Annotated in this window: 106 protein-coding genes and 2 tRNA genes (2 of these 108 only partly in view); 44 read left to right on the plus strand and 64 right to left on the minus strand. The window is 62.4% G+C overall.

Translation table 11 applies throughout. The features are described from left to right. Positions 1–192: the 3' end of a hypothetical protein gene (locus H7C86_RS00555; protein WP_029255863.1), read on the plus strand. It extends 495 nt beyond the left edge of the window; 192 of the gene's 687 nt are visible here — the last part of the coding sequence; the start codon falls outside the window, past its left edge; it ends in the stop codon at positions 190–192. A 93-nt stretch (positions 193–285) separates the two neighbouring features. Here H7C86_RS00555 and H7C86_RS00560 read toward each other — a convergent pair. The 6 genes from H7C86_RS00560 to H7C86_RS00585 all read right to left on the minus strand — a co-directional run bounded on the left by H7C86_RS00560 (position 286) and on the right by H7C86_RS00585 (position 4966). Next, a tRNA-Leu gene (locus tag H7C86_RS00560) sits at positions 286–362 on the minus strand. 34 nt (positions 363–396) lie between these two features. Continuing rightward, entirely contained in the window at positions 397–1362 is a 966-nt protein-coding gene (locus H7C86_RS00565) for a Ppx/GppA phosphatase family protein (protein ID WP_182260921.1), read from the minus strand. After that, a complete protein-coding gene (locus H7C86_RS00570; RefSeq protein WP_020908542.1) occupies positions 1359–1904 on the minus strand; it encodes a DUF501 domain-containing protein in 546 nt (181 codons plus the stop codon). The genes H7C86_RS00565 and H7C86_RS00570 overlap by 4 nt, the downstream gene beginning before the upstream one ends. After that, positions 1901–2632, minus strand: a complete 732-nt coding sequence (locus H7C86_RS00575) for a septum formation initiator family protein (RefSeq protein ID WP_042952506.1) — start codon at positions 2630–2632, stop codon at positions 1901–1903. Before H7C86_RS00575 ends, H7C86_RS00570 begins: the two co-directional genes overlap by 4 nt. A 20-nt stretch (positions 2633–2652) precedes the next feature. Further along, a complete protein-coding gene (gene eno / locus H7C86_RS00580) occupies positions 2653–3939 on the minus strand; it encodes a phosphopyruvate hydratase (RefSeq protein WP_019744628.1) in 1287 nt (428 codons plus the stop codon). A 214-nt stretch (positions 3940–4153) separates the two neighbouring features. After that, entirely contained in the window at positions 4154–4966 is an 813-nt protein-coding gene (locus H7C86_RS00585; protein ID WP_182260922.1) for a lytic transglycosylase domain-containing protein, read from the minus strand. 140 nt (positions 4967–5106) lie between these two features. Here H7C86_RS00585 and efeU point away from each other — a divergent pair, with 140 nt between their 5' ends. Genes efeU through efeB form a run of 3 tightly spaced genes read left to right on the plus strand, consistent with a single transcriptional unit; the run spans position 5107 to position 8435 of the window. Continuing rightward, a complete protein-coding gene (efeU, locus tag H7C86_RS00590) occupies positions 5107–6009 on the plus strand; it encodes an iron uptake transporter permease EfeU (protein WP_021345071.1) in 903 nt (300 codons plus the stop codon). Between the two features lie 14 nt (positions 6010–6023). Then, a complete protein-coding gene (efeO, locus tag H7C86_RS00595) occupies positions 6024–7154 on the plus strand; it encodes an iron uptake system protein EfeO (RefSeq protein ID WP_084325325.1) in 1131 nt (376 codons plus the stop codon). Continuing rightward, on the plus strand, positions 7155–8435 hold the full coding sequence (gene efeB, locus H7C86_RS00600) for an iron uptake transporter deferrochelatase/peroxidase subunit (protein WP_019744632.1): 1281 nt from the start codon (positions 7155–7157) through the stop codon (positions 8433–8435). On the opposite strand, the gene H7C86_RS00605 is transcribed toward efeB, so the two are convergent. After that, positions 8408–9544 (minus strand): glycosyltransferase, encoded by a 1137-nt coding sequence (locus tag H7C86_RS00605; RefSeq protein ID WP_020970279.1) that lies wholly within the window; start codon positions 9542–9544, stop codon positions 8408–8410. The genes efeB and H7C86_RS00605 overlap by 28 nt on opposite strands. A 116-nt stretch (positions 9545–9660) precedes the next feature. Here H7C86_RS00605 and H7C86_RS00610 point away from each other — a divergent pair, with 116 nt between their 5' ends. The 7 genes from H7C86_RS00610 to H7C86_RS00640 all read left to right on the plus strand — a co-directional run bounded on the left by H7C86_RS00610 (position 9661) and on the right by H7C86_RS00640 (position 18873). Beyond that, the gene (locus tag H7C86_RS00610; RefSeq protein ID WP_020970280.1) at positions 9661–11427 is read left to right on the plus strand and encodes an alpha/beta fold hydrolase; all 1767 of its coding nucleotides are present in this window, start codon (positions 9661–9663) and stop codon (positions 11425–11427) included. An 11-nt stretch (positions 11428–11438) separates the two neighbouring features. Further along, positions 11439–12845, plus strand: coding sequence for an O-antigen ligase (locus tag H7C86_RS00615; RefSeq protein WP_020970281.1), 1407 nt, complete (start codon positions 11439–11441; stop codon positions 12843–12845). Further along, positions 12773–13795 (plus strand): glycosyltransferase family 1 protein, encoded by a 1023-nt coding sequence (locus tag H7C86_RS00620; protein ID WP_259349002.1) that lies wholly within the window; start codon positions 12773–12775, stop codon positions 13793–13795. The genes H7C86_RS00615 and H7C86_RS00620 overlap by 73 nt, the downstream gene beginning before the upstream one ends. A gap of 7 nt (positions 13796–13802) precedes the next feature. Continuing rightward, positions 13803–15392 carry a flippase gene (locus tag H7C86_RS00625; RefSeq protein WP_019744637.1) on the plus strand — a complete coding sequence of 530 codons (1590 nt, stop codon included), beginning with the start codon at positions 13803–13805 and terminating at the stop codon, positions 15390–15392. Further along, the gene (locus tag H7C86_RS00630; protein ID WP_259349003.1) at positions 15389–16477 is read left to right on the plus strand and encodes a glycosyltransferase family 4 protein; all 1089 of its coding nucleotides are present in this window, start codon (positions 15389–15391) and stop codon (positions 16475–16477) included. The genes H7C86_RS00625 and H7C86_RS00630 overlap by 4 nt, the downstream gene beginning before the upstream one ends. Then, positions 16470–17555, plus strand: coding sequence for a beta-xylosidase (locus H7C86_RS00635; RefSeq protein WP_182260923.1), 1086 nt, complete (start codon positions 16470–16472; stop codon positions 17553–17555). Before H7C86_RS00630 ends, H7C86_RS00635 begins: the two co-directional genes overlap by 8 nt. A gap of 229 nt (positions 17556–17784) precedes the next feature. Next, positions 17785–18873, plus strand: coding sequence for a cellulase family glycosylhydrolase (locus tag H7C86_RS00640; RefSeq protein WP_134999506.1), 1089 nt, complete (start codon positions 17785–17787; stop codon positions 18871–18873). Here H7C86_RS00640 and H7C86_RS00645 read toward each other — a convergent pair. Together H7C86_RS00645 and H7C86_RS00650 are read right to left on the minus strand one after the other, a co-directional pair. Then, complete coding sequence (locus H7C86_RS00645) at positions 18870–20657, minus strand: hypothetical protein (RefSeq protein ID WP_182260924.1); 1788 nt, start codon at positions 20655–20657, stop codon at positions 18870–18872. The genes H7C86_RS00640 and H7C86_RS00645 overlap by 4 nt on opposite strands. Before the next feature lie 92 nt (positions 20658–20749). Beyond that, entirely contained in the window at positions 20750–21529 is a 780-nt protein-coding gene (locus H7C86_RS00650; RefSeq protein ID WP_141488620.1) for an N-acetyltransferase, read from the minus strand. Positions 21530–21582: 53 nt separating this feature from the next. On the opposite strand from H7C86_RS00650, the gene H7C86_RS00655 reads away from it, so the two are divergent. Then, the gene (locus tag H7C86_RS00655; protein ID WP_020970286.1) at positions 21583–22104 is read left to right on the plus strand and encodes a YdcF family protein; all 522 of its coding nucleotides are present in this window, start codon (positions 21583–21585) and stop codon (positions 22102–22104) included. 60 nt (positions 22105–22164) lie between these two features. On the opposite strand, the gene H7C86_RS00660 is transcribed toward H7C86_RS00655, so the two are convergent. From H7C86_RS00660 to H7C86_RS00710, 11 genes are all read right to left on the minus strand, one after another. Next, complete coding sequence (locus H7C86_RS00660) at positions 22165–23646, minus strand: sugar transferase (protein WP_141488619.1); 1482 nt, start codon at positions 23644–23646, stop codon at positions 22165–22167. Between the two features lie 319 nt (positions 23647–23965). Continuing rightward, on the minus strand, positions 23966–24802 hold the full coding sequence (locus tag H7C86_RS00665) for a MazG family protein (RefSeq protein WP_046378951.1): 837 nt from the start codon (positions 24800–24802) through the stop codon (positions 23966–23968). A 7-nt stretch (positions 24803–24809) separates the two neighbouring features. Further along, positions 24810–28436 (minus strand): transcription-repair coupling factor, encoded by a 3627-nt coding sequence (mfd, locus tag H7C86_RS00670; RefSeq protein ID WP_182260925.1) that lies wholly within the window; start codon positions 28434–28436, stop codon positions 24810–24812. A gap of 128 nt (positions 28437–28564) precedes the next feature. Further along, positions 28565–31150 (minus strand): glycosyl hydrolase 2 galactose-binding domain-containing protein, encoded by a 2586-nt coding sequence (locus H7C86_RS00675; RefSeq protein WP_182260926.1) that lies wholly within the window; start codon positions 31148–31150, stop codon positions 28565–28567. Between the two features lie 2 nt (positions 31151–31152). Next, positions 31153–32139, minus strand: a complete 987-nt coding sequence (locus H7C86_RS00680; protein ID WP_019744648.1) for a DUF1839 family protein — start codon at positions 32137–32139, stop codon at positions 31153–31155. Beyond that, positions 32139–33095, minus strand: a complete 957-nt coding sequence (locus tag H7C86_RS00685) for an amino acid--[acyl-carrier-protein] ligase (protein ID WP_031333718.1) — start codon at positions 33093–33095, stop codon at positions 32139–32141. The genes H7C86_RS00680 and H7C86_RS00685 overlap by 1 nt, the downstream gene beginning before the upstream one ends. Then, a complete protein-coding gene (locus H7C86_RS00690) occupies positions 33092–34282 on the minus strand; it encodes an acyl-CoA dehydrogenase family protein (protein WP_042952515.1) in 1191 nt (396 codons plus the stop codon). The genes H7C86_RS00685 and H7C86_RS00690 overlap by 4 nt, the downstream gene beginning before the upstream one ends. Then, positions 34279–34521, minus strand: coding sequence for an acyl carrier protein (locus tag H7C86_RS00695; RefSeq protein WP_003946296.1), 243 nt, complete (start codon positions 34519–34521; stop codon positions 34279–34281). The genes H7C86_RS00690 and H7C86_RS00695 overlap by 4 nt, the downstream gene beginning before the upstream one ends. Beyond that, positions 34514–34972: a holo-ACP synthase gene (locus H7C86_RS00700; RefSeq protein ID WP_182260927.1), complete on the minus strand. Its 459-nt coding sequence runs from the start codon at positions 34970–34972 to the stop codon at positions 34514–34516. The genes H7C86_RS00695 and H7C86_RS00700 overlap by 8 nt, the downstream gene beginning before the upstream one ends. Before the next feature lie 286 nt (positions 34973–35258). Next, the gene (locus H7C86_RS00705) at positions 35259–35900 is read right to left on the minus strand and encodes a ScbR family autoregulator-binding transcription factor (protein WP_003946317.1); all 642 of its coding nucleotides are present in this window, start codon (positions 35898–35900) and stop codon (positions 35259–35261) included. 189 nt (positions 35901–36089) lie between these two features. Then, the gene (locus H7C86_RS00710; protein ID WP_019744652.1) at positions 36090–36743 is read right to left on the minus strand and encodes a TetR/AcrR family transcriptional regulator; all 654 of its coding nucleotides are present in this window, start codon (positions 36741–36743) and stop codon (positions 36090–36092) included. Positions 36744–36897: 154 nt separating this feature from the next. Here H7C86_RS00710 and H7C86_RS00715 point away from each other — a divergent pair. The 6 genes from H7C86_RS00715 to H7C86_RS00740 all read left to right on the plus strand — a co-directional run bounded on the left by H7C86_RS00715 (position 36898) and on the right by H7C86_RS00740 (position 43024). After that, a tRNA-Gln gene (locus tag H7C86_RS00715) sits at positions 36898–36968 on the plus strand. A gap of 90 nt (positions 36969–37058) precedes the next feature. Next, entirely contained in the window at positions 37059–38510 is a 1452-nt protein-coding gene (glmU, locus tag H7C86_RS00720; RefSeq protein ID WP_019744653.1) for a bifunctional UDP-N-acetylglucosamine diphosphorylase/glucosamine-1-phosphate N-acetyltransferase GlmU, read from the plus strand. A gap of 91 nt (positions 38511–38601) precedes the next feature. Next, a complete protein-coding gene (locus H7C86_RS00725; RefSeq protein WP_019744654.1) occupies positions 38602–39582 on the plus strand; it encodes a ribose-phosphate diphosphokinase in 981 nt (326 codons plus the stop codon). Positions 39583–39821: 239 nt separating this feature from the next. Then, positions 39822–40478 carry a hypothetical protein gene (locus H7C86_RS00730; RefSeq protein ID WP_182260928.1) on the plus strand — a complete coding sequence of 219 codons (657 nt, stop codon included), beginning with the start codon at positions 39822–39824 and terminating at the stop codon, positions 40476–40478. Between the two features lie 78 nt (positions 40479–40556). Next, complete coding sequence (locus H7C86_RS00735; RefSeq protein ID WP_042952518.1) at positions 40557–42137, plus strand: SLC13 family permease; 1581 nt, start codon at positions 40557–40559, stop codon at positions 42135–42137. Continuing rightward, complete coding sequence (locus H7C86_RS00740) at positions 42137–43024, plus strand: cyclase family protein (RefSeq protein ID WP_092763176.1); 888 nt, start codon at positions 42137–42139, stop codon at positions 43022–43024. The genes H7C86_RS00735 and H7C86_RS00740 overlap by 1 nt, the downstream gene beginning before the upstream one ends. A gap of 3 nt (positions 43025–43027) precedes the next feature. On the opposite strand, the gene H7C86_RS00745 is transcribed toward H7C86_RS00740, so the two are convergent. From H7C86_RS00745 to H7C86_RS00770, 6 genes are all read right to left on the minus strand, one after another. Then, positions 43028–44233 carry a sorbosone dehydrogenase family protein gene (locus H7C86_RS00745; protein ID WP_092763174.1) on the minus strand — a complete coding sequence of 402 codons (1206 nt, stop codon included), beginning with the start codon at positions 44231–44233 and terminating at the stop codon, positions 43028–43030. A 132-nt stretch (positions 44234–44365) separates the two neighbouring features. After that, a complete protein-coding gene (gene egtD, locus H7C86_RS00750) occupies positions 44366–45337 on the minus strand; it encodes an L-histidine N(alpha)-methyltransferase (protein WP_029255892.1) in 972 nt (323 codons plus the stop codon). Continuing rightward, entirely contained in the window at positions 45334–46080 is a 747-nt protein-coding gene (egtC, locus tag H7C86_RS00755) for an ergothioneine biosynthesis protein EgtC (RefSeq protein ID WP_020908572.1), read from the minus strand. Before egtC ends, egtD begins: the two co-directional genes overlap by 4 nt. A 1-nt stretch (position 46081) precedes the next feature. Further along, positions 46082–47389 carry an ergothioneine biosynthesis protein EgtB gene (gene egtB, locus H7C86_RS00760; protein ID WP_182260929.1) on the minus strand — a complete coding sequence of 436 codons (1308 nt, stop codon included), beginning with the start codon at positions 47387–47389 and terminating at the stop codon, positions 46082–46084. Next, complete coding sequence (gene egtA, locus H7C86_RS00765; protein WP_182260930.1) at positions 47386–48609, minus strand: ergothioneine biosynthesis glutamate--cysteine ligase EgtA; 1224 nt, start codon at positions 48607–48609, stop codon at positions 47386–47388. The genes egtB and egtA overlap by 4 nt, the downstream gene beginning before the upstream one ends. 78 nt (positions 48610–48687) lie before the next feature. After that, on the minus strand, positions 48688–49962 hold the full coding sequence (locus H7C86_RS00770) for an APC family permease (RefSeq protein ID WP_182260931.1): 1275 nt from the start codon (positions 49960–49962) through the stop codon (positions 48688–48690). Positions 49963–49976: 14 nt separating this feature from the next. Between H7C86_RS00770 and H7C86_RS00775 the strand changes: the two genes are divergently transcribed. Further along, positions 49977–51158: an aminotransferase class V-fold PLP-dependent enzyme gene (locus tag H7C86_RS00775; RefSeq protein WP_182260932.1), complete on the plus strand. Its 1182-nt coding sequence runs from the start codon at positions 49977–49979 to the stop codon at positions 51156–51158. 82 nt (positions 51159–51240) lie between these two features. Next, positions 51241–52701 (plus strand): FAD-dependent oxidoreductase, encoded by a 1461-nt coding sequence (locus tag H7C86_RS00780; RefSeq protein WP_182260933.1) that lies wholly within the window; start codon positions 51241–51243, stop codon positions 52699–52701. Here the strand turns inward: H7C86_RS00780 and H7C86_RS00785 are convergent. Beyond that, positions 52698–53903, minus strand: coding sequence for a GAF domain-containing protein (locus H7C86_RS00785; RefSeq protein ID WP_259349007.1), 1206 nt, complete (start codon positions 53901–53903; stop codon positions 52698–52700). The two genes, H7C86_RS00780 and H7C86_RS00785, sit on opposite strands and share 4 nt — an antisense overlap. A gap of 290 nt (positions 53904–54193) precedes the next feature. Between H7C86_RS00785 and H7C86_RS00790 the strand changes: the two genes are divergently transcribed. Both H7C86_RS00790 and pth read left to right on the plus strand, forming a co-directional pair. Further along, positions 54194–54802 carry a 50S ribosomal protein L25/general stress protein Ctc gene (locus H7C86_RS00790; RefSeq protein ID WP_020908579.1) on the plus strand — a complete coding sequence of 203 codons (609 nt, stop codon included), beginning with the start codon at positions 54194–54196 and terminating at the stop codon, positions 54800–54802. A 105-nt stretch (positions 54803–54907) separates the two neighbouring features. Beyond that, positions 54908–55480, plus strand: coding sequence for an aminoacyl-tRNA hydrolase (gene pth, locus H7C86_RS00795; protein ID WP_003946229.1), 573 nt, complete (start codon positions 54908–54910; stop codon positions 55478–55480). Between the two features lie 3 nt (positions 55481–55483). On the opposite strand, the gene H7C86_RS00800 is transcribed toward pth, so the two are convergent. Next, the gene (locus H7C86_RS00800) at positions 55484–57118 is read right to left on the minus strand and encodes a fatty acyl-AMP ligase (RefSeq protein ID WP_097387086.1); all 1635 of its coding nucleotides are present in this window, start codon (positions 57116–57118) and stop codon (positions 55484–55486) included. Positions 57119–57471: 353 nt separating this feature from the next. Here H7C86_RS00800 and H7C86_RS00805 point away from each other — a divergent pair, with 353 nt between their 5' ends. Together H7C86_RS00805 and pnuC are read left to right on the plus strand one after the other, a co-directional pair. Further along, complete coding sequence (locus tag H7C86_RS00805) at positions 57472–59076, plus strand: peptide chain release factor 3 (RefSeq protein WP_135000451.1); 1605 nt, start codon at positions 57472–57474, stop codon at positions 59074–59076. Further along, on the plus strand, positions 59076–59726 hold the full coding sequence (gene pnuC, locus H7C86_RS00810) for a nicotinamide riboside transporter PnuC (RefSeq protein ID WP_019744670.1): 651 nt from the start codon (positions 59076–59078) through the stop codon (positions 59724–59726). Before H7C86_RS00805 ends, pnuC begins: the two co-directional genes overlap by 1 nt. Positions 59727–59818: 92 nt before the next feature. Here pnuC and H7C86_RS37840 read toward each other — a convergent pair whose 3' ends face one another. Further along, a complete protein-coding gene (locus tag H7C86_RS37840; protein ID WP_306294056.1) occupies positions 59819–60010 on the minus strand; it encodes a hypothetical protein in 192 nt (63 codons plus the stop codon). 55 nt (positions 60011–60065) lie between these two features. Between H7C86_RS37840 and H7C86_RS37845 the strand changes: the two genes are divergently transcribed. Beyond that, positions 60066–60374, plus strand: coding sequence for a hypothetical protein (locus H7C86_RS37845; RefSeq protein WP_306490525.1), 309 nt, complete (start codon positions 60066–60068; stop codon positions 60372–60374). A 15-nt stretch (positions 60375–60389) separates the two neighbouring features. Here the strand turns inward: H7C86_RS37845 and H7C86_RS00820 are convergent, their stop codons facing one another. The 7 genes from H7C86_RS00820 to H7C86_RS00850 all read right to left on the minus strand — a co-directional run bounded on the left by H7C86_RS00820 (position 60390) and on the right by H7C86_RS00850 (position 68301). Then, the gene (locus H7C86_RS00820) at positions 60390–61064 is read right to left on the minus strand and encodes a pyridoxal 5'-phosphate synthase (protein WP_182260934.1); all 675 of its coding nucleotides are present in this window, start codon (positions 61062–61064) and stop codon (positions 60390–60392) included. Between the two features lie 25 nt (positions 61065–61089). Then, positions 61090–61590, minus strand: coding sequence for a nuclear transport factor 2 family protein (locus H7C86_RS00825; RefSeq protein ID WP_020970307.1), 501 nt, complete (start codon positions 61588–61590; stop codon positions 61090–61092). A 97-nt stretch (positions 61591–61687) separates the two neighbouring features. After that, a complete protein-coding gene (locus tag H7C86_RS00830) occupies positions 61688–62329 on the minus strand; it encodes a TetR/AcrR family transcriptional regulator (RefSeq protein WP_019744674.1) in 642 nt (213 codons plus the stop codon). Between the two features lie 21 nt (positions 62330–62350). After that, positions 62351–64087, minus strand: coding sequence for an ABC transporter ATP-binding protein (locus H7C86_RS00835; protein ID WP_172933054.1), 1737 nt, complete (start codon positions 64085–64087; stop codon positions 62351–62353). Next, positions 64084–65997: an ABC transporter ATP-binding protein gene (locus H7C86_RS00840; protein WP_259349008.1), complete on the minus strand. Its 1914-nt coding sequence runs from the start codon at positions 65995–65997 to the stop codon at positions 64084–64086. The genes H7C86_RS00835 and H7C86_RS00840 overlap by 4 nt, the downstream gene beginning before the upstream one ends. Beyond that, on the minus strand, positions 65994–66863 hold the full coding sequence (locus tag H7C86_RS00845) for an ABC transporter substrate-binding protein (RefSeq protein ID WP_019744677.1): 870 nt from the start codon (positions 66861–66863) through the stop codon (positions 65994–65996). Before H7C86_RS00845 ends, H7C86_RS00840 begins: the two co-directional genes overlap by 4 nt. 55 nt (positions 66864–66918) lie before the next feature. Next, entirely contained in the window at positions 66919–68301 is a 1383-nt protein-coding gene (locus H7C86_RS00850) for an MFS transporter (RefSeq protein ID WP_182260936.1), read from the minus strand. 84 nt (positions 68302–68385) lie between these two features. Between H7C86_RS00850 and H7C86_RS00855 the strand changes: the two genes are divergently transcribed. Together H7C86_RS00855 and H7C86_RS00860 are read left to right on the plus strand one after the other, a co-directional pair. After that, positions 68386–69024, plus strand: a complete 639-nt coding sequence (locus tag H7C86_RS00855) for a TetR/AcrR family transcriptional regulator (protein ID WP_047890214.1) — start codon at positions 68386–68388, stop codon at positions 69022–69024. 71 nt (positions 69025–69095) lie between these two features. Further along, complete coding sequence (locus H7C86_RS00860; RefSeq protein WP_182260937.1) at positions 69096–70070, plus strand: ABC transporter substrate-binding protein; 975 nt, start codon at positions 69096–69098, stop codon at positions 70068–70070. Position 70071: 1 nt separating this feature from the next. Here H7C86_RS00860 and H7C86_RS00865 read toward each other — a convergent pair whose 3' ends face one another. From H7C86_RS00865 to H7C86_RS00885, 5 genes are read right to left on the minus strand one after another with little or no spacing between them, the layout of a single operon-like run. Further along, complete coding sequence (locus tag H7C86_RS00865) at positions 70072–71112, minus strand: ABC transporter substrate-binding protein (protein WP_182260938.1); 1041 nt, start codon at positions 71110–71112, stop codon at positions 70072–70074. After that, on the minus strand, positions 71109–71960 hold the full coding sequence (locus H7C86_RS00870; RefSeq protein ID WP_259349009.1) for an ABC transporter ATP-binding protein: 852 nt from the start codon (positions 71958–71960) through the stop codon (positions 71109–71111). Before H7C86_RS00870 ends, H7C86_RS00865 begins: the two co-directional genes overlap by 4 nt. A gap of 23 nt (positions 71961–71983) precedes the next feature. Beyond that, complete coding sequence (gene fepG / locus H7C86_RS00875; RefSeq protein WP_019744683.1) at positions 71984–73033, minus strand: iron-enterobactin ABC transporter permease; 1050 nt, start codon at positions 73031–73033, stop codon at positions 71984–71986. Continuing rightward, positions 73030–74157, minus strand: coding sequence for a Fe(3+)-siderophore ABC transporter permease (locus tag H7C86_RS00880; protein ID WP_020970315.1), 1128 nt, complete (start codon positions 74155–74157; stop codon positions 73030–73032). The genes fepG and H7C86_RS00880 overlap by 4 nt, the downstream gene beginning before the upstream one ends. Continuing rightward, a complete protein-coding gene (locus tag H7C86_RS00885) occupies positions 74154–75041 on the minus strand; it encodes a siderophore-interacting protein (RefSeq protein WP_259349010.1) in 888 nt (295 codons plus the stop codon). The genes H7C86_RS00880 and H7C86_RS00885 overlap by 4 nt, the downstream gene beginning before the upstream one ends. A gap of 258 nt (positions 75042–75299) precedes the next feature. Here H7C86_RS00885 and H7C86_RS00890 point away from each other — a divergent pair, with 258 nt between their 5' ends. Beyond that, positions 75300–76958, plus strand: coding sequence for an ABC transporter ATP-binding protein (locus H7C86_RS00890; protein ID WP_259349011.1), 1659 nt, complete (start codon positions 75300–75302; stop codon positions 76956–76958). Then, complete coding sequence (locus tag H7C86_RS00895) at positions 76955–78712, plus strand: ABC transporter ATP-binding protein (RefSeq protein ID WP_182260941.1); 1758 nt, start codon at positions 76955–76957, stop codon at positions 78710–78712. The genes H7C86_RS00890 and H7C86_RS00895 overlap by 4 nt, the downstream gene beginning before the upstream one ends. A gap of 43 nt (positions 78713–78755) precedes the next feature. On the opposite strand, the gene H7C86_RS00900 is transcribed toward H7C86_RS00895, so the two are convergent. After that, positions 78756–79580, minus strand: coding sequence for an AraC family transcriptional regulator (locus H7C86_RS00900; RefSeq protein WP_182260942.1), 825 nt, complete (start codon positions 79578–79580; stop codon positions 78756–78758). Positions 79581–79719: 139 nt separating this feature from the next. Here H7C86_RS00900 and H7C86_RS00905 point away from each other — a divergent pair, with 139 nt between their 5' ends. Continuing rightward, positions 79720–81210: an acetyl-CoA acetyltransferase gene (locus H7C86_RS00905; RefSeq protein WP_182260943.1), complete on the plus strand. Its 1491-nt coding sequence runs from the start codon at positions 79720–79722 to the stop codon at positions 81208–81210. Between the two features lie 66 nt (positions 81211–81276). Here the strand turns inward: H7C86_RS00905 and H7C86_RS00910 are convergent, their stop codons facing one another. Then, a complete protein-coding gene (locus H7C86_RS00910) occupies positions 81277–82515 on the minus strand; it encodes an HNH endonuclease signature motif containing protein (protein WP_182260944.1) in 1239 nt (412 codons plus the stop codon). Positions 82516–82733: 218 nt separating this feature from the next. Between H7C86_RS00910 and H7C86_RS00915 the strand changes: the two genes are divergently transcribed. Further along, positions 82734–83153 carry a TetR/AcrR family transcriptional regulator gene (locus tag H7C86_RS00915; RefSeq protein ID WP_020970320.1) on the plus strand — a complete coding sequence of 140 codons (420 nt, stop codon included), beginning with the start codon at positions 82734–82736 and terminating at the stop codon, positions 83151–83153. On the opposite strand, the gene H7C86_RS00920 is transcribed toward H7C86_RS00915, so the two are convergent. The 4 genes from H7C86_RS00920 to H7C86_RS00935 all read right to left on the minus strand — a co-directional run bounded on the left by H7C86_RS00920 (position 83150) and on the right by H7C86_RS00935 (position 87784). Then, positions 83150–84958: an ABC-F family ATP-binding cassette domain-containing protein gene (locus H7C86_RS00920; protein ID WP_003946255.1), complete on the minus strand. Its 1809-nt coding sequence runs from the start codon at positions 84956–84958 to the stop codon at positions 83150–83152. The genes H7C86_RS00915 and H7C86_RS00920 overlap by 4 nt on opposite strands. Continuing rightward, positions 84958–85893: a 4-(cytidine 5'-diphospho)-2-C-methyl-D-erythritol kinase gene (locus H7C86_RS00925; RefSeq protein ID WP_060939748.1), complete on the minus strand. Its 936-nt coding sequence runs from the start codon at positions 85891–85893 to the stop codon at positions 84958–84960. The genes H7C86_RS00920 and H7C86_RS00925 overlap by 1 nt, the downstream gene beginning before the upstream one ends. 81 nt (positions 85894–85974) lie before the next feature. Continuing rightward, a complete protein-coding gene (locus H7C86_RS00930; protein ID WP_019744694.1) occupies positions 85975–86751 on the minus strand; it encodes an ABC transporter permease in 777 nt (258 codons plus the stop codon). A 37-nt stretch (positions 86752–86788) separates the two neighbouring features. Beyond that, positions 86789–87784 (minus strand): ABC transporter ATP-binding protein, encoded by a 996-nt coding sequence (locus H7C86_RS00935; RefSeq protein WP_092763140.1) that lies wholly within the window; start codon positions 87782–87784, stop codon positions 86789–86791. Between the two features lie 96 nt (positions 87785–87880). On the opposite strand from H7C86_RS00935, the gene H7C86_RS00940 reads away from it, so the two are divergent. Then, positions 87881–88849 (plus strand): YafY family protein, encoded by a 969-nt coding sequence (locus H7C86_RS00940; protein ID WP_019744696.1) that lies wholly within the window; start codon positions 87881–87883, stop codon positions 88847–88849. Between the two features lie 97 nt (positions 88850–88946). Here the strand turns inward: H7C86_RS00940 and H7C86_RS00945 are convergent, their stop codons facing one another. After that, a complete protein-coding gene (locus H7C86_RS00945) occupies positions 88947–89150 on the minus strand; it encodes a cold-shock protein (protein WP_003946232.1) in 204 nt (67 codons plus the stop codon). Between the two features lie 314 nt (positions 89151–89464). Here H7C86_RS00945 and H7C86_RS00950 point away from each other — a divergent pair, with 314 nt between their 5' ends. From H7C86_RS00950 to H7C86_RS00960, 3 genes are read left to right on the plus strand one after another with little or no spacing between them, the layout of a single operon-like run. Beyond that, complete coding sequence (locus tag H7C86_RS00950; protein WP_003946267.1) at positions 89465–89674, plus strand: heavy-metal-associated domain-containing protein; 210 nt, start codon at positions 89465–89467, stop codon at positions 89672–89674. A 7-nt stretch (positions 89675–89681) separates the two neighbouring features. Further along, complete coding sequence (locus H7C86_RS00955; RefSeq protein WP_046378969.1) at positions 89682–90596, plus strand: hypothetical protein; 915 nt, start codon at positions 89682–89684, stop codon at positions 90594–90596. Next, positions 90596–92857 (plus strand): cation-translocating P-type ATPase, encoded by a 2262-nt coding sequence (locus tag H7C86_RS00960; RefSeq protein WP_060939745.1) that lies wholly within the window; start codon positions 90596–90598, stop codon positions 92855–92857. The genes H7C86_RS00955 and H7C86_RS00960 overlap by 1 nt, the downstream gene beginning before the upstream one ends. Before the next feature lie 59 nt (positions 92858–92916). On the opposite strand, the gene rsmA is transcribed toward H7C86_RS00960, so the two are convergent. Genes rsmA through H7C86_RS00975 form a run of 3 tightly spaced genes read right to left on the minus strand, consistent with a single transcriptional unit; the run spans position 92917 to position 96111 of the window. Further along, positions 92917–93816, minus strand: a complete 900-nt coding sequence (rsmA, locus tag H7C86_RS00965) for a 16S rRNA (adenine(1518)-N(6)/adenine(1519)-N(6))-dimethyltransferase RsmA (RefSeq protein ID WP_003946263.1) — start codon at positions 93814–93816, stop codon at positions 92917–92919. A gap of 9 nt (positions 93817–93825) precedes the next feature. Further along, positions 93826–94953 (minus strand): resuscitation-promoting factor, encoded by a 1128-nt coding sequence (locus H7C86_RS00970; protein WP_021332325.1) that lies wholly within the window; start codon positions 94951–94953, stop codon positions 93826–93828. A 33-nt stretch (positions 94954–94986) separates the two neighbouring features. Next, a complete protein-coding gene (locus H7C86_RS00975) occupies positions 94987–96111 on the minus strand; it encodes a resuscitation-promoting factor (protein WP_182260945.1) in 1125 nt (374 codons plus the stop codon). 236 nt (positions 96112–96347) lie between these two features. Here H7C86_RS00975 and H7C86_RS00980 point away from each other — a divergent pair, with 236 nt between their 5' ends. Both H7C86_RS00980 and H7C86_RS00985 read left to right on the plus strand, forming a co-directional pair. Further along, complete coding sequence (locus tag H7C86_RS00980) at positions 96348–97796, plus strand: amino acid ABC transporter substrate-binding protein/permease (RefSeq protein ID WP_020908609.1); 1449 nt, start codon at positions 96348–96350, stop codon at positions 97794–97796. Continuing rightward, the gene (locus H7C86_RS00985; RefSeq protein WP_019744702.1) at positions 97793–98560 is read left to right on the plus strand and encodes an amino acid ABC transporter ATP-binding protein; all 768 of its coding nucleotides are present in this window, start codon (positions 97793–97795) and stop codon (positions 98558–98560) included. The genes H7C86_RS00980 and H7C86_RS00985 overlap by 4 nt, the downstream gene beginning before the upstream one ends. Before the next feature lie 37 nt (positions 98561–98597). On the opposite strand, the gene H7C86_RS00990 is transcribed toward H7C86_RS00985, so the two are convergent. Then, complete coding sequence (locus H7C86_RS00990; RefSeq protein ID WP_021345137.1) at positions 98598–99023, minus strand: DUF6578 domain-containing protein; 426 nt, start codon at positions 99021–99023, stop codon at positions 98598–98600. 190 nt (positions 99024–99213) lie between these two features. Beyond that, on the minus strand, positions 99214–100041 hold the full coding sequence (locus H7C86_RS00995; RefSeq protein WP_182260946.1) for a TatD family hydrolase: 828 nt from the start codon (positions 100039–100041) through the stop codon (positions 99214–99216). A gap of 21 nt (positions 100042–100062) precedes the next feature. On the opposite strand from H7C86_RS00995, the gene metG reads away from it, so the two are divergent. Then, positions 100063–101661: a methionine--tRNA ligase gene (metG, locus tag H7C86_RS01000; RefSeq protein ID WP_182260947.1), complete on the plus strand. Its 1599-nt coding sequence runs from the start codon at positions 100063–100065 to the stop codon at positions 101659–101661. An 81-nt stretch (positions 101662–101742) separates the two neighbouring features. Then, positions 101743–102990 carry a DUF2786 domain-containing protein gene (locus H7C86_RS01005; protein ID WP_257237269.1) on the plus strand — a complete coding sequence of 416 codons (1248 nt, stop codon included), beginning with the start codon at positions 101743–101745 and terminating at the stop codon, positions 102988–102990. On the opposite strand, the gene rsmI is transcribed toward H7C86_RS01005, so the two are convergent. Beyond that, positions 102987–103817, minus strand: coding sequence for a 16S rRNA (cytidine(1402)-2'-O)-methyltransferase (gene rsmI, locus H7C86_RS01010; protein WP_019744707.1), 831 nt, complete (start codon positions 103815–103817; stop codon positions 102987–102989). The two genes, H7C86_RS01005 and rsmI, sit on opposite strands and share 4 nt — an antisense overlap. 23 nt (positions 103818–103840) lie before the next feature. Between rsmI and H7C86_RS01015 the strand changes: the two genes are divergently transcribed. Further along, the gene (locus H7C86_RS01015; RefSeq protein ID WP_024487795.1) at positions 103841–105400 is read left to right on the plus strand and encodes a dolichyl-phosphate-mannose--protein mannosyltransferase; all 1560 of its coding nucleotides are present in this window, start codon (positions 103841–103843) and stop codon (positions 105398–105400) included. Positions 105401–105454: 54 nt separating this feature from the next. On the opposite strand, the gene H7C86_RS01020 is transcribed toward H7C86_RS01015, so the two are convergent. From H7C86_RS01020 to H7C86_RS01035, 4 genes are all read right to left on the minus strand, one after another. Then, positions 105455–107089, minus strand: coding sequence for a BCCT family transporter (locus H7C86_RS01020; RefSeq protein ID WP_182260948.1), 1635 nt, complete (start codon positions 107087–107089; stop codon positions 105455–105457). A gap of 84 nt (positions 107090–107173) precedes the next feature. Next, positions 107174–107605 carry a DoxX family protein gene (locus tag H7C86_RS01025; RefSeq protein WP_020908616.1) on the minus strand — a complete coding sequence of 144 codons (432 nt, stop codon included), beginning with the start codon at positions 107603–107605 and terminating at the stop codon, positions 107174–107176. Between the two features lie 48 nt (positions 107606–107653). After that, the gene (locus tag H7C86_RS01030) at positions 107654–108013 is read right to left on the minus strand and encodes a GntR family transcriptional regulator (RefSeq protein WP_020908617.1); all 360 of its coding nucleotides are present in this window, start codon (positions 108011–108013) and stop codon (positions 107654–107656) included. Between the two features lie 25 nt (positions 108014–108038). After that, a complete protein-coding gene (locus H7C86_RS01035; RefSeq protein ID WP_031330896.1) occupies positions 108039–108722 on the minus strand; it encodes an SDR family oxidoreductase in 684 nt (227 codons plus the stop codon). Between the two features lie 94 nt (positions 108723–108816). On the opposite strand from H7C86_RS01035, the gene arsC reads away from it, so the two are divergent. Further along, a complete protein-coding gene (arsC, locus tag H7C86_RS01040; protein ID WP_020970331.1) occupies positions 108817–109170 on the plus strand; it encodes an arsenate reductase (glutaredoxin) in 354 nt (117 codons plus the stop codon). Between the two features lie 10 nt (positions 109171–109180). Here arsC and arcA read toward each other — a convergent pair whose 3' ends face one another. After that, positions 109181–110398, minus strand: a complete 1218-nt coding sequence (gene arcA, locus H7C86_RS01045; RefSeq protein ID WP_019744713.1) for an arginine deiminase — start codon at positions 110396–110398, stop codon at positions 109181–109183. Positions 110399–110497: 99 nt separating this feature from the next. On the opposite strand from arcA, the gene H7C86_RS01050 reads away from it, so the two are divergent. Both H7C86_RS01050 and soxR read left to right on the plus strand, forming a co-directional pair. After that, entirely contained in the window at positions 110498–110986 is a 489-nt protein-coding gene (locus tag H7C86_RS01050) for an FABP family protein (protein ID WP_182260949.1), read from the plus strand. Between the two features lie 5 nt (positions 110987–110991). After that, positions 110992–111471: a redox-sensitive transcriptional activator SoxR gene (gene soxR / locus H7C86_RS01055; RefSeq protein ID WP_182260950.1), complete on the plus strand. Its 480-nt coding sequence runs from the start codon at positions 110992–110994 to the stop codon at positions 111469–111471. Here soxR and H7C86_RS01060 read toward each other — a convergent pair. From H7C86_RS01060 to H7C86_RS01070, 3 genes are all read right to left on the minus strand, one after another. After that, the gene (locus tag H7C86_RS01060) at positions 111457–111939 is read right to left on the minus strand and encodes a DUF2505 domain-containing protein (protein WP_182260951.1); all 483 of its coding nucleotides are present in this window, start codon (positions 111937–111939) and stop codon (positions 111457–111459) included. The genes soxR and H7C86_RS01060 overlap by 15 nt on opposite strands. Before the next feature lie 48 nt (positions 111940–111987). After that, positions 111988–112833, minus strand: coding sequence for an SDR family oxidoreductase (locus tag H7C86_RS01065; protein ID WP_182260952.1), 846 nt, complete (start codon positions 112831–112833; stop codon positions 111988–111990). A gap of 142 nt (positions 112834–112975) precedes the next feature. Next, complete coding sequence (locus H7C86_RS01070; RefSeq protein ID WP_162267916.1) at positions 112976–113119, minus strand: hypothetical protein; 144 nt, start codon at positions 113117–113119, stop codon at positions 112976–112978. Positions 113120–113611: 492 nt separating this feature from the next. On the opposite strand from H7C86_RS01070, the gene H7C86_RS01075 reads away from it, so the two are divergent. Further along, positions 113612–114028, plus strand: coding sequence for a helix-turn-helix domain-containing protein (locus H7C86_RS01075; RefSeq protein WP_003946231.1), 417 nt, complete (start codon positions 113612–113614; stop codon positions 114026–114028). 42 nt (positions 114029–114070) lie between these two features. Here H7C86_RS01075 and H7C86_RS01080 read toward each other — a convergent pair whose 3' ends face one another. Both H7C86_RS01080 and H7C86_RS01085 read right to left on the minus strand, forming a co-directional pair. After that, the gene (locus tag H7C86_RS01080; RefSeq protein WP_182260953.1) at positions 114071–115072 is read right to left on the minus strand and encodes a hypothetical protein; all 1002 of its coding nucleotides are present in this window, start codon (positions 115070–115072) and stop codon (positions 114071–114073) included. Then, positions 115069–115343, minus strand: partial view of an ImmA/IrrE family metallo-endopeptidase gene (locus H7C86_RS01085; RefSeq protein ID WP_003946241.1) — the 3' portion only. The gene runs 226 nt beyond the window's last position; the window shows 275 of its 501 coding nt (coding positions 227–501); its start codon lies beyond the right edge, outside the window; it ends in the stop codon at positions 115069–115071. The genes H7C86_RS01080 and H7C86_RS01085 overlap by 4 nt, the downstream gene beginning before the upstream one ends.

The following is a 115343-nucleotide window of genomic DNA, read 5'->3' on the forward strand; positions in this document are numbered from 1 at the left end:
GCTCCGCTGGGCTTGACCATCGTCGGACTCCCTGTCGCTGCGGCACTGTGCCTGGGTGGTCTCGCAACAGGAGCAGGAATCGGCGGTGTCGCCGGAACGATCCTCGGTGGCGGCGGCGCGGCTGTCGTAGCCGGCATCGATCTCGTCAACACACTGAATGCGCCTGCCGGAACGACCGTCTGGGCCCAGTAGCCACTTGGTGGTCAGTCGTTGCTCCACGAAAAACCCCGCCCGTCCGAAGAGGACGAGCGGGGTTTTCCGATTCAATGTGCAGGCGGATCTACTTGGTGCCCCCAGTCGGACTCGAACCGACACTTGACGGATTTTAAGTCCGTTGCCTCTGCCAATTGGGCTATGGGGGCCTTGACGCACCCGACTGGTCGGGTGCGTCGGGAATCAGACTATCGGGTGGGTCTGAGCTATCGACATCGCGATGCCGTCGAGGATGTCGTGTTCGCTGACAACCAGTTCGGTGATCCCGGCTTTGGCTTCGAATGTCTGAGCCAGCACCGTGGTGATGATCGCTCCGCCGCCGATGACGTCCACCCGCCCCGGATGCATCGGGCCGAAGGCAGCGCGATCAACCCGAGGCATGGCGGTAAGTCGCTCGCACACCTCGAAAAGTTGCTTGAACGGAATCCTCGACAGGTGCACCTTCTCGGCGTCGTACTCCGGAAGTTCCTGAGCAATCGCGGCCAGCGTCGTCATGGTTCCAGCGACACCCACCCAGGTGTGCGCCTTCTCGACGGGCACGGCCTCGAATGCCTCGGCCAATTTCGCGGTCGCAAAAGCCGTCGCCTCGGAAACCTGCTCTGCCGTAGGCGGATCCGACGGTAGGCACCGCTCAGTGACGCGCACACAGCCGATGTCGCTGGAGTACGCAGCCTGGACGCCCGACGCGACGCCGAGGACAACTTCGGTGGACCCGCCGCCGAGATCGACTACCACAAAGGGGCCCTCGGACGGATCAAGTTCTCCCACAGCACCACCGAACGAGAGTCGCGCCTCTTCGTCGCCGGTGATCACCTCCGCTCCGGATCCGGGAATCACCGCACCGAGCACGTCCCGCGTCATCATGAAGAAGTCTTCCCGATTCGCAGCGTCGCGAGTAGCCGACGTCGCGACCATTCGAACGGCGGTTGCTCCGGCATCGGCGATCATCGACGCGTACTCGACCAGCGCGACCCGGGTGCGTTCGATGGCCTCGGGCGCGAATGTCCCTGTCGCATCAACACCTTGACCCAGTCGCACGACGCGCATCTCGCGCCGGACATCCACCAGACGGCCGTCGGCGCCGACGTCGGCGATCAGCAGTCGAATGGAGTTGGTACCGCAATCGACTGCGGCAACACGGCGAGTCACCGGTCGGCGGTGTCGGCGTCGTCGATGCCAGGCCAGTCCGCGGGAATTGCAGTTCCGCGGAGCTTTCCGTGGCCGGCCAAGGCAACGGACTCGTCACCGAGCGGATTGACGCCGGGACCCTTGGCAAGCGAATGCGCCATCAGCACGTGCAAGCACTTGACGCGATCCGGCATCCCGCCACCGGCAAAGTCGGTTCCGAGAGATTCGATCGCGTCCCGTTCGGCAAGGTACGACTCGTATGCCCGTCGGTAGGCCGCGGCAAGTTCCGGATCCTGGGTCAGGCGTTCGGTCATTTCACGCATGACGCCGGCGGATTCCTGACGGCTCGCTTCGGCAGTCAGTCGCGGGTCTGTTAGGTAGTACAGCGTCGGGAACGGTGTTCCGTCCGGAAGTTTGGGGGCAGTCTTGACGACGCCGGGCTGACCGTCCGGGCTGCGGTACGCGATCTCGATCACTCCGCGTGGCTCACGGCCCAATTGAGCGGCAACGGCGTCGAGATCCGCTTGTGAAACCTGTGGGGAATTTTCGGACGTGTTGCTCACCCGGTGGGTACTCCTTGTTCTTCTGGCTCTATCGGCGCCAACGGCATCGGGGCCGGTGTCGTCGTCTCGGGAACCACTGGCGGTTCCGAAATCGTTTGCCACAGATCGCGATACCACGGACCTGTCAGCGGTGTTTCCTTTTCCTGCTTCTTCTCGGGTTCCTTGTAGTCGCCGGGAAGCTGAACCTGAAACGGGGTCTCGCCCGGTTTGACATACCGAAGGCGTTCTCGTGCAAGAGCTTCGATGTACGCAGGGTCGTCGAAGCGCGCGTTCTGGCCCTGCAGCTTTCGCAGTTCTTCCTCGAGCACCTGACGTTCGGCCGCCACCTGCGCGGCATCCGAACGCTGGCTGATGTACGTACGCAGCGGCACTGCCAGTGTCAGCGCCAGCATGAGCACAACCATCGCGAGCACAACGGCCCGACTGGTGGACAAGCCGAAAATGGTGTTGTCCGACTTCGGAAGCCGAGACCAGAACTTGTTGGTTCCGCTCTTCCCCCGGGCCGACTTCGACCCACGCGCCGACGCTTTCTCGGCGGAGACCCCCGGTTGCGCGGGGTCTGTCACAGCGGAATCAACTGCTGCCGGATCTACCGAAGATGCCGGTTCCGACGCGCGTGGGCGTCGAGCACTGTCACGACGCGCACGCGACGGTGTGTCCCCACGACGGGAACCACGACCCCCCGGACTTCCGCCGGGGGATCGTGGCTTACCGCGCTGTGCAGACACTACTGAATCTTAGATTTCCGTCAGGCCTCGAAAGCGAAGCGCGGGAACGCAACCTCGCCGGCGTAACGTGCTGCGTCGCCGAGGTTCTCCTCGATACGCAGCAGCTGGTTGTACTTGGCAACGCGCTCGCTGCGGGCCGGAGCACCGGTCTTGATCTGACCGCTGCCGACGGCAACCGCGAGGTCGGCGATGGTGGTGTCCTCGGTCTCGCCGGAACGGTGGCTCATCATCGTCTTGTAGCCGTTGCGGTGAGCGAGATCGACGGCGTCGAGGGTCTCGGTCAGAGTGCCGATCTGGTTGACCTTCACCAGGAGTGCGTTTGCCGCACCCTTGACGATGCCTTCTTCGAGGCGCTCGGGGTTGGTGACGAAGAGGTCGTCGCCGACGAGCTGGACCTTGTTGCCGATCTGATCGGTGAGTGCGACCCAGCCGTCCCAGTCGTCTTCGTCGAGCGGATCCTCGATGGAAACGAGCGGGTAGGCGTCGATGAGCTCGGCGTAGAACGCCGCCATCTCGGCCGCGGTGCGGTTCTTGCCCTCGAACTTGTAGCCGGTGCCATCGGTGTAGAACTCGGTGGCGGCGACGTCGAGAGCGAGCGCGACGTCGGTGCCCAGCTTGAGGCCGGTCTTGTTCACGGCGATCGTGATGAGGTCGAGTGCTTCCTTGGTGCCCGCGACGTCGGGAGCGAATCCGCCTTCGTCACCAAGACCGGTGGAGAGGCCCTTCTCCTTGAGGACCGACTTCAGGGAGTGGTAGACCTCGGCACCCCAGCGCAGCGATTCCTTGAAGCTCGGTGCGCCGATGGGAGCAACCATGAACTCCTGGACGTCGACACCGGTGTCGGCGTGCGCGCCACCGTTGAGGATGTTCATCATCGGGACAGGGAGAACGTGAGCGTTGGGGCCACCGACGTAGCGGAACAGCTCGAGGCCCGAGGACTCGGCAGCGGCGCGAGCCACGGCAAGCGAGGCACCGAGCAGAGCGTTTGCGCCCAGACGCGACTTGTCCGGGGTGCCGTCTGCGTCGAGCAGCGCCTGGTCGACCGTGCGCTGCTCGGTTGCGTCGATGCCGATGATGGCCGGAGCGATCTCGCCGAGCACAGCCTCCACGGCCTTCTCGACGCCCTTTCCACCGTAGCGTGCGCCACCGTCGCGCAGTTCGACGGCTTCGTGCTCACCGGTGGAAGCACCGGACGGCACCGCAGCCCTGGCGAAACTTCCGTCTTCGAGCAGAACCTCGACCTCAACCGTGGGGTTGCCACGTGAATCAAGGATCTCGCGAGCTCCGACCTGCTCAATACTGGCCACTGTGTGGTTCTCCTTCGAATGGGCTTCGCATTGGGGCACGCTCTGCGTGCTTGACACTTGGGCTCCGACCCCTCCGGTCGAAAGAGGACCACGATCGCGGCTGGGCCTCTGCAGTGCCAGCACCTCTGTAGTGCCAGCACACAGCCTAACCGCACGGGCCGAAGGCTTCTTTATCGACGCGCGGTCACGGGCCCGACCTGCGGATCGATCACCGTCAGTCCGGCCGTACCCCGACTGAATACGCCGACGCGCGATCACGAACCAGCGCGAGATAGTCGCCCGAGAGGTTGTACGCCATGAGCGCCTGCTGCCACCCGGCAGCGGCAGTGAGGTCTCCCCCGCGTGCACACAGGTAACGAGCGGCGGTGAGGGCAGCGTCGTCGATGTTGTCCGGGTCCACCCGGCCGTCGCCGTTGGCGTCGACTCCCCATTTGAGCCACGTCTCAGGGATGAACTGCATGGGCCCCATCGCACGGTCGTGCACTGGATCGCCGTCCATCGCCCCGCCGTCGGTGTCGGGGATCTCGGCAACTCCCGGGCCACCGTCCAGAGGGATTCCCCGAATAGTCGGGGCGACCTGGCCGAACGCATCGACCGACGAACCGTCGTAGGTCCCGTGTCGGCTCTCGACGCTGCCGATACCGGCCAATGTCGTCCACCCGATTCCGCAGCTGGGAAGCGTCTCGGCCATGACCGCAGCGGCGTACCCGTACGCCTCGAGTGCCGTGGTCCCGATCCCGATGTCGTCCGACAATCCCGCGGCCCAGTCGGCGAGTTGATCAGCACTGCGGCCGGGGGCATTGATGTCGATCGGTGGCGTCGGAGAGCCGTTACCTGGGGGTATGCCCTCCGGAATGGCTACTTTCGGTTCGTTCGATCCACACGCCACGATGCCTGCGCCCAGCAAGGCTGTTCCGGCAGCTACTGCGGCTACGACTCTCGAGAGACGCCGGGGACTTCTGCGGGCTGCGGGAGTTCGGTACACCCTTCCATCATCCACATGCGAGCGAAGTACTCCCGAATCCATTGGTAAAGAACAGCAAAAGTACAGGTCAGGGCGTGGTTCACCACCGATTGTGGAGTATCTTCTTCTGAGTTAAGGCTGGCCTAGCCTCATACGTTCGGCAGAAGCTGTCGCACTCACTCAGTCAGGAGTCGCCCGTGCCCGTGTCGGTACTCGCTGCCGCGAGCACACCATCAGTTGCCACCCAGTTATTCGGTAGTGGCCTGATCGGTCTGCGCGAAGGCCTCGAAGCGGGCATCGTGGTGATGATTCTCGCTGCCTACCTCGTGAAAGCTCAGCGCAGGGATGCACTCAAATGGGTGTGGCTCGGCGTCGCGATCGCCGTCGCAATGGTGGCGATCATCTTTTTCGCGATCCACTACGGAACGTCGACGGTCGACGGCCTGACCGCAGAGATCATCGCGGGCGTTGCCTCCCTGGTCGCCGTCGTCATCGTCACGATCATGGTCCTGTGGATGCGCACGGCTGCGAAGAACATTTCCGGCGATCTGAAAGCGGGGATGGAGAAGGCGTTGATCGCCGGCCCCGTCGCCATCTTGTCGCTGTCGTTCTTCGCGGTCGGTCGTGAAGGCGTCGAGACAGCGTTGCTCATGGTCGGATACGCCGAGAACACCGCAGGCAGCTCCTGGCCGTTGGTCGGACTGCTCCTCGGAATTCTCCTGGCCGCCGTCTTGACCGTCGCCATGTACTTCGGCGCCCTCCGTCTCAACCTGACGACCTTCTTCCGGTACACGGCGATCTTCCTCATCGTCGTAGCCGCCGGAATCCTCTCGTACGGTGTTCGCGCTCTACAGACCGGAAATGTGCTTCCGGGCGGTTCGAATCTCGCGTTCAACCTGACACCCGGCTACGACCCGTCGACCTGGTACGGCACCGTCCTCGCCGGAATCTTCAACTTCCGCCCGGATCCGACGGTCCTCCAAGCCGTCGCGTGGGTCGTCTACCTCGTAGTCGTCCTAGCACTCTTCCTGCGTCCCCTTCCGTCGAAGCCAACCGAGCCGACGGCCCCGCCTGCGCACGACACACACGTTCCCGAAAAATCCTGAGAGGCATTGCCGACATGCGTAAATCCACCCTCGTACTGGCCACGGCTGCGGTACTTCCCTTCTCCCTCGCCGCGTGCACCGAGAAGACGACGGCGAGCGACGGCGACATCGTCGTCACGGCCACCGACGATTCGTGTGACGTCAGTGCCACCACCGGGACCACTGGCAGTTCGACGTTCCAGGTGACGAACAACGGCTCGAAGGTCACCGAGTTCTACGTCTTCGCCGAGGGTGATCGAGCGATGGGCGAAGTCGAGAACATCGGCCCCGGCCTTACCCGGCAGCTGATCGTCTCCCTCCCCGAGGCTGCGACCTATCAACTCGCGTGCAAGCCGGGCATGGTCGGAACCGGCATCCGCCAGGACTTCGTCGTCACGGGCGATTCGCAGGCGGCCACCGACGAGAGCGGACAACTCGCCGAAGCTGCCGACGGCTACCGGCGGTACATCCGCAGCCAGATCGTCGCGCTGCAGGACACCGCAGCTCAGTTCGTCGCCGCCGTCCAGTCCGGCAACGTCGACCAGGCGAAGGCACTGTTCCCGATCGCACGTACCTACTACGAGCGCATCGAGCCCGAAGCCGAGAGCTTCGGCGAACTCGATCCCAAGCTTGACCTGCGCGAAGCGGACCTGGAGCCCGGTCAGGTCTGGACGGGATTCCACCGCCTCGAGAAGGATTTGTGGGTCACCGGACTTCAGCCGGATACCAACGCAGTCGCCGATCAACTGCTCGAAGACATTCAGTATCTTGCCGATCAGGTGAACGCCGAGGACTACACGATCGATCCAACCAAGATCGCCGGCGACGCCCAAGGACTGCTCGACGAGATCTCGACTTCCAAGATCACCGGAGAGGAAGACATCTTCTCGCACACCGACCTGTGGGACTTCCAGGCCAACGTCGACGGCTCACAAGCGGCGATCGCGGCACTGAACCCGATTCTGCAGGAACGTAATCCCGAGCTCGCCCAGCGCATCGCGGACCGATTCGCCGACCTCGACGCCGCTCTGGCGCAGTTCCGCGTCGGCGACGGATTCGTGTACTACGACGCCGTCACCGAGGCGCAGCGTCAGGAACTCTCGCGTAAAATCGATGCTCTGTCCGCCGAGGTCAGCCAGGTCCAGGAAGTAGTCGCGGGACAGTAGATGACTGATTCACCAGAAGGCACACCCGCTGCGGAAAACGCAGCACCGCACGCAGTCTCACGGCGCCGACTGTTCGGCGCCGTGGGGGCCGGCGCCGTCCTGGCCGGTGCCGGTGCCGTCATCGGGCGGGTGACCGCCGACGAGAATTCCGGCACCGATCACGCAGACGTGGTGGCTTTCCGCGGCGAGCATCAAGCAGGCATCACGACGCCGGCCCAGGATCGCATGCACTTCGTCGCTTTCGATGTGACGACGAAGTCGCGCGACCAACTGATCACGCTGCTGCAGACGTGGACGGCGATGGCCGAACGAATGACGGCGGGTCAGGAAGCAACCGAGGACGGAGCGACCGGCGACGGTCCGTACGCGCCACCGAGCGATACCGGTGAGGCACTCGATCTCGCGCCGTCGCAACTCACCCTGACCATCGGATTCGGACCGTCACTTTTCGACGACCGTTTCGGGCTCGCAGACAAGAAACCTGCTGCCCTGCTGGATCTCCCCCACTTCCGCGCGGACAACCTCGATCCGAATCGCAGCGGGGGCGACATCGCCATCCAAGCGTGCGCCAACGATCCCCAGGTTGCCGTCCATGCGATCCGCAACCTCGCGCGAGTCGCTTTCGGGACCGCGTCGGTCAAGTGGTCACAACTCGGGTTCGGGCGAACGTCCTCGACCTCGACGACGCAGGCGACACCACGAAATCTGTTCGGGTTCAAGGACGGAACAGCCAACATCAAGGCGGAAGATCCAAACGCACTCGCCCAGCACGTCTGGGTTGATCCCACTGACGATCAGGCCTGGATGGCAGGCGGCTCATTCCTCGTCGCCAGACGAATCCGCATGCTGATCGAGCAGTGGGATCGCGCAGTACTCAAGGAACAGGAAGCCGTCATCGGCCGCTCCAAACGCAGCGGAGCGCCACTCGGCGGCAAAGACGAGTTCGACGAACTTGATCTCGATTCCAAAATGGGCCACGACTTCGTCATCCCGGAGGATTCACACGTGCGCCTGGCCTCTGCCGAGGAACTCGGTGGGATTCAGATCTTGCGCCGCGGATACAACTTCACCGACGGCTCCGACGGCTTCGGCCACCTGGACGCGGGACTGTTCTTCGTTGCGTACTGCCGGAATCCGGTCGAGCAATTTGTTCCGATGCAGCAAAACCTTTCACGACACGATGCGCTGAACGAATACATCCAACACGTCGGTTCTGCCGTCTTCGCGTGCCCCGGCGGTCTCGCCGACGGACACTACTGGGGCGAAACACTGTTCGCGTAGCCGAACACCGGAACACCGGTCCAGGTTGCGATCTCGGAGCGAAATCTGCGCACGGAGTACTTCTCGTACGAGCGGGCACCATTCACGTCCACCGCGGCGACATCTCGGATGCACTCGGCCACCGATTCCCAACTGTCGTCGTGGAAATGGAGTCCGTCGACACCAGGTGTCACGGTTTCCGAAGCTCCACCAATGCTGTTCGTAATCACGCGCGCACCCGCAGCCATCGCCTCCACCGGCATGATTCCGAAGTCTTCGATCGCCGGAAAGACGTATGCGAGCGCCTGCTGATACAGCGCAAAAAGCAACGCATCCGAGGGGCGACGAACAATTCGAACGGGAACCGACGCAGAGTCAGCCATCGCGCGGAGCCGATCCTCTTCCGGGCCCGACCCTGCGATGACAGCAGCCGTCCCGGCCCGCTCGGCTGCCCGGATCACCCAGTCCAAACGCTTGTACGGAATGAACCTCGAGGCACCGAGAACGAATGGTGAGGGCAAACTGGATAGTAGCTGAAGTTCGTTTTCGCTCAATCGGGACCGCCAATCCTCGACGGCGGAGATCCGGTCGACGTCCACCGGGGGGTGGATGACCCGTGACTGCACGCCCCAGGCGCGCTCAACCCGTCGACTGACGAACTCACTGTTCGCTGCGAACGAGGCCCCCTCCGACGCTCTCTTGCGGTCGATTTTGCGCAGAATGGGTGATCCCAGCCTCGCGAGTGGCGAGTTTCCACGCTCGTCCAGTTCGGGGTTCCACACGTACCTGGCGGGGGTGTGCACATAGACGAATTTCCGGAATCGCGCAGACTGCTCCCTGAATGTTGCGTGATGGGCAAACACGTGGGAGCTGATCAGCGCGAAGTCATAGCCGCGGTTCTCCAACCCTCGCCAGGTGAACGGCATGACAGGCAATGAGAGCGCTTTGCTACGACGCAATGGCGTTGCAGCGAGCGCACTTTCGTTGACATCGGTTGTCGAGTAACGCCCGGGAGCATCGTTCCACAGACAATACAGGTCAGCGTCCGGATAGCAGTTGACGAACTCGTCCAGCACCTTCTCTGCGCCGCCCGAACGCTCTATCCATTCATGGACGAGTACACCTGACATTTTCGGACTCCTATGCGCTTTTTTGGCGCTCCACAAACCTAGAGATTGCCGGATCGGCACCAAACAGACTACTGGTATGTTTACTAGCAACATACAGGCAACCGATCTTGACCGGAGTGATCACCATCGAGACTCAACTGGCCACGTGGTTCGGGTCGGCAGACAGGCCGTTGCTCGGATTCGTTCACGTGCCCTCTTCAGGAACTGTCCGAGAAGCCGTGGTCATGTGTCCCCCGCTGGGCAAGGAGCACATCGACACCTATCGCGGCATGCGACTTCTCGGCGAAAAACTCGCGGCACAGGGTATGGCAGCTTTTCGTTTCGAGTACGCGGGAGTCGGCGACTCGGCCGGCGCCGAAGACGATCCTGACGCTCTCACCCTCTGGCTGAAGAGCATCGTCAGCGCTGTGGACTATGTCCGACGAGCGGGCGCGGAATCCGTCAGTATCGTCGGACTGAGAGTTGGGGCCCTCCTGGCAGCGTCGGCATTGCAGGAGTGCGGAGCCGTCAACTCGATAGTCCTGTGGGACCCAATTCTGACCGGCCGCAACTACCTCAGGGAACAACGTGCGTTCTATGCGATCAGCGTCGGAGAGGACGATCCCGCCGACTCACGTGTGTCGATCATGGGTGGCGTGCTGGCACCCGAATGCGCCGACCAACTGTCACGTCTCCGCATCACCGGACCATTTCTCGGACGTCCACGCACCCTTCTGGCCGTGAAGTCTTCGGTACTGGACAGCAGGGCTGTCGCCGGGCTCGCAGCAACTCTTGATCCCGAGATGATGATCTTGGAGAACCACGACGCGTTCACGTCGCCTCCCAGTTTCTACGTCGACATCCCCTACACACACATCAGCGAAATTGCACAGTGGTTGGATCGCCACGCGCCCACGAGTTCCTCCGCGTTCACTCCCGCGATCACCACCACAGCTCGCGTCGCGGTCACCGAAGTCGGCGAGGAGGTGTTCGAGACGTTGGAACGATTCGGTGCTCAGGAGCTCTTCGCGATCCGCACGCATCCCGCAACTTCTCCCGAATCCGAGGCAGGCAACATATCGACCACCGATGCGCCTCCCGAGCGCGGACTACTGTTCTTCACTACGGCAATCGAGCATCGAGTCGGGCCTGGCCGCTCGTGGGTGACCATCGCTCGTGAGGCCGCGGCTCTCTCGGTCACGAGTCTCCGATTCGACCGACGAGGGGTCGGCGACTCGGGTCCGATCGACGCCGACAATCCGACGTCGGTCTATTCACACGCGGCAGACGAGGACGCACGCACTGCCGTTGCCGCACTCGGCGCAGATCCGAGAAACCTCGTGATGACCGGATTGTGTTCGGGGGCATGGACCTCAGCGTCCATGGCGCTCCAGATGGGTGCGAGATCGACAATACTCGTGAACATGATCTTGTGGTCGGTGAGGCGCAAGAAGTCCCTGATGGATGCTGTCTTGCCGGAGGCTCCTCGAATCGATCCAGGTGCCGAAACCACGAAACTTCCCCTCCGCGGACGGGTGAAAGGCGTACTGCAGTCCCGTCTCCCCTATCCCGCGTGGAAGCTTCTGGGAATCAGGGGAATCACGCAGGTTCCTGAGGTAATGCTGGAGGCACTCTGCAAGCGTGGGGTGGATACCACCGTCATCCTCTCCCCCGCGGACGCCGCATGGTTCAATCAGCAACGCGGACCCGAAGGCGTTGCCCGGATGACTCACCGAGGACAAACGTTCAACGCGATCATGCCACCGGTCGGCGATCACCCGTCCTACCATCGTGACCTCCGAAATATCGTGCAAACAAAGGCGATTTCTTCGATAGCGAAAGCATTCGGAATTACGACGGTCCCTCGGGCCGACACGGCGAATGCGAACCGGTTCATCGCGTGAACACATCATTCATGATTGTTGCTGCAATCTTCGCAGTACCCATCGTCGTTGCGATCTACCAGCGACCACAACGCGGCTTGCTGCTTGTTGCACTGTTCGCTCCGCTCCACGGTCTGTTGGCGATCATTCCCGGCGGGACATCGATGGCCGGTTGGAAGGAGGGGTTGCTCCTGCTCACGTTGGGATGCACCTTCGTCAGCCCCAATCGCCTTCGGGTAGTGCGCCCCTCGATGCCTTGGTGGCCGGCTGCCGCGGCCTGGGTAGCTTTCGGTTCCGCGTCAGCACTGCTTCTGTCCGGTATCGCCGGGGTGACATCGATAAAGATCACCTACTTCTACATCTTGATACCCGTCATTCTCTGGCGCGCACCGTTCTCGCGGGACGACCGAGATCATCTCGTGTCCGTCCTGATGGGTATGGGGATACTGACAGCAGTCATCGGACTCCTTCAGCAAGCAGTAGGGCCTGCATACCTGGTGGATCTCGGCTACAGCTACACCGAGCAGATTCGAATCACCGGCTCGATCTTGCGAAGCTTCAGCACTTTCACCGGTCCGTTTGCGTTCGGTCTCTTCGTGATGCTGAGTTTGATCGTCGGCATTTCGGTCGCTCTCGCGGATCCGAAACGGCTGCGCAACATTATCTTTCTGGCCGCAACTCCGATCATGGTCGTAGGCATGGGAGTCTCGATTGTGCGGGCCAGCTACATCGGGTTGGCTGTCGGGCTTCTCTGGATTGCCGTATACAAGTATCGGTCTATCTTGATGTTGTTCGGCGCGGCTGCCGCTGCCGTTCCCTTCGTACTTCTGTTGGCACCACCATCAATCGTCAAACCACTGTTCTCGTCGTACAGTCTCGAAGAACGCGGTAGCGGATGGTCGTCGACAATCAGCTCGCTGTTCGTGCATCCACTCGGGCAAGGTTTGGGCGCAACAGGATCCGCGGCGGCAAAGGCGGCGGAAGCAGCACAACCGATGCTCAACACGATGACGATCAAGGCCGCGACAACACTTGGGCTGATCCCCTATCAGCCCGACAACTACTACATGAAAGTCGCAGTCGAGCTCGGACCGATCGGCTTGTGGATTTTTGTCCTGGTCCTCATATCTTCCGGAGCGTCCGCGCTGAGGGCATCGCGTGTGCTTCCCGGCTCGGACGGCGCTTTGGCTCTCGGTGTCAGCGCCTCGATCGTCGCGGCCGCGGTCGCTTCTGTCGTCTCGACATATTTCGAGATATTTCCCCTCGACCTCTACTTTTGGCTACTGATTGGAACCGTGGGATGCGCACTGACTCAACACCACTCGGAGAAAGAAGCGATATCCGATCACGAATCACCCTCGGAGCCATGGCACTCCGACCTGGTGGGGGCGGCGTCCAAACCTATGCACGCGAACTACTCCGAGAACTCTCCCCACTGATCAGCGAATCGACGAACCTCAGCGCAACGGTGCAAATCGACGCTGTCGATGAGATTCCAACCGGAGTGCGCGCCGTGACGCGCCCTGTTGCCTCCGGAGCACGCAGAGCCGCGTGGGCGATGGTGCCGGTCGCGGGCAGCGACTTGTTCCACAGCCTCGACGTCGACCTCCCGATCGGGCAAGGCGGCCTGAAGATCTCGACGTTTCACGACATGTCGGTATTCGACGTTCCGTGGGCCTTCAGTCGATATCGAGCAGCTGGCGAACGCCGACTCCTGTCCGCGGCGCTACGCAAGGCCGACGTCGTCATTGCAGTATCGGACTTCACCGCCGAACGAATATTCGCACTGAGCGGTCGGCATGCCGTTGTCACGCCGCTGGCACCCGCATCCTGGGCCACGATCCCCACCGAAGCTGCAGTGGCCGAAGTTCGGAGGCGATTGAAACTGCCGGAGCGATTCGTGCTGCAGGTCGGAACGATCGAACCTCGAAAAGATGTCGCTCTGGTCGCCGAAGCGTGCACGGAGCTGTCGATTCCTTTTCTGCTGGCGGGCTCCGGCTCGACGGGCCCCGACGCGCCCCGTTCCGCCCGAGGATTGGGTTACGTCGCGACAGAAGACCTTCCGGCACTCTATTCCGCCGCAACTGCTGTCGCTTACTCCTCCCACTACGAGGGGTTCGGTCTGCCGCCACTCGAAGCCATGGCGTGCGGCGCGGCAGTGGTTGCGAGTGCGGTCGGAGCACTGACCGAATTCGCCGACAACGCCGCCGTGCTTGTCCGCAAGCACGACAAGGCTCCCTGGTTGGCCGCTCTTCGCTCAGTCGTCCTGGACGACGATGTCAACACCGCACTCCGTATATCTGCGCCACGTGTCGCGGCCCGATCGACGTGGACCCGAACAGCCGAATACACGGTTGACGCGTACCGCACTGCAGGGCTGAGCGTGTGAGTTGCTCATGACGAATCGCAATTCGACGGGCACCGAGCCCGTATCGCCGCGAGAGTTCGCCGAATTGCGCCAGGCCGCTATCGACAAGTTCGAGAAGGAACGTCGCGAGCGAGAGACGAAAATCCACGGGCCGGCCGCTCCGGATTTGACTGCGAACGATGCACGCCGAAGCACTGCGATCATGCTCGGAAGCCGGATCGCAGTGGCAGCGATGGGGTGGACCGGCTCGGTTCTGATCGCGCGTTCGATCAGCCCTGACGAATTCGGTCAGTTCTCCCTCATCTTCGGATTGCTCGGATTGTTGTCCGTCGTCACCGATCTCGGCGTCGGCCGAGTGGTGCTCGCGAAGTTGGTCGAGTGCAATCCGTGGGAAGTTTCGCTGGTCACCACCGCGTTCATATCCCTACGGGTCGCCCTTGGTCTTTTCGGATACATCGTCGCGGTGGGTTATGTCTGGATTCTCCGCTACCCCGCAGAAGTGGTCGAAGCAACGGCGGTCGCTGGTTTGGTCGTTGTCGTTGCCACTCCCAGCCATGCACTTTCCGTCATGTACCAGAGCCGCCTGCGCATGACGTATGTCGCAATCGCCGAGGGCGTCGGGCAACTCGCCCAGCTTGTCGCGACCATCGTCGCGGTTTTGTGGCAGCCGATCCTCCTCGTTCTCGTCATCCCTGCGGTCATCAACGAAGTGGTCGCGGCCGTCGTGAAAGTGCGCGGTGTCCGAAAGGGCGTCGCCGGGCCAAGGCCGTCGTCACGAGCGCAGTTTCGTAGGTGGCGGGAAATGCTGATCGAAGCAATCCCTTTGAGCATCGGCTTCGCTTTGGTCACGCTTCTGTCCAAAGTGGATGTGCTGCTCTTGGGCAAGCTCGATACTTTCGATTCGGTCGGCTTGTACACCATCGGGTACAAATTCGCGGACCTTCTGCAAATCGTCGCAATCACCGTAGTCACCCCGGTAACAACACTTCTCGTGTCATATTGGCCCGACAGCGTGGGAGTGTTCCGCGAACGAAGCCGCGAAACATTCATCGTCCTGACAGTTCTCGGGAGCGCATCGATCGCCGCGTTCTGGCCTGCTGCCACCGGAGTGCTCACCTTTCTGTACGGAGAGCGGTTCGCAATTGCAGGGACCTCGACGCGACTGTTGGTGCTTGGCGCATGCTTCTCGATGCTCACCCAGTTGGGGTTGATGATCCTGGTTGCGAGCGGCCGGCATCGAATATATCCGTGGATTGCATTGGGCGGCTTACTCTTCAATATCGTGGTCAACATCGTGTTGATTCCTCGAATGTCATTCAACGGAGCGGCAGTTGCGACCGTATCGACCGAACTGCTTCTTTTCGTTGCAATTTGGATTGTAGTGCGGCAAAGTCTGCCGGTTCACAGAATGTTTCCGATGCTCCCGCTCGGAGCGGCCGTCGCCCTCTGCGCGGTGGTCACAGTGGCAGGAACGATCTGCGTCGAAAGGTTGGGCGTGCCATGGCCAGTCGTTTCGGTTCTCGCTCCACTTGGGACAGTCGGAATCTATGCACTTGTATCGCTCGCGGGCGGGAAGTCGCCACTCGCAATGGTAAAACCCGACAGGGAAGTAAAATGACACGAACGATCATTTTCGTCAGCCACACTGGAGAGATCTCCGGCGCCGAACTGGTCATGCTCCAACTGATGCGTTTGGCACACGAGCAGGGTTTCACGGTAACGTTGGCTTGTCCGGAAGGGCCGCTGAGGGATCGCGCACGCGCGTCAGTCGACTTCGAAACGGTCACGCTACCAACCCTGTCGCTCAGAGGCGAAGGGGGTCTGGCACGCGTCCTGGCGATTCTCGAAGTTGCAAAGAATTGGCGAATTGCCGGGCGCATCATTGCGTCTCGGGCTCAGTCGGCCAGCTCGACCGTGATAGTCAACTCACTGTTCGCATTGCCGGTGATCAGGCTCGGCCGCGTACCGCAACGTGCAACGTGGCTTGTCCACGACACTCTCTCGAGCACAAAACAACGAATCGTCGTACGGATTGCAAAACCCGGGATCCGACGAGCAGTCGCCGTCTCCGGACCGACCTCGCTTCCTGTTCTTTCGCTGGGAATTCCCACCTCGGTATCACGACTTGGTGTTGTAGTTCCCCCTGAGGTAACGGAAGTTCGATCACCGGCACGCCGAGTTGTCGGAATCATCGGGTCACTGACGCCGTGGAAAGGCCACTTGGTGTTGATGGATGCCATCGCCCGCACAGTAGACGTCCAACTCGAAATCGCCGGACTTCCGTTCCCTGGCGACGAAATGTACGCACAAGTACTACGTGAACGCGCACAGCAGTCGGATCTGGCGGGTCGCGTCACATTTCTCGGATATGTCGATTCACTGGCAACTATCAAAGGATGGGACATCGCGATTTCTGCGAGCACCTCTCCCGAAGCCGGCCCACTCGTGGCACTCGAAGCAATGAGCATCGGAGTGCCAGTCGTCGGAACAGATCTCGGCGGCACCAGTGAGCTACTGGGGGACGGCGCCGGATCGCTCGTTGAGCCATCTGATTCAGTAGAACTCGCAGCCGAGATAACGAGACTGTTGGAGGACGGGCGTGCACGATCCGAATTGTCACGCATCGGCCGGCGGAAGGTAGAGGACCGATATGACATCCAGAAGAATCTTCCGGCTCTGCTGAAGGAGCTCATCGATGGCTAAGGCACGTCGAGTCGCCGCAGTCGCAGTGGTCTTGTTGATTGTCGGATTGGTAGTCCATTCTTCGATTACCGCAACCGGCGAACCTTGCGCAGTTCAACCTTCGTCAGACAATACTGGCATCGCACTTGGTTCCGGCTATACCGCAATGAGTGACGCCGAAATGGATCGAACGGTGGAAGCTATTCGATCATCGGGTTCGCACTGGGTCAGATTCGACATCGACTGGTCCGCCATCGAAAGTACCGAGGGCGCCTTCGACTGGTCCGGAACCGATCGCCTCGTGGACATCGCAAAATCTTCCGGACTCGAGATTCTGGGTCTCATCACCTACACGCCTGCCTGGGCAAGAGATCCGGCAGCGACGAGTCCTGACACGCATACCCGTCCGGCCGACCCGGACGGGTTCGGTAGGTTCGCGGCGATTGCCGCTGCCCGCTACTCGAATTCCATTTCGTCATGGGAGATCTGGAACGAGCCCAATCTCCAAACATTCTTCAATCCGACGCCGGATCCTGAGTATTACTCGAAGCTGCTCGCCGCATCGAGCGTAGCAATCGAGGCAGTGCAACCGGGCGCAACAATTGTCTCCGGTGGCTTGTCCCCCGCAACTGACAACGGCGCTGACATAAGCCCCACGACGTTCCTCGCGAACATCTACGAATATGGAGCTGGACAACACTTCGACGTTGTCGGAATGCATCCGTACACCCACCCGGCACTGCCCTCGGACCCGTTGACTCGAAACTGGAACTCTTTCTATCGAATGCGGCTGATGCACGACACAATGGTTGCAAACGGCGACTCGACCAAATCTATTTGGGCGACCGAATTCGGGGCACCAACAGGAACTGGTCTCGACGCTGTGACCGAGTCGATGCAAGCCGAGATACTGCGTGACGGATTCAACGAAGCACGTAGCCTCGGGTTCGTTCAGAAGGTCTTCGTTTACAGTCTCCAGGACCGCGGCTCCGATCCCGGTGATCGCGAACAAAACTTTGGCCTTCTGAATCTCGACTTCGAACCGAAGCCCGCTATGGCCGTGTTGCAAGATGCAAACGAAACTGGAGGATGCCTCTGAACTATTGATCATTTTCGACCACAGTCACCGAGAAAATCGGACAATACCAACCGGCGCATTTCGCAGTAGCACCCAACCGGACGGAAGTACTGCAGAACCGACTTCGAGACTGGTGCCAAGTGACCCAATTCATGCAATTCTTTGATTTGTCGGATTGGTCATCTAGTTCGGCTTCCAACTTGTCTGTCCCGCACCGGTTTCGAGTCACTGTGGAAAGAAGGTGGTCGACGTGAGTCGACTTCGATTGTCCCTCGCCTGCGCCCTGTTGACTGTCGGGTCATTGAGCGCGTGTGCACCGAGTCCAGTTCCAACAACAACCCCAACCCCGAACTCGACGTGCAGTTCCGTTGGTTTAGGGATCGCCGCGGGCGCCCCACTCAACGGTCTCTCTCAGAATGATCTCGATGCAGAACTGACCGCAATGAAGAATGCCGGCGCGACCTGGCTCAGGTTCGACGTCGATTGGTCCGCCGTCGAATCAACCAAGGGCCAACAGAATTGGAGCGCAACCGACCGCGTCGTCGATCGAGCACGTCTCCAAGGATTGAGCGTCTTGGGAATCGTTACGTACACGCCGGCTTGGGCTCGCGTCGCCGGGGTCAGCGATACCCACGGGTATCCATCCGATCCGGCCGCGTTTGCCAAGTTTGCACAACAAGCAGCACAACGGTACTCGAACAGAATCAGCACTTGGGAGATTTGGAACGAACCGAACCTGACACAATTCTTCCGCCCCAAGCCGAATGTGAACACCTACACTGCACTCCTGAAAGCCGCATCTGCAAGTATCCGTGCGGTACAACCGGGTGCAAAGATTCTCAACGGCGGTTTGGCACCGGCCGTCGACAACGGATCCGACATCTCACCGGTCACATATCTCAAGGGTATGTACGCGGCAGGAGCAAAGTCTTCATTCGATGTCTTTTCGATCCATCCGTACAGTTGGCCTGCGCTACCTTCGGATTCGTCCACCCAGAATTGGAACACTTTCTACAGGATCCGACTGATGCGAGAATCGATGGTGCAGAACGGGGACAGCGGAAAGAAAGTCTGGGCAACCGAATTCGGAGCTCCGACAGGTACAGGCCCGACCGCCGTCAGCCCGCAATTACAGGCCAACATCATCTCGGATGGATTCGCGCAAGCAAAGGTGCTCGGTTACATCGAGCGCATTTTCATCTACAGCATGCGTGATCGCGGAACCAACACTTCGGATATCGAACAGAACTTCGGTCTGGTCACGATCAATTACACTCCGAAACCCGCACTCGCAGCGGTGAAACAGGCAGTTGGAGGGTGCAGCACACCCAAGATCTAGTGAAAGCCCGGTCCTTCAGGATTCCGACTGTCGTCTGCTGAATCCGAACGTATAAGGCTCACGCGAGTTCTTTGCCTCCTCTTTCGAATTTCCGCTATATCTTTGGAGGTCAACATAATTCGTTCGGTCGAGGCTTCGGAGTCGATGCTGTCGGCTTCCCCGGACGCCTTGACACCAGTTGCATCATTGCTGGTCGACTCCGCTCCGGAAATTTCCACTGCGGACGCCTCGACTCCGGCGCCCTCGACATCAACATCAACAGCCTGCACGATCTGCGGCTCTTCGAGCTCGACCCCTGCGCTCGGCTTGGGCGTAGCCTTCGGCAGGTTCTTCTTCGCAATACTGACCGTTTTCGCATCCACCAGGCTGGCGCGATCCCTCCTCGAATCCAGGGCGGAAGTATCCATTCCGTAGGGCACGGCAACGGAAGGCTCGTTCAGTCGCGGCGCACCGGACTTCACCCAGGCGCTGTCGGACGGGGTCTGTGAGTTCGTGGCCGAGTTGGTCGGCTCGGCCGCCAGTTTCACTGAACTTGCGGGCCTGCGTCTGCGACGCAGCACCGCGAGGGTAAGTACGTCGAGGAGAGGCTCGGGAGCAGACGGACCCACGAGTACCAGTGTTCGCGCAACATCGACTTCGGCCAAAGCCCTGAGGCATTCGACGATCTCCCGTTGGTTGGCGTGCTGTGCGGAGACAACAACCAGGGCAAACCCGGTTCCATTGGAGTCAAATCGGCTCCACCAGTCCGACTTCAGCGAATATCGGGAGACCCCGGATCGCACGTGCGCAGGAACATCCCATGATGTCGAGGGGACGCCGTCACCCGAAAGCACCAGGACATGATCACCGAGACTTGCACGCTGGCATATCGTCAGCGCGAGGTTCGGTGGAAACTCAGCGGCTTCGGAGTGCTGCAGGAGTAGTGAGGCTCCGTATTTCCGGGCCGTTCGACGTGCCCACGCGTCGGTCACTCGCGAACTGAATCGACCCCGGCAGGCAGAGAGGATTTCGGCAGCGAGAATGAGGACCACCAAGAACGCAACCGCCGACTCGACGAGCGGCTTCGGTGCAACCGGCAGACCCGTTCCCGCGGGGGCGGAAAGCAACTGCAGTCGGTCGGAACCGGATACGGTCGATCTCAACTGGCGCAACTGCTCCAGCCTCGCGTCGAGATCCGCCTTGATAGTCGGATCGTCGGCGGGCGTCTCGTATTCGTCCAAGCTTTCTCGCCGCGCTGCGTCCAAGTCCCCGTTCAATCGAGCGATGTCGTCGGTGAGAACTCGGGTACGACGATCCAGCGTGTCTGCATTGCGTCGCGCCTGCGCGTCGCTCAAGGTGGCGACGACTATTCGTGCCAACGCGTCCGCGTCAGCCTGACTGAAGGCAGTCGCCTTGACGAATACCAATGCCGGAGAAGTACCCGGCGTCACCGAGATGTGGCTCGAGACATCCGCTGTCGTCCACCCGTTATTCAACTGGCCGTGGATGGCGGCAACCACATCGCTATCGGTGGCCAGTGCGACATAGGGGGCAACCAACTGGCCGAGGTTCGCGTCCGTCACGACGATTTGAGAGGCAGACTGAACCTCCGCGACGATGTCGGATTGATACACCGGTGTCGCGCTTCCCCGCACAGCGTAGACAATCCCACCGACGAGCAATGCGATGACAAGAGCGGGGAAGAACACTCTTGCAAGGTTTCGTGCATGCCTCACCAGGTCGAAAGTGGGCGGAACGCCGAGTTCGCGACGTATCGCCGCATCCCTGGTACTCGAATCTGCCATCTTGAGTACCCCCGACTGGATCGCGCGTTGAAGCGTAGCTGAAAGAAACCAAAAGTTTGCCGAACGCACACAAACATACCTGACGGCTGATGTCAGCTACCAAGTAGCCATCGCGGTCGCGACCACATCTGCCAGTACTCGACGATTTCGGCTCCGCTCGCGTCGTACAGAGCATTGCCGGCAGCGCTGGCGAGACCACACACGGCGCCGTCGCCGACAGCCTCGAATGCGGCTGCCGACACTTGCCGAAGGACCCGCAACCCATGTCCGCGCCGCTGTCCTTGCGCCCTGGTTCCGGCCGCCCACACAGTGCTGATGGGCTTACCGAACGACAGCATCGCTGCGGTCTGCAGCGTGTCGAGTTCGAACAGGCCGACGACTGAACGCTCACTTGGTCGGTCGGGGGCCGCCTCCTGATACACCAGAGTCGCAGATTCGCGATCGATACCGAAAACATCCTCCGCAAGTTGCCGTGCTGAACGCAGGTCGCCACCTTCCAGGATCCGCACCGCGGCATCCGGCGCTGACGGAGAATTCGGTAGCGCGCGTAGCGAACTCGAACCTACGCACACCCACCCTGCATCCGCGAGGACGGTCGCGGCATCCAGACCCGCCCCGGCGAGCATGACAACGGTGCGCAGTCGCTCTGCGAGCACTCGTTCCACAACGGCGACCGTGTTTTTCCGCACATCACCCCCATGGACCAATGCAAGGTTGTAGCTGGGATCGGGTGCACCCGTGAGAGCGATCCACCAACCGTCGTCGGCGAGATACACACCGGTCTCAGGTACGAGTCCAGACATGTTCTGCCCATAGGCATCCCGTAAGGCGGTCAACCCCGCCACCGTCCGAAGTGGTTGCCATCCGATCATCGTCGTCTCCTGGGTCCAGGTATTGTGGGGCCATCAAACAGATCAAATCGGCCTTGAAGATTGCGGGCATACCTCTATCACTCCTCGCCCTTGGTGCGGCAGCGGGTTGGCCCGTCTTCGTCTCACCCAAGATCGATGCACCACGAAGTGCTGACGCTATCGTTGTCCTCGGCGGAGCACACGACGGACGCGAGGAGGTCGGAATCCAACTGATGAAAGACGGTTACGCACCACGCCTGATCTTCTCGAATCCTTACGGCGACAACGACAAGAAGATGCGGTCGATCTGCGAGGGTACGTTCGACTTCCCTGTCGACTGTTTCGTCCCCTCACCGTCCACCACCGAGGGCGAGGGGTTCGAAATCGAGAGAATGGCCAATGCCAACGGATGGAAGACTGTCATCGTCGTGACTTTCGTTCCTCATATCTCGCGGGCGCGGCACATCATTTCGCAGTGTTATCAAGGAGAACTGGTCATGGTCGCAAGCCGTCCGGAACTCTCGATCGGGACGTGGGCATTCAACTACGTTTACCAAACTGCCGGCTACGTCAAGAATCTGTTCTCGCATTGTTGAGCTCGACAGCTGACAGGAGGGTGCCCGGCGCGGATATCCGCGCCGGCACCAACCGCGTAGTCAGTACGCTCCGTCGCTCTTCGCGACCGCTGAGACGGTACGACTAATGATCGAAAGATTTTGCAGGATAGACCAATTCTCCACGTAGGAAGAGTCCAGTCGAACAGATTCTTCCCACGAGAGGTCACTGCGACCACTTACCTGCCAGAGACCGGTGATACCAGGCTTGACCAGCAGGCGCCGGGCAACCTCGTCGTCGTACATCTCGACCTCGCGCCGCAACGGCGGCCGCGGACCGACAACGCTCATCTCGCCGCGAATGACGTTGAAGAACTGTGGTAGCTCGTCGATGCTCAATCGACGAAGGATCTTGCCGACGGACGTGATTCGTGGATCCTCCCGCATCTTGAACAACACGCCTCCCGCGCCTTCGTTGTCCCCCATCAGATCGACAACCTGCTGATCGGCGCCTTCCACCATGGTACGAAACTTCAACATAGGGAACGGTTTCCCGTTGAGGCCGATGCGTTCTGCCTTGTAGAACACCGGACCTTTCGACGTGAACTTGACCGCAGCGGCGGCGGCGACCATGACCGGCGCCACGAGGAGGATCATCAGCATCGAGAACACCGCGTCGAAAACAGCGGGCGCAAGCCGGTTGGCGCCCTGGTAGCGCGGTCGCGCAACGTGAATCAACGGGAGTCCCGCCGCCGGGCGAAACATCAAGCGAGCCTTCGACACGTCGGCTACGACCGGTGAAACCACCATGTCGACGCCCTCGGCTTCGAGGTCCCACATCAGCTTGCGTATGCCCACCTGCCCGAGGTCTTCGGTTCCGGTGACGATGACGGTGTCTGCGCCGCTTGCGCGCATTGCCTCGACCACCTCGAACTCGTTGCCCAATACCGGGACCGCTGCGCCGTCGACGACGATGTGATCGTCCAGCGCGGTCGCCCGACGCGGAATGCACGCTCCCACAACGTCGTAGCCTGCCGAGGAGTCCCGCACGAAGGCTCGCGTGGTAGCAACGACGGACGCGTGTCCACCGACCAACAGCACCGAGTTGCGGCAATCCCCGCTCGCACGCTTCTTTCGAATGTCGCGTCGCCAGAGGTAGCGCCCGAGAAGCAGCGCAGCGAGCCCGACGGGCAGTGCGATCATGAGATAGCTACGCGCGATTCCTACGCCGAGAATGATCCCGGCCAATGCGCCCACTCCGAAGACTTGGCCGGTAGCGAGCAGCACCTTCTCGTACTCGTCGCTGCCCTCGCCCAGCATCGACTGATGACGGCTGCGTCCGCGTGCGAGCGCGATCATCCACAGCCCTCCCAGCGCTGCAGACGCAATCACCTTGAGTGGTGTCAGCCACTCGATGGGATGCGGCCACATGCTGCCGATCTGTGCGAGCGCGATCACGAACAGAACCGTGATCGAATCGCTCACGGCAATCCGCTTCCGGTATGCCCGACGCCAGTCGGTGCCGACATGAGCGGAATCCTGCAATGCTGCCGACCGGCTCTCCACCTCAGCATGAACGCTCATTTGCCATCAGTCCTTCTAGTCATTCGAATGACTTCAGCGGGTCGAACGGATTCAGCGGATCGCTGATCGGTAGCCACTGCGAGCCTCCAGGTACGGCAACACCCCGCCGGTTGCCGTACCTCGCTGCTCGCAGTGCAGAAACGAACCGTCATCGGACCCCCTACATAACTGCCGATCAAGGGCCACTTCGTGCGATAAAACGACCCAGTGTTGCTCATTTCGTACGTAAACATACCTTAGGTTTGTTTCAACTGCACTCACCGAGTCCAAGCTATTTTCCGGTTGCCAGATGATTACCGGGCAATTACGTCAAAGTGGGCTAATCCTCCACATTTTCGAGACGTCTTCCCTCACGAATCCGAATGTCGGCGATCAGCATGTCCAGGGCGCCCAGGAGTGCAGTGTCGGCGCGTCGGCACTGTTCGATCAAAGCTTCCAGATCAGCTTCGTCGGCGCTTTCGATCACACCGGCTTTGGCGGCCCTGCTCAGTACTTTTTCGGCGAGGAGCAACGGCGGCTGCGACCGAGCGATGCCGTCCATGGACGACGCGCGCGCCTTCTCGGCAGCCTTCAAAGCGTCCCACGCCCGCTCCTGCTCAGCGATGTCGACCACCCCGGAACTGACCAGGTGCGGGCTGCGATGCACGAGTTTCGCGATCAGTGCGCCGGCCACGTCGTCCAATTCGAAAACGCCGTGAGATTGAGCGATCCGCGAGTGGAACAACACCTGGAGCAACAGATCGCCGAGTTCCTCACGGAGATCGCTCTCGTCGTCGCTTCGAATCGCGTCGAGTACCTCATAGGTCTCCTCGACGAGGTAAACCGAGAGGCTCTCGTGCGTCTGGGTCGACTCCCAACCGCCGCGATTCCACAACCGGTCCATGATCGACGCCGCTTCCACCAATCGATCGCCGTGAATGGGTTCGGCGCGAATCATCTTTACCCCAGCGGCAGACAACGCCTCGATCTTCGGCTCGGCGGTGTCCATCATCACAGTCACCGCGGCGCCGGGTGTCGTGGCAGGCAATGCGCCGCGTACCGAGTCGGGAACGTCCGGGTCGATATCGATCGCGCCGGACAGGAACGGGAGCGCCTCCAGCGGAAAGACATGCGGCCGCAGAGGATCGAGCAGTACGACGACGGGCGATTCGTTCACCGAGTGCTCACGCCTCGACCAGGACGGCACCGGCGGCGCGCCCGTCTATCGCCAAGATGAAGTCCGCGATGTATTGAAGTAGTTCGACGTCCCGCAGGCGATCCGAGCCGACTCCGCCGGTGCGAGGCAGCGGGAGTTGCACGAGCCCGGTCGTTGCCCGGTACTGCGCGCTCGGATAGATCCTCTTGAGCCTGATCTGTTTGGAATCGGGCAGTGACATCGGCGAGATCTTGAGCTGAGTTCCGGTGACGGCGACTTCCTCCAGTTGGTACTCGCGGCAGAGCAGTCGAAGCTTGGCCACCGAGATCAGCCGTCGAACCTCTTCGGGCAGTGGGCCGTAGCGATCGACCAGTTCTTCGACTACGGCAGCGATGCCGTCGGAATCAGTTGCCGCAGCGAGCTTGCGGTACCCCTCCAACCTGAGCCTGTCACTGGTGACGTAGTCGGGCGGGATGTGCGCGTCCACCGGTAGGTCGATCCGGACTTCCTTCGTGCCCTCGTCCATGGTGATCGGTTTGCCGTCGGCTGCAGCCCGGAAGGCTTCGACCGCCTCACCGACCAGCCTGACATACAGATCGAACCCGACGCCCGCGACGTGGCCGGACTGCTCTGCGCCCAGAACGTTTCCGGCTCCACGGATTTCGAGGTCCTTCATCGCGACTGCCATACCGGCGCCGAGGTCCGAATTCTGCGAAATCGTTGCCAGTCGGTCGTATGCCGTTTCCGTCAACGGCTTTTCGGCCGGGTACAGGAAGTATGCGTATCCACGTTCACGACTACGCCCGACGCGTCCGCGGAGCTGATGCAACTGCGAGAGGCCAAGCGAGTCCGCACGTTCGACGATCAGTGTGTTCGCGTTCGAGATGTCCAGACCGGTTTCGATGATCGTGGTACAGACCAACACGTCGAAGTCGCGTTCCCAGAAGCCCTGCACGGTCTTTTCGAGAGTGTCCTCGTTCATCTGACCGTGCGCGACGACGACGCGAGCCTCCGGGACGAGTTCACGGATCTTCTTGGCCGCCTTGTCGATCGAGCTGACACGGTTGTGTACGTAGAAGACCTGACCGTCGCGCAGAAGTTCACGCCGGATGGCCGCGGCAACCTGCTTGTCCGCATACGCGCCGACGTAAGTGAGGATCGGATGACGTTCTTCCGGCGGTGTGAGGATCGTGGACATCTCACGGATCCCGGCCATGCTCATCTCGAGAGTACGAGGAATCGGGGTAGCCGACATCGTCAAGACGTCGACGTGGGTGCGTAGTGCCTTGATGTGTTCCTTGTGCTCGACTCCGAATCGCTGTTCCTCGTCGACGATCACAAGCCCGAGGTCCTTCCAGCGAATACCGGTCTGCAGCAACCGGTGAGTACCGACGACGATGTCGATCTCGCCTTCGGCCATGCCGGCGATGATTTCCTTCGAGTCCTTGGCGTCGGTGAAACGGGACAGCCCTCGCACCTTCACCGGGAACGACGCCATTCGTTCGGTGAACGTCTGAAGATGTTGCTGTGCAAGCAGAGTCGTCGGGACCAGTACCGCCACCTGCTTGCCGTCCTGGACTGCCTTGAACGCGGCACGAACGGCGATCTCCGTCTTGCCGTACCCGACGTCACCGATCACCACCCGGTCCATCGGAACCGGCTTCTCCATGTCGGCCTTGACCTCACTGATGACGGTCAACTGGTCGATGGTCTCGGTGAAGGCGAACGCGTCTTCGAGTTCCTTCTGCCACGGCGTGTCCGGGCCGAATGCATGCCCCGGGGCCGCCTGACGCGCAGCGTAGAGTTGAACCAACTCACCCGCGATCTCACGAACCGCCTTGCGGGCCTTACGCTTGGTGTTCGCCCAGTCGGATCCACCGAGCTTGCTCAGCGCAGGCAACTCTCCACCGACGTACCGGGAGAGTTGATCGAGCGATTCCATCGGGACGAACAGACGATCACCCGGGTGACCACGCTTGCTCGGCGCATACTCGATGACCAGGTATTCACGACGCGCCCCGCCGATGGTGCGTTCGACCATCTCGACGAACCGGCCGATACCGTGCTGATCGTGCACGACCATGTCCCCTGCAGACAGCGCGAGGGGATCGACCTGATTGCGGCGCTTGGCCGGCAAGCGCTTTCCGTCGCCGACCGCAGCAACGCGGTTGCCCGTCAGATCGGACTCGGTGACGATCACCATCCCCGGCGTCGAGTCGTCGCCGGCGAGTACCAGTCCGTCGTGCAAAGACCCGCGGAGCACCGCGACCTGTCCGCGGGCAGGGGTCGCTCCGCCATCGAGCATCTTGGCGGGCACTTCGGCTTCACCGAGTCGCTCGACGACTCGGCTTGCTGTGCCGGCGCCTGCCACCACGATCGCCGCGCGACCGCCCGTGCTCACGTGTGCCCGGAGGCTGACGAACAGCTCGGCCAACAGGTCGTCGGAACCACGTACCTGCGGTGCCGCCTGAACCGGGATTTCCAGTTCTTCACCATTTCCCGACGCCAGCGGGCTGACCGCCCACCACGGACGGCCGGCAGCTTCGGCAGATTCGCGAACATGACGAAGCGACCGGTATGCGGAGGCACCGAGATCGACTCCCCCGCCGTTGAGGATCGACGTGTCGAGCGGTGCAGCGCCGCCGATCGATGCCGCCGTCCACGATGCTTCCAAGAATTCCTGGCCGGTGCGCACCAGATCGGTGGCGCGGGTGCGCACCTTCTCCGGATCGCACAGAAGGATGTGCGCCCCTACCGGAAGGACATCGGAAAGTAGTTGCAGTTCACCGGGTTTGAGAACCGGAAGCAGAGCTTCCATCCCCTCGACGGGGATACCTGCCGAGATCTTGTCCAGCATCTCGACCAACGACGCGTCAGCCTGATTCTCAGCAGCGAGTGCCGCAGCTCGATCGCGAACATCAGCTGTCAGAATCAGCTCACGACACGGCGGCGCGATCACGGAATCGACGTCGACGTCCGGTAGTGAACGCTGATCGGCGACAGAGAAGTACCGAAGCTCCGATACCTCGTCACCCCAGAATTCGATACGTACCGGATGATCCGCCGTCGGCGAGAACAGGTCGAGAATGCCGCCGCGGACCGCGAACTCACCACGCTTTCCCACCATGTCGACACGGCTGTACGCCATCTCCACCAGACGAACCAGAACAGAATCGAAATCGATCTCGGTGCCGACGCGCAACGTGATCGGCTCGATCTCGCCAAGACCCGGCGCCATCGGCTGAACGAGAGAGCGCACCGTGGTCACGATCACCCGAAGAGGCGAGCCGTACGAGGCGTCGTCTGGTCTGGCGAGTCGGCGCAGTACCTCCACCCGTCGCCCAACGGTGTCCGCGCTCGGCGACAGTCGCTCGTGCGGCAATGTTTCCCACGACGGGAACTGCGCGACGCCTCCACCGAGCATCTCGGTGAGTTCTGACGTCAGATCGTCGGCTTCGCGACCGGTGGCCGTCACCAGCAGCACCGGAGTGCGCGCGGCAAGTGCAGCGGCGATGAATGGTCGAGCCGGCTTCGGCGCCACGATGTCCAGGGCAGGCGCACCGATCGAGTCGATCACTGGAGTGAACGCGGCGTCTGCGAGGGCGACCTCGGCGAGTCCAGCGAGCGCAGTCTGGGCAGAGGACAAGGAAGTCAACGAACGCACTCCTGAACAGTGATGACGGGTTGCGGACGCACAGCCCGAGCGCAAGATCTCCACCGAGGCAGAGTTGTGCGCCGGTTCGATTCTATCGGTGCGCGATCTCGCAGTGCAGTCCGATCCGTTCAGTTTCCCGTAACGCTCGGCTTCTTCGTCGTCCGCTTGGCCGGTGAAGATCGGGTGGCCGGGGCGCTCGGCGGTGCCACGGCCACGCTGGTGTGAGAGTTGAGCGCCCGAACCCGGCCGATTACCTTCGTCGCCTGGCTGGTTCTCCGTAGACGTACAGTCCTGCGACCGTTCGGCGCGAGGTGGAACCAGGAGTCTTCGGGCTCGAAGCCCTGCAGTTCGAGGGCAACGTATTGGGCGGAAGCATCCGTCGAGACGTCGACTACCCACTCTTCGTCGCCGACGTTGCGCGCCGTGGCGACAAGTCCGACCGACCGCTCGAGGGGCCGTGCCGGACTCCCCAGGAGGTGCACCACTTCGTCCACCATCTCTCCGTCTTCGTCTTCGAGTGTGACGGTGACGGCGTCGTATGTCCGCGCCCCGAACTGAAAGACGTGAGTGAGGTCGGTGAAACGGCCGACAAGGCTGTCCACGGACCAGGTCAGACTCGAGTGCGATTCCACCTTGACCGGTAGCGCGACGTCGACTGGGACGACACCTGACCGACTGTGCGCTCGAAACCTGATCTCGCCGACGACAGGTTCGGCAGTCTCGTTGATCGCGTCGAGCCTCAGTCCGTCCATACCGTCGTCCGTGACCAGGAGCGCGATCGGTTTGGCGCTCCTACGGAGCACGAACCACGGAGCCTTGGGGCTGCCGCTCCAATCGAGGACCCCCCATCCCGGTCCGGGCTCCAGGTCTCGCAGTGCGAGTGTCAAGGCGCCGTCGCACCGAGAATCCGGGCGACGCCAGTAGCCGAGCGTCGAGGCGAACGCCTCACATACGGCTGCTCGCCCCAGGTCGAGATAGCGTTCCGGGTCGGACCACCGGACTTCACGAGCGTCTTCGCCGAAAAGCGCGTGGACGTAGTGATCCCGAACATCCTCGAAATCCCACGACGATCCGTTGTCCCGCGGCACCGCGGCTTTCCATGCCGGGTGGTGCCCTGCGACGGCGAGCGAACCGAATTCGTTCTCGATCACGGCATTCGACGGTGGAATCGAAAATGCCAATGATTCGGTCGCAAAACGTACTCGCGCGCTGAGCACGTCGGCCAGTGGACGACGATAGGCACCCACCCCGAAGTAGTGAGCGACCCCGCTTCCGACATGCGTTGCCAATTGCTCTCCCCCGCGAGGCGCCGAGGGCGACGACGTCACGTATTCGAGTTCAGGTGCCACCGCTGAGATCAGCTCCGGCAGTCTCGAATGAATGAGCGGGATGTGTTGATCGACCAAGCCCAGCATGGTCGGTTGCTGTTCGGTCTCGCTGCCGCCGCAGAAGACTGCCAAAGCGGGATTTCCACGCACTCTGTGCAAGAACGCGGTGACCTCTGCTGCAACGAGTTCGAAGAATTCGTCGGTGTCGGGCGGATCAAGCGTCGCCAACATCATGTCCTGCCACACGAGAATGCCCAGTCGCGCGCATTCCTCCCAGAAGTGGTCGCTCTCGTAGACCATCGTCCCCGGGATTCGAATCATGTTCAGGCCCGCCTCAGCCAGGCGTTCCAAGACACGAGTGGTGCCGGCGTCGTCTTGAAGCGAGATCGGGTCGGTCGGCACCCACACCGAACCACGGCAGTACACCCGGATGCCGTTGACATTCAAACGGAATCCACCATCGGATCTGTCGGCCTCCACCGTCCGGAAGCCCACTGAACCGAGATGCTCGGAGACTCCGATCGTTTCTATCGTCACCGGATACGTGCGAGGAGCGCCATGAGTGTGCGGCCACCACAACTGCGCGTCCGGCACTTCGACGACGCCGGACACCTCGAGGAATCCGTCCGGTCCGGCAATTACAGCCAATTGTCGCGAGTGTTCGCCGACGCGCACGGTCACGTACTCCAGCGAGGCCGGCAATCCGGTGAGCCGAGCGCTGACGGCAACGTGACCGGTTGTGCCGTCAACACTCGCGTGCTTGACAGCCGAGACTACGGCGGCAACTCCCTTGTCCAACAACCGGATACCCCGCCACGGTCCCACCGGTACCGGAACGCCACTGAATACGGGAGCCATACCGAGCATCGTGGTTCGGATCCACCGAAGACCCTGTTCACGGACCATCGACGAGCGCCAACGTCCTCGAGGACGCCTCGATCTCAGAATCGCGGACAGAGAATGAAAATGAATAGCGACCTGGACGCGTTTACCAGCGCCGACTACGGCCGGAATGCTCACTTCCCCAGGCGTGAACATGGATTCAGTGGACGCGACATGGACGCCGCCGATCCAGACATCGGCAAACGCCGTCACACCGTCGAACTGGAGCAGCCACGACCCCTCACCGGTCGTGGCCACGGTAGTCACGAACCACCAGTCCGATGATGCAACAGACGATGATGAAACCGACGACGATGCAACGGACTTCGTGCGTCCGGCGTCCGTTTGCGCCGCCTGTATCGCACCAACGACTGTCCCAGGCACAGACGCTGCGACCCACTCGGTCACGGTTTCGAGGGCATCCGGATCAGATATGGATCCGGGTTCGGTTGCAGCGCATCGCCATATCACGCCGGCCAGCAGGTCTGCTGACGAACGAGGCACTGTTAGACCAACCTCAAGTGTCGATGCGAGTCGACGCCGACTGTGTCGGCAACGACTTCCATCGCTCTCTTCCACGACACGGCCATCTCGTCGAGTTGCTCACGCGGGTCCACCGCGCGGCCCCTGGAGGCACGCGCCATCTGAAACTGCACGCTCTTGGCCCCGGACGCCACTTTGCGGAAATCTGGCGCAGCTTCGCCTGTCCCGGAGAAACCTGCAGTGTCCAAAAACTCGCTGGCGTCGGCTGCCAGCTCCGCGCTGGCACCACACTGACGAAGTAGCCCGAAGGACCAGAGGTGAAAGGCATCCATACCCGCCCCCTGCACCCATTCGAGGTCGTCGATCACCCGGCGTCCCAGCTCTCGCACGGGATTACCCGCGGCTCGAACCGCTACGTTCCGCCGAGCCACTTCGGCGATGTTTCCGGCGTTGGTCGCGTGAACCGGATTCAACCTGATCTGTTCGACGTACGGCACGAACGAAGGAAGTGAGGAACGATCGAGATCGAAGACACCGGAGAAATCGTCGCCTCGCAGCAAGTAGTACCCGCTGTTGTGGAAGTATTCGAGCTCGCCGGCAACGCGATCGATCCGATTGGGCACGATCGTGGTCTTGGTGTGCCCCTCGTGATAACTCGTTCCGAGAGTGTCGGGAAGCCAGTATCCGTCGACTTCAACCGTCGACAGCATCCCGACCGCGAGGTTGTCCTCGACATGGATCAGCGGGGCCCGCCAGACGTTCATCTCGGCGACTTCGATTCCGTACAGCGCGTAGATGTCCTCGGCCTTGAGCTTGAGGAACGTCCACTGAGTCCCGTCGAACCGCGATGAGAAGGCACATGCCAGCGCCGGGACGGGGTCCAATCCCAGCGAATGCAACACTTCGATCCACAGATCCGTATAGCAGTTGGTCTGCGCCCACACCCGGTCGTCCTGGTGCAACGAATGGGGTTGGTAGCGATCAGGTGAAATGTCGATGAGCCGGGACATCAGATGCCCATTCGTTCGCGTACGGAGGTTGGCCACGCAGCCACATCAAGACCATGAGTCCGCAACAAGGACAACGCGATTCGCTCCATCCCGAAGCCGACGCACGAGCTGTGCGCCACCTCCCCCTCCGCCGTTCGGATGTCGAAGTTGACACCGAAATGGTCGAGATGGTTGTTCGAGGACACGATCGCCGTGCCCTCGTCGAGATCTCCGTAGAGCCGAACCGTCAGTTCCGTCTTGAGATTCTCTTCACGCTGGTTGGCTGCAAGCATCTTTCCGGCGCGTCCGAAGAAAGGATCATTGGCAATCACCGGGGTGGCGTCGAGTTCGAGCCGGCCGAGCACCTCGAGCCCCCGCTCGATCCAGTGCTCGCGATGCGCTCGCGCTGCCGCGGCGTCACCGATCGTCACGAACTCGTGCATCCGAAACGCTTGCATGCGAGCCGGATCGATCGCCGGTTCGTGCCGGAAGCAAAAACCGTAGATGTCCAGCAGCACCCCGCCTTCGGGGAGAACTCCGGTGTATCGCGCATAGGCAGGATGGCACGCTGCGGAGACGAGCATGGTCTCGGTCGGCTCGAGGTGGCGATCCCACGATTGTCCGTCGGCGCGATCGGCCAGCAGTCGCGCGTGATCGCGATTGGAACCAGCGAAGGTGTTGATGGCGCCGGTGAGGTTGGGAAACGAAGCGATGTAGTCGGTGCGCTCGAAACTGCTACGAGGGAACACCGGCGGGAACCGCAGCCGAGTCGCGGCGTCGCCTGGCCCCGCTGCAACCACCACTCGGTCGATACCGTCGACGATGTCCTCGAACACGCCGGAACGCCCGTAGAGTCCCGGTACCTCTGTCTCGACGAGTAGTCCTTCGACGAGCAGTTCGCGTTGAAATGCAGCCCGAGCCCGATCCAGATCGGTCTCGCCTGTCACAGTCTCGGTTGTCACATTCTCCGTCGTCATAGCGTTCCCCGGTATCCGATAGCCATGTGCGCTGAACCTGCCATGATTCGATCGTTGTTCACCATCACCGCTGCGCCGTGCGCGTCACGAAGGTGCCGACCGAGTGAAAATTCGGTGTCCTCGCGATATCCCGAGATGCCACAGATCAGCATTGTCTGCCCCACGATTTCCACCACCGCGGTGGAGGCTGTGACTTTCAGGTTGTTCATCGCGAGCGAAAAGCCCACCGCTCCCGTCGCCTCGAAATCGGCGGCGCCTTCCGCAGCGTGAACTGCGCGGTCGTACCTGCGTGCAGAGGCGTCGACAAGATCGGCGAATTGTTGTGCCGAAGCAGCAACTTCGGCGAGCCGCAGCGCTCCGGGGGAAGTGACTCCGGGCTGCTTGCGGGCGGCGGCACGCACGTACTTGCGTGCCTTCTCGACTGCAGCGTCGGCAATTCCCAACCACACCGAACTCCAGACGACGTGCGAGACCGGAAGCATCGTATGGGTGGAGATATCGGAATACGGTACGTCGGCGACCATCTCGGGCGTCGAGGTGGCCCGAAGGATGTAACCAAGACTGCAAGTTCCCCTGAGTCCCAGCGTGTTCCACTCGGTGGTGCGTTCGAGCGTCAGGTCTGGGGTACGACACACAACGAGAACCTGATCGTTCGGCTGACTCTCCGGGGTTCGCCGAGCCGTCACGACTATCGCGTCGGAGTGTTCGCCGTACGAAATGACAGGCGCGTTCTTGATCAACAGCAGATGACCGCCCAAGTCTTCGACCGCGCAGTAACTCCGGCTGACGTCGCCACCGATTCCCAGCTCAGTGGTTGCCGATGCCAACAGCAGTTGCTTGTCGACCGTTTCTTCGACAAACCCGCGTAGCGCTTCGGTGTTGCCGTGCTTGACCAACGAGTAGATCTGCGTCTGATGCATCGCGAAGATCATTCCGCTTGCTGCACAGCGTGTTCCGATCACACGGGCGATCTGCGACACTTCCTGCAGCGAGAGTCCTTCGCCGCCTAGTTCCCTCGGCACAGCTACCGACAGCAGCCGTTCGCTTCGCATGGCGTCGACAGTTTCACGCGGAAACCTTGCCTCGGCATCGACTTCGTCGGCCCACACCGCTGCAACTTCGTCGGCCAACCGTGTGGCCCGCTCGAGGGCTGTCCCGGTGGCGCACTGCGATTGCGGAGCGTTCATGCAGCACCCAACTCCGTCAACGCACCCTCGATCGCCTTGACGCTTGCGAAGGTACTCTTCCGCAACAACTCGTCAGGAAACTCGATGTCGAACGAATCCTCCAGCGCCAACATGACATTCACGCTCGCGTGCGACGTCAAACCCAACTCGTAAAGATCGGCCTCTCCATCGATCGTGCTCACGTCGACTGCCAGCCGACCGTGCTCGACGAGCACTTTCCGAATTGCCTGATCAATCATCAGCGATGTCGTCCTTCTTTTCGATGCGAGCGCCCGAGCGTGTTGCGATCACCATTGCGATGGCCACGTCCGCTTCGTGCGAGATAGATACTTGAAAATCGTGCAGATCCTGGGCCCGCGCGAGTTCCGCGGCATTACCGGACAGCGTCACCCCACAGCCACCCCACTCGGCCCGAGTGATTTCGATGGAATTCCACGGAACGGGGACGTCACCGGGCCGCAGTACCTTCACAACAGCCTCTTTAGCGGCGAAGCGTGCAGCCAATCGTTGATCCCGTGCCGGCCCGGCGCACGTCTGCAATTCGTGCGGGGTGAAGGTCCGATCGAGATACCTCCGCCCGAAGAGTTCGATACTTCGAGTGACATCCACGACGTTCACTACGTCACAGCCGATCCGCGGGCCGATATCGAGCATCGGCGTCGGCGTCGGCGTCGGCGCAGTGTCACCCATCTGTTGACTCCCCATCTGGGGTCGTACACGCCGGGCAGCCCCCTATGCTGCCCGGTGCGCCGACGCCGTCACCCTGCCCTGACAAACCTTCATTCTCAGCAATTCTTCAGCTACCGGTAGAACATACCGCAATCCGAAGATGATGGGCAAGATCAGACTTCCAGATTCCCATCAACACTATAAACATACTCTCAGTTTGTTTCGAATGCAGAACAAAGAGAACAATGTCGCTACCAGGACATTTGCAGCAAACTGACCAAAGGAGCAGTGCGGAGCGCCAGTGATTTCAGTGATCGCTGGCAAGGCGGCGGGCCGCGAATTGCCTGAAGTACTCCACTTTCGATTCCGGGACCACGATCGGGAGTATCAGGTTCCACGATGCCTTCATGGAGTCCGAAAGCTCACGAACGGTCCCGGTCGCGGCTGCCATCAGCCGAACTCCGGACGCCACTTCCAACAGGAAACGAGCGATGTCAGCAGAATCCGCGTCCGAACGCAGATCACCTTCGTCTGCCGCACGGCTGGCAAGTTCACGGTAAATATCGAGCCACACGTCCAGAGTCGCCGGCCCGGAGCCCCGATAGTCCCCGATCTCGACCAACAAGCGGAACGTCGCTCTAACCATGGCGTCATGCGCACCGATGTCGACGATGACCGACGAAATACCGATCAGCGACTCGAGTGCGGGAGTGCGACGGTCCAACCAGAGCTCACATTTTGCGTCGAAACGCGCCGAACCCTCGTCGATCACCGCCCGCGCGAGTTCTTCCTTGGACCCGAAATGGAAGTACAGCGCGCCTTTGGTCACCTGCGATTCGGCGATGATCTCGCTCAAGCTGGCATTGGCATAACCCAGGCGCAAGAACACACCGGCTGCTCCGCGCAGCACCGAATCACGGGTGGCTTCTGCCCGTTCTTGCCTCACCATCGATCCGGCCTCCAATCACCACACATCGAACGAATCCTTGGTCTTACCCGTTCACAGCGTCAAAATGGAAGGCACGGTTCGGCATTCAACCCACCCTGCAAACAAATGAGACATTTGCCCATCAAACGATCGTGATACAGCGAACACAGCTTAGACCGCGATCCATCTCTGCGCGGCAGGCGCGCCTGGTTAACCCTCCAATTGTGGGTCGGCTTCCAGATTCGTCAGCCCATTCCAACACAAATTCACGAGGTGAGCGGCGACAACTTCCTTCGACGGAGTCCGTTCGTCGAGCCACCAAGTAGCCGTAGTGGACACCATGCCGACAAGCGCCTGTGCGTACATCGTTGCTAGTCCGGGGTCGAAACCGCGTCTGGAGAAGTCCCCCGCAAGCAGGTAGCCCACCTGACTGATCGCATCGTTGAGCAAGCTCGAATACGTCCCACTGGGCGCAACAACGGACGAATCGCGCACGAGTATCCGAAATCCGTCAGTGTGCTCTTCCACGTAGGTGAGCAAAGCCAACGCAACCCGCTCGACTCGAACTCTCGAGCGATTTTGCGAGAGCGAAGACGTGATCATCTCGAGGAGTCGCGACATCTCCCGGTCCACTACTACGGCGTACAGCCCCTCCTTGCCGCCGAAGTGCTCGTACACGACCGGCTTGGACACGTTTGCTCGCTGGGCGATCTCCTCGATCGACGTCGCTTCGTATCCCCGTTCGGCGAACAATGCCCGCCCGATCTCGATCAGTTGTTGCCGACGTTGGGTACCGGTCATCCGGATCCGTGTCACTCGTTCGGGAACTGGATCCCCGCCACCCGAACCGGACACCGCCGCCATTGTCTTCCTCTCGCCGACACACAAATTACTGCTGTGGACGCTCAGCCTATCGGGACTTCGGGGACCCAATCAGAGGAGCGGTTCGACCTACGGCGGGTCGGCATGCGATTATTCTTGCGCGCGTTCGGCCGCAAGGCTCGGCAATGCGCGGCAATCCGCCGTGGTGTAATGGCAGCACCTCTGATTTTGGTTCAGATAGTTCAGGTTCGAGTCCTGGCGGCGGAGCTGGTGAACAACATGCATTATCCGAGCGGAAATGCGTGTCTTGATCGACAGCTTGATCGACAGTTTGATCGACAGAGGGAGCTCAAACCAGTGCAGACCGCCGTGATCGTTCTCGCAGCGGGTGCCGGTACACGAATGAAGTCGAAGACTCCCAAGGTCCTCCACACTCTTGCCGGACGCAGCATGCTGGCACATTCGCTTCACGCGGCAACCTCACTGAACCCCACGCACCTGGTGACCGTCGTCGGTCACGATCGTGAGCGTGTCACCGAAGCAGTCAACGCAGTCGCGGGTGAACTGGGCCGGCCCGTCACCGTCGCCGTTCAGGACGAGCAGAAGGGCACCGGGCACGCCGTCAGTTGCGGACTCGAAGGTCTGCCGGCCGACTTCGCCGGAACCGTACTCGTGACGGCCGCCGACGTGCCGCTGCTCGACGGCAAGACCATCGCAGACCTCCTCGCTCAGCACACTGCCGCCCCTGCGGCTGCGGTCACGGTGTTGACGTCGACGGCCCTCGACCCCACCGGCTACGGACGGATCCTTCGTACGACGGACGGCGAAGTCAACGCCATCGTCGAAGAGAAGGAAGCCACCGATTCGCAGCGCTCGATCACCGAGGTCAATTCAGGTGTCTACGCCTTCGACTTCGAGACTCTGCGCGATGCGCTGGCGTCTCTCGACTCCAACAACGCACAGCACGAGTTCTATCTCACTGATGTGATCATGATCGCCCGTCGCGCAGGCAAGCGTGTTCGCGCGCAGCACATCGCGGATTCGGTTCTCGTCGCGGGCGCCAACGACCGCGTGCAGCTCTCGACGCTCGCCCGCGAGATGAACCGTCGGATCCTCGAGACGTGGATGCGTGCCGGCGTCACCGTCGTCGATCCGGCGAGCACGTGGATCGATTGCGGAGTGCACATCGCACAGGACGTGACGCTCCTGCCCGGAGTTCAGTTGACCGGCACGACGTCGGTGGGCGAGGACGCCGTGATCGGCCCTGACACCACCTTGGACAACGTGAGCGTCGGGGAGCGCGCGCAAGTCGTCCGCTCCCACGGGACCGACTCCGTGATCGGAGCCGACGCGACCGTCGGTCCTTTCGCCTACCTGCGGCCGGCTACACGCCTCGGTGACCACGGGAAGATCGGCGCATACGTGGAAACGAAGAACGCGGACATCGGCGAGCATTCGAAGATTCCGCATCTTACCTACGTCGGCGACGCCACCATCGGCCATCACAGCAACATCGGGGCTTCGAGCGTCTTCGTCAATTACGACGGCGTGAACAAGAGCCGTACTGTGGTGGGGTCGCATGTGCGAACCGGCTCCGACACGATGTTCGTCGCCCCGCTCACCGTTGGTGACGGCGCATATACCGGGGCCGGAACCGTTCTGCGAAACGACGTACCGCCAGGGGCGCTTGCCGTCTCCGGTGGTTTGCAGCGCAACATCGAGGGCTGGGTTCAGAAGAATCGTCCCGGCACGCCCGCGGCCGATGCTGCAGCAGCAGCTGCACAACCTGACGGCCCTGCAACAACCTGACGGCCCTGCAACAACCTGACAGCCCTGCACTACCTGACAGCACAGATCACCACCAGATCGACCGGCAAGTACAAAAGGATGGCATGAACCAGTGACTGCGAATTGGATCGACAACCAGAAGAACCTGATGTTGTTCTCGGGTCGCGCACATCCCGAGTTGGCGGAGCAGGTGGCGAAGGAACTCGACATCCGCGTCACCCCGCAGACCGCGCGCGACTTCGCGAACGGTGAGATCTTCGTTCGATTCGAAGAGTCGGTTCGCGGCTCCGACGCGTTCGTCCTGCAGAGTCATCCGGCACCGCTGAACACGTGGGTGATGGAGCAGCTCATCATGATCGACGCTCTCAAGCGTGGATCGGCAAAGCGCATCACTGCCGTTCTTCCGTTCTACCCGTACGCCCGCCAGGACAAGAAGCACCGCGGACGCGAGCCGATCTCCGCTCGCCTGATCGCTGACCTGCTCAAGACCGCCGGCGCCGATCGCATCATCACGGTCGACCTGCATACCGATCAGATCCAGGGCTTTTTCGACGGCCCCGTCGATCACATGCACGCACACAGCCAGTTGGCCAACCATATTCGCGCGGGCTACAACCTCGAGAACATCACGGTGGTCTCCCCCGACTCGGGCCGCGTTCGTGTCGCCGAGAAATGGGCCGACTCGCTCGGCGGAGCGCCGCTGGCGTTCATTCACAAGACGCGCGATCCCTTGGTACCCAACCAGGTCAAGTCCAACCGCGTGGTCGGTGATGTCGAAGGTCGCACCTGCATCCTGATCGACGACATGATCGACACCGGCGGAACCATCGCCGGCGCGGTCAAGGTACTCAAGGAGGCCGGAGCGGGTGACGTCGTCATCGCGGCAACCCACGGCGTCCTCTCCGACCCTGCTGCCGAGCGTCTGTCGACGTGTGGCGCAAAGGAAGTTGTTGTCACCAATACACTTCCGATCGACGAGTCGAAGAAGTTCCCGACGCTGACGGTGCTGTCCATCGCACCGCTGCTGGCTCGCACCATCAAGGAAGTTTTCGAGAACGGTTCTGTGACTTCGCTGTTCAACGGCAGCGCCTAGTCTCACGCTGCTCTACGGGCGCGTACCTGTGACTTCACGGTCACTGGTACGCGCCCGTCGTCGTCTTCGTGAACACCACAGAAACAGACCACCCGGTCATCATGAAACCACCTGTGGGACACACGAATACCACCGAATACGGCATTCAGCATGATCTTGATCACGCCCACGACCAGAAACCCAGGTCGATGTTGGGGCGGTGTTCACCGCGCCGCAATCTTCGCCTAGTGTGGCTCGTCGTGATCGACGCGCAAACCCTGGAATCCCGGCCCGAATCTCATTCCCTGAATTCATCAGTTCCGACGATCCGGCGGTGGCGCCCAGGATCTTGTGTCTGGTGCGGAGACGACAACACCGTGGACATGTTCCGCAACGAACCCCGCTGTGGAAAATGTCGTGAAAACGAAGGCATCATCGACGACGCGAAGCGCTTCCTCGGTATGTACGGTCTGCGCCCGCTCGGCGGCACGCTGCAGTCCGACGACGACGAAGAACGCGAGTACCGCGTCAACGCTCGCGAGGCTCGCCGAGTTCTGAACGAAATCCGCATGGACGTCCTTCCCGATGCGGCCGCCGTTCGCAAGGCAATTCGGCCCCGTGCCGCAACGGTTGTCGCCGACACGTCACCCGCACGGGCTTCCCGCCCCGCCAGCACGGGCACAGCGACGCGCGTTGCCGCTCCGGTCAAGACGGACACCGTGGACATCGACACGCTCCAGGCTCGCGTCCTAGGGCTTCTCGATCAGCTCGGTTCGATCGACGAGCAGATCAAGGTCGCCGAACTCGCACAAGGGTTGCCGGCGCGCGCGCGACTGAGCGATCTCAACAAGCAGAAGGCCACGGTTCTTCGCACGCTGGCCGCTCTCGAGAAGGCTCGCATCGCCGCCTCCAACTAATTCCTTCGCGTCCGTCCCACGGCCCCGTCTCCCTTGCGAGACGGGGCCGTTCTGTATGAGCAGGTACCTTTACGAATCGTGAATGACATCACCATCACCTTTGTCGTGCTTGCACTGGTCGTGGCGCTGTTCGTGATCGGCCGAATCCCGGTCGGCATCATCGCGATCGGCACTGCCCTGGCGCTCTACGCCACCGGTGTCATCACGATGGAGCAGACGCTTGCCGGATTCGGCGATCCCACGGTGGTGTTCATCGCCGCGCTCTTCGTCGTCAGCGAAGCCCTCGACGCCACCGGTGTCACCACGTGGGCGGGCGAGAAACTACTGGCGAAAGTCGGCGAATCCCGTGTCCGCCTCTTGAGTGCGATCATGTTGCTGGTTGCCGCGTTGACCGCATTGATCAGCGTCAACGGAGCCGTAGCCGCGCTGGTGCCGATGGTGGTCGTCTTGGCAGTGCGTCTCGGTAAGTCGACGTCACAACTGCTTCTGCCGTTGGCATTTGCCGCCCATGCCGGTTCGATGCTCACCTTGACCGGAACACCGGTCAACATCATCGTTTCCGAAGCCGCCGAGGAATCCGGGGCCGGTGCTTTCGGGTTCTTCAGTTTCACCTTGGTCGGTGCGCCGCTCGTTTTGGGAACGATCGCGATCGCCGTACTTCTCGGTCCTCACGTCCTCCCCCATCGTGCGGGGACGTCGATGTCGCCTGACCTGAGCCGGCACGCCAAGACCCTCGCGAAGCAGTATCAGTTGATGGGCAAGGATGCGCCGTCCGCAGAGCCCTTGATCACCAAGCACGACGGTGTGGTCGAAGTGATAATCCCGCCGCGCTCGGAAATGATCGGCGACAGGGCCTTTCCCGGCATGGTGACCGACAGTGGCGATCTGGTGATCCTCGCGGTCCAGCGTGCCGGTGAGGACTGCGGCCCGAAGGGCGTCAAGTTGGCGGCAGGTGACACGCTCCTCCTGCAAGGCAGCTGGGACGATCTCGACACCCACACCGCGGTCGATCCGAATGTCCTCGTGGTCGACGCACCTGGTCAGATCCGTAAGCAGGCAGCGCCGTTGGGAACTCGCGCGGTCATCGCCCTCGTCGTCGTCGCGGCGATGGTCGTGTTGCTGACCTTCGGATTGGTGCCGTCGGCGATAGCCGGACTCCTCGCGGCGTGTGCGATGGTTTTGTTACGAGTGATCAGCGTGGAGCAAGCGCATCGGTCCATCTCGTGGACCACGTTGATTCTCGTCGGCGGAATGATCCCGCTCTCGACCGCGATCCAGCAGACCGGCGCAGCCGAGAAACTCGCTCATGCCTTCGTCGACGTCGTCGGTGGTGCAAGCCCGTATGTCGTCGTCGCCGGACTCTTCGTCGTGACGGCGACGCTGGGTCAGCTGATCAGCAACACCGCGACCGCGCTGATCATCACGCCGATCGCCATCTCGGTCGCCAGCGAACTCGATATCTCGGTGCTGCCCCTTCTGATGACGGTGACTGTCGCTGCCGCAGCCTCCTTCCTGACGCCCGTCGCCACTCCCGCGAACATGATGGTGATGGGACCTGGCGGATACAAGTTCGGCGACTACTGGAAGCTCGGACTCCCGATGTTGTTGTGGTTCCTGGTAGTTGCGACGGTGTTGATCCCAGTGATCTGGAGGTTCTGATGTGCTCGCCGAAGGTGTTGTCGGAGGTCTACGAATCGATCGGACGAGAGGGCAGGAAAGTCAGCCGACGATCGATGTTCGCGGCGCTCGGCACTACTGCGCTCGGTGCGACCGTCGTGGCCGGCGCGGTGCAGCCCACTGCGTCGGCAGCGCCATCGGGTCGGACCATCGTCGATCTGACCCATGTACTGACGCCGGATTTCCCGGTGTGGCCGGGCGCGCGCTCGTTCGAGATGCGGAACCTGGCGAAGATCGCCGACGCCGGCGGGTCCATGGGCTCGCTCGGGTCCGCTGGCTTCGGCGGAAACTTCTACCTCAACGAACTCCGCCTCGAGGAACACACCGGTACGCACATCGACGCGCCCGCGCACGCCAGTGCGGACGGAATCACCGTCGAGAAGATTCCGGTCGCCGACCTCGTCGTACCGATTGCGGTCGTCGATATCAGCGCCCGAGCCGCCGTCGACCCTGACTCGTTGCTCACCCTCCAGGACATCCTCGATTGGGAAGCCGTCCACGGGACGATCTCTCCTCGCAGCCTGGTTGCGATGAACTCGGGTTGGGATACTCGGGCCGGTGCCGGTGGTTCCTTCACGAATCGAGATGCACTCGGCGTGCAACACACTCCGGGATTCGCCCCCGAAGCGATCGACTTTCTCGTCCGCGAGCGCGACATAGTGGCCGTGGGTTCTGACACCCTCAGCATCGACGCGGGCCGAAGCACCACCCACGGGGCTCACCGAAGCGCTTTGGGCTCAGGAAAGTACGCAGTCGAAGCCCTCGCGAACCTGTCCGCACTTCCGGCCGTCGGCGCCACGGTGATGGTGGGAGCGCCGACGCATGCGGGTGGTTCGGGTGGTCCGTGCCGGGTCATCGCCTGGTATTGAAGATCAGGGCGTTGGCGTCACCCGCAGCACCTTGTCGCCTGCTCCGTTGTCGGTCGTCACCAGGAGCGAGCCGTCCGGCGTCGGAGTCACTGAGCGCAAGCGCCCGAACTGGTTCACCAATCCGAAGGTCTGCGCGTCGACCGAGCGTCCGTCGGCACTGAGGCGGAGGAAAATCAGTTCCTTGCTCTTGAGACCACCCATCACGAGTGCACCGTCCCAGGCGCCCCACGCCGCTCCGCCCGTGAAGGCAGCGCTGGCGGTAGCCAACGTGGAGCTACCCGAACGCCACACCGCCGCAATTGCTCCCGGCACTCGCACGGGATCGGTCATCGGCACGGATTCGTCGTACGTTCCGGGAAGCCGATCCGGGCGGTAGCCGTAATTTCCGCCGGGGGTAAGCAGGTTGACTTCGTCGTCGACGCTTGTGCCCTGTTCAACCGAGTAGACCCGGCCGGTTCCAGGTTGCACGGCCAAGCCTTGGACGTTGCGATGCCCGAGCGTGTAGACGGGGCTGCCTGCATTCGGATTCCCCGCTGCTGGAGATCCGTCGGCGTTGATGTGCAAGACCTTGCCGCCCAGCGAATTCGGATCCTGCGGAACGCTCGGCGTCGCGGTGTCACCCGTCCCGACGAACAGCGTTCCGTCCTGGGCCGCCAGAATTCGGCAACCCCCGTGACGCCCGGACGAGACCGGGATTCCTGGCAATACGGTTCCGGTTCGAGTGAGGGCGGTCCATCCGGCGTCGACGGTCCACGAGATCACTCGAACGTCCGTGACTCCCCCAGCGCTGAATCCCTGGCAGGTGTACAGGGTGCGCGACTGAGCGAAGTCGCGAGCAAGCGCGATGCCCATGAGCCCGGTTTCGGACTGAGCGTAGAGATCCGAAAGGTCAGCAGAGACTGGACCTGTCGTGTTGTCGCTTCGGCGAACGAAGAATCCGCCGGACCGTTCCCCGGTCAGGATCGCGCCGTCCGGGGCTGCCACGACGTCCCAGGGGTGATCGAGTCCGTCGACGAGTGTGGTGACCGACAGCTGCGGGAGGGTGTTCTCTATGGGAATGTCCGGGTCGTCACCGCCCAGCGATCCGGTACTGCCGTTGCCGAAACTGCCGGGGTCGAAGGGGAAGGGTTGAGCCACGCTCTGCGTTACCGGCATCACCAGTACTGCAGTCAGGGCCACGGTCAATGCGGCGAGCTTCGGATGACGCACGCGTTCTCCTCGGGTCGGAAACCGTTCTGCGCCTCACTATAAACAGACAAATCGGTCTGCGCTGCCGGAACCGAGCGCACAGAAGTCGTTCCCAGACGCGGAAACCCGCGTTTCGAGTCGATTAGTGAACGCTCACGCCCGCTGCGCGCACAACAGCGCGAAGCGCTGATCCTGATCCGTCCACACCTTCCGCACCCCAAAGCCCGCGGATGCGAGCTCCGCGGCAATCCCGTCCTCGGTGAACTTCGCCGAGATCTCGGTGCGCAGCTGCTCGCCCGCTGCGAAGGTGATCTCCAGATCCAGGTCGTCGATATGCACCGAGAGTTCACGAAGTGCTTCCAACCGCATTTCGATCCACTGGTTCTCGGCATCCCAGAGCGCGACGTGACGGAAGTCTTCCAAGGGAAAGTTCGCTCCCAGTTGCTTGTTCAGGACCGCGAGAACGTTGAGGTTGAACTGCGCAGTCACGCCGGCAGCGTCGTCGTAGGCGGGCACGAGAACCGCCGGATCGATCACCAATCCCACCCCCAGGATCAGGTTCTCCCCCGGAGCGAGCACCGCTGCGATTCCCGAGAGGAACTCGGCTCGTTCTGCGGGAACGAGATTACCGAGAGTTCCGCCGAGAAAAGCGACCGCGCGCCGTCCACCACCGGGCAAATGATGCAGCGAACCGGTGAAGTCGCTGACCACTCCGAGCACGTCGATTCCGGGAAACTCGGCACCGACTTGCTGCGCCGCGCCTTCGAGGGCCGTCACCGAAACATCCTGCGGTACATACGTTCGCAGAGTTCCGCGAGCCGTCATCGCGTCGAGGAGTAACCGCGTCTTCTCCGAGGAACCTGAACCCAGTTCGATCAGGATCTCGGGTTCGGTCAACGCCGCGATCTCGTCGGCGTACTGCGTGAGCAGGCCGCGTTCGGTACGGGTGGGGTAATACTCGGGTAAGGCCGTGATCTCCTCGAACAGTTCACTTCCACGCGCGTCGTAGAACCATTTGGGCGAGAGCCACTTCGGCGTTGCGCTGAGCCCCTCCCTGGCCTCGGCTCGCAGTGCGTCGACCGATTCGGCCGGTGTCAGATAAACCTCGAGCGTAGGGGTTTTCATTTTTCTCCCATCGGGATCGGGGTGATGATCACATGGCCGGGACGCGCGCAGACGATGTGCCGGTCCGGCACCTGCTCCCAGTCCGGGGATCGATCGAACGGTTCGGAAACGATCAGGGCCCGCGACTCGTCGACCCGCGTGTACAACGTGTGGCCCCACGCCGTGGCCCACAGTTCCTGCCCGTCGCCGAACAGGAGGTTCAATCGTGAATCCGGCGCCGCCGCAGCCACATCGTGAACGAGGCTCGTCACGGCGACCTCCGCGGGCTTCGACTTCAACCGATGCCGAAGCACTGTCCACAACAAGGCAGCATCCGTCGGGGCGGGCATCTTCAGCAGTTCGACGGCCGGAACTTCTGCCGCCAAGTCGGCAAGTGATCCAGGCCAACCGGATACGGCTCCGTTGTGACTGAAGGCGTAGGTTCCGTCGACGAACGGTGCGCAGGCACCGATCTCGACGGCCATCCCCTCCGTCGCGGAACGCACGGCGGCGAGGACGGCTCCGGAACCTATGTGGGACAACGTCTCGTCGACTGTCGGGTCCGACCAGATCGGCGAGATACTGCGGTACCGTCCCTGCCTTCCACCGTTCCACCACACCGCACCGAATCCGTCGGCATTGATGGTCCCGCCGCCACGCATCTCGCGAGGTGCCCACGACTGTCGCATCAGTGAGTTCTCGCCGTCGTGGATGAGTTCACGAACCGAACGTGGCGGCCCGAGATACCCGAGGTGCCGACACATGTCAGGGTCTACCCGAAATCGTTCTGGCGCAACGAAAACCCGAGAAGATCTGGCGCCTGATCGGATGGTCCCAGTTACGGAACGTCCCACGACAGGCAACACTGTCGGTCCCGAACGATCCCCCTCGCAACACCTTGTAGTCGCCGCCGAAGAATACCTCCGAGTACTCCCGATACGGGAAAGCCCGGAAACCCGGATACGGATGGAAACCCGAAGACGTCCACTCCCATACGTCGCCGATCAACTGCTCGACACCCGCTGCTGACGCCCCTGCTGGGTACGAGCCGACGCCGGCGGGGCCGAGATGGCGTTGACCGAGATTGGCGAGATTCTCGTCTGCGGAGACGTCCCCCCAGGGGAACCGTCGTGATCTTCCGGATTCCGGATCCCAGCGCGCGGCCTTTTCCCATTCCGCCTCGGTGGGAAGCCGTTTGCCTGCCCAGCTGGCGTAGGCCTCGGCCTCGTAGTAGCTCACATGCACGACCGGCTTGTCCGGCGGAACCGGAGCCTCGACGCCGAAAGTCTCGTGCCACCAACCCGAACTGTCGTGTTCCCAGAACAGGGGTGCACGCAGTTTCGCGTCGACGCGATGCCGCCAACCGTCGCGAGACCACAGTTCCGGTCGGGAATACCCGCCGTCCTCGATGAATTCGACGAACTGCCCGTTCGTGACCGGGAATCTGTCGATCGCGAAGTCGGTGAGATAGACCTGATGCACAGTGCGCTCGTTGTCGAGTGCCCACGGTTCGTCGTCGGTCCCCATGACGAAGGGGCCGGCCGCGATGGTGACCTCGTCGAGTTCCGGCATGCGGGCCGCTTGCGGAGCGGGAGTCGCAACGAGTGCCGTGGGCCCCGAACGCAATTGGTGGGTTGCGAGCATGGTCTCGGCGTGTTGCTGCTCGTGCTGCGCGATCATCCCGAAGGCAAAACCGTCCACGTCGAGTTCTGTACGACCGAACGTGCTGGCTTCGAGCACATCCCAGACCTTCCCCCGGACCGTACGTACGTATTCGCGCGCCTCGGCCGGGTTGAGCAGGGGAAGTGTGGGTCTCGACGATCTCGAATGCTTGAAAGCGTCGTACAGCTCGTCTATGTCGCTACGCACCGGATCGCGGCCACCGACATCACGCACCAACCAGAGTTCCTCTTGATTACCGATGTGCGCCAGGTCCCACACGAGTGGACTCATCAACGGGGAATGCTGAGCGATCAATTCGGTATCGTCGACGCAGTCGGTGAGCAGCGTCGACCGCTCACGCGCTCGCAGAAGTACGGCCTCGACCGCTTCCTTGGTGATCTCCCCCGTCATGTGTCGCTCTCACCGGGCACGATTGCGCGACAACACCGTTCGGCTGCGGCATCGAGAAGACGAACGAACTGCGGCTCTGGCGCGTACGACGCGGCGAGCGACATCAGAGAGGTTGCAGCCGAACGCAGTTCGACATCGTCCAATCCGTACTCCGCCGCGTCTCGCCACCGCCCGGCCGTAGATGCTGCAGCATCACTGGCCTCCCTCATCACGGCAGGCCCGGACAGCAACGCGTCGATCGCTGCTACCGGTACTCGCCACAGATCTCCCGGCTGCGCATCGATGTAGCGAACCTCCAGATGCCCGACGGCGCGAACCGGCGGGAACAGCGTGGACAGGTGATAGTCCAAGTCTGCCCAGACGGGTCGGCGTCCGATCTCGGCATCCACAGCGCCGTCTATCCAGTCTCCGAAAGTGGCACCCCGCGGAGCCGTCCAATCGTCACCCTCGTTTCGCACACACATCAGCGGAACATCGAGCGCCCAGCCGGCGTAGTCCTGCACTTCCGGGACTGCGACCGTTCGCCAGGAATCGAGTTCGAGCCACGTCCGCATGCGTTGGGACGCCCAATCTCCCTTCGGAACCCCTTGCAAGCGTGGAGAACACGCAAACGCTGCGATGAGAGCCGGGCCCATGTCCCCGAGGAGCCGCCAACGCTGGGCGATGGACTCCGGGCTGCCGCCGGCATCGATACTGATCTGTACTGCCGCGGTATTGCACATCATCAAGGTGCCGTACGGTCCTATCCCGGCGAAGCGGGATTCCATTGCGCAATAACGCGGCAGCCGGAGAATCCGGGAAGGTGGGCGGGCGACGTCGGCCGCCGCCGAACTGATTTCGATGGAGTACGGCGCGAGGAGTGTTTCGAGAGTACGACGGTCGTCGTCGAGGCAGTCACACAGTTCGCGAGCGGACGTGCGCGGCGCTGAGGAGAGTTCTATTTGTCCGCCAGGTTCTACGGTGACGAGGCTGCCACGCGGAAGCGGTGCCGCCGGTGAATCCGGGTCGATACTGGTGGGTGCATGTCGCCCGAGTGCCCTTGCCAGAGTCGCGGCTGACGGCCTCTCTCCACCGGGAACGTGGCTGGTCAGCCACTCGAGCTCAGCTCCTACCAAGCGGGGTGGCCCCTGTTTGAAGCACACACCACCGACGTAGGCCTCGGCCGCAGGACGCGAATCCACCTGCGTGGTCTGTGCTGCTGTCAACGCTGCTGTCACCATTCGACTTCCCCTTCGGGCGGTCTTCGCGGTCGCTACCGACGATAGAACGCCAACGTCCGAGATGCACCCTTTGTGGTGTTACGTGTCGTTGAATTTCTTCAGTCGTATCCACCGGTACCCACAACCGGCCAGAACAACACCTACCCCCGAAACAACCGCAATCCACGGAAGTGTGACCACCAGAACGACACAACCAGCCGCGCCGACCGCTTGCAGCCACTTCGGATACATCCGGTCCACCCCGCGCTGGCTGTACGCACTCACGTTCGCGACGAGGTAGTAGAGCAGCACTCCGAACGACGAAAAGCCGATCACCCCACGAAGATCGGTTGTCGACACCAAAACGATCACGACAGCACCGACCACAAGTTCCGCATGGTGAGGTACCTCGAACCGTGGGTGGACGGCTGACAGGGCAACCGGCAGATCACGCTCGCGTGCCATCGCCATCGCCGTACGGCTCACCCCCGCGATCAGAGCCAGCAGCGCCCCCGCCGACGCCGCCGCGGCACCGATCACCACTACGGGAACTGCCCAGTTCCACCCGGTCGCGCCCACTGCATCGGCCAAGGGCCGTGCCGAGTTCGCCAGCCGATCAGGTCCTAACGTCACCAACAGCACCACTGCTACCAGTGCATAGAGGATGACGGCGACGGTGAGAGCAATCAGGATCGCCCGCGGAATCGTGCGGCGCGGATCGCGCACTTCCTCCCCCAGCGTCGCGATCCTGGCGTAGCCGGCGAAGGCGAAGAACAGCAGCCCCGCCGATTGCAGGATTCCGTACCACGACCCGAACGCGAGATCCGGGAGCTCGCGCACTGCACCAGGACCGACGACGGCAACCAGCAGCGCTACGCACAGTGCTGTCGCCGACACAGCGACGATCACCCTGGCCATGTGCGCCGTCCGCGTCACTCCGCGGTAGTTGACTGCAACCAGCGCCGCCACCACCAATACCGCGACGGGAACACGCCAGGCGGTAGGCGCAACATACGTCGCGAAAGTCAGGGCCATTGCCGCGCAACTCGCGGTCTTCCCGATCACGAACGACCAGCCTGCGGCAAACCCCCACCAGGGTCCGAGCTGCTCACGTCCGTAGACGTAGGTCCCACCTGACGTGGGGTATCTGGCCGCAAGCTGCGCCGACGACGTCGCGTTGCAGAATGCGATGAACGCTGCAATCGCCAGGCCCACAAGCAACCCGGTACCGGCTACTGCGGCAGCGGGCGCGAACACCACGAAGACTCCGGCGCCGATCATCGCGCCGAGGCCGATCACCACGGCATCGGCCGTGCCCAGCCTTCGCTCCATCGGGACAGCTTCGTTCACAGGTAGTTTGAACCACACCGACATGAACGGAAGGTGCCATGTTCGATCTCGACACGATCCGCCGCGACACTCCCGGATGCCTCGACAAGGTGTTCCTCGACAGCGCGGGATCCTCGCTCCCGCCCGAGCCGGTGCTGACCACGATGATCGAGCACCTGCGACGTGAAGCCGACGTCGGCGGATACGTCGCAGCTGCTCGTCAGAGCGGCGCCCTGGCTGCTGTTCCGCATTCGCTGGCCCGGGTCATCGGCGCTCAGGCAACCGATATCGCGTTGACGGACAGCGCGACCCGCGCGTGGAACGACTTCTTCGCCTCGGTTTCGCTCGGACCTGGTGATCGAATCCTCATCAGCGGAGTCGAATACGCGAGCAACGCCATCGCCGCGCTGGGGCGGGCGCGTTCGACCGGCGCCCACGTCGAGATCATCCCGAGCGATCAGTACGGACGCATCGACCTCGACGCACTCGAGAACATGCTCGACGATCGGGTTCGCCTCGTCTCCGTCGTCCACGTCCCCACCAACGGCGGCCTGATCAACCCCGTCCGCGAGGTCGTCGAATTGGCCAGAGCCCATGGCTCTCTCGTTCTGCTCGACGCGTGCCAGTCCTTCGGCCAGTTGCCCATCGACGTCACCGAACTCGGCATCGACGCCCTCAGCGCCACCGGCCGCAAGTGGCTCCGCGGGCCACGCGGAACCGGATTCCTGTACGTCCGCCCCGGACTCGTCGACGCGCTCGAACCCGCTGCGATGGACCTGCACGGAGCGGAATGGACGAGCGAGAACAGCTTCGTCCCCGCACCGGACGCAACACGATTCGAACTCTGGGAGACGAGTGTCGCTGCGCGCCTGGGTCTTGGCGTCGCCGCCGATTATCTGCTCTCGATCGGCACCGACACGGTGTGGGCACAGATCGAATCCAGAGCAGTCGCGCTGCGGCAAGGGCTGGCATCGATTCCCGGAGTCGACGTCCACGATCGAGGAACCCAGCTGAGCGGCATCGTTTCCTTCACCGTCGAAGGTTTTTCCGAGCACCTCGTGCGGGATCAGCTTGCAGCACAGAACATCACCGTCACCGTCAGCGGTCGCGGGTCCACGCTCCTCGACATGGATGCACGCGGGCTCGACGCCGTGGTTCGCGCATCGCCGCACTACTTCGTCGACGAAGCGGACCTGGACGCATTCCTTGGCGCGGTCAGGAGATTACAAACCTCCCGTTGACCGGGACCACGCCTGATCCGCGGAAGTCGAAACTGCAACTGTGTGGTGATCAGTAGTTTCGTCTTCCGAAAGGACGCTTCGCATGGCCGACCCGACCGTCAGACCGATCTCCGCTGCAGACATCACCACCTGGGACTACGAGGCCGACGTCGTCGTCGCGGGATACGGCATCGCCGGCGTCACCGCTGCGATCGAAGCAGCGCGTGCCGGCGCCGAGGTGCTCGTCCTGGAGCGGACGGGCGGTTGGGGCGGAGCCGCGTCACTGGCTGGTGGATTCATCTACCTGGGCGGTGGAACGCCGTTGCAGAAGGCGTGTGGGTTCGAGGACTCGGTCGAGAACATGAAGACGTTCATGAAGGCAGCGCTCGGCCCCGGAACCGACGACACGAAGATCGACGCGTACTGCGAGGGCAGCGTCGATCACTACAACTGGCTCGTCGACGCCGGGGTCCCGTTCAAGGAATCGTTCTGGGGTCAGCCCGGCTGGGAACCGCCGTACGACGACGGCCTCATGTACTCGGGCGGCGAGAACGCCGCACCGTTCAACGCGCTCGTCGATCCCGCGCCCCGCGGACACGTCCCGCAGATGAGCGAGAAGAAGACCGGCGAGCAGGGCGGCGGCTACATGCTGATGAAGCCACTCGTCGAGACGGCCGAAAAGCTCGGTGTCCGTGCAGAATACGATCTGCGTGTCCAGACTTTGGTGGTCGACGGCGATCGGGTCGTGGGAGTTGTCGCCAAGCGCTACGGCAAGGACGTCGCGATTCGTGCCCGCAAAGGCGTCGTGCTTGCGATGGGCAGTTTCGCGTACAACAACGAGATGGTGCGCTCGAACGCACCGCGTATCTTCGGTCACCCGGCGGCCTCCATCGAGGCGCACGACGGCCGCGCAATCCAGATCGGTCAGGCCCTGGGCGCCGACACCGCACACATGGACGCCACCGAGGTCGCGTTCTTCTGCGACCCACAGTTGATGGTGCGCGGGATTCTTGTCAACGGCCGTGGTCAGCGATACATCCCCGAAGACACCTACCCGGGCCGCATCGGGCAGGCAACCTTGTTCCAGCAGGACAACCAGGCATTCCTCGTGATCGACGAAGCTGCGTACGAGGAAGGCATGAATGCCGAATCGTCCAGTGCGCAGTTGCGGGGGCAGCCGACCTGGGTGGCGGAAACCGTCGAGGAACTCGAAGCCGAGATGGGGCTTCCCGCCGGATCGCTGCAATCGACCGTCGACCTCTACAACCGTCACGCGGCTGAAGGGTCCGACCCGGTGCTCGGCAAGAAGTCCGAGTGGGTCAAGCCGATCGTCGGCCCGTTCGCGGCAATCGATCTACGTGGCCGCACAGGCGGATTCACGCTGGGAGGATTGAAGACAACCGTCGATTCCGAGGTTCTGCACGTCTCGGGTGCGCCGATCCCCGGACTGTTCGCGGCAGGCCGTTGCACGTCCGGTGTCTGCGCAGGTGGTTACGCCAGCGGAACCAGTCTCGGCGACGGCAGCTTCTTCGGACGTCGTGCCGGAATCAGCGCAGCGCGCTAGGTCACCACAACCCGCACGCCGTCGGCAAAGCGGTACGGCTGAGTCTGCAGAACCGCGCCGAGGTGTTTCCTCAATCTGGACACCTCGGCGCGCACTGCCACCACATGCTCGCGATCACCGAAGAGCACTTCGCTCAGGCCTGCGGCATCCACGCCAGCCGATCCCACAGCTGCCAGCGCACGCAAGATCTGAGCGTGACGCGGCGAAAGCGCGCGCGTCCAGTTTGCATCACCACGCACCGTCACCTGCGGCGATGCACCGAGGGACAGCTCGAGCTCGATCACCGGCCCGCCGACGCCGGTGCGCAACAGCCAGCCGTCACCGAGCGGCTCAGGCAGACACATCCCAAGACCTGGCACGACGACGGGCTTGCCCGCACTGGGTGCCGCCACGCGGTCAGGTGCGGCAATCCCACTGGCGCCGGCCACCCAGCCGAACTCGTCGACCACCAATGCCGGACCCGTGCCCGCCGCGAACAACGGCGCCGCCCACGAGCGCAGGCGATCGAGCTGAGCTGCATGCTCGCGCCACAGCGTCGCCTCCGCGAGGCGAACCGCGGTGCGAACCAGCGCGACAGTGGTGGGATGCACCGAGGCTGCGGACCCGCTGATGTCCACCACACCCAGGATCTCGCCTGTCCGGGGGTCGTGCACAGGTGAGCCGGTACATGACCAATTGTGATGCGTCGGCGCATAGTGCTCGGCCGAGAAGAGTTGCACCGCAGAATCTTCGATCAGCGCGGTACCGATCGCGTTGGTACCCACCGACTGCTCCGACCAGCGCGCGCCTTCGGCGAACCCGAGTGCGTCCGCCGCACGTTTGACGGTCTTCGCCCCTTCGCGCCAGAGCAGGACACCGTCGGCGTCGGCAACGACCACGATGAAGCCTGCGTCCTCGGCGACCTCGGTGAGCGTGGTTCTCAGTTCGGGCAGAACGCTGCGCAGCGCGGTACGCGAACGCCTCGACTCCAACTCGGAGAAATCGGCGACAGCGGACGCGCCGCAATGATCGGGCGCGAGCCCACCCGCAGCCACCCGCGACCACGATCGCGCCACGACGGTCCGCGGCTGCGCCGGTGGTTCCTGCCCCGAGAGAACTGCGTCGTGCACCCGGCTCAGAAGGCGCGCATGTTGCGACAGGTCGGTACCCGGCACGACGGCACCGAGCCGACTGCCTTCGGGAGCGCTCCCCACGGTGGTCACTCCGTCAGGCTACCGCTTTCGATGTGACGCGAACCACGTCCACACGGCCAGGTCCCCACCACCTGCGATTAGCGGCGGGGAGCAAACTCCGGTAACGTATCCAAAGTTGTCTCGGCGAGGGTGAATCGCAGCAGTTCCACACGTTGCAGGTTTACCGTGATCGACGCGGCTACGGCTCAGCTCGAGCGTTTCGCTCCTGGCCGTGTGCGCGCCTGTCCGCCTTGCCGCAGGCAAAACCACACGTCAGTAAACCGAGCACGAACCCCGTGAGTTGTAGGAGCCGTTTCATCATGTCTGAAGAAAACAACCTCGTCGCCGTCGTCCGCACCGAATTCGGCAAGGGCGCAGCTCGCCGCGCACGTCGCGACGGCCAGGTCCCCACGGTTCTGTACGGCCACGGCGAGGATCCCCGCCACCTCAACGTGCCGGCTCGCGACTTCGCTCGCATCCTCCGCGCACAGGGCACCAACGCCATCCTCACCCTCGACATCGAGGGCACGGAGCAGGTTGCACTGACCAAGTCGGTCGTCGTGCACCCCATCCGCAGCTACATCGAGCACGCTGACCTCCTCGTCATCAAGAAGGGCGAGAAGGTCACCATCGACGTTCACGTCGTAGTCGTCGGTGACGCTGCTGCAGGCACCATGGTCGCGCAGGATGCATCGACCATCTCCATCGAGGCAGACGCCCTCCACATCCCCGAGCAGATCGAGGTCTCGGTCGAGGGCCTCGAAATCGGCACCCAGATCCTGGCAAGCCAGCTCGAACTGCCCGCCGGCTCCGTCCTGCAGGCTGACGCCGACACCCTGATCGTCAACGTCGTTGCTGCACCGACCGAGGCTGACCTCGAAGAGGGCGCAGAAGCTCCCGCCGCCGACGAGGCTGCAGAAGAGGCCTGATCCTCTCGGTTCCAACAGAACTCACTGCGCGCGGCGCGTCATTCCGATTCGGAGTGACGCGCCGTTCGTGCGTAGCAGGAAAAACAAGCCAGAAAGTAGCGTCCGTTGAGCACAGATACCGCCCTCGTCATCGGCCTGGGTAATCCCGGCCCGCAGTACGAGAAGACCCGACACAACGTCGGCTTCATGGTCGCCGGCACCCTTGCCGGGCGTATGGGCGGAAAGTTCAACGTACACAAGAAGAGTGGCGCCGAAATCGTCGAAGGTCGCCTCGCCGGCCGACGCGTGATTCTCGGAAAACCACGCTCGTACATGAATCTCTCGGGTGGCGCGGTCGCCGGTCTCGCGCGATTCTTCTCGGTCGATGCCGCGAACATCATCGTCGTCCACGACGAACTGGATCTCGATTTCGGGACCATCAGACTCAAACTCGGCGGCGGCGAAGGCGGACACAACGGTCTGCGGTCCATTTCGAGTTCGTTGACCACCAAGGACTACCTGCGCACGCGCGTCGGGATCGGTCGCCCGCCGGGCCGCATGGACCCGGCGGACTACGTTCTCAAGCCGTTCTCGTCCACGGAGCGAAAAGAACTCGATCTCGTGTGCGAAGAAGCTGCGGATGCAGTGGAGCTACTGCTCGAACTCGGGCTCGAAGCCGCACAGAACCGCTTGCACTGACAGTCAGTTACCCAGCAGGGCAGCCGAATTGGCGCGGCGGAGCTTTCCCGACGACGTCTTCGGAATACTGCCGGGGCCCAGAACCGCAACGGCGCGAGGTCGGACACCGACGTCGGCAACCACGGCGTGGACCACTTCGCGCTCGATGCGCTTGACCTCTTCCGGATCTTCGAAAGCGTTGGTCTCGACGGCGACCGCAAAGCTCTCACGCTTCTGGCCGGCATCGAGACGGATTGCGACGGCATTTCCCGGGCGCACACCGGCAACGCTTCCGGCCGCCCGTTCGATGTCTGTGGGGTACACGTTCCGGCCGCCCATGATGATGACGTCTTTGACTCGCCCGCACACCACGACCAGTCCTTCTTCGGTGAAGTACCCGACGTCACCGGTGTCGAGCCAACCGTCGGAGTCCTGCGCCGGCTTGTGACCTTCCACCGTGACGTAACCAGGGGTCACTGCCTTGCCGCGAACCTCGATGATTCCGACGCCGCGGGCCGGAAGCACCTGGCCGTCGCGGTCGACGATGCGTCCCTCGAGGTCAGGCACCATCTTTCCGAGTGTGGCGAGGGCACGAGCGTTGGGGCGATTGGACGGCACCGCCCGAGACATCGACTCGAGGAAGTCGGGATCGACGTAGTCGAGGACCTGACCTTGATCGGGATCCGGAATCGACACGGCGAGCGTGGTTTCCGCCATTCCGTACACGGGAGCGAGCGCGGTCGGGTTCAAACCGAAACGCGCACCGGCCTCGGCGAGGGCATCCATCGTGTCGGGATCCACCGGTTCGGCGCCGTTCCACATGTATCGGACGCTGGACAGGTCGACTGCCCCGTCTTCTGCCTGTGCGAGTCGACGAGCCAAGAGCGAGTACGCGAAGTTCGGTGCGGCGGTGACAGTTCCGCCGTACTTGCCCATGAGTTCCGCCCACAGCACCGGGGTGCGCAGGAAATCCATCGGCGTGATGCTGATGACCTCGGCGCCCACCTGCATCGGAACCGTCAGGAAGCCGACCATGCCCATGTCGTGGAAGAGCGGAAGCCAGCTCACCATCACGTCGTCCTCGATGGAGAACTTGATGCGGTTGATCATCGCGTACGCATTTGTGTAGAAGTTCTCGTGCGTGATCTGCACGGCCTTGGGCGAACCGGTGGAACCTGACGTCAACTGTTGGAGTGCGATATCCGATTCGGCCGTCTCCACGGGATCGATCGACGTTCCGCCACGAAGCTCGTCCACCGTCACGACGGTGATGCCACGCTCTTCGAGGAGCGGCTTGGCCGCGTCGAATGGTGCACCCAGAATGACGGCTTTTGCGGAGATCATGTCGATCACCGTCTCGGTGTCCTGAGCCCAGACGCCCAGATCCGTTCGGGGGGTCGGCTGATGCAGCATCGTCACCGACGCACCGCGCATCCACGTCGCCTGGCAGGCAGGTGCGATGTCGACGGGCTGTCCGGCGAGAATGCCGATCGCGACGCCGCGATCGATGCCGACCTCGGCCAGGCCACCGGCCATGCGCCGAGCTTCCTGGTGGATGTCGCCCCAGGTCTGACGGAAAGCGTTGTCGGGCTCTCCCGTCACCAGGCCGCGGTCGGTGACTGCGGCGGTCGCGTACATCTCTTCGGTGAACTTGCTCAACGCAACTCCTCGGTCAGTGTCACTCTTCGATTCAGTGCAACTCTTCGCAGGACACAAATGGCTGTGTGTTCGAACACACACATACATTGATAATCAGCGATCGTTCGCCGAGTGTTACGCCGCAGTGGCTACTGCCTCGTGGTCTGCGAGTATCCTTTCTCTGTTGTGCTGCCGCACTCTCCACCTGTCCGCGCACCGGCACGTCGCCGGCACCGACGCCCACTTCGAGAGGTTCTTCGTTGACTACCCCGTCCGACTCGACCGTCCCTTCCGACTCGACTGTCCAGTCCGACACCGAAGGCCCCGATTCAACCGAGAGCGGGTCGGTCGCGGTCACGACGACGACCAAGGGCTTGTCCGCCGAGGCGGAGCGTCGCCGCACCTTCGCCGTCATCTCGCATCCTGACGCCGGTAAGTCGACACTCACCGAAGCGCTGGCACTGCACGCGAAGAAGATCTCCGAGGCTGGTGCCGTCCACGGCAAGGCCGGACGCAAGTCGACGGTCTCGGACTGGATGGAGATGGAGAAGGCCCGCGGCATTTCCGTCAGTTCCACCGCACTGCAGTTCAACTACCACTCGTCCGAGACCCCGGACGAGCAGATCAACGTCATCAACCTCGTCGACACCCCCGGTCACTCCGACTTCTCCGAGGACACGTACCGCGTCCTGACCGCCGTCGACGCAGCCGTCATGCTCATCGACGCTGCCAAGGGCCTCGAACCGCAGACGCTCAAGTTGTTCCAGGTGTGCCGTCACCGCGGCATTCCGGTCATCACGGTCATCAACAAGTGGGACCGTCCCGGCCAGACTCCTCTCGAACTGCTCGACGAGATCAGCGAACGCATCGGCCTCACGCCCACTCCCCTGTACTGGCCCGTCGGCATCGCCGGCGACTTCCGAGGACTGTTGCGGCGCGGCGAAGACGGTGAGGCTCGCGAGTACGTCCGCTTCACCCGTACCGCAGGCGGCGCGAAGATCGCCCCCGAAGAGGTCATGGACGCCGACGCGGCGCTCGCCAAGGAAGGCTCCGAGTGGGAGACCGCGGCCGAGGAGAGTGAACTGCTCTCCGCTACCGGCCAGGACCACGATCAGGAGATGTTCCTCGCCGGTCAGACGTCCCCGGTGATCTTCGCGTCCGCGATGCTCAACTTCGGTGTCCGCCAGATCCTCGACACTCTCGTCGAATTGGCGCCGCCGCCGCGGGGCCGCGAAGACCTCAGCGGCAAGCCGCGCGAGGTCACCGATCCGTTCAGTGCGGTCGTCTTCAAGGTGCAGGCCGGTATGGACACCGCGCACCGTGACCGTCTGGCGTTCATGCGCATCGTCTCCGGCGTGTTCGAGCGCGGCATGGTTGTCACACACGCTCAAACCGGCAAGCCCTTCACGACCAAGTACGCGCAGACGGTATTCGGCCGTGAACGTTCCACCGTCGAATCCGCGTTCCCCGGCGACGTCGTCGGCCTCGTCAACGCCACCGCACTCGCACCCGGCCACACGCTGTACACCGAGAAGAAGGTTGAGTTCCCGCCGATCCCGTCGTTCGCGCCGGAACACTTCTCGATCCTGCGCGCCGAAAGCGCCGGCAAGTACAAGCAGTTCCGCCGTGCAGTCGATCAACTCGATTCCGAGGGCGTCGTCCAGATTCTCCGCAACGACATCCGCGGCGACGCCTCCCCCGTCATGGCTGCTGTCGGCCCGATGCAGTTCGAGGTCGTCGCAGCGCGCATGAAGGCCGAGTTCAACGTCGAGGCCAAGATGGAACCACTCGGCTACGCATTGGCCCGCCGTACCGACGCCGCGTCCGAGGTCGAACTGAACCGTCAGCGCGGTGTGGAGGTCTTCACCCGATCCGACGGTGTCCTGCTCGCCCTTGTCAGTGACAAGTGGCGCCTGCAGTACATCCAGAAGGAACTCCCGGATCTGACGCTCGAACCCCTCGTCGCTGCTGCGGACTGATGAGCCTGATCGAGGCGCTGTTCGACGCTGAACTGCACATCGGCAGCGCCACGATTCTCTGGCGAGAGATCATCGGAAACGCGTTCGGAATAGGCTCCGCGATCGCGGGCGCGCGACGCTCGGTATGGGCGTGGCCTGTCGGTATAGCCGGAAATGCCTTGTTGTTCACGGTCTTCATGGGCGCACTTTTCCACACGCCGCAAGAGCTCAATCTCTACGGCCAGGCCGGCCGTCAGTTGTTGTTCATCACCGTCAGCGTCTACGGGTGGACCCAGTGGCGACGTGGGGCACGTGACTCCGGTCGCGCAGTCCTGCCCCACTGGGCGACAACTCGCGAGCGAGTCGCCATGATCGCCGTCATGGCAAGCGGCACAATCGCTTTCGCCTGGATATTCGACCTTCTCGGCTCGTACGGAGCGTGGGCGGAGGCCTGGATCTTCACCGGCTCGATCCTCGCGACGTACGGGATGGCACGCGGCTGGACCGAGTTCTGGCTCATCTGGATCGGCGTCGACGCTGTCGGCGTTCCCCTTCTATTCCGGGCCGGGTACTACCCGTCGGCGATCCTCTATCTGGTCTATGCATTCTTCGTTCTGTGGGGCTTCGCGATGTGGCTGCGCATTCAACGCCGAACTCCACAAGGGGTGTAACAGTAAACAGACTCCTGGTATGTTTGCGTCGATTAAGCAAACCAGCGGTCTGTTTACGGGCATCAGGAGCGAACAATGGAAGACAAGAATTCTCACGGAATAACGGGCCCCAACGGTTCCGGCAACGGATCGAGAGCCAGTAGTTCCGCGAGTAATGGTTCTGCGAGCAACCTTCCCACGGGTAACGGTTCTGCGAGCAACCTTTCCACCAGCAACGGTTCCAGCAGCGCCACCGCCACAGCGGATTTTCTGTCGACCGCACCCAAGCAATCGGATGCATTCACGTTTCCGCTTCCTGCCCGAACCACGGCCGCACACAGCAGCGGAGAGGACCTTTCAGTGCCAGCTTCAACACGCGAATCATCGAGGACACTCGAGACTCGGAGTCGCACCGTCGTACGGCGCGACGCGATGGGCGTAGCCGCCGTTCGAGTGGCCGGTCGACTCACCCACACCGAACTCATCGCGAATCAGACCTCACCCTCGAGCACGCATTCCTCCGATCCCACGATGGATCTGGACGAGTTGCTCACGATGCTCGGCAGCTACCTGTTGTCCTCGGGGTTCGAACATCCCGAAATCCACGCCAAGCTCGGTGGACAGTCGATCGTCGTCAACCTCGTATCGCCGGAGATCAGCGCCAGCTGAGCTCGACCCAGCTGTTCAGGGCCACAGCACTGCTCGCGTCCATGCTCGGTCCGAGCCGCGCCGGTACAACCATCGCTGATGCCGACGCCCGGAGTCTTCCTGCCAGAACTCGACAGACTCCGGCTCGAGGCACCACGCACGCCAGTCCTTCGACACGAACCCCGGGTCGTCACTGATTCTTGCTTCCGCAGCGGCCACCGATGTGTCGTACGCCCCTAAGTCTTCGAGCACCTCGCTCTGCTTACTTGCCGTCGCCACCGCCCTCGCAGTGACGGAGCGTTCGACGAAGTCTCGGCTTCGAAGTGCGTCGTCGCCCTCGCGAACCAACCCGCGAATCCGGACCTGCTGGCCCGTCTCACGCCAGTAGAAGGCGAGCGATGCTCGCGGATTTTCTTTCAGCTCAATGCCTTTCGGCGAAGCAGCTGAACCCGAAAACCAGAACCCACCCTCGGTCACGTCCTTGAGGATGAGGAAGCGGGAATCGGGCATACCGTCACTGTCGACGGTCGCGAGCGCACACACGTGTGGCTCGACGACGCCGAAGGCCACGGCCGCACGGAGCCAGTCGAGGAACAGCTCTCCCGGCTTTTCCGGAAAATGTTCAGGCGCGGGCGGCGGAGTTCCGGTCAGTGCGGGGATACCGCGAATCCACGTCCGTACGTCAGGCAGCGAAAAATCTGCATCAACCATGAGCCGACTCTAATCGCGGGCGGCCTCAGGAGACGTTGCGAACTACCGAGTCGCCGAACGACGGTTGCTGCAGCAGCGCCCACTTGTTGGACGTCAATCGGAAACTCGGCATGTCGGCGAGCGCCACCACCGATTCCCAGGTCCGCTCGTAGCTCGTGTGGGAGATTCGCCATTCACCGTCGCTGCAGCGGGTGTATCTGTCGTGATAGAAGGCCGATCCGCGAAGAAGCATGCCGTCTTCGGGGATCACCACAGTGTCCGCGAGGCACCAGATCCCGGTTGCGGTGTCTCCATCGACGTCGATCTCGGGTTGCCCGCACTGATGTTCGGTGATGACGTGTGATCCGAGGGTGTTCTCGAGGAAGGAGACGAACGAATCTCGGGAATCGAAACTGAGTTGTTCTCCGTAGATCGCGGTGGCGTCGACGGTCAGAGTGTCGGCAAATTCGACCCACGATTTGGTGTCCAAGGCGCGTGCGTATCGGTACTTGAGTCTTTGGATGAGAACAATCGCTTCGAGATCCATGATCCCCGCCTCCCGGTGCAGCAACCACCCGTCCTATGTGTGCACATTAGCCTGTATCACGCCGAAACGGGCATTACTCTCAAAGCTAGTAGAAATGTCAGCCGATAACACGCTTTTCCAGGCCGTCGAGCATGATCGTGATCTTCTCGTCCAACCAACCTCGCCCGTGCCACGTCGATTCGTCGCCGATCCCCTCGACCAACGACTCCGACGCATTCCAACTCTCCTGATACGCCTGGCGCGCAGAACGCGAATCCGCGGAGCTCACGGTCTTGTCCATCGCCGCCATCATTGCGAACTGCGTCATGGTCACCTCGGAGATGAAGTCCACGGCCAGGACCGCGTCATGTGGTGTGAAACCCTGCGCAGTCAACGAACCGACCAGTTTCTCCACGATCTCGATTATCGCCGGTGGCGTGCCCGGAACTGCGAGACCGACCTGGGCTAGACCTGGATAGCGCTCGAACGAGGACCACAGAACGTCGCACAAATCCGTCAGAAACTCACGCCACGGACGATCCGTGTCCGGCCATACAGTCTGACGCACAACGTGATCCGCACAAGCCCGCAGCAGCGCTTCACGGTCCGCGAAGTAGCGATAAAGTGCAGAATGGCTGACGCCCAGACGTTTTGCCACACTCGGCATGGTCAATTCACTCAGATCACCAGCCAGGGCGGCCTCGACGATGTCCACTGTCGACAACGTCGGCGGCCGCCCCGTCTTCTTTCCGGTTTGCATTCTGCTCAGCCTGCCACCTGCTCAGCCCGCTACCAACCGCCATCCCGACGCACGGTGGCGCTGGTTCCAGAACGCGGCGTAGTTCCCACCGGCTGCGAGCAGAACTTCGTGGGTTCCCACTTCGACGATCGATCCGTCGTCACCGAGCACGATGATCTGGTCTGCGGCCACGACGGTAGACAGTTTGTGAGCGATCACGAGCAGTGTGCTTTCACTGGCGAGTTCCTGCATCGCACGCTGTACATGGGCCTCGTTCTCGGGATCGAGCGCGGCCGTCGCCTCGTCGAGCAGAACGATAGGCGCGCGTTTGAGGAGTGCGCGCGCAATGGAGACCCGCTGCCGCTCTCCACCGGACAGTGCCGTCCCGCCCTCACCGACGCGGGTGTCCCAACCCCGCGGAAGTCGCTCGACGATTTCCGCGACGCCCGCGATCCGAGCCACGTCGAAGACCTCATCGTCCGTGGCTTCGGGGCGACCGAGGCGGATGTTCGCGATCAACGTGTCGTCGAAGAGGTACACGTCCTGGAAAACCAAGGACAACTGCGACATCAGATCGGCACTCGTGAGGTCCCGCACATCGACGCCGCCGACACGTACCACCCCCGAGTCGACGTCGTAGAAGCGCGAGATCAGCCGAGTGACGGTGGTTTTGCCAGACCCTGACGGACCGACCAACGCCGTCAGCGACTTCCGCGGCACCTCGAAGGAGATGTCCCGCAGCACCTGCCCACCGTCCGCGTAGCCGAAGTCGACGGCGTCGAACTGCACGGCCGTCTCCCCCGTCGGCTGCCCGCTGGTATCGGGTTCTACCAGTGGTTCCACTTCGAGGATCTCGGACATCCGACGGATTTCGTTGCGTGCCATTCTGATTGCACCGCCGAACTCGCCGATCTCACCCAGCGGTTGGATGAACCGTGCGGTCAGGCCGAGTAGCGCGATCAACGTGACAGGGTCGATGTCGCCGCCGAGCGCGAGGAATGCACCCAGGATGATCACGGCAGAGAAGACGAATTGCAGGGCGATCCCGTTGACCACGGACCCGATCACCACGAACCACAGTTGTGAACGACCCGCAGTGTGTTGCGCTTCGATCGCGTCGTCGAGCGGTTCGTACACCCCGTGTGTGCGTCCGAAAGCACGCAGGACCGGTTGGCAACGAGCGTATTCGAGCACTCGATTGTTCGATTCGACGGCTGCGGCATGTGCCCGATCGTCGGCCTTGGCAGTCATCGTCGAGGCAAATCTGGCTGCCGCGAACAGAATCGGAACGCTGACCATCAGTGCCAGCCCGAGCCGCCAGTCGAAGAACAGCATGCACACGACAATGGTTGCCGGGCTGGCAATTCCGGAGATGATCGGTGTCATCAGGTGCGCAGCCGCCCCCATCACCGAGATGGTGCCCTTGCTGGCAACCTGCGATACCTGGCCGAGACGGCCGGCGCCGAACCAGCCGAGCGGCAGAGTGACGAGATGATCTCCCAGGCGCAGATGCATAGTCCTCAGCAGCGTGAGGGCCGACTCGAATCCCTTCATCGCCTGCAGGTAATGCGCAATCGAACTGATCCCAGCGCACACGGCCATAGCTGCGAGCCACCGAAGGAAACTGCCCCAGTCCTGATCGAACAGTGCCTGCACCGCCGGGACCAGTAGCGCCACTGCCAAACCTTGCATCACGCCGTACAACACTGCCCACACCAGGAACTCGCGATAACGGCCCTGATTCTGCGGGCCGAGTATCCGGAAGAGGTCGCGAATCATGAGTTGGCCTTTCCTGCTGCGTCAGACATACCAGCGATGCTGTCGGCCCGACTGTGTTCAATCGAGTCGGCCCGACTGTGTTCAATCGAGTCGGCCCGACTGTGACTCGCCCACATCCGGGCATAGGTTGAACCACTCGCCACAAGCTGATCGTGCGTGCCCTTCTCCACGATCCGTCCGGCGTCGAGAACCACGATCTGATCGGCGCTCACGATCGAAGCCAACCGGTGCGCGATCACCAGCACGGTGCGGCCGATCGTCAAGCGCGACAACGCCTCCTGGATATCGGCTTCGGACTCCGGATCGGCGAAAGCGGTTGCTTCGTCGAGCACGAGAACAGGAGTGTCCGCGAGAATCGCACGCGCTATGGAGACTCTTTGGGCTTCACCACCCGAGAATCTGGCGTCGACCCCGACTACGGAGTCGTAGCCTCTCGGGAGCGCTTCGATTCGGGTGTCGATCTGCGCGGCTGCGGCAGCGGCCTTCACCTCGGCCGAAGTCGCCTGCGGTCGGGCAAGCCGAATGTTGTCGAGCACGGTCGCTTCGACCAGCTGCACGTCCTGCAGAACGAATCCGACGTGGCGGTACAGCTCGTCGGTCGCCACGTCCCTGACGTCGGCACCACCGATGGCCACGGATCCGGCACGCACGTCGTGGAACCTCGGAACCAGCGTTGCCAGCGTCGACTTACCCGAACCCGAAGGTCCGACCAACGCCGTCACCGTGCCCTCCGGCAGCGTCAGATCGATGTCGGTCAGAACGTCGGCGCCGTCGTCGTAGGCGAAAGAAACTCCGGAGAATCGAACTTCATTCCCCGCGGGACTTTTCGGATGATCGGTTTCCGGCAGCGCCTCGGTCGAGAACAGCGCAATCAGTCGCGCCGCAGCGGCGGCTGCCTCTCGGCGAGCCTGCATACCGAAACCGATGGTCGTCACCGACACCGGAATCACCATCGCGACAAGAGAACTGGTCAGCACATCGATGGGTGACACCCATCCGGAGTGGACGAACCACGAGCCGAGGCCAAGGTTGACCACCAGCACTACCGGTGCGCTCAATGCAATCGAGGCCAGCGCCTCGGTCCGGAGCATCGGGCGAACCCAGCCCTCGTACGAGAGTGCAAATGCCTTGGCGGCGTCGCGGTACCGGGAGTGTGACTGCTTGTCCTGACCGAAGGTCTTGACCACTGCGATACCGGTGACGAACTCGACGATGGTGTTGCTGATGGCCGCGATGCCCTCATTCATCCGGCTCATCTTGACGGCCATGTCCTTGGTCATCATCGCGTAGGCGATCATGTAGATCGGGAGCGTGGCAATCGCGACCAATCCCAGACGCCAGTCGATCGAGATCACGTAGCCGAGTCCGACGAGCGGCACTGCGATGGCTCCGGTGGTCTCGACGGCGCTGTGCGCAACCAGGTAATGGAGATCGGAGATGTCGTTCTGCGCGGCTTTGCGCACGGTTCCGGATGAGTGGGAGGTGAACCAGCCCAAGGGAAGTCGACCGAGAGTCGCTGCGATTCGACGCCGCAGCACCGCCTGCAGATTCACATCGGCGAAGTGCGTCACGATCAACGCACCGCCTCCGAAGAACGCACGCATACCCAGACCGAAGACGACCACCCACACGATCGTCCAGACACGGGACGAGTCGACGTCACCGCCCACGATCAGCGTCTTACCCAGTTCGGCGATGGCCACGTACGGCACGATGGCGGCGACCGCGGCGATCACCTGCATCACCATCGCGATGGTGGTCCGCGTGCGCACTGGAGCAAGGAGTTCGCGAAGCGCGCTCTTGTGCTCCGCCGCTTCAGCTTTGGCTTGCGAGGCTTCGGCCGCCGCTCCTTGTGATACGTCGGCCTCTTCAGATGAAATGTCTGCTTTCGTGGCCTGTGTCGTCGTCATTTCGAGAACGCCTTCCATCGGGTAACTGCGTCGGCGTCGGATGCGATGCGTCCTTGGAGCTCCGCGCCGGTGAGTGTGCGATCGGCAAGTGCCTCGAGGTCTTCGAGGATCCAGTAGACCGCGAAGGGATAACTGCCGAACCAGAGTTCGCCGCTGACGTCTGCCGTGCGCCCGGCCTGCACCGCAGGGATCTCGTTGAACAACGGATTTGCGTGTACCAGTGCGCCGTCGTAGATGTTTCCCGAGGTCACGACCATCGCGTCCGCCGCGTGCTGCCCGACCTCCTCGCCCGACACCGAAGACGTGGCAACACCTGTGTTCGGTCCGATCTTCGCGTCGAGTTCGGCTTGTGGACGCCTGAAACCGGCTTCCTCGATGATCGAGGACATCGGCGACTGTGGGATGACGGTGTAGATGCCGCCGGAGAATCCCACCAGCACGGACAACGTCTGCGGTTGCGCCTCGACCGTTCCGGATACTTCGGCAAATTTGGTCTCGAGCCTCGACACGATTTCGCGAGCTTCGGACTCTCGACCCAGAACAGTCGCCGCGGTATTCAGAACTTCGCGCCACGGCGCCGCATAGGCGAGCACCGTCGTCGGGGCAATCTCGTTGGCCTGAGCCGTGATCGACGTCAACGACCCGACGTCACTGAGCAGGATTCTGTCAGGATCGACTGCTGCGATCTGTTCGACGTCGGGTGACTCGAAGAACGTCGGTTTGTCGATGACCTCTATGCCCTCGCTCTGCAAGATCTCCTTCGCCGCCTGTGATTGCAGGGTGGCAAAGACCGTATCGGGCTTGACCCCAAGTGTGAGCGCGTTGAGTGCTGCGAACTCGTCCAGTGCGCCCCACTGCTGCCGCATCCTTCTCTCCCTGCTTTAGTTACACACTGTCTCGATTAGGGGAGCCTACAATAACTCAAGCCGTTTGTGCAGCCCTCGTCACCGGAAGTGCAAACGCCGGCAGACACGCGACAACGCTGATGACCGCGCCCATCACGAACGCCGCTCCGAACGAATCACCGGAAATACCGATCGCCAGGACTGCTGTGGTTACCGGCGCACCCACCGCCGATCCCACGGTCCTGATCACGCTGTTGACACCACTGGCCGCTGCCATCTCCGATGGCGGCACGATCGAAGCAACCAACAGAGCACAGACCGCGAACCCCACGCCGTTCCCCAACCCGACGAGGGAGAAGAACAGCACGATCGCAACCACCGAACTCGGCCAGATTGCGAGTCCGATCGCGCCCGTCGCCATGAGTGCCAGCGCTGTCACCGCCGGTACTCGCGGCCCGTATCGCCGCGCGAGAGCCGGCGTCAAACGCCCGCCGAGAAAGACGAGTACAGCGGCAGGCAAGAGCGCCAACCCGGTCTGCACGACAGTGAATCCGCTTCCGTACGTGGACGTGTCCGGCGCCTGAAGGATCCGCGGCAGGCAGAGGTAAAAGATGTACGGCACGAATCCGAACACCAGAGTGAGTGCGCTGGTGATCATCATCGGCTTGTCCCGAAAGACTCGCATGTCGACAATCGGCGCGTCGTGGCGGGAATCGACGGCAATCAGTGTCGCGAACGAAACTAACGCGATTACAACCAGACCCCAGAATCCGAGCGACAGAACTCCCCAGTCGGAGGCTTTGGTGATCGCCAGGAGCAGGCTCACCAACCCGAACGCCAGTGCTCCGGCACCGGCCCAGTCCGTCGGCATACCCGGCCGGCGATGCGAACCCGGAACCACGGCCACCACCGCGACCAATGCGAGCACGATCAAGATCCCGGTGATCACGAACAACCACTGCCAACTGAGATACTCGAGAATGACACCGCCGATCACCAGTGCACTTCCGGCACCGATTCCCAAAGTCCCAGCGAGCCAACCTATCCCCGAAGACAACTCGGCGCCCACTACCGTTCTCCGCAGCACTGCCATCGCGAGCGGGAAGCTCGCCATACTCACTCCCTGGACGGCCCGAACGACGAGCAGCACCCCAATGTTCGGCGCTGCCGCGGCGGCGAATGTGGCGAGGGCAAAGATGACCAGAACGATCACCAGAACTCGCTTGTCGCCGAACCGGTCACCCATTGCCCCGACGATCGGAGCCATCACCGCGGCCGCCAACAGATAGGACGTAAGAATCCACCCGGTCACCGCCACGGACGTGTCGAAATGCTCACCCAACACCGGCAACGCCGGTACCAGCATGGTCTGCATGAGCGAGTAGACGAGTACCGCTCCAGCCAGGGCTGCGATCACCCGGCTCCCGGATCGCGTGGGCGCCTCTGCCAAGGTCGTCATCGACACCTTCCTCCAATCATGAATCGAATCGGAACGGAACACTCCGTTCCGATTGAGTAAACCACGCATTGCTAGCCTGTGGGAATGGCGAAAGAGAATGCGAGCCTCCCCGGACGCGCCCGAGAAGCCGCAGACAACGACGTCACCGTGCTGCGAGCAGCGCGCGAGATTTTTGCCGAACAGGGTTGGAATGCACCGGTATCGGCGATTGCCGCACGGGCCGGAGTGGGCGTCGGCAGCATCTATCGCCGATACCGAGGCAAGGAGGAACTGGCGCAATCCCTGCGCGTCTGGGCGATCGATCACCTCGCCACCCTTGCCCGAGAGTGCGTGAGCACCGCGAAAACCGATGAAGCCGTATTGAAGACGTTCTTCTCGCGATATCTCACCGAATCGGTGGGACCGCTCATTCCGGTCCTCGGCGGCAGGTTGCCTGAACACGCCGAAGTCACTCGTGCCGCCGAAGAATTGGAGGCCGCCTTGCAATCCATGGTCGACGTCTGCGTCGACGCTCGCGAAGTCCCGCCCGGCTTCACTGCTGCAGACGTCATGCTCATGACAGTGCATCTGCGGCCGACTCTGCCGATCGAGGGCGATCGAGCCACCGAAATACACACGCGTTATCTCGATTTCATGCTCGACGGACTTCGTGGCGGAACACCTCAACCGTCGATCACTCCCCCATCCTGGAGCGAATGGCTTCAGATGTGGCAGGGCGCCTGACCCGGAGAACACCCGAATGGAACATCAGGTTAGGCTTACCTAGCTTAGTTCGCCATGTTCGGAAGGTTTTCATGAAACTCACCCGCCGGTTCGCCGGATTCGCCGCACTACCCGCCGTCGCCGCACTCCTGCTCACCGGTTGCGGAAGTAGCGACGCATCACCTTCTACCGAGACCAGGTCCGCCGACCAGTCCTGGAGTTACACAACGGGATACGGAAACACGATCACCCTCGATCACGCCCCGGAGCGGATCGTCGTCGACGCGTATTCCGCTGCTGCGCTGTGGGACTACGGTATTCGGCCGGTCGGCATCTTCGGTTACGGCGTCGGCAATCCCGACGTCACCGATCATGCCGACGAGTCGACCATGACGGTCGTCGGCCGTGAAGGCGAACTCAGCGCGGAATCACTTGCGGCACTGGACCCCGACCTCGTCATCGGGTACGGCAACAGTGACGACCCGACGCGATGGACTTGGTGGGACGAGCCGATGGGCAACACCGTCAACAATGTTGCACCGTTTGTCGGCGTCAAGTTCTCCGGAGCCTCGACACCGGACGTGTTGAGCGAATACGCCTCACTCGCCGAAGCTCTCGGCGGGAACACCGACACAGCCGAAGCACGCGAGGGCAAGGAAGCATTCGAATCCGGTGCAGAGCGAATCCGAACTGCCGCGGGCAAGGTCGACGACATCGAAGTCCTCGCCCTGAACGGTGACAGCTCCGAGTTGTACGCAGGCACAACGGCGCTCGCCCAGTTCGGTTATCTGAAAGAACTCGGCGTGAAGTTCACCGGACCGGGAGGCGACAAAGGCTGGGCCGACCTCAGCTGGGAGCAGGTCCCGGATTACCCGGCGGACATCGTGTTCCAGTTCGCGAAGTCGGCAGAAGCATTCGCAGCATCACCCGTGTTCGTCAAGCTGCCCGCGGTGACCGCGAACCAGGTGATCGACTTCGACGACAAGCGTCCCAACACCTACGCCAATTACGGCGCCTGGTTCGAGCAGGTTGCACAACTACTCGACCAGGCCCGCAACGTCGCCTGAATTACTGCCCAGCAGTGATTCGCCCGGCCGCTTCCTCGAGAATGTCGAGGAAGATGGCCGCGGTGAGCGCAAATCCTTGGTTGTATCGCGCGTCGCTGGTCAACACGTTGCCCGCTTGAACTGCAGGCAACCGCTGCCACGTCGGCTGCGTCTTGATCGCGTCGAGTGCTTCCTGATCGCGCGCTTGGGCGATGATCACATCCGCCGGAGCCAAGGTGTCGAGTTGCTCGAACGACAACTCGAACGAGTTCTCTGCATTGTCGTCGTCACGGAAAAGCACGTCCAGGCCGGCATCGATCGCAACACTGATCCGCAGATTCCGCTGATGCACAAGGAATCCGGTCGGCGTCTGAACGCCGAACACGATCTTCTTTCCGCCCAGCTTCTCCTGCAACATGGGTCGCAGTCTCGCGAGCTTGTCGTCGTACTCCGCGATGGAAGCCTCGGCGATTGCCACACGGTCGAGTTGGCTCGCCTGCGCCATCAGCGCACCTCGCCAGTCGACCGGGTGTCCGGCGATCGGTTCGACGTCGTCGCCGACGACCAACAGCGGCGCGATCGAAGACAAGCGCTCGGTGCCGTACCAGTCACTCGTGTAGCCGATCGCAGTGATCACGATCAGATCGGGTTCGAGAGCGAGCAGAGCCTCGAAATTGGTGGAGAAATCGCCGGCTACGTTGACGAAGCTCGCGTCCTCGATGGTACGGCCGGGAAACTGGAATCCTGCCTTGGCATCGGGGAACCAGAAGTTCCCCGAACCGACGATCGGGTAGTCCATCATCATCGCGAATTCGAGGTCGACGCGGCCGTCCAGCACCACAACGCGCCTGGGGTCGCGCGGAACGTCGCCGCTGAACTCGCCCCACGTGTACGGGAGAGTGTCACTGGCCGAGTCCGACTCGGCATCGGAAGTTCCACACGCACTCAGCGCCAGTGCTGCAGCCACACCGGCTGCGCTACCGAAGAATCGGCGCCGTGAAATGCGGTCGACGATCTGAGCCCACTCCGAATCGGTGACCTGCGTATCCAGGACGAGTGTCATACCTTTGCTCCTTCGATGTTTCGCTGACGCTCGCGTCCCAGCGGAATGACAAGTGGTGTGTGGGAAACCGGATCGTCGATGATGTGGCACGCCATGCCGAACACCTCCTGCACCAGTTCTTCGGTGATGATCTCCGCGGGCGGGCCTTCGGCGACCACGGCGCCGTCCTTCATCGCGATGATGTGAGTTCCGTAGCGGCACGCGTGATTGAGATCGTGAAGCACAGCCACCAGCGTGTGCCCGTCGTTCTCGTTCAGATCGCGGCACAACTCCAGAAGCTCGATCTGATGGGCGATGTCGAGGAACGTCGTCGGCTCGTCCAGCAGCACCAACGGAGTCTGCTGCGCGAGAACCATCGCGACCCAGACACGTTGGCGCTGACCACCGGACAGTTCGTCGACCGGCCTGGCAGAGAGATCCGTGACCTTGGTTGCCTCCATCGCCTTGATGACGGCGGCCTCGTCCTCTCGCGACCACTGACGGATCAGCTTCTGATGCGGATAACGTCCTCGCGCAACCAGATCGGCGACCTTGATACCGTCCGGGGCGATGGATGTCTGCGGCAGAAGCCCGAGCCGCCTCGCAACTTCCTTGGCCGGGTACGACGTGATCGCTTTGCCGTCGAGAAGAACCTTGCCGGTGGTCGGCTTGAGCAACCGGGACAACGCACGCAGAAGTGTCGACTTGCCGCAGGCGTTGGGACCGACGATGACGGTGAAGCCACCGTCGGGGATCTCGACGTCGAGGTGCTCCGAGATGACGCGCTTGTCGTACCCGATCGTGACGTCCTCGGCGCGAAGCCGATTCGTCTTCTCAGCCACGACGCCCGCCGCACTTGCCTCGTTCACGCTGTTCCTCGTTCCTTCACCGATCACTGCTTACGGGCCTCTCGCGCGAGAAGCCATACAAAATAGATGCCACCGATGGAGACCGTGACGACGCCGACCGGCAACTGTGTCGGTGCAAAAGCTCGCTGCGCCACCCAGTCGCTGACCATCAACAACGCGCCACCCATTGCTGCCGACGGCAGCAGGGTCACTCCGGCACTACCGGTCAATCGCCTCACCAATTGCGGAGCCGCCAGCGAGACGAACCCGATCGGTCCGGCCGCTGCTGTCACCATGGCCGTCAGAGCGACACCCAGAACAACCAGGGAAAGCCGCGTGGGTTCGGCCCGGACTCCGAGTGCCTTGGCGGCGTCGTCGCCCATCTCGAGCATCTGCATCCGCCTGCCCAACACCAGGATCAGCGGAACGAGGATGGCCAGCACGACGACCACCGGCCACACCTGAGTCCAGCCGAGACCGTTCAACGAACCGGCACCCCACACTGCGGCGGCCATGGCGTCGTCAAGCTTCGCCTTGAGAATCATCCAGGTGTTGACCGAGCCCAACATCGCACTGATGGCGATACCGACGATGATCAACCGAAATCCCTGCACACCACGCTTGTACGCAAGGAGGTAAACCACTGCTGCGGTCGCGATTCCGCCCACCAGAGCACCGACTGCGATCTCGTAGTAAGTACCACCGATGAGGAGGATGACCACAAGAGCGCCCGTGTACGCACCGGAGTTGAAGCCGATGATGTCTGGGCTACCCAACGGGTTCCTGGTGAGCGATTGGAAGATCGCACCGCTCATGCCGAGTGCCGCACCGAGCATCAGCGCCAACAGAACTCGGGGCAGACGCCATTCCACGACGACCATGTGGATACGCGCGGGCGCTTCGCCGAACAGTGCGCCGAGGACGTCCCCGATCGGCACCTGGTAGTCACCACTACCGAGGGCGATGACACCGATCGCCAGTGCAAGCGCAACGAGGATGAGGCAGACCGTGACCGTGCGGACGTCGATCCGCGCGGACCAGCCTTCTTTGGGTGAGCGCACCACCGTGGTGGGGCGCCCGAAATCAATGCTCACAGACCGCTCACCTTGCTTCGACGCACCAGCATGATCAGCACCGGAGCTCCGATGAATGCCGTGACGATGCCGACCTGAAGTTCACCCGGGCGCAGCACGATTCGGCCGACGACGTCGGAGAAGAGAAGCAGAATCGGCGAGCACACCAACGTGTACGGGAGAATCCATCGCTGATCCGGTCCGACGAACCATCTTGCGACGTGCGGAACCATCAGACCGACGAATCCGATCGGCCCGGCCGCCGCTGTCGCTGCGCCACACAGCAAGGTCACCGCGATGACACCGAGGATACGAGTACGAGTGATGTTGGCACCGAGCGAACGTGCCAGATCGTCACCCAAGGCCACCGCGTTGAGTTGGCGCGCCAACGCGAGCGCCAGGAAGAGTCCGATGAGAATGAAGGGGGCAACGGCCAGAACGATTTCCAACGAACGTCCGCTGAGTGAGCCGGCATTCCACTGGCGCATCTGGTCGAAGGCGGTCGGGTTGAGCAAGGTGATGCCGGACGAGATGCCGCCGAGCACGGAGCCGATGGCGACACCGGCCAGTGTCAGCCGAATGGGCGTTGCACCGCCTCGGCCGATCGAGCCCAGCGTGTAGACGATCGCCGTGGCTATCACCGCTCCGAGGAACGCGAACCAGATGTACGACCAGATGCTGGTCAGGCCGAAGACCGCGACGGCAACAACCATCGCAAAGCCTGCTCCGGCATTGACACCGAGAATTCCGGGATCAGCCAAGGGATTTCGTGTCATCGCCTGGATGAGGCCACCGGCCACGCCGAGCGCCATGCCGACTATCAGACCGAGCAGAGTACGCGGCAGCCGCAGGTCACGGATGATCACGTGATCGTTCGAGTCGTCGTAGTTCACCAGCGCGTCGATCACGGTCCCGAACGGAATGGTCTTCGATCCAACCGCAATGCTCAGAAGGAGCACGGCGGCAAGCACCACCAGGCACACCAGAAGACCCGCCATACGACGAGAGTTGGTCGATACCAGGCCGTCCGGTTGCTTCTGCTTCTCTTGCAGCGACTCGTCGATCAGTTCTTCGGTGTGTTTGTCGACGGCTCTCTCGTCAGCCGCACTCTGGTCGACGGCACTCTTGTCTAATCCAACGGTCACAAGCCGGCGCTCTCTAGAGTCTTCTCGACCTCGTCGCGAATCTCTTCCTCGTCGCGGTCCGATTCCCAGGCCGCATCGAGTGCCGCGCGGACACTCTCGTCGAGGGCCTCGTACTTCGCGTTCCAGACCTCGGCCTTGTACGTCCAGTAGCCGATGACCTTGTACTGCTCACCCGGCAACTTCAGTTCGTGACGAAGGTACTTGCGGATGTCACGGAGCATCGTGCTCTCGCCTGCCACCCACACGTATCCGAGTTCGGTGGGCAGGTTCATCGCGCGAACCGCGTCCGGCAGCTTCGACGGTGCAACACCGTTGCCACTGCCGACCAGCCAGATGAACTCGACGTCGGCGTCCGAGGTGATCTGCTGCTTGTGAGACTCGTCCACCACCTCGACGATCGCCTTGGCCGACATGCCGGCCGGCAACTGTTCGATCAGACGACCGAGTGCGGGGAGTCCGGTTGCGTCGGCGACGAACACCTGCCAGCGTGCGTCGGCCGGCGGCTCGTAGAGGCCACGAGACTCGCCGATCGCCAACTTGTCACCGATCTCGGCTTTCTGCGCCCAGTCGCTGGCGATTCCGCCCTCGTGAACGACGAAGTCGATTGTCATTCGGCTGGTTTCGGTATCGAACCGTCGCACGGTGTACGGCTGGCACGGGGATGGTTCCTCGCCCTCCGGGTACCGCCAACCGCGCGGTGCGTCCGGATCTTCCGCCGGTAGAACGAACTCGCCTGTAGCCGGGACCGGGAAGTGGAGGCGCAGGTATTCGTCACCGGTACCGGTGGTTTCGAAGGCGGTCAGTTCCTCCCCTCCGAACACGATACGAACCATTCCCGGGGTCACGTACTCCTTGTGAAGTACCTCGCCGAACACAAGACTCACAACAATCTCCAACATCGATGGAACATGAACCGGACCCGAACACGAGGATCAAATCCGACTTCCGGACATAGTTAACCCGCGCTAAGTAAGGTAGACCTTAATTTATTGCAGTGTTGTCGATGAGTCGATGCCTTCTCCGCTGCAACGGGGCCAACTACTATCGCAATTCGGCCAACGCAATACATATGGCCTGTTCACGACAAGTATTGGCACCGGTGTGACTTCTGACTACCGCCCACGATCCCTAGCGTGGACCCAGTGCCTTCGACACCACTTCTTTCGGCCGAGACAAACGGTCCCCCAACCGGCCCGGCGATCACGCCGCGCCAGGTAATCACACGCGCGATCGCTTCCGAAGGTCGCGGAGCCAAGTTGGCGGCGGCGTCCGTCGGCTTCACCGGCCACCAGGTCGCGGAAGCGTTGGTGCCGGTGGTGATCGGTGCGGTGATCGACCGTGCTGTCGCGACCAGCGATGCCGCCGCACTCGGAAAGTGGATCCTCGTTCTCGGAATTCTCTTCACCGGCTTGTTGCTCAGTTGGCGCTTCGCGGCACGCATCTCCGATTCCGTCACCGAGCACGGTGCGCATCGCTTGCGGATGGACATCGCGCGCCGAGGCCTCGATCCGCACGGCATGTCGCCGCGGCGCATGCCTGGCGAGGTCTACTCGATTGCAACATCCGACGCGGGTTCGGTGGCCGGATTCACCCACACGCTGAGCACAAAACTTGCGGCCGCCTGCGGAGTGCTGACCGCCGCGATTTCGCTTCTGGTGATCTCGGTGCCACTCGGCCTGCTCGTCATTCTCGGTACGCCCCCGGTGCTGGCTCTCATGCAGGTGGTCAGTCGACCGCTCGAACGCCGAGCCGAGACCGATCAATGGCAGGGCGCCAAGGCCGGTGCCCTGGCCGCAGATCTGCTCTCCGGACTCCGAATCCTCTCCGGCATCGGCGCCGGAGATGCTGCAGCGCAGCGGTATCGGGGAGCCAGCCGGACTTCGTTGGAAGCAACCCTTCGCGCACAGAGATACCAAGCGATGTACTCCGCCGCCAATGTTGCGATCGCCGGCGCTTTCCTCGCTGTCATCGCGTACGTGGGTGGACGGATGGCAGCGTCCGGGAGCATCTCGGTCGGTGAATTCGTTGCCGTGGTTGGTCTGGCACAGTTCCTTCGCGGTCCGTTGATCGACATCATCTACTTCGGCGCCGGCCTGGCACGGGCGCGTGCTTCCGCCAACCGCGTCGCAGCACTTCTCGGGACCACCGAGGCTGTGACTCCCGCGGGTGAACCTGTGCCCCTGAATCACTCCGAGTTCCTGACGCTGCGCGACGTCGTGTTGGCCGGAGCGTCACCAGTCGATCTCGACGTCAAACGCGGCGAGATCATCGGCATCGTCACCGAGAATGCCGCATGGGCGGATGCGTTGGTCGACGCACTGGCGCGTCGAATCGAGCCTTCGAGCGGAACAATTCATCTCGGCGACAACGCCATTCACGAGCTGCACATCGACGAACTTCGCACTCACGTTCTGGCAGCACCGCACGACGCGGCACTGTTCATCGGCACAGTCGGCGACAACATCGACTCCCTCGCACCGATCGGTCGCCGCAACGACGAGGCCATCGCCGCGGCCGCCGCAGATCAAGTGATCTCGGCACTGCCGCTCGGCCTCGCCACCCGAGTCACCGAGCAAGGGAATTCTTTGTCCGGCGGACAGCGTCAGCGCATCGCGTTGGCGAGGGCACTGGCGAGCGAAGCGCCCGTCCTGGTGCTGCACGATCCCACCACTGCCGTCGACTCCGTCACCGAAGCGCGCATTGCTCGCGGGATCGCCGAGGTACGCGGGGCACACGCCACAATACTCCTGACCAGCAGCCCCGTGCTGCTCGATATCTGCGATCGGGTGATCGAGCTGTGAACGAACTACTCCCCACCGCAACACCGAAACAAGCTCGCCGCGCGGCACTTCGGTTGATGGGACCCCACCGGATCTCCGCGATCGCAGCAGTCGTCACCCTGACCGCCGCGACCGCGATCGGTCTGCTCACACCGCTGGTCCTCGGCGCCATGGTCGACGCCGTGACCGACGGAGACGGCGACGCTGTCTCTCGCATCGGCACACTGACTCTCGTGTTGGTCGGCATCGCGGTTGCCTCGTCCCTTCTCGTCGGAGTGAGCAACTACCTGCTCGCCGGCGTCGGCGAACGCGTTGTCGCCGACCTTCGCGAAGAAGTCGTCGTCCGGGTTCTCGACCTTCCGCAGAGCGACGTCGAACGCGCCGGGCGCGGAGACCTGGTCTCCCGCATCACCGGCGACGTGCGGTTGGTGACTCGGGCCGTATCCGAAGCACTTCCGGTTTTTGCCACCGCGGCACTGACCATCGTGTTGACGCTGATCGGATTGGGTAGCCTCGATTGGCGATTCGCCGTCGCCGCGGTGATCGCCGCACCCATCCAGATCCAGGCGCTGCGCTGGTACCTCTCGAGGTCGGCACCGGTCTACCGCGAGGAGCGGGAGGCAGAAGGTGCACGTGCGCAACAACTCCTGGACTCGCTGAGCAACTCCGACACCGTCGGATCGCTTCGCCTGGCCCAGCCGCATCTCGAACAGATCGAATCTCGATCGATGGCCGCCGTCCGCCTGAGCTTGTTGACCACGCGTCTACGCACCAGGTTCTTCGGCCGGCTCAACATCGCGGAGTTCATCGGCCTGTCCGCTGTGCTGATCACCGGCTTCTGGCTGGTGAAGGACGGTCAGATCAGCATCGGTGCCGCCACCGCCGCAGCCCTGTTCTTCCACCGCCTCTTCGATCCGGTGGGCGCGGTTCTCAGCGTGTTCGACGAATTACAGGAAGGCACAATCGCGTTGGCTCGCCTGGTCGGAGTCACCCTTGCGCCCGTGCCATCCGCACCGACCGATCCGCAGGAACCTGTCGACAGCTCGGCGTCTTTGGAACGCGTCACATTCTCGTACCGAAGCGGCGACGCTCCTGTTCTGCGAGGCATCGACATCACCCTTCCGGCAGGAACCGTCACGGCACTCGTCGGCGCTACCGGAGCCGGAAAATCGACAGTCGCAAAACTGGTCGCGGGGACCTACGAACCGACCGAAGGCGTCGTGAAGATCGGGACGGTGCCCCGGAACGAACTGCCACCGTCGACCTCTCGGAGCGCGGTGGCCCTCGTGACTCAGGAGGTCCACGTCTTTGCCGGCACGTTGGCCGAGGATCTGCGGCTGGCCGACCCGTCGGCAACCGACAGCGACATCATCGCAGCGCTCGATACCGTCGGCGCCTCCGATTGGCTGCGGGCGCTCCCGGACGGACTCGAGACAGTCGTCGGGGACGGTGGACACCGGCTGACCGCAACACAGGCACAACAACTTGCGTTGGCAAGAATCGAATTACTGGATCCGCCGCTGCTGATTCTCGACGAGGCGACCGCCGAAGCGGGCAGCGCCGGAGCCAGGGTCCTCGACGATGCCGCTCTGGCTCTGACCCGGGGTCGCACTGCTGTCACAGTGGCACACCGACTCTCACAGGCCGTCGACGCCGATCAGATCCTGGTGATGGACGACGGCCGCGTCGTCGAGCACGGCTCTCACGACGAGTTGGTCAACCTCGGGGGTCGGTACGCGGAACTGTGGGAAGCGTGGTCCGCGCCGCGGCGTTGACCGCGACGGTTGCACCGGGCACTTCCGCCCGGTGCAACCCAACTCAAGCGTGCAGGAGATACGGCACCGATTCGGGAGCCACGCTCCCCTTGTTCATCATGCTGCCGGGTGTCCGGCCGGTGACCCGGCGGAACACTGCGACAAAAGCACTCGGAGTTTCGTATCCGACCCGCCTACTGACAACCGAAACCGGCACGCCAGCAGCCAGGTACGTCAGTGCTGCGCGGACTCGAACCTGAATTCTCCACTGCGCAAAGGTCATTCCCGTACCCTGAGCGAACACACGCGTCAGCGTACGGACGCTACCGCCGGCCGTCAGCGCCCATTCGGACAGCGACCGCTGGTCTGCCGGATTGGCGACCAACGCTTCGGCAACGAACAACGCTCGCGGATCGGTCGGCATCGGAACCTCCACCGCAGCAACTTCGAGCGGCTGCAACATGTCGAAGGCCACCCGCTCAGCGCGACTGCGCGCCTCGTCGGGCATGTTCCGCCGATGCATGTGCAGGAGTACCTCACGCAGGAGAGCGCTGATACCGAACAAGCCCGGAACACCCGACGGCGCGGCGTGCGCCTCAGGCCGGAAGTACGTGCAGAAGAACTCGGTACCTGGGCCCGCCTTCACGGCATGCAACGCACCGGCAGGCAGCCACAGTCCGGCCGAAGGCGGCACCTCCCAGGTGATGCCGTCAGCGACAACCGTGAGCATTCCACCGGAGTTTCCCCAGATCAGCTCATGTTCAGGATGACGATGCGGGGCCCACTGCCGCTGATGAGAGAGCTTCAGAGTCACCGTTGTCATCGAGTAGGGGTGATCGATGGAACGCGGCCCCACGGGCACCGAAATTCTCTCTGCCACAGCTGTCATGAAGACGAGTATAGGACTTTCGTTAGGCATACCTAAATAGGAACCCGAAAATTGTTGACTGTGACCCCAGAGTTACACATACCAGGCTCCCCGATATCGTGACTGCAACTCCCGGCTACGGGTCGGCAACGAGAGGTACATGATGGTTGACGCATCACGAATCCCGGTCATCGTCGGCGTCGGCGATCTGCGCTGGAATCCTGCCGACGGGCACCGCGAACCTCTTGACTTGATTCACGACGCCACCGTCGCCGCATTGAACGACAGTGGACGCGCTGAGCTGGGAACACAGATCGATTCCGTGTTCGCGATCAAGACGGTCAGCTGGTCGTACGACGATCTCCCCAGGCTGCTTGCCTCACGATTAGGCGCGACTCCCACTGTCACCTCTACCTCGCCGATCGGTGGCCACTGGCCGGCGGCACTCCTCGATCGGATCGGCGCGGCCATCGCTCGCGGTGAATCCTCGGCTGCTCTGCTCGTGGGCGGCGAATCGCACGCCAGCAGCACCGCGCTGCGAAAGTCCGGAGTCGCTCCCGACTCGATCGGGTGGACCGCTGCGCCCGGTGGGCCTCCCGGATTCGATCCGGCCGACCTGGGAAGCCCTGAAATGCAGCGCGCCGGTTTCATCGTGCCGACGCGCGTCTACCCGCTCTTCGAGAACTGTTTCAGTGCTTCCGAGGGCCACGGCGCCCGCGAATCGCTCGCCTGGTCCGCGAAGATGTACGCCGCCTTCTCGGAACTGGCATCGAAGAATCCAGCCTCCTGGACGTCGGAGATCCGATCGGCAGACGAGATCGGCACCGTCGGACCTGGCAATCGGATGGTCTCCGAGCCGTACCCACTGATGCTCAACGCCATGCCCTTCGTCAATCAGGCTGCGGCCGTTGTCGTCTGCTCGTTGTCGACCGCCCGCGAGTTCGGGATCGATGAAAGCAAACTGGTGTACCTCTGGGGCGGCGCTGGTGCGAGTGATCCGTTGGACATCCTCAGCCGCAACAGCTTCGACAGCTCGGCCGCGATGCATGACGCCGTACATCGCACACTCGATGGTGCCGGAGTCGGCGCCGACGCACTCGACATCGTCGATGCCTACAGCTGCTTCCCAATCGTGCCCAAGCTGTTGATCCGCGAACTCGGACTTCCCGATACCGCGATCCCAAGCGTCACCGGAGGTCACTCGTTCTTCGGCGGACCGCTCAACAGCTACACCCTGCATTCCGTCGCTGAAGTCACCAGGCGAATTCGCGACGGCGCGAACCTTGCCCTCGTCCACGCCAACGGTGGATTCCTCACATACCAGCACTGCGTACTGCTGTCGGCCGCCGCTCATGCCGACGGGTACGTCGGTGACCCCGACGCACGTGCTTTGACCGCGGAAGCTCCGGAACTGATCACCGATTACCAGGGCACTGCAGAAATCGTCACTGCCTCTGTCGAATACGGTCGCACCGGGGAGCCTGAGATCGGGTTCGTGATTGCAACAACGCCGGACGGCGGCCGTGTCGCCGGTCACACCGGTCCCGAGAATGCCGCCGAACTGACCCAGCTTCGCGGTGACAACCCGGCGGCGATCGGGCGGACCGTTCATATCAGCGACGAGAACGGGAAGCTCACGCTCACGTTCTGACGGTCGACAGCCGTGAGCACCGGGGCATGTTTGTGCCCCGGCGCTCACGTCTTCAGTTGTCGCGATTCACGCCGCGGTGGGCGGACTGTTCCCGCCGATCGGATGCTGGTGCGGATCGATCGACATCGGCGGGTAGAACACCGTCTTCCGATCCGGGCCGATCTCGACCCGCCACTCCGTGTGATGCATCGTCCGATGATGATGACCGCACAACAAGACCAGGTTGTCGAGATCCGTTGGGCCACCATCGTTCCAGTGAACAATATGGTGAGCATCGCACCACCCCGACGGAGTCCCACACCCCGGGAACGCACACCCACCATCCCGAACCGCCAACGCCCGCCGCTGCGGCACCGTCGCTGTTCTTACTTCCTTACCGCAGTCGAGCGGAACACCGTTCTCATCCAACAAGATCCGCGTCACGGTGCAGTCGCACGCCAGCATCCGGGCAGTGTCGAGGCTGATCGGACCCACCCAATCCGTCCACGCGAACCCCAACTCCTCAGTGGACGGCAGGAGGTCTTTCAGAACTTTAAGGTCCGTCATGTCCTTGGCCGACGCGGTCACCGTGATGTGTGGTTTCACTCCGCCTTCGATCGGACCCAACCCCGCCCGCTCATACCGGCGCAGGAGTTCGCAGAACCCGTCCGCCCGTCGTAAAGCAGGCGTGCGGGTGTCCTTGACACCGTCCTTCTCCGGTGTCGGAGCGGACAGGCTCGACAGCAGCGTGATCAACCGTGCCCCGTTGACCGCATCCAGATCGCCCTTCACAGACACCCGCCCGTACAAGCCTTTCGAGGCATAGAACTCGTTACGTTCGGAATCCTCGCCGACCGGAACACCGTCCTCACGCTTGCCGTACTGCTTCTCGATCCGCCGGATCGCCGCCCGCACCGCATCACAATCGGCAATGTTCTTCGACGCCAACCCGAGCAGAATCCCCCGGGCCTTGTCCACATCCGCCAGGGTCATGTTCTTCGGCGGATGCTGACAAAACGACGCCACCTGACGCGCCTTCAACGCATCCACATCACCCCGGTGAAACGCATCGCCCACAACAGGTTCGAGCATCAACAACCGCGCCAACCCGACCAGCAGACTGCACTCACCGATCTCCAAATTCGTCGAACCATGCAACCACTGGGCGATCGCCCGAAAACCCTTCCCGCCGAGAACCTCACGGGAAAACATCTCCACGATCAGCAACACCATCCGCGACTGCAACTCGTGCCGGACACGCACCAGATCCAGAACCTCACACTTGAGGCTCTCACCATCCAGCTGCCACGCATCCCGACTGTCCATACCGAAATCTTAATCGAACATACTTTCGATAGCCAGAGACAAAGCGGACAACTTCAGGAACATGAAGACTCGAGACCTGTTGAAGTACATCAACATTCACCTAGTCGTCCAATATCACGCGATAGAAGACATACCCCGCAAAACACACAATCGCAACAACACACAGCACGAGCAGGATGTCGAAAAAGACGGGCCGGATTGGGTTTCGAGCCTGGTCGATGAGAGGCGTCGAAGACGAGGCAGGCGTGCCACACGGCAGCGCACGGCACTACTTCGCAAATCAACGTGGACTGATAGTCGAGGTGGTGCGACACCTTCTGGACGGCGATCTTCCTCGCCCAGGCGAGACGCCGAAGCAACAAGTGGCCCGGTGGCTGGGGCCTGAATCCGGCCGCACCCGGGCGCGTTACGAACTGATCATCGCGTCATTCCACGATCCCGACCTCGCAGTGGAACTGGTGCGTGGTCGGGATCGGTTTGTCGACATCTTGGTCGAACGCGGCATGACATCGTCCGATGCAACGGAGTTGGTCGCAGCACTGGACGGGATCGTGCTGGACGCACTGCTACGCGAGCAAGCACCGGAGAGTGTGGATCCAGAGCGAATCTTCAAGAAGTTCGGAGCGAAATTCCCCTAGCCGTCCAGCTCGGCGAACAGCTCCATCCACTGCTCCTCGGCGGCTTCCTTGTCCGCGATGACCTGCTTGAGTTCAGCCCCGAGCTTCTGCAGCTTGTCCGGGTCGGTGGCTGCGTCGGCGAGGGAAGCGTGCAGCTTCTTCTCGCGGTCGTCGAACTTCGCAATGGATCGCTCGAGCTTCGAAAGTTCCTTGCGTGCAGCGCGATCCGCGGCACCGTCGCGGACCTGCTTGCTCTTCGACGCACCACTCGCCGTCGAGGCCACCGACGGGTTGTCGCCGTCCCCCATCGCTGCGCGTCGACGCAGGTAGTCCTCGATACCACCCGGCAGGTTGGTGAGCTTGCGATCACCGAAGAGAGCCCAGGTGGTGTCACAGATGCGCTCGATCAGGTACCGGTCGTGCGAGATGACCACCATGGTGCCCGCCCAGCCGTCGAGCAGATCCTCGAGTTGCTGAAGCGTGTCGATGTCGAGATCGTTGGTGGGCTCGTCGAGAAGCAGAACGTTGGGCTCGGCCATGAGGACACGCGTCAACTGCAGACGGCGGCGCTCACCACCGGACAGATCGCCGACGGGGGTGCGCTGACGCGCCGGTGTGAAGCCCAGCCGCTCAGCCAGCTGACCGGCTGATACTTCCTTGTCCCCCAGCGTGATTCGCTCGGCTACGTCCTTGACCGCGTCGAGTACACGCATGTCGGTCGGCAGATCGTCGAGTTCCTGCTTGAGCCAACCGATGTGGACGGTCTGCCCCTGAATGCGCTTGCCTGCTGCCGGCTCGAGTTCACCGGCCAGCGTCCGCAGCAGAGTCGTCTTGCCCGAGCCGTTGACACCGACCAGGCCTACACGCTCCCCCGGAGCGAGCCGCCAGGTCAGATCCTCGACGAGTACGCGGCCGTCCGGGGTCTCCAGACGCGCGTCTTCGAGTTCGATGACAACCTTGCCGAGTCGACGCTGGGCGAAGGAAGCAAGTGCCACCGCGTCACGAGGTGCCGGAACGTCGGCGATCAAGGCCTCCGCGGCCTCGATGCGGTACTTCGGCTTCGATGTACGGGCCGGCGCACCGCGGCGCAGCCATGCGAGTTCCTTGCGCGCAAGGTTGCGTCGACGCTCTTCGGAAGCGTCGGCCTGACGCGAACGCTCGGCGCGGGCGAACACCCAGTCGTTGTAGCCACCCTCGTAGCTTTCGACGCCGCCACCGACAACCTCCCAGGTGCGGGTGGCGACGGTGTCGAGGAACCAGCGATCGTGGGTCACGACGACAAGCGCGCTGCGACGCGAGACGAGGTGCTCGGCCAACCACTGAACGCCTTCGACGTCGAGGTGGTTGGTCGGCTCGTCGAGCACCAGCAGGTCGAGGTCCTGAACCAGAGCCGCAGCGAGAGCCACGCGGCGACGCTCACCGCCGGACAGGCCGTCGACCTTGGCGTCCAATGCGGACCTCTCGCCGCCGGCGCCCAAGTTGTCGATACCGATACCCGAGAGCACCGAACGAATGCGCGCGTCGCCGGCCCACTCGTGCTGGGCCACTCCGAGCGGCCCCAGGACTACTTCACCGACCGTGGAGCCGGGAGGCAACACACCGCGCTGCGTCACGACGGCCATGCGCAATCCGCCGACACGGCTCACGCGTCCCGAATCCGGCTGCTCCACACCCGCGAGGACTTCGAGCATGGTCGTCTTGCCGCCACCGTTGAGGCCGACGACACCGATGCGCTCGCCTTCCTCCACGCCCAGGGAGACCCCGTCGAGCAACGGCTTGACGCCGAAAGACTTCGACACGTTTTCCAGATTGATCAGATTCGCCATCAGTGCTGTCCCTTTGCCGCATTGTCGAGTATTCGTGCTCCGGGAACGGGTCCGCTCGCCACGCGAACGGTGCGGCACACCCCCGCTCCCGCAAGTTCTGCGCTCACTTCCACCGCGGACTGTGCGTCGGCGCAGAGAAAGGCGCATGTCGGTCCGGAGCCGGAGACGATGCCGGCCAAAGCTCCGGCTTCGACACCCGCTCGCAGCGTCCGTCGTAAATCCGGGTTGAGTGAGAGTGCTGCCGCCTGCAGATCGTTTCCGAGCAGCGGAGCGAGCACATGAGGGTCACCGGTGGTGAGCGCGTGAATCAACTCGTCAGCGGTACCCAATCGATTCGGTGTGCCTTCGGCGCGAAGCTTGTCGAGTTCCCGGAAGACAACCGGCGTGCTCAAGCCTCCCTTGGCCAGCGCCAACACCCAGTGAAAGGTGCGGCGCGTCAAGACGGGGACAAGTTGTTCACCGCGACCGGTTCCGAGGGCAGTGCCACCGTGCAGCGAGAACGGAACGTCACTCCCGAGACGTGCCGCGAAGGCGTCGAGATCAGGCCGCGAGAAGTCGAGTTTCCACAACGAATTGAGCGCAACCAACGCGGCTGCCGCGTCGGCGCTCCCGCCGGCCATACCGCCTGCGACGGGAATGCCCTTCTCGATGACGATCTCGACATTCGAAGCCACGCCACCCTCGGCGGCCAGCATCTCGGCGGCACGCCACACGAGATTGGTGCGATCGGTCGGTACGGCCGCGGCGTCGTCGCCGATCACCCGCACTGTCAAGGTGTCCGCAGGCGCCACCGTGACGGTGTCTGCCAGCGACAATGCCTGAAAAACGGTCGTCAGTTCGTGATAGCCGTCGTCTCGCAGGTCCCCGACGGCAAGGTGGAGATTCACCTTGGACGGGGCCCGGACAACTACGGGGCGAGGAACGACGGAGAGCACAAGGAACAACAATAGGCGCTGCGAACACCTGGGCGAAAACCTGCGACCGCCGCACCCCATCCGACAGCAAGCACACCCACGCTATTTCACCGCGCGCACGCCTATCCCCAGCCCGACCACAGCCACGCTGACGGCAGCGAAGATTCCTGCCAAAACGCTGCCCGACGCGAAGTCACCGGCAAAGAGAGCCCGCTCGGCATCTACGACGTAGCCCAGCGGATTGATGTTCACGAGGACCTTCATCCAACCTGGTGCGTCATCGAGTGGAAGCATGGTTCCCGACAGGATCAGGAGCGGGAACATCAGCGTCTGCTGAACGACCCAGAACATCCAATCCTGCTCCCGCACAGCCAGAGCGAGAGCGTACGAGAGCGCACCGAGTCCGACGCCGAACACTCCCAGCAGGACGATTCCGAGCGCAGCGCCCGCTGCATTGACGTCCAATCCGAGCGGTAGCGCAACAAGAATGATCAGAATCGCCTGCGCCGCAAGCGGAACCATCTCCTTGCATGCCCTCCCGATCAACAACGACGAGCGTCTGAGCGGAGTCACCAACATTCGCTCGTGGGATCCCTGCTGCATCTCCATCAGAAGGTTGGAACCGGTCATCGTCGTGCCGAAGATCGCGATCATCACCAATACACCGGGGATGAACCAATTCCATACGCCGTCACCGGTACCCGGGACCCCTTTGAGCAGAGGCCCGAACAGGGCCAACAGGATCAGCGGCTGGATGAGGCTGAAGATGACGCTGACCGGGTCACGCAACATCGGCCGCAGTTCACGGCCCATCACGATCGCGCTGTCTCGAACAATGTTGCCGTGCGCGCTACGTGGGGTATCGAGTGTGATTGTCATGGCGGATTCCTGTTCGTCGTAGTTCTTCGTCGTAGTTCTAGGAAGCAACCGCGGCGGCGCTCTCGCGCAGGCTGCGGCCGGTGAGAGTGAGGAAAACGTCGTCGAGAGTCGGCCTGGTGATGTCGGCAGTAACTGCGCGGGCGCCGCGGGTATCGGCTTCACGCAGCAATACCGGTAGCGTCGAATCACCCTCGCCGGCACGGATACTCACCGAGCTTGCCTCGACCGTGACGTCACGCACAGTGACAAGTTGCTCGGCCACCGACGCCGCGATGGCGGCCGCTTCGGCACTGTCGAAGGTGAGCAGAAGATGATCCCCCGCGAGATCCGCTTTGAGTGCGGCAGCGGTGTTGTCCGCGATTACAGTGCCTTCGTCGATGACGATGACCCGCTCTGCCATCGAATCCGCTTCTTCGAGGTAGTGCGTGGTCAGCACGATCGTCGTGCCCATCTCTCGCCGCAACCGCAGGATGTGGTCCCAGAGGTTGGCCCGACTCTGCGGGTCCATGCCCGTGGTCGGCTCGTCGAGGAACAGGAGCGGTGGGCGATGGACCAGGCCCAGAGCGATATCGAGCCGCCGTCGCTGCCCGCCGGACAGCGTACTGACCTTTCGAGTACCCAATTCGGTGAGTTCGAGATCACGCAGCAATTCGTCGGCCCGGACCTGCGAGTCGCCCTTGGGCATTCCGTAGCACAACCCCTGCGTCACCAACTCGTCGCGAACCCGCTGGTTGTGGCCGGCTCCGTTCCCCTGTCCGACGTATCCGAGGCTGGAGCGCACCTCGTTTCGTGCCGCAGCGATGTCGAATCCTGCGATCCGCGCAGTACCGGAAGTGGGCTCGAGCAAAGTGGTCAGCATGCGCAACGTCGTCGATTTTCCGGCACCGTTCGGCCCAAGCAAGGCAACCAACTCGCCTTCCGCTACGTCGAGAGTGACTCCCTTGACTGCTTCCACGAGTTTCTTGCCCTGGGCGAAGTGCTTGGTGAGCGCCTCCGTCTCGATCATCGGTCTGCCGTTGTTGATGCGACTCATGATGTGCCCCAATTTCTTCTCGACTGGTCGGATGTGGACCAACCTAAATTCAATTGAGGACGCGTTGGGTCCTAAATGTTTGGCAGACTTCTTGCCATGAAGGAGACATCGGCTCGCCTACTGCGGTTGCTGTCACTGCTCCAGACACGTCGAGACTGGTCCGGTGCCGAACTCGCAGACAAGCTCGCGATCACCCCGCGCACAGTCAGACGTGACGTGGACCGCCTCCGCGATCTCGGCTACCCGGTCGACGCGACGGTCGGCGTCGGCGGTGGATATCGCCTGGGAGCGGGCGCGGAGATGCCCCCGCTACAGCTCGATGACGAAGAAGTGCTCGCGGTGGCGCTCTCGTTGCAGTCCGGAGCGACCGGCTCTGTGGTCGGCATCGGCGAGGCTTCGATGCGCGCGCTGGCGAAGCTGCGGCAGATCATGCCGTCGAGGCTGCGACACCGTCTGGAGTCGCTGTCGATCGACGTCGTGCCACGCGAGCCCGCCGCGAGCGCAGTCGATGCGTCGGTACTGTCCGCCATCGCGTCCGTATGCCACAACCACGAGCGTTTGAGATTCGACTACCGCACTCACGACGGCACCCAGAGCCGACGCGAGGTGGAACCGTACAGGCTCGTACGGTCGGGTGTTCGGTGGTATCTGGTGGCTTGGGATCTATCTCGCGAAGACTGGCGGTCGTTCCGCGTCGACCGGATGGAACCCAAGATTCCCACCGGTCCGCGGTTCACGCCGCGGGAACTACCGGCCGGTGGCGCGGCAGACTTCGTTTCGCGCGGCGTCGCCCGGGCTTATTCCTCCACGCGCGCAACAGTTCTACTGCATGCACCCATCGAGCAGATAGCACCAATGGTCAATGAGCAGTGGGGATCAGTGGAGTCCACCGACGAAGGGCGTTGCGTCATAGTGCTTTCGGGCACTTCCCTACGGTCGATCGCAATGTGGCTCAGGGCTTTCGACGTCGATTTCACCGTTGTGAATCCACCCGAACTCCGCGAGGAATGCCGCGCGATCGCAGCAGAAACCGCAGTGGCCGCTCAGCGTTATCTCGATGCGTGAGAGCACTTTTCACCCAAAATGCAACAAGACCCCAACTCCGAAGAGTTGGGGTCTTGTCAGTACGTCATGCGTCGGTTGCCCGACTCACATGGACGTCTTAGACGATGGTAACGCCGGTGGCCTGCGGGCCCTTGTTGCCCTGACCGATCTCGAACGCCACGCGCTGGTTCTCCTCGAGAGTGCGGAAGCCGCCACTCTGGATCTCGGAGTAGTGAACGAAGACGTCAGCACTGCCGTCTTCGGGAGCGATGAAGCCGAACCCCTTCTCGGAGTTGAACCACTTCACGATGCCCTCTGCCATGTAAATCTCCTCTAACACAGTGTCAACAGGCAGTCGCTTCGACCGCCCGGGTCACTTACTACGACCGTTCTGAGACAAATCCGTGGAGGATGTCCAAACGCTCGCAACCTAACCATTTGCGAGCGTGGAAACACAAACACAAACACTTACGACCAACACAAGTAGACCACACATCCGCCCTGTTGTCTTCCCTGAGGCCTTCGTCACTGCTCAACCCGTTGACAGGCATACCCCCTGGGGGTACCTTCAGTCCCAGGGAGATACCTACACCGGGTATCCGTAAAATGAGTTTTACACAAGCGAAGGGATCTGCGATGACCACCGCCGAATACACCGTTTCCGGAATGACCTGCGGACACTGCGTCGGATCCGTCAAGGAAGAGATCGGCAACATCGCGGGCGTAACCGCGGTGGATGTCGAATTGGCGAGCGGACGCGTCGTTGTCACCAGCGATGCCCCCGTCTCCGCAGCCGACGTCGTCGCAGCAGTCGACGAAGCCGGCTACGCAGTCGTACCAAGCTGAGTCAGCCGTGCGCACCTCGACAACACTTGCCACCTACGCCGTAGGGTTGGTCGCCGTCTTCGGCGCCGCCCTCGGCGTGGGGGCCGCAATCGGAAGCCCGATAGACATGTCCACTACCCAGCACAGCACTCACGAATCAACCGCTGAATCGATGCCAGGCATGGATTCGGCGACACCCGCAGGGCTCGAAGTCTCTTCCGGCGGATACACACTCACCGACGTGACCGCACCCGGTCGAGCTGGGGAGCCGGGAACCTTGACCTTCCGGATTCTCGACAGCACCAACAAGCCCGTCGTCGATTTCGACCTCCTGCACGAGAAGAAGCTCCACCTCATCGTCGTCCGAAACGACACCAGCGAATTCCGCCACGTACATCCTTCTCTCGCCGCAGACGGCACCTGGTCGATCGACTGGACCTGGCCCGTCGCCGGCACCTACCGAGTCTTCGCGGACTTCGATCCCACCGACGGCACCCAACTGACACTCGGCCGAAACTTCGACGTGGCAGGCGAATTCACTCCTGCGCCGCTGCCCGCGAAGAGCGCGACCGCAACCGTCGACGGATACACCGTGACTCTCGACGGTGATCTGACCACTGCCGGCGGCCCGATCACGCTGAGCGTTGCTCGCGACGGAGCCCCGGTCACCGATCTCGATCCGTACCTCGGTGCCTACGGTCATCTTGTTGCGCTTCGCACCGGCGACCTCGCCTACCTGCACGTTCACCCCGAGGGTGAACCGGGCGACGGCGTCACTGTTCCCGGTCCTGAAATTTCCTTCCACGCACAGGCGCCGAGCGAAGGCATATACCGACTGTTCCTCGACTTCCAGCACGAGGGCGTGGTTCGCACCGCCGAATTCACTGTTGATGCAGGCACTTCCACAGCTTCAGTTCCAGACAATCACGAGGGAGGGCACTGATGACGTCACCGACTGCGGTCGACAATGCTGCCAACTCGAGCAGCGTCGAACTCGCGATCACCGGAATGACCTGCGCCTCCTGCGCGTCACGAATCGAGAAGAAGCTCAACAAGATCGACGGCGTCACAGCCACGGTCAACTACGCGACGGAAAAAGCCAAGGTTACCTTCCCGGACGGGGTACCCGTCGAAGATTTGGTCACCGCCGTCGAGAATGCCGGTTACGCTGCAGCGCTCCCGAAACCGCCCAGCGCGCCAGACACCGTCGACCCGGATGCGGAAACCCCGCAGGATCGTGATCTGCGCGAGCTTCGTACCCGCCTGATCATCTCGACTCTGCTCTCCGTGCCGGTCATCGCGATGGCGATGATTCCTGCGTTGCAGTTCGACAACTGGCAGTGGCTCTCCCTCACGCTGGCCGCACCGGTCATCGTGTGGGCAGCCCTTCCCTTCCACCGGGCTGCCTGGGTCAACCTGCGTCACGGCGCCGCAACGATGGACACGCTCATCTCTCTGGGCACCATCGCAGCGTTCGTCTGGTCGCTCTACGCACTGTTCTTCGGCACCGCGGGCGAAGCGGGAATGAAACACGCGTTCAGACTGACGGTCGACCGGATGGACGGCAGCGCCAACATCTACCTCGAGGTTGCCGCGGGCGTCATCACGTTCGTGCTCGCCGGACGCTACTTCGAGCACAAGTCCAAGCGCACGTCCGGCGCCGCACTACGCGCGCTCATGGAACTCGGTGCAAAAGACGTCGCGGTACTGCGAAACGGCGTCGAAGTACGAATCCCCGCCGAAGAACTGGCAGCGGGCGACTCCTTCATCGTTCGGCCCGGCGAGAAGATCGCCACCGACGGCATCATCACCGAAGGCCGCTCAGCCGTCGACATGAGCATGTTGACCGGCGAATCCGTCCCGGAGGAGGTCGGTGTCGGAGACACCGTCGTCGGGGCCACCGTCAATGTCGGTGGAACCTTGACCGTCGAGGCCACCCGAGTCGGGAGCGACACCCAACTCGCCCAGATGGCGGCACTGGTCGAAGACGCCCAGAACGGCAAGGCCGAAGTTCAGCGCCTCGCCGATCGAATCGCCGGCATCTTCGTACCGGTCGTCATCGCGATTGCCGTTGCGACACTGGGCTACTGGCTCGGTACCGGCAACCCCATCGAGATGGCATTCACCGCTGCGGTCGCCGTCCTGATCATCGCGTGCCCCTGTGCTCTCGGATTGGCAACGCCCACAGCTCTGTTGGTGGGCACCGGCCGCGGAGCCCAGATGGGAATCCTCATCAAGGGACCCGAGGTGCTCGAATCGACGCGCGCAGTCGACACCGTCGTGCTCGACAAGACGGGAACCGTCACCACCGGTCAGATGACATTGCTGGACACCGTGGTGGGCGAAGGAACAACCGTCGACGAGGTCCTTCGGCTGGCCGGCGCACTCGAACATCGCTCCGAGCACCCCATCGCCGCAGCGATCGCGAAGGGCGCGACCGAAGCCGTGGGTGAATTGCCTGCGGTCGAGGATTTCGTGAACGTCGCCGGTCGCGGCGTGCAGGGAATGGTCGACGGTCATGCCGTTGTTGCCGGCCGAGACGCGCTGCTCGCCGACTGGTCGATGCCGTTGCCGGAAAATCTCCGTGACGCGAAAGCTGAAGCAGAGAAGGCCGGGCGCACCGCAATCGCGGTGGGCTGGGACGGCAAGGCGCACGGCGTCCTCGTGATCGCCGACGCGGTCAAGGACACGAGCGCCGAAGCAATCGCGCAGTTGAAGGCACTCGGCCTCGAACCGGTTCTGCTGACCGGTGACAACGCCACCGTTGCCCGCACCGTGGCGGATCAGGTCGGGATCAGCACCGTCTTCGCCGAGGTCATGCCGGCGGACAAGGTCGACGCCGTCAAGAAGCTGCAGGCGGAAGGACGCGTCGTAGCCATGGTCGGCGACGGCGTGAACGACGCGGCGGCCCTGGCTCAGGCCGATCTCGGTCTGGCGATGGGCACGGGCACCGACGTTGCAATCGAGGCCAGCGACATCACCCTGGTTCGAGGTGACCTGCGGTCGGCAGCCGATGCAATTCGACTGTCCCGCAAGACGCTCAAGACCATCAAGGGCAACCTGTTCTGGGCGTTCGCCTACAACACGGCTGCGATCCCGCTGGCTGCGGCCGGCCTGCTCAACCCGATGCTCGCTGGTGCCGCAATGGCATTCAGCAGTGTGTTCGTGGTGAGCAACAGCCTGAGGTTGCGGCGGTTCAAGTAAGGGGGCAAGCCCCTGTGCGCGGTTAGGGAGTCCCTGCACTCCTTAACCGCGCACAGGGGCTATTCGCCTCCAGCCAGCCGAACGAAGGCTGCTGCGTCGAGCATCTCGCCACGCGTCTGTGGCTCGATGCCGGCAGCGAGGAGCCGTCGCTCGGCCTCGGCAGGCGAACCTGCCCACCCGCTGAGCGCGGCACGCAAAGTCTTGCGGCGCTGCGCGAATGCGGCGTCGATCGCCGCAAAAACCTGCTTGCGGTGTTTCTCGTCCATCGGCCACGGCGGCTCCGCATACCGGTCGATACGAACCAGACCTGATTCCACCTTCGGCACCGGCCAGAACACGTTGCGTCCGACGGCACCGGCGCGGCGAACCTCGCCGAAGAAGTTGGCCTTGACGCTGGGAACGCCGTAGATCTTGCTTCCCGGATCAGCCGCCAGGCGATCGGCAACCTCGGCTTGCACCATCACGAGTGCGGTCCGCAGACTCGGGAGCGATGCGAACAGATGCAACAGCACCGGCACCGCGACGTTGTACGGCAGGTTCGCAACCAGCGCGGTCGGCTCGCCGGGAATCTGTGAAGGCAGCACACGCATCGCGTCCGCTTCGACGACGGTCAGTCGATCGGCAAGCTCCGGCGCTCGCTCGGCCACCGTCTTCGGGAGGCGAGCCGCGAGGTTGGGATCGATCTCGACCGCGATCACACGATCGACGACGTCCATCAGCGCCATCGTCAGCGAACCGAGACCCGGCCCCACCTCGAGAACGACATCGTCACGAGTGACGCCTGCCGTGGTGACGATGCGTCGCACGGTATTGGCGTCGTGAACGAAGTTCTGCCCCAACTGTTTCGTGGGCCGGACACCGAATTCCTCGGCAAGAGCGCGCACCTCGACCGGACCGAGCAGGGCTGCCTGCCCGCGCGGAGTAGCGATGGGTTCGTTCGATTGTTCGGCGTCTGACACCAGTAGAACTTATCCCAGTCCGAGGCGACCCGAGCACGACGGCCATGCGCCCCAGCCCTGAGTGCGCTGCGTTTGCGTCGCGATCGCGATCTGCTCCTCACGGGTTGCGAGGTCGGCGCGAGGCGCATACTTCAACCCGCCCTGCCGTTCCCACGTGTTCTGGTCGAACTGCACGCCGCCGTAGAAACCGTTGCCGGTGTTGATAGCCCAGTTGCCGGTGGCCTCGCACTGCGCGAGCGCGTCCCACGTCGAACCGTTCTCCACGGGCGGCACCTCGGTGCCCGGCTTCGTTCCCACGCGCACGACCTTCGGCTGCGCCGGTGTGGTGATCGTCTCCGATACCTGTGTACGTCCGGCCTCGACACCGTTGACGAGATTCACGGCGAACGTCACGTCACGCACGCCGGGAACGCCCGGGTTCTCGACGATCGTGCGACTCTGGTTCATCGTCGGATCCTCGATGCGCTGATCCGGCGGATCGAGCGGCAAGGTCTCAACCTTGTTCTCGGTGCGGTTGCGTGTCACCGTGACCTCGAGGCCCTCGGTCAGCGGAGCGTCGGCGGCGGGAACCACCGTGTCCGACTGCTCGAGCGGAGTGCCGTTGGCCGTAAGGAACTCGCCCACCGTCGGTGCCGCGATACGCACGTCGGCCGCCGCGTTTGCGCCGTCGACCAGTTTTGCGACGACAGGTGTCAAGACGTCGAGCGCGGCGCCGTCGAGCGGGAGACGCTGCGAGCGCGACGCCGACACGTGCACATCCGCTGAGACATCCAACTGCTTGAGCGCGTCGTCGACGGTCAAGGCAGTGGTCCAGAGCTTCTGCGGCTGACCGTCGACCGTCAGCGTGATCTCACGAGCACGACGGAGCACCACGGTGTCGCCGTCGGACAGCGAAGCGTCGGCCGCGGGAGCAACCGCGTCCTTGTCACCGATCGGGTAACCCGCGTCCTCGAGAGCGCCGTCGACGTTGGTCGACATGGTGCTCAGGCGAATCTGCTCACCGTCGACGTCGAGGGTGATGGTCTTGTGCCGGACGACGGCCAGAACGCCACCCACGAGAACCGTCAGGAGAAGAGCGGCGATCGCCGAGTACAACAACGGCGACCTGGTCGAGTTGATCTTGGCGAACGGTGACATGGGTTCCTGAGTTCTGTGTGGAGTGTGGGCGCGTCAGCGCAGGCCCAATTTGCTGGTGCAGGACGGCCACGCACCCCAGCCCTGACCGGCGCGGACCTTCTCGCCGATAGCGATCTGCTGTTCACGTGATGCGAGGTCGGCGCGAGCTGCGTACTGCCCGCCGCCGAATGCTTCCCAGGTGCTCTGGGTGAACTGAAGCCCTCCGTAGAAACCGTTGCCGGTGTTGATGGCCCAGTTTCCGGTCGCTTCGCACTGAGCAATGGAGTCCCACGTCGACGCGTTGGACACAGCGGGCGCGGACGTCTGCTTGGTTCCGACCTTCACCACTGCTGCGACCGGTTCCTTGATCACGGTCGCGGACAGTTCGGTTCGTCTGGCCTCGACGCCGTTGACGGTCTTGACCTCGACGGTGGCCGTGCGCTCGCCGGCAACACCCGGGTTTTCGACGACGGTCTTGTCCTTCTCGAGCTCGGGATCTTCGACCTTGTTCTCGGGCGGCGCGATCGGCTGCGTCTCGACGCGAGTGTCCGTGCGGTCGCGGGTGACCTGAATTGTCAGGCCGTTGGTAACGGGTGTGTCAGCGGTGGGAACCACCGAGTCGGCCTGCTCGAGCGGCGCATTCTTGGCCGCGAGAAGATCACCGACGGTCACGGCGGCGAGCTTGATCTCGGCCGCCGGAGCACCACCGTCGCTGACGCTGACGGTCTTCGGGCTGACGACGTCGAGCTCGGTGCGTTCGAGGGGCAGACGATGCGAGCGCGAAGCCGAGACTGCGAAGTCGTCGGAAACATCTACCTGCTTCAGTGCCTCGTCGACCGTCAATGCCGTGGTCCAGATGGTCGTCGGCTGACCGTCCACGGTCAGCGCCAACTCACGGGCACGTCGCAGTACGACGGTATCGCCGTCGGACAGTGAGGAATCGGCGCTGGGAGCGAGCGCGTCCTTGGGATCGACCGGGTATCCGGCGTCCTCGAGAGCGGTACCGACGCTGCTCGACATCGTGGACAGCGAAATCATGTCACCGTCGACGTCGAGGGTGATCGTCTTGTGCCGAACCACGGCGAGCGCACCTCCGACAATGAGCGTCAGAAGCAACGCACCCACCACTGAATAGAGAAGTGGTGACTTCGTGGAGTTGATCTTGGCAAAAGGCGACACAGGAAATCCCAAGGCAGACGACGTTCGATCACAATACGGTAACGACCGAGCGTTGTATCGGCAACCAAATCACAACGAAATGCGACTTTTGTCACGGAACGGCAACGGCGTGTCGTGTGTTCTGCACTTTCCGGCTCCGATACCCGTGTATCGATTCAGCTCTGGGCGCAGTATGTTCTCGTCTGGTTCAAAGCAGTCCGGCGATCCCGGGCGCGACAGAAGAAAGCTGGGCGATAGTGCGAAGAAGATTCGACAGACCACGTAATGCCAGGTGGCCGATCCTGGCCATCCTGCTGGCGCTGATCGCAGCGCTGTTCGCCCCCGGAATCGCGAGCGCGCAACCCGGTCGCACCTACACGATCGCCACCGATCTGACATTCGCCCCGTTCGAATTCGAGAACGAAGACGGCAAACTCGTCGGCATCGACATCGATCTCCTCAACGCGATCGCCGAGGACCAAGGTTTCAAGGTCGACATCAAGCAGCTCGGCTTCGACGCTGCGCTTCAGGCCGTGCAAGCCGGGCAGGCGGACGGCGTCATCGCCGGCATGTCCATCACCGACGCCCGCAAGCAGGTTTTCGACTTCTCCGACCCGTACTTCGAGTCGGGCGTGCAGATGGCGGTCCTCGAGACCGACAACGACGTGAAGTCGTACGAGGATCTGAAGGGCAAGCGCGTCGCGGTCAAGAACGGCACCGAGGGCGCCAGCTTCGCCGAGTCCATCAAGGACCAATACGGCTTCACCACAGTCTATTTCGCCGACTCCGCCAGCATGTACGACGAGGTCCGCACCGGAAACTCCGTCGCAGTCTTCGACGACTACCCCGTCCTCGCCTACGGCATCACACAGGGCAACGGCCTCAAGACGGTCACCGAAAAAGAGGTGGGCGCGAGCTACGGCTTCGCAGTCAACAAGGGCCAGAACGCCGAACTGCTCCAGATGTTCAACGCTGGACTGCAGAACCTGCGCGACGACGGCCAGTACGACGAAATCGTCTCGACCTACCTCGGTCAGGGCGCGTCGACGTCGGACAACTCCATCATCGGCTTGATCAAGAGCACCTATCCCCAGCTCCTCAAGGGCCTGTGGTTGACGATCGTTCTCTCGGTCGTCTCGATCGCGATCGCTCTGGTCCTGGGTGCGATCTTCGGTCTCTGCCGCGTGTCCACCAACATGTTCGTCCGAGGTATAGGCACGACCTACGTCGACATCTTCCGCGGCACACCGCTGTTGGTGCAGGCGTTCTTCATCTACTTCGGCATCCCGGCAGCCCTGCATTTCCAGATGTCCGCCTTCACCGCAGGCATCATCACGCTCTCGCTCAACGCCGGCGCGTACATGGCTGAAATCGTCCGCGGCGGCATCTTGTCCGTCGACAAGGGACAGATGGAGGCGTCACGAAGCCTGGGCATCAGCTACATGAAGTCGATGCGAAAAGTCATCATGCCGCAGGCAATTCGCACGATGATCCCGTCGTACATCAACCAGTTCGTCATCACCCTCAAGGACACGTCGATCCTGTCGGTCATCGGACTCGCCGAGCTCACTCAGACGGGGCGCATCATCATCGCGCGCAACTTCCAGTCGTTCAACATGTGGCTGATCATCGGCGTCATGTACTTCATCATCATCATGGCGCTCACCAAGCTGTCGAACCGCCTCGAGAAGAGGATCAACAAGTGACCGAAACAGCCGTCAACATGGGCAAGTCCGACACCGAGGTCAAGATTTCGGTCAAGGGACTGAAGAAGTCGTTCGGCGACAACGAGGTCCTCAAAGGCCTCGACGTCGACATCAAGAGCGGTGAAGTGGTCTGCGTCATCGGGCCTTCCGGTTCGGGTAAGTCCACCTTCCTGCGCTGCCTCAACCGCCTCGAAGACATCACCGCCGGCTCCGTGCGCGTCGACCAGTTCGACCTCACGAACAAGGACGTCGACATCGACAAGGTGCGCCAGCACATCGGGATGGTGTTCCAGCACTTCAACCTGTTCCCACACATGAGCGTCGTCGAAAACGTGATGCTCGCCCCGGTGCAGACCGGGCGATCGACCAAGGATCAGGCTCGCGAGATCGCCGTCAAACTGCTGGGCCAGGTCGGTCTCGCGGAGAAGGCAGATGCCAAGCCCGCCAGCCTGTCCGGTGGGCAGAAGCAACGTGTGGCCATCGCCCGCGCACTGGCGATGAGCCCGGACATCATGCTCTTCGACGAGGCCACCAGCGCTCTCGACCCGGAGATGGTGGGAGAGGTTCTGCAGGTGCTTCGTGACCTCGCCAAGCAGGGCATGACCATGGTCGTCGTAACCCACGAAATGGGCTTCGCCCGTGAGGTTTCCGATCGAGTCATCTTCATGGCCGACGGATACATCGTCGAAGAAGGCAAGCCGGAGAATCTGTTCGGCAACCCCCAGCAGCAGCGCACCCAGGACTTCCTGGCGAAGGTCCTGTAGGGGCAAGCCCCCCTGTGCGCCTTTTTGGTAGTGGGGACTACCGGAAAGGCGCACGGGTGGTGGCCAATTCGACAACCAGCCCGGTCTCGATCCGATTCTGCGGCTCGAAGTCGAAGTCGCCGAACCTTCGGAACCACCGAGGACTGGCCTCGACCCTTCGATAGGTCTCGCTACCTTCGACGGGCAACCACATGCGTGGACTTCCGACTTCCTCGTACGTCGTCGTGACCACGAGAATCCCGAGCACCACACCCGTGGTCACGACTCCCGACGCCGGCATCCCGCCGTGAACCCAACCGTCGAACGCGTCGTTCTGCGATCGCGGTGTCAATGTCCACGAGCATGGTTCACCGACTACAGGAAACGGTCCGCAGCACTCGACTTCGACCGCGTCGACATGAACGCTGACGATCTGGACCGAAGAGTCGACCGGCGTCGGCTCAGTGAAGCTGTGCGCCTTCATTCCCTCCCGGGATTCGAGAAATTCGCCGCGCTCGAGCCGGATCGAGAGGACTGTTCGGCTGTGTGTTCGACGTCGTCGGGATACACGTCGGAGGGATAGATGGAGTCATTCATCTGAAATACTCCGCGCAGTAGACGGACCGGGACACGACGATCCCGGGCGCGGAGTTACCTGTCGAACCAGAATAGCGTCAGATCTTGTAGACGCGCTCCGCTGTCGCCGTGGACGCCGCTGCCAGGGCCTGCGGATCCTCGCCGCGGATGTCTGCGAGCGCACGCACTGTGTACGGCAGGCAGTACGACTCGTTGGGCGCACCGCGGAACGGGTGCGGCGTCAAGAACGGCGCATCCGTCTCGACGATCAGCTGATCCGACGGCACCAACAGCGCGGCCTCACGCAGCGCCTTCGCATTCTTGAAACTCACGGTTCCCGAAAAACTCAACACGTACCCGGCGGCGATGCACTCCCGCGCCATCTCCGAATCCGAGGAGAAGCAGTGGAACACCACTGTCTCCGGCGCGCCTTCCTCGTTCAGCACCCGCAGCAAGTCCTGGTCGGCTTCGCGGTTGTGAATCATCAGCGTCTTACCGAGACGCTTCGCCAGATCGATGTGCCACCGGAAACCGTCGACCTGCTCCTCGATCGTGGCGCACCCTTCGAGCTTGCCTGGCCAGTAGAGATCCAGCCCGGTCTCCCCCACCGCGACGACCCGCGGATTGGACGCCAACCGTTCGATCTCGACCCTGGTGTCGGCATCCAGGACGTTCGCCCTGGTCGGATGGATTGCGACGGCTGCGTAAACCCTCGAATCCCAGTTCGCAGCGTCGACGGCAAAGCGTGCAGCATCGAGGTCGTCGGCCACCGTGACGACCCGTCCGACGCCGACGGCCTCGGCTCGATCGACTATTTCGGCCACGGTCGCAGCGTCGTGTGCGCCACACGCGTCGAGGTGCGTATGGGCGTCGATCAGAGGCGACAAGGGCTCAGGGGCATCGGGGGCGGGACGGTCTTTGCTCACGCCCGATAGAGTAAGCCCACCATGACTCTGCCTGCCTCACCCTCCCAGACCCCGCGCCCGGACTCCGCCGCCCCGGAAGGCGCGGAACGATCGCCGTTCTACATCACGACAGCGATCGCGTATCCCAACGGCGCTCCGCACATCGGCCACGCGTACGAGTACATCTCCTCGGACGCGCTCGCCCGCTTCAAGCGTTTGGACGGTCATGAAGTGTTCTTCATGACCGGTACCGACGAGCACGGTCTGAAGATGCAGCAGACAGCGATCAAAGAGGGCATCGACGTACGCGAACTCGCGGCTCGAAACTCCGACGTGTTCCAGAACCTCGACAAGGTCCTGAACATCTCGTACGACCGGTTCATCCGCACCACGGACGCTGATCACCAGGTCGCCAGCAAGGCGATCTGGGAGAAGATGGCCGCATCGGGCGACATCTACCTCGACACGTACTCGGGTTGGTACTCGGTTCGGGACGAGGCCTTCTACACCGAAGCCGAGACCACGCTTCTGGAGGACGGCACCCGTCAGTCCACCGAGACCGGCACCCCGGTGGAGTGGACCGAGGAGTCGAACTACACCTTCCGTCTCTCGGCGTACGGGGAGCGTCTCCTCGCGCTGTATGAAGAGCACCCCGAATTCATCGCCCCCACGACTCGCCGCAACGAGATCGTCAGCTTCGTCAAGGGCGGCCTCAAGGACATCTCGATCTCGCGCACCACGTTCGACTGGGGCGTCAAGGTGCCGGGCGACCCGGACCACGTCATGTACGTCTGGGTAGACGCCCTCACCAACTACCTGACGGGCGTCGGATACCCGAACGTCGACTCGGAGGAGTTCAAGAAGTTCTGGCCCGCGAGCCTGCACATCATCGGCAAGGACATCACGCGGTTCCACACCGTGTACTGGCCGGCATTCCTCATGTCTGCCGGCATCGAACTGCCGGAGCGGGTGTTCGTCCACGGCTTCTTGTACAACAAGGGCGAGAAGATGTCGAAGTCCGTCGGCAACGTCGTCGACCCAATCGCGATGGTCGATCAGTACGGCCTCGACGCCGTCCGCTTCTTCCTGCTCCGCGAGATCTCGTACGGTCAGGACGGCAGCTACAGTCACGAAGCGATCGTGACGCGCATGAACGCTGATCTCTCGAACGAACTCGGCAATCTCGCGCAGCGTTCGCTGACGATGGTCGCGAAGAACTGCGACGCCCAGGTACCCACCCCCGGCGAGTTCACCGAGGACGACCTGGCGATGCTGGCATCGGCGGATGCCCTGCTTGCCAAGTGCCGCAGCGAGTTCGACGTGCAGGCTCTACACCTCGCGCTGGAAGCCATCTGGGGCGTGCTCGGCGAGACCAACCGGTACTTCTCCAAGCAGGAACCGTGGGTTCTGCGTAAGACCGATCCGGCACGCATGGCGACGGTTCTGTACGTGACGCTCGAAGTGGTCCGTATCGTCGGGCTTCTCGTTCAGCCGGTGATGCCCGACGCGGCGTCACGCATCCTCGATCTGCTCGGCCAGAGCGAAGAGAACCGGCAGTTCGCCGACATCGCGGTTCGCATCGACGCCAACCGGAAACTGCCTGCTCCGGCGCCAGTTTTCCCCCGCTTCGTCGAGGAATGAGCTAAGCGAGAGTGCCGCACGTGGGGTCCGAGATATCCGGTTACAGGCGGATGTGTCGGACCCCACGTGCACACTCCAGCCATGACGACGAATAGAACATACATTCGAACCAGCGCTTCGGCGCAGACACTGCCATGGAACGGAGCGCGGGTGTCCACTCAGGAGGTCAGCCCTCAATCCGTTTCCGCGGTGCGAGATCTCGTTTCCGAACTGTCCGCGGCGTACGACCGCGGATGGCAGCCGGCGGATCTGATTCATCTGGCGCGTCGAAGCAAAGAAGCGTCCGACGCCGATCTCGCCGCCACCACCATCCTGTTCGATGCGAAAGCGTCGCGCGCCTCCGATCGCGCACCGCTCGAATGGGTGGGGCAGTTGCAGACGATCGGCGAACAGTATCCGAAGTCTCGACGCATCGCTTCTCGAATCACCGTGGACGACGACGTTTTTCGCTCCCTCGCCGCCGGCCTTCTGTTCCAGGATCCATACTTCCTTGTTTCGCAGATCGTCGACGTTGCGCGATCCTGGATGCGCCTACCCCAGTGGACGGTATTGCTCGCGCCACCATCCACCTGGCCGTCGCAACGGACCGACACCAGCTATGCCGGCGTCGGCGATACCGAGGTCGACGCCAAGGTACTCAAGCGAATTCGTGGATTACTCGCCAAAGCGGAAGCCACCAACTTCGCGGAAGAAGCCGAGATTTTCACCGCGAAGGCTCAGGAGTTGATGACCCGGTACGCCATCGATTCCGCGCTGCTCCACTCTCGCGCCGGGGTCACCGACACATCCGTGAATGCCCGACGCATTCACATCGAGAACCCGTACGTGAAGGAAAAGGTTCACCTCCTGACCGAGATCGGCGAATCGAATCGAGTCAGGACTGTCTGGTTCAGCGACATTGCACTCGCGACCGTCGTCGGCACTCCGGTCGACCTTCAGCAAGTCGACATGCTGTTCACTTCCTTGCTCGTACAGGCAACCCGTGCAATGCAATTCGCCGACTCGAGCAATCGTGGCGGCTCACGCACCACCTCGTTCCGCAAGGGATTCCTGGCCGGGTTCGCCAGCCGCATCGGACACCGCCTGCGAGACGCCGGCACCAAAGCCACCGCCGAAGCGGCCGACGCGGCATCGATGGACGTCGCGGATCTTCTGCCGATCCTGGCCACCACTTCCGAGGCCGTCGACGCCGAATTCGATCGATTGTTCCCGACAACCCGCAAAACTCGCGGACGGTCCGTCGACGCCGAAGGCTGGCACGCCGGCCAGGCCGCAGCCGACGACGCCAACCTGCGTCCCGGCGCACCCGCCGTGAACCGCTCCCGCTAGTCCTTTCGAGCGGCCAGGACCGTCTCGTACAACTCACGCTTGGAGACTCCGGCCGTTGCGACCAGAGCACACGCGTCCTTCAATCGTGCTCCCCCCTCGACCAGCCTTTCCACCTCGTCGACCAGATCGGCAGGATCAGATGCCACCAGTACTGCGCCTTCGAGCACCACCGTGATCTCTCCGCGAACGCCCTCGGCCGCCCAAGTAGCTAACTCTCCGAGAGTGCCGCGCTTCACTTCCTCGTAGGTCTTGGTCAATTCCCGGCACACGGCGGCGCGGCGATCGGGCCCGAGAACTTCCACCGCATCTGCGAGGCAGTCGGCAAGGCGATGGGGTGCTTCGAAGAACACACACGCTCGCTGCTCGGTTGCCAGGGCCGAAAGCCAGGTCTTGCGCTGCCCCTGCTTTCGCGGCGGGAATCCGTCGAAGCAGAACCGCTCCACCGGCAAACCCGAGAGTGCCAGCGCCGTCGTGACCGCCGACGGGCCCGGGAGACACGTGACGGCGAGGTTCTCGGCTACGCAGGCGGCAACGAGGCGATATCCGGGGTCACTGACCGACGGCATGCCTGCATCGGTGACCAGCAGGACGGTCTTGCCTTCGGCCACGTCGGCGACCAACGCGGGCAGCCGCGAAATCTCGACCTGGTCGTAGAAACTGACGATCTTCCCGGTGATGGTGACGTCGAGCGCGGACGCCAGAGACTTGGTGCGTCGTGTGTCCTCCGCAGCGACGACGTCGGCGGTTGCGAGAGCAGACCGAAGACGCGGGGACGCGTCACCGACATCTCCCATGGGTGTTGCGGCGAGTACCAAACGACCAGTCATACCTGACAGCCTACGATTGCCAGGTGACTGTGCAGACGGACGAGCGGCCAACGCCCGCCACGAGCGATCGGGTAGTGCGTAGTCCCGGCCCGCTGGTACCGGATCCTGATTTCGGCCCGACCGACAGATTGCGCGGCTGGATCGTCACCGCTTTCATCACCGCCATCGCGGCGATCACCCGCTTCACGATGCTCGCCTACCCGACCGACGCCGGCACACCTGTATTCGACGAGAAGCACTACGTTCCGCAGGGCTGGCAAGTTCTGACCGGCGGTGGCATCGAGGACAATCCCGGTTACGGATTGGTGGTGCACCCGCCGATCGGTAAGCAGATGATCGCGATCGGCGAAGCACTCTTCGGTTACAACGGTTGGGGATGGCGATTCTCGTCAGCCCTGGTCGGGACGCTGATGGTCCTGCTGATCATCCGGATCGTCCGCCGCATGACGCGGTCCACGCTGATCGGGGCGATTGCCGGAATCCTGCTCATCGTGGACGGCGTCACCTTCGTCTCCTCACGCCTGGGGATGCTTGACATCTTCCTGGCCTTCTTCGTCCTCGCCGCCCTCGGATGTCTGGTGGTCGATCGCGATCAAGTCCGCGAACGAATGGCGAAGGTGTACGAGGAAGGTCGAATCGGCGATTCCGCCTGGGGTCCACGGCTGGGTTTCCGGTGGTGGAGGTTCGGCGCCGGCATCCTGCTCGGTCTGGCATGCGGAACCAAGTGGTCCGGCATGTACTTCATTCTGTTCTTCGGATTGCTCAGTGTTGCCTTCGACCTGTCAGCGCGCCGCGCATACCGCGTGCAGCGCCCCTGGGTCGGCACCGCAGTTCGCGACATCGGTCCGGCTCTGTATGCGCTGGTGGTCATTCCGCTCGGTGTGTACCTCGCGAGCTACTGGGCCTGGTTCACCAGCGAGACCGGCGTGGACCGTCACGCCGTCGGTAACGAGATCGGTGAGGGCGGCACGTGGAGCTTCATTCCCTCCGCACTGCGTTCACTCTGGTACTACAGCGGAAATGTTCTCCAGTTCCATGCCGGTCTGACCAACTCCGCCGGAAACCACCACCCGTGGGAGTCGAAACCGTGGACGTGGCCGATGGGGCTACGACCGATGCTCTACTACTACGCCGACGGCGAGCAGGTCACCGGTTGCGGGGCCGCCAGCTGCGTCAAGGCCGTGATGCTGATCGGCACACCGGCGATGTGGTGGCTGGCACTACCGATGTTGGCGTGGGCGATCTGGCAGACGTTCGTGCGCAGGGACTGGCGATACGCCGTGGTCCTGACGGGCTACGGCGCCGCTTACCTTCCGTGGTTCGCGACGCTCGACCGCCAGATGTACTACTTCTACGCAGTTGCACTCGCCCCGTTCATGGTCATGGGATTTGCGCTGGTCCTCGGCGATGTTCTGGGCAAGGCGAGCGCGTCCGTCGAGCGTCGTACCACCGGACTTCTTGCGGTCAGTCTGTACATCGGTCTGGTCGTGGCCAACTTCGTCTACCTCTGGCCGATACTCACCGCCATGCCGATCACGCCGGAATCGTGGCAAAACCATCTGTGGCTGCCTAGCTGGAAATAGTGGGACAGACGAAGGAGGCACCGAACCTGGTTCGGTGCCTCCTTCGCTTCACGATTACTCTGTCGGCTTACCGACGCGACGTCCCCGCCTCGGTCGTAGGAGAGCACGTTTCTGCTCCTTCGCCGCAATGATGATCGGGTCGTGCGAAAGATCCTTGTACAGCGAGAAGCACAGTCCGATCATGACCAGCACGAACGGCGCCGCAGCGATGATCGTCATGGTCTGCAAGCCGTCGAGCGCTTCGGAACCACCGGTCCACAGCAGAAGCGCCGCGACGCCACCGGTCAACATGCCCCAGAAGACCACGACCCATCGACTCGGTTCGAGCGTTCCGCGCTGCGAGAGCGTCCCCATCACCATCGACGCAGCGTCGGCGCCGGAAACGAAGAACACTGCGACGAGCAGCATGACGAGGACAGTCGTCACTCCGGCCAACGGCAGATTGTCGAGCATGCCGAACAGTTGAGCCTCTTCCGAGCCTCGGCCGGACAAGCCGATTCCGTCACGTTCCTCGCCGATGCCTGCGCCGCCGAAGATCGCGAACCAGAGCAAGCTGACAGTCGTGGGAACGGCGATGACGCCGACGATGAACTGGCGGATCGTGCGGCCGCGGCTGATGCGTGCCAGGAACATGCCGACGAACGGCGTCCAAGACACCCACCATGCCCAGTAGAAGATCGTCCACGACGAAAGCCACGCGCCCGTTTCAGGATTCGACGACGCACCCGTGCGGGCGGACATCTGGGCGAGGTCGGAAACGTATGCGCCAATGGTCGTCGGGAGCAGATTGAGAATCAGCACGGTCGGCCCGAGAACGAACACGAACAGGGCCAAGATCAGCGCGAGCACCATGTTGATGTTGGAGAGCCACTGAATTCCCTTGGCCACACCGGAAACTGCCGAAGCGACGAATGCCAGGGTCAGCACCGCAACGATGGCCACGAGCAGGAAAACGCCGGCTTCTTCCATCCAGCCGACTACCTCGAAACCGGAGCCGATCTGAAGTGCGCCGAGCCCCAAAGATGCTGCGGTACCAAAAAGTGTGGCAAAGATCGCCAGGATGTCGATGACCTTGCCGATCGGCCCTTCGGCCTTGCGACCGAGCAACGGAATGAAGGCCGAACTGAACAGTTGCTTGCGTCCTCGGCGATACGACCCGTATGCAATGGCAAGGCCCACAACGGCATACATCGCCCAAGGATGAAGACCCCAGTGAAACATGGTGGTGGCCATGGCAGTTCCGACGCCACCGTCGGTGCCGGGAGGCGGAGTCACGTAGTACGCAAGCGGTTCCGCGACACCGAAGAACATCAGGCCGATCCCCATGCCGGCGCTGAACATCATCGCGATCCAGCTGACGGTTCGGAACTCGGGCTTCTCACCGTCCTTGCCCAGCGGAATGTCGCCGAATCGACTGACCGCGAGGTAGATGGAAAACAGCACGAAAGCCGAAGCTGCGAGTACGAAGAGCCAGCCGATGTTCGTCACCAACCAGCCGAGAACACTTCCGGTTACCGAATCGAGGTTGTCGGGAGCTACGAGGCCCCACACGACAATAGCCAGCACCGCGGCAGCCGCCACGGAAAACACCACGTAGTCGGTCCGAACGCCTACTCGAGTAAAGCCCGTCTCCGGGCGCTCTTCGTTGGCCCCGGAATCTTGTTCGGATCGATCAGATTTCGTCACCATAGATGACTACGTTCGTCACTTTATGGGCCAAAAGCAAGCCGGAAGGCGGGCTCAACGTCCGTTGAACCCGCCTTCTCACCCCGATCAAGCTGGGGTTTTAACCCAACCGTTGCCCTTGCCGATCAATCCGTCGATGCTGATGCGTCCTGCGCCGATCACAGCGATCAAGAGCGATCCGACACCGAGTGCGACGACGAGTTCGTAGCCACCGTTGTCGATGAAGACACCCTTGTCCGCGTGCACGATGAAGAACGCGCCGACCATGTCGAGGAACAGCAGCGCGCCGACGAGCGGGGTCAACAGACCCGCGATGAGCAGGATTCCGCCGCCGAGTTCGATGGATGCAGCCACAACCGCAGAAATCTTGGGGAGCGGGGCGCCCATCCCTTCAAACGCGGCCTGCGTTCCGGCGATCTTGTAGGTGAAGAACTTCTGCCAGCCGTGGGCGATGAAGATGATCCCGAGGCCGACACGGGCGATGAGGAGTCCGAGGTCACGAGCAATCGACGAATTCATGAGCCAAGACTGACAGCTTTAAGTTGAAGCGTCAACTTAAACATTGTGTCATGCACCTCTCAATGCCGACTCCACCATGGCGACGATCTCACTGTCGGAGTACCCGAGCGAGCGGACCCTATGCGCAAACGCGGTCGCCGCCTGCTCGGCCTGCGCCTGCACCGGATCGGCCCCCGAAGCGATGAATGTCCCTTGCTTTCCCCTCGTTTCGATGACGCCCTGATCGCTGAGCGCGCGATAAGCCTTCGCGACGGTGTTGGCCGCCAATCCCAGCTCCGAGGCCAACGCTCGCACCGTCGGGATCTTGGTTCCCGCGATCAATCCGCCACCGTGAACCTGCTCGATAATCTGTTGCCGCAGTTGGTCGTACGGAGCTGTGGAGGAATCGTGTTCGATTGCGATCTTCATCGTCACCCTCGTCGTATCTTCTCGGTCACAGGCCCTCGATCGCCTCGCGGATCGTATGCGGGCCGGAGGTCAGAACCAATGTCTTGCCGACGCTGGACGGCGCATCGATGAGCGCTTCGACGACCGCGGCGACATCGGCTCGAGGCACAGAGCCTCGATCGACGGGCGGCTGCGCAAGCAATACTTCACCGGTCGGGTCGTCGTCCGTCAGAAGGCCTGGCCGAAGAATCGTCCAATCCAGCGAAGACCTTGTCTTCAGGTCTTCCTCCGCTGCCGTCTTCGCCCGCAGGTAGGCGGCAAAAACCTCGTCGGTGTTCTCCGGTATTTCGTCACCAGCACCCATGGCGCTGATCTGAATGAACCGACGTACTCCCGCTTTCTCGGCGGCATCGGCCAACAGCACCGCCGCAGCTCGGTCGACGGAGTCCTTGCGCTCGATCGAGCTACCAGGTCCGGCACCCGCGGCGAAGACCGCGACGTCGGCACCGTCGAGTACCTTCGCAACTTCCTCGACCGAGGAGGATTCCAGATCGATCACCACGGGGAACGCGCCGAGTGTGCGGACCGCACCCTCGTGCGCGGAGTTGCGGATCAGCGCTACCGGCCGATCACCATGTCCTGCCAGCAGGTACGTCAGGTGCTGCGCGATCTTGCCGTGCCCACCGGCAATGACCACGCGTCGTTCGTCCACACTTCGATGTTCCGTCATCGTTTTCTCCTCACACGTCGGTACTTCAGGTGCAGCACTCCGGAGCGGCCCGTTGTTCCCCTGTTTGTCCCACGAGTTCGGACGCAGAGGCAGAATGACGAACATGGCATCTGCAACCATCTTCCACAATCAACGGTGCAACACCTCGCGGACCGTTCTCGGGCTCATCCGGGAAGCCGGCATCGAACCCACCATCGTCAAGTACCTCGATACTCCGCCTACCCGATCCGAGCTGGAAAAACTCATCGCCGACGCCGGCCTCGAGCCCAGTCAAGCGGTTCGCAAGCGCGAAACGCAGTACAAGGACCTCGGACTCGCCGACGCTTCCGAATCCGAGATCCTCGACGCGATGATCGAGCACCCAATTCTGATCGAACGCCCATTCGTCGTCACTGACAAGGGCACGGTGCTCGCGCGTCCGGCAGCCAAGGTGGAAGAGATTCTCTGACGTCTACCGCTCACAGCGGATCGCGGGCGATCGGGCAGGACATGCAGCGAGGTCCACCGCGACCGGAGCCCAGTTCGGAACCCGCGATTCGCAAAACCTCGATACCCGAGGCCTCCAGCCTGGCATTCGTTTCGACGTTGCGCTCGTAAGCGACGACGACGCCCGGTTCGACGGCCAACGTGTTGTTGCCGTCGTCCCACTGCTCACGCTCGGCGGTCACCGTGTCGAGTCCGGTGTCGATCACTCGAAGTTTTCCGATTCCCATGGCGTCGGCTGCCGCTTCGAGGAACGGCGTCGCACCGCGAATACTCACCCCGTCGTCTTCCTTGCGAAGGGTGAACGCTGCCAATGTGTCCTGAATGGCCGGATACATGACGACCGCGTCGGCCTCGACCATGGTGCAGACCGTGTCGAGATGCATAGACGCTCGGCGTTGCTCGATCGGAACAACCAACACCGTGTGGGCGAGACCGTCGTCGAACACGCTACGCGCCAATGCTTCTGCGCCGGCGGGTGATGTACGTTCACCGACACCGATCGCGATCACCCCCGGCGCGAGAAGCAGCACGTCACCTCCCTCGACAGGAGCCGTGTGCGACTCGTACGCGCGGCGCACGCCTTTGAATCGAGGGTGATGCGCGTAGACGAGATCCGTGATCGAGGATTCGCGAGCTCGCGCTGACAACGCCAAGGACGTGATGATGACCCGTGGCCCGACCCAGAACGACGAATCGCGGGTGAAGAGCAAGTTGGGCAGCGGGTCGATCACGAAGTCACCGCCGTGATGCATCCTGCGCACCAACGAGGTCGAGCCGGCGTCGATCGGCAGCTCGTCGAACGTCATTCCGGCAGTAAGGATCGACGACAGCTCCTTCGGCTCTACCTTTCGCAGGTACGCAGCCAGGTGTTGCCCGAGCGCGTGGCCGATCTTGCGTGCGTCGACGGCGGCCGCGATTCCCTGGATCCTCGCTGCGCCACTGACCTCGAGCGCCTCGGTGAGGAGATCGGACAAAAGCAGTACCTCGACGCCGCGCTCACGAAGGACTGTCGCAAACTGATCGTGTTCTTCCTGCGCGCGGTCCACCCACGGCAACGCGTCGAACAGCAGCTCGTCGTTGTTGCGCGGAGTCAATCGTTTCAACTCGTCGCCCGGACGATGAAGAATGACCGATCGCAATCGGCCCACCTCGGAATCGACACCGAGGGGGACGGAGCCAGAAGCGTTCATGAGTGAACACTAATCCCGTAGGCCCCACCCAGCAGGGATGAGCAGCGGCCATATCTTCCCGCGTAACGTCTGATCCGACGCAGGCGAGAGGACCACGCAATGAGTAGCACGGATCAGGCGGCGCTGAGCGGCGCCGGAATCGACAGGTTCACCGGGCGCTGGGTCGGCGCTGGAGCCGGACATTTCCCCACCATCGACGACTTCGAGTACTCCGAGGAGATCGAGTTCGCTCCGACACCGAAACCGTTTGTCACCTACTCGTCGCGCACTCGAGGGCTCCGCGACGGCCGACCACTTCACATGGAATCGGGATACCTGCGCCCGACACCTGGTGGTGAGCTCGAACTGCTGGTCAGCCAGCCCACCGGATTTGTCGAGATCCATCGCGGCACCGTCGACTCCGAAGGCACTCTCGCCTTGACCCGTCTCACGCTCGCAGCATCGCCCGACGCAAAACCGGTTCACGACGTCCGGCGAGTCATGCGCGTCCAAGGCGACACCCTGACCTACGACTTGTGGATGGCGCACGGCGACACCCCGCTGACGCATCATCTCCACGCCACCCTCCACCGGGCGACGGACCGGTAGTCGCCATGGAGATGCCGTCGTGGAAAGCCAAGGAACTTACGCCCGGCCAGCTCTCCGAGCGCAGCGGAGTCGCCGTCTCGGCCCTGCATTTCTACGAACGAGAAGGCCTCATCGTCAGTCGCCGGACCAGCGGCAACCAGCGTCGATACCAACGAGACACGCTTCGACGTGTCGCCTTCATCCGAATCTCGCAACGCGTCGGCATTCCACTGTCGGAAATCCGGGAAGCCCTCGGCACACTTCCTGAAGGCCGTACCCCGAACCGCGCAGATTGGGAGCGGTTGTCGACCGGATGGCGGCGCCACCTCGATCTCCGCATCGAGCAACTGGAACGACTACGCGACAATGTCACCGGTTGCATAGGTTGCGGGTGTCTCTCGCTGGAGGGATGCGCCCTCGCAAACCCTCACGATCAACTCGCTGCCGCCGGCCCAGGTGCACGCGTTCTGGAGGTGGATTTCGGCGCCGACTCAGGCGAGAAATGACTCGACAGCGTCCCGATCGCGCCCCAGCAAGTCCTCGACGGTCTTCTTCAGCAACTTCTCGATCTGGCCGCCGATGATCGGCATCTTCACTTCGGCCGTTCCGTCGACGACCAGTCGCGTGCAGGACTCGGCGGCGGTGAGGTCGAGCGTCGTCTCGATTCGTATCGGCAGTCCGTGCGCGATTCCGGTGACCGACCCTGCGGCCTTCCCGTCAGACAGAGGCCCCCAGTGGTCGACCCGTGTCAGACCGAGTCGACTCGGCGCAACCTTGGCGACCAGGTTAGGGAGGGAGGCGGAGTCGATTTCCTCGGACACGGATACTTCGATCGATCCGTCTCCAACTTCGATGTCCGAGGTGGCATAAAGGTCTCCGAGTCGGACTTTCCAATAACTCGGGTCAGTCAAAGTTCGATGCACGTCGTCGATCGGATAGTTGAATTCGATATCGAAGTGAAAACTCTTCGGCATGACTTTGGTCCCTATTCGACTAGATAAAAGTCCCGTCGGAGTTAATGCTCATCGCTTGAGCAATTTACTGAACTGGTCGTTCGCTTTTTGCATCACGAACTCGTAAGGCGGGGCGAATTTGCGGGCCCACCAGTATCCGAATCGAATGTCATTGGACGTATACACGAGGTACGTGTTCTTCTCGATTCCCCGCAGAATGCACGACGCCACCTTCTCCGGGGAGACCGCGCGCTTCTCGAACCGATGCGTGAGCTTTTTGATCCGCGGGTCATCCCGGTCGATACCCGCGATCTCCACGGTTCCCACCAAAGGCGTCTTCACCCCACCAGGCACAACCAGACTGACGCCGATTCCGTGCCGCTTCAGATCGAATCGCAGCACCTCGGAGACCCCGCGAAGGCCGAACTTGCTCGCACTGTAAGCGGCATGCCACGGCAGCGCCAAGAGCCCAGCGGCCGAAGACACATTGACCAGGTGCCCACCCTTGCCGGCGCGAATCATGGGCGGAACGAACGTCTCCATGACATGGATCGGTCCCATCAGGTTGACGTCAACCATCGACTTCCAGTGCCGATGCTCGAGGTTCTCGATAGTTCCCCACGCTGAAATGCCGGCGATATTCATGACGACATCCATCGGAGAGAATTGAGTGTGAATCTCGGTACCGAATTTCACGACCTCGTCGTAATCCGAGATATCGAGTGCCTTGGCCAAACTGACCGTGCCCCCTCCGGCACCAACCATTGCGGCAGTCTCTTGCAATCCACGGTCGTTGATATCAGTGAGAAACAATTCGGCTCCGGCCTCGGATGCCCGCAGTGCAGTTGCGCGTCCTATCCCACTACCAGCGCCGGTGATCAGGCATTTCTTACCCTCGAGCGACCTTACTGACATGGATCGACACTCCCCCGCACTCGTACTGTGGACATGCGGGAAAGTCTACGCACGCGTTGTGCGGCCGCCCCGAAACACGCAATGCGGCCGTGAGCATGCCAGAACCCACGACCTCGGTGGCAGTCGCCGAACCCACCGACAGCTACAGACGCTGAGCCATCTGCTCTTGATAGCCCCTGACCGTACGGTCGAGTTCTTCCGCCGCTACATCGTCCCCACGCTTGCGTGCGTCGTGGGCTCGATCCTGGATTTCACGGATCGCGCGGCGCAGTTCGTCATCGCTCATCGTGTGTTTCATATCACAATTCTGCACCTACGCAGGGGGTTTAGCTAGCGCAGATTGCATTCCGGCAAACCGTTCAAGGTTCAACCCCGAAGTGATTCGAGCAACATCGCGAACAGTCGCCATAATTGCAACCGCATCACTCCACACCGTCACTGAACTGCGGTTTTCCTTTCGGAACACATATGAAAAACCAGGCTAACGCTTAGCTAATATCGCCAAAACGGGTAAAAGGTTTGATACTGGGCACATTAACCAAGTAATGGAAGGTTCGAATAGCGCGACCGTAGCTGCACAATCTTCGTGCGGCCGATACTCAATGTGCGCTGAGACATAGCTGAGCACTCAATGGCCGAACGAATCGAATCTCGGACACATTTGACAACTGGTCCACTAAACAGACTACGGTGAGCTACCGATCGGTTATCCGCGTGATACCGTAGGATTCACTGAACGGACAATTGCTAGCTAGAGAGGATTACGGGGCGGTTCACAATGGCTGACTTTGCAGAACGATTGAACAAACTGTTCGACAGTGTTCATCCTCCGGGGCGCAAACCCCACACCAACGCCGAGGTTGCGGCAGCGCTCATCGAAGACGGCCATCAGATCTCCAAGCCGTACATCTCGCAGCTCCGCTCGGGACAGCGCACCAACCCCTCGGACGAGACAGTCGCTGCGTTCGCCCGGTTCTTCAAGGTGAAGCCCGACTACTTCTTCAACGACATCTACGCTGCCAAGATCGATCACGACCTCGAACTGCTCTCGCAGCTCCAAGGTTACGGCCTTCGCCGCCTCTCGAGCCGCGCATTCGACCTGTCGGAAGAATCGCAGAATCTGCTCACCACGATGGCTGAAAAGCTGCGTGCGAGTGAGGGTTTGCCAGAGGTTCCGCCCGACGCGTCACGCTGATGCAAATGTGCTGAAGCACTGAATTGACATGGAGTAGGTCGACTACGAACGTCGACCTACTTTTGTCGTTTCATCGAGTTCCTTCGCCAACAACAACACCCATCGGCGCGCCGACATCTTCTCCGGTGGCGCAATCCATCTGGTGTCCAACACATCCGAGGCCAATGGATCCGCGATCCACCCCGCAAGTATTCCTGCATGGGCGGTAACTGCCCGGGGTGGTTCCTGACCACCGACGTCGAACATCCCGGCGCCGGACTGTATGTACATCGCATCCATGATCTGGGCGATCATGTCCGATGCCCGGAGTACTGACGTACTTCCGGCACTGTCCGCGTCGACAACCTCGGGGAATCGCTTCACCAGAAGCGCATGCATCCGCCGTAGGCGATACAAGTCTCGTCGTGCGCGCAACCACGTCTCGAGAAGCACCCACGTGATGCCCAGCGCTATCAGAACACTCGAGACAGCGATGAACCACACCCCTGCGCCCGTCCAGATATCCGATTCGAGTGCGCTGGTGCCACCGATCGATTCGACCAGCATCACGACGACCACGACAAGCAAGACCGACGAACCTGTCACGATCAATGCGATTCCGCGCCCCAACGGCGCCCAGGCAACGTGCCGTAGCCCCGTCGAAATGACAAGGGACAGAGCGACGATGATAAAGATCAGAGCCGGCGCTGGGTATCCGAAGAAAACCGCGATCGCCACCAGCAGCCCCACCGAGTACAGCACCGTGGCGAGACCGCGCATGGCTGGACGCGACATCACCGGCCAGGCAGACACGGCGCCGACTGCGCTGGCCGCGGACAACGCGGTCCACAAGACGATGACGATCATCGCTGCGGCATGTTGCTCCGGCGCAATTCGATCGACGATGTCCCACACCGCAGGCACCATGACCGTCGACGACAATGCGACCGAGAAGCCTGCGAAGACCATCGACATTCGCAACGGCGTCGCGGTGCGCGCGACAACTCGACCCAGTCTCGCGCCGGCTGCAACCCAGACGAGAAGGGCCACAGCCCAAAAGATCATCCGATCGCCTCGTCGTACCGCAACACCGACAGCGGTGTCCCACGGCCACTCATCGTTCGCAGACGCATGATCAACATCGACGCGAACGTCTCGGCTTCCCACTCCGCGATGTCATCCATCGGCACGGGTTCGTTGCGCCGCAGAGAACGTTGACTCAACATGTAGGCGATCAAATCGTCACTGACCTCGAGCGTCGCCTCGGCGATCTCGGCACCTTCGTGGCGAAACACTATGTGCCCCAACTCATGTGCCAGAGTCCGCTCGACATTGG

It is taken from the genome of Rhodococcus sp. UFZ-B548, from assembly GCF_903819475.1.
Taxonomy (GTDB): domain Bacteria; phylum Actinomycetota; class Actinomycetes; order Mycobacteriales; family Mycobacteriaceae; genus Rhodococcus_F; species Rhodococcus_F erythropolis.

Bases quoted from the DNA above. Each gene is read 5' to 3' on its own strand.
- H7C86_RS00930 (WP_019744694.1), bottom strand. From the start codon at position 86,751: ATGACAATCACACTCGATACCCCACGTAGCGCGCACGGCAACATTGTT.
- H7C86_RS01025 (WP_020908616.1), bottom strand. From the start codon at position 107,605: ATGAATTCGTCGATTGCTCGTGACCTCGGACTCCTCATCGCCCGTGTC.
- H7C86_RS01060 (WP_182260951.1), bottom strand. From the start codon at position 111,939: ATGCCGAAGAGTTTTCACTTCGATATCGAATTCAACTATCCGATCGAC.
- H7C86_RS01070 (WP_162267916.1), bottom strand. From the start codon at position 113,119: ATGAGCGATGACGAACTGCGCCGCGCGATCCGTGAAATCCAGGATCGA.
- H7C86_RS00620 (WP_259349002.1), top strand. From the start codon at position 12,773: ATGGCACTCCGACCTGGTGGGGGCGGCGTCCAAACCTATGCACGCGAA.
- H7C86_RS00840 (WP_259349008.1), bottom strand. From the start codon at position 65,997: ATGACGACGACACAGGCCACGAAAGCAGACATTTCATCTGAAGAGGCC.
- arcA (WP_019744713.1), bottom strand. From the start codon at position 110,398: ATGAACGCTTCTGGCTCCGTCCCCCTCGGTGTCGATTCCGAGGTGGGC.
- H7C86_RS00605 (WP_020970279.1), bottom strand. From the start codon at position 9,544: ATGTCAGGTGTACTCGTCCATGAATGGATAGAGCGTTCGGGCGGCGCA.
- H7C86_RS00935 (WP_092763140.1), bottom strand. From the start codon at position 87,784: ATGAGTCGCATCAACAACGGCAGACCGATGATCGAGACGGAGGCGCTC.
- H7C86_RS00660 (WP_141488619.1), bottom strand. From the start codon at position 23,646: ATGAGCGTTCATGCTGAGGTGGAGAGCCGGTCGGCAGCATTGCAGGAT.
- H7C86_RS01005 (WP_257237269.1), top strand. From the start codon at position 101,743: ATGACGACGAATAGAACATACATTCGAACCAGCGCTTCGGCGCAGACA.
- pnuC (WP_019744670.1), top strand. From the start codon at position 59,076: ATGAGCCTGATCGAGGCGCTGTTCGACGCTGAACTGCACATCGGCAGC.
- H7C86_RS00900 (WP_182260942.1), bottom strand. From the start codon at position 79,580: ATGACAGCTGTGGCAGAGAGAATTTCGGTGCCCGTGGGGCCGCGTTCC.
- H7C86_RS00845 (WP_019744677.1), bottom strand. From the start codon at position 66,863: ATGCGGCAGCAGTGGGGCGCACTGGACGAGTTCGCAGCACTCAACGCG.
- H7C86_RS00990 (WP_021345137.1), bottom strand. From the start codon at position 99,023: ATGAAGGCGCACAGCTTCACTGAGCCGACGCCGGTCGACTCTTCGGTC.
- egtB (WP_182260929.1), bottom strand. From the start codon at position 47,389: ATGACGGGGGAGATCACCAAGGAAGCGGTCGAGGCCGTACTTCTGCGA.
- H7C86_RS00820 (WP_182260934.1), bottom strand. From the start codon at position 61,064: ATGGTTGATGCAGATTTTTCGCTGCCTGACGTACGGACGTGGATTCGC.
- rsmI (WP_019744707.1), bottom strand. From the start codon at position 103,817: ATGACTGGTCGTTTGGTACTCGCCGCAACACCCATGGGAGATGTCGGT.
- H7C86_RS01050 (WP_182260949.1), top strand. From the start codon at position 110,498: ATGAGTAGCACGGATCAGGCGGCGCTGAGCGGCGCCGGAATCGACAGG.
- H7C86_RS00615 (WP_020970281.1), top strand. From the start codon at position 11,439: ATGATTGTTGCTGCAATCTTCGCAGTACCCATCGTCGTTGCGATCTAC.
- H7C86_RS00970 (WP_021332325.1), bottom strand. From the start codon at position 94,953: ATGTCACCGTTCGCCAAGATCAACTCGACCAGGTCGCCGTTGTTGTAC.
- efeB (WP_019744632.1), top strand. From the start codon at position 7,155: ATGACTGATTCACCAGAAGGCACACCCGCTGCGGAAAACGCAGCACCG.
- H7C86_RS00780 (WP_182260933.1), top strand. From the start codon at position 51,241: ATGGCCGACCCGACCGTCAGACCGATCTCCGCTGCAGACATCACCACC.
- H7C86_RS00645 (WP_182260924.1), bottom strand. From the start codon at position 20,657: ATGGCAGATTCGAGTACCAGGGATGCGGCGATACGTCGCGAACTCGGC.
- H7C86_RS00905 (WP_182260943.1), top strand. From the start codon at position 79,720: ATGATGGTTGACGCATCACGAATCCCGGTCATCGTCGGCGTCGGCGAT.
- H7C86_RS01065 (WP_182260952.1), bottom strand. From the start codon at position 112,833: ATGTCAGTAAGGTCGCTCGAGGGTAAGAAATGCCTGATCACCGGCGCT.
- H7C86_RS00630 (WP_259349003.1), top strand. From the start codon at position 15,389: ATGACACGAACGATCATTTTCGTCAGCCACACTGGAGAGATCTCCGGC.
- H7C86_RS00700 (WP_182260927.1), bottom strand. From the start codon at position 34,972: ATGGGTGACACTGCGCCGACGCCGACGCCGACGCCGATGCTCGATATC.
- H7C86_RS00790 (WP_020908579.1), top strand. From the start codon at position 54,194: ATGTCTGAAGAAAACAACCTCGTCGCCGTCGTCCGCACCGAATTCGGC.
- H7C86_RS00865 (WP_182260938.1), bottom strand. From the start codon at position 71,112: ATGACACTCGTCCTGGATACGCAGGTCACCGATTCGGAGTGGGCTCAG.
- H7C86_RS00635 (WP_182260923.1), top strand. From the start codon at position 16,470: ATGGCTAAGGCACGTCGAGTCGCCGCAGTCGCAGTGGTCTTGTTGATT.
- H7C86_RS00850 (WP_182260936.1), bottom strand. From the start codon at position 68,301: ATGACGACCTTGGCAGAGGCGCCCACGCGATCCGGGAGCCGGGTGATC.
- H7C86_RS00945 (WP_003946232.1), bottom strand. From the start codon at position 89,150: ATGGCAGAGGGCATCGTGAAGTGGTTCAACTCCGAGAAGGGGTTCGGC.
- H7C86_RS00855 (WP_047890214.1), top strand. From the start codon at position 68,386: ATGGCGAAAGAGAATGCGAGCCTCCCCGGACGCGCCCGAGAAGCCGCA.
- H7C86_RS00585 (WP_182260922.1), bottom strand. From the start codon at position 4,966: ATGGATTCGGGAGTACTTCGCTCGCATGTGGATGATGGAAGGGTGTAC.
- H7C86_RS00835 (WP_172933054.1), bottom strand. From the start codon at position 64,087: ATGATTCGCGACCTCTTCCGGATACTCGGCCCGCAGAATCAGGGCCGT.
- H7C86_RS00680 (WP_019744648.1), bottom strand. From the start codon at position 32,139: ATGTCCCGGCTCATCGACATTTCACCTGATCGCTACCAACCCCATTCG.
- H7C86_RS01080 (WP_182260953.1), bottom strand. From the start codon at position 115,072: ATGATCTTTTGGGCTGTGGCCCTTCTCGTCTGGGTTGCAGCCGGCGCG.
- H7C86_RS00910 (WP_182260944.1), bottom strand. From the start codon at position 82,515: ATGGACAGTCGGGATGCGTGGCAGCTGGATGGTGAGAGCCTCAAGTGT.
- egtD (WP_029255892.1), bottom strand. From the start codon at position 45,337: ATGAAAACCCCTACGCTCGAGGTTTATCTGACACCGGCCGAATCGGTC.
- H7C86_RS00830 (WP_019744674.1), bottom strand. From the start codon at position 62,329: ATGCAAACCGGAAAGAAGACGGGGCGGCCGCCGACGTTGTCGACAGTG.
- H7C86_RS00650 (WP_141488620.1), bottom strand. From the start codon at position 21,529: ATGATCGGATGGCAACCACTTCGGACGGTGGCGGGGTTGACCGCCTTA.
- efeO (WP_084325325.1), top strand. From the start codon at position 6,024: ATGCGTAAATCCACCCTCGTACTGGCCACGGCTGCGGTACTTCCCTTC.
- H7C86_RS00860 (WP_182260937.1), top strand. From the start codon at position 69,096: ATGAAACTCACCCGCCGGTTCGCCGGATTCGCCGCACTACCCGCCGTC.
- H7C86_RS00770 (WP_182260931.1), bottom strand. From the start codon at position 49,962: ATGTCGGTGTGGTTCAAACTACCTGTGAACGAAGCTGTCCCGATGGAG.
- soxR (WP_182260950.1), top strand. From the start codon at position 110,992: ATGGAGATGCCGTCGTGGAAAGCCAAGGAACTTACGCCCGGCCAGCTC.
- H7C86_RS00960 (WP_060939745.1), top strand. From the start codon at position 90,596: ATGACGTCACCGACTGCGGTCGACAATGCTGCCAACTCGAGCAGCGTC.
- H7C86_RS01035 (WP_031330896.1), bottom strand. From the start codon at position 108,722: ATGACGGAACATCGAAGTGTGGACGAACGACGCGTGGTCATTGCCGGT.
- metG (WP_182260947.1), top strand. From the start codon at position 100,063: ATGACTCTGCCTGCCTCACCCTCCCAGACCCCGCGCCCGGACTCCGCC.
- egtC (WP_020908572.1), bottom strand. From the start codon at position 46,080: ATGTGTCGGCACCTCGGGTATCTCGGGCCGCCACGTTCGGTTCGTGAA.
- H7C86_RS00710 (WP_019744652.1), bottom strand. From the start codon at position 36,743: ATGGCGGCGGTGTCCGGTTCGGGTGGCGGGGATCCAGTTCCCGAACGA.
- H7C86_RS01020 (WP_182260948.1), bottom strand. From the start codon at position 107,089: ATGGTGACGAAATCTGATCGATCCGAACAAGATTCCGGGGCCAACGAA.
- H7C86_RS00690 (WP_042952515.1), bottom strand. From the start codon at position 34,282: ATGAACGCTCCGCAATCGCAGTGCGCCACCGGGACAGCCCTCGAGCGG.
- H7C86_RS00950 (WP_003946267.1), top strand. From the start codon at position 89,465: ATGACCACCGCCGAATACACCGTTTCCGGAATGACCTGCGGACACTGC.
- H7C86_RS00920 (WP_003946255.1), bottom strand. From the start codon at position 84,958: ATGGCGAATCTGATCAATCTGGAAAACGTGTCGAAGTCTTTCGGCGTC.
- H7C86_RS00705 (WP_003946317.1), bottom strand. From the start codon at position 35,900: ATGGTGAGGCAAGAACGGGCAGAAGCCACCCGTGATTCGGTGCTGCGC.
- H7C86_RS00625 (WP_019744637.1), top strand. From the start codon at position 13,803: ATGACGAATCGCAATTCGACGGGCACCGAGCCCGTATCGCCGCGAGAG.
- H7C86_RS00825 (WP_020970307.1), bottom strand. From the start codon at position 61,590: ATGGATCTCGAAGCGATTGTTCTCATCCAAAGACTCAAGTACCGATAC.
- H7C86_RS00685 (WP_031333718.1), bottom strand. From the start codon at position 33,095: ATGACGACGGAGAATGTGACAACCGAGACTGTGACAGGCGAGACCGAT.
- H7C86_RS00915 (WP_020970320.1), top strand. From the start codon at position 82,734: ATGAGAGGCGTCGAAGACGAGGCAGGCGTGCCACACGGCAGCGCACGG.
- arsC (WP_020970331.1), top strand. From the start codon at position 108,817: ATGACGAACATGGCATCTGCAACCATCTTCCACAATCAACGGTGCAAC.
- H7C86_RS01075 (WP_003946231.1), top strand. From the start codon at position 113,612: ATGGCTGACTTTGCAGAACGATTGAACAAACTGTTCGACAGTGTTCAT.
- H7C86_RS00940 (WP_019744696.1), top strand. From the start codon at position 87,881: ATGAAGGAGACATCGGCTCGCCTACTGCGGTTGCTGTCACTGCTCCAG.
- H7C86_RS00775 (WP_182260932.1), top strand. From the start codon at position 49,977: ATGTTCGATCTCGACACGATCCGCCGCGACACTCCCGGATGCCTCGAC.
- H7C86_RS00740 (WP_092763176.1), top strand. From the start codon at position 42,137: ATGTGCTCGCCGAAGGTGTTGTCGGAGGTCTACGAATCGATCGGACGA.
- egtA (WP_182260930.1), bottom strand. From the start codon at position 48,609: ATGGTGACAGCAGCGTTGACAGCAGCACAGACCACGCAGGTGGATTCG.
- H7C86_RS00695 (WP_003946296.1), bottom strand. From the start codon at position 34,521: ATGATTGATCAGGCAATTCGGAAAGTGCTCGTCGAGCACGGTCGGCTG.
- H7C86_RS01030 (WP_020908617.1), bottom strand. From the start codon at position 108,013: ATGAAGATCGCAATCGAACACGATTCCTCCACAGCTCCGTACGACCAA.